The sequence below is a fragment of the Comamonas sp. HJ-2 genome (genome assembly GCF_053615495.1).
Genome location: NZ_JBSIFD010000011.1, coordinates 1 through 111,762 on the forward strand (window position 1 = coordinate 1; position 111,762 = coordinate 111,762).

106 protein-coding genes, 1 tRNA gene, 1 pseudogene and 4 riboswitches (1 of these 112 only partly in view) are annotated in these 111,762 nt (G+C 62.2%); of the genes and pseudogenes, 56 read left to right on the forward strand and 52 right to left on the reverse strand.

Translation table 11 applies throughout. From position 1 onward, the window contains the following. Window positions 1-79: 79 nt before the first annotated feature. Together ACWGXF_RS10140 and ACWGXF_RS10145 are read left to right on the forward strand one after the other, a co-directional pair. A pseudogene (locus ACWGXF_RS10140) lies at window positions 80-529 on the forward strand (aromatic ring-hydroxylating dioxygenase subunit alpha); the annotation flags it as partial. Between the two features lie 204 nt (window positions 530-733). After that, the gene (locus ACWGXF_RS10145) at window positions 734-2,095 is read left to right on the forward strand and encodes an MFS transporter (RefSeq protein ID WP_087864609.1); all 1,362 of its coding nucleotides are present in this window, start codon (window positions 734-736) and stop codon (window positions 2,093-2,095) included. 57 nt (window positions 2,096-2,152) lie between these two features. Here ACWGXF_RS10145 and ACWGXF_RS10150 read toward each other — a convergent pair whose 3' ends face one another. From ACWGXF_RS10150 to ACWGXF_RS10160, 3 genes are all read right to left on the reverse strand, one after another. Then, window positions 2,153-2,602, reverse strand: a complete 450-nt coding sequence (locus ACWGXF_RS10150) for a thermonuclease family protein (protein WP_054074014.1) — start codon at window positions 2,600-2,602, stop codon at window positions 2,153-2,155. Window positions 2,603-3,012: 410 nt separating this feature from the next. Further along, on the reverse strand, window positions 3,013-3,393 hold the full coding sequence (locus ACWGXF_RS10155; RefSeq protein ID WP_012837949.1) for a cell division protein ZapA: 381 nt from the start codon (window positions 3,391-3,393) through the stop codon (window positions 3,013-3,015). 40 nt (window positions 3,394-3,433) lie between these two features. After that, on the reverse strand, window positions 3,434-3,643 hold the full coding sequence (locus tag ACWGXF_RS10160) for a hypothetical protein (protein ID WP_003063053.1): 210 nt from the start codon (window positions 3,641-3,643) through the stop codon (window positions 3,434-3,436). Window positions 3,644-3,884: 241 nt separating this feature from the next. Continuing rightward, window positions 3,885-4,126, forward strand: a riboswitch (cobalamin riboswitch). A 68-nt stretch (window positions 4,127-4,194) separates the two neighbouring features. Between ACWGXF_RS10160 and ACWGXF_RS10165 the strand changes: the two genes are divergently transcribed. The 15 genes from ACWGXF_RS10165 (at window position 4,195) to cobT (ending at window position 18,913) form a co-directional block, all read left to right on the forward strand. Then, window positions 4,195-6,072 carry a TonB-dependent receptor domain-containing protein gene (locus ACWGXF_RS10165; protein WP_306164071.1) on the forward strand — a complete coding sequence of 626 codons (1,878 nt, stop codon included), beginning with the start codon at window positions 4,195-4,197 and terminating at the stop codon, window positions 6,070-6,072. A 30-nt stretch (window positions 6,073-6,102) separates the two neighbouring features. After that, complete coding sequence (locus ACWGXF_RS10170; protein WP_256630266.1) at window positions 6,103-7,521, forward strand: cobyrinate a,c-diamide synthase; 1,419 nt, start codon at window positions 6,103-6,105, stop codon at window positions 7,519-7,521. 26 nt (window positions 7,522-7,547) lie between these two features. Beyond that, a complete protein-coding gene (locus ACWGXF_RS10175; RefSeq protein WP_256631227.1) occupies window positions 7,548-8,129 on the forward strand; it encodes a bifunctional adenosylcobinamide kinase/adenosylcobinamide-phosphate guanylyltransferase in 582 nt (193 codons plus the stop codon). Continuing rightward, complete coding sequence (locus ACWGXF_RS10180) at window positions 8,126-9,037, forward strand: ABC transporter substrate-binding protein (protein WP_039048522.1); 912 nt, start codon at window positions 8,126-8,128, stop codon at window positions 9,035-9,037. The genes ACWGXF_RS10175 and ACWGXF_RS10180 overlap by 4 nt, the downstream gene beginning before the upstream one ends. Beyond that, on the forward strand, window positions 9,034-10,083 hold the full coding sequence (locus tag ACWGXF_RS10185) for a FecCD family ABC transporter permease (RefSeq protein WP_039048523.1): 1,050 nt from the start codon (window positions 9,034-9,036) through the stop codon (window positions 10,081-10,083). The genes ACWGXF_RS10180 and ACWGXF_RS10185 overlap by 4 nt, the downstream gene beginning before the upstream one ends. Next, on the forward strand, window positions 10,080-10,877 hold the full coding sequence (locus ACWGXF_RS10190) for an ABC transporter ATP-binding protein (RefSeq protein ID WP_256630267.1): 798 nt from the start codon (window positions 10,080-10,082) through the stop codon (window positions 10,875-10,877). Before ACWGXF_RS10185 ends, ACWGXF_RS10190 begins: the two co-directional genes overlap by 4 nt. 60 nt (window positions 10,878-10,937) lie before the next feature. Continuing rightward, window positions 10,938-11,507, forward strand: a complete 570-nt coding sequence (gene cobO / locus ACWGXF_RS10195; protein ID WP_003080011.1) for a cob(I)yrinic acid a,c-diamide adenosyltransferase — start codon at window positions 10,938-10,940, stop codon at window positions 11,505-11,507. Window positions 11,508-11,543: 36 nt separating this feature from the next. Continuing rightward, the gene (gene bluB / locus ACWGXF_RS10200; protein ID WP_003063039.1) at window positions 11,544-12,296 is read left to right on the forward strand and encodes a 5,6-dimethylbenzimidazole synthase; all 753 of its coding nucleotides are present in this window, start codon (window positions 11,544-11,546) and stop codon (window positions 12,294-12,296) included. After that, window positions 12,293-13,375, forward strand: coding sequence for an adenosylcobinamide-phosphate synthase CbiB (cbiB, locus tag ACWGXF_RS10205; protein WP_256630269.1), 1,083 nt, complete (start codon window positions 12,293-12,295; stop codon window positions 13,373-13,375). The genes bluB and cbiB overlap by 4 nt, the downstream gene beginning before the upstream one ends. Continuing rightward, complete coding sequence (locus ACWGXF_RS10210) at window positions 13,368-14,375, forward strand: aminotransferase class I/II-fold pyridoxal phosphate-dependent enzyme (protein ID WP_256631228.1); 1,008 nt, start codon at window positions 13,368-13,370, stop codon at window positions 14,373-14,375. The genes cbiB and ACWGXF_RS10210 overlap by 8 nt, the downstream gene beginning before the upstream one ends. A gap of 65 nt (window positions 14,376-14,440) precedes the next feature. Further along, window positions 14,441-15,226, forward strand: coding sequence for a HipA family kinase (locus ACWGXF_RS10215; RefSeq protein WP_452101921.1), 786 nt, complete (start codon window positions 14,441-14,443; stop codon window positions 15,224-15,226). Next, window positions 15,213-15,614, forward strand: coding sequence for a DUF3037 domain-containing protein (locus tag ACWGXF_RS10220; RefSeq protein WP_012837960.1), 402 nt, complete (start codon window positions 15,213-15,215; stop codon window positions 15,612-15,614). The genes ACWGXF_RS10215 and ACWGXF_RS10220 overlap by 14 nt, the downstream gene beginning before the upstream one ends. A 3-nt stretch (window positions 15,615-15,617) precedes the next feature. Beyond that, window positions 15,618-17,084, forward strand: coding sequence for a cobyric acid synthase (locus ACWGXF_RS10225; protein WP_041744030.1), 1,467 nt, complete (start codon window positions 15,618-15,620; stop codon window positions 17,082-17,084). A gap of 104 nt (window positions 17,085-17,188) precedes the next feature. Continuing rightward, window positions 17,189-17,617, forward strand: a complete 429-nt coding sequence (locus ACWGXF_RS10230; RefSeq protein WP_012837962.1) for a hypothetical protein — start codon at window positions 17,189-17,191, stop codon at window positions 17,615-17,617. A 183-nt stretch (window positions 17,618-17,800) separates the two neighbouring features. Next, the gene (gene cobT / locus ACWGXF_RS10235; RefSeq protein ID WP_256630270.1) at window positions 17,801-18,913 is read left to right on the forward strand and encodes a nicotinate-nucleotide--dimethylbenzimidazole phosphoribosyltransferase; all 1,113 of its coding nucleotides are present in this window, start codon (window positions 17,801-17,803) and stop codon (window positions 18,911-18,913) included. A gap of 54 nt (window positions 18,914-18,967) precedes the next feature. Here cobT and nth read toward each other — a convergent pair whose 3' ends face one another. From nth to ACWGXF_RS10250, 3 genes are all read right to left on the reverse strand, one after another. Continuing rightward, window positions 18,968-19,624: an endonuclease III gene (gene nth / locus ACWGXF_RS10240; protein ID WP_452101879.1), complete on the reverse strand. Its 657-nt coding sequence runs from the start codon at window positions 19,622-19,624 to the stop codon at window positions 18,968-18,970. 87 nt (window positions 19,625-19,711) lie between these two features. After that, window positions 19,712-21,421 (reverse strand): ShlB/FhaC/HecB family hemolysin secretion/activation protein, encoded by a 1,710-nt coding sequence (locus ACWGXF_RS10245; protein ID WP_452101880.1) that lies wholly within the window; start codon window positions 21,419-21,421, stop codon window positions 19,712-19,714. A gap of 132 nt (window positions 21,422-21,553) precedes the next feature. Then, window positions 21,554-23,083, reverse strand: a complete 1,530-nt coding sequence (locus ACWGXF_RS10250) for a collagen-like triple helix repeat-containing protein (protein ID WP_452101881.1) — start codon at window positions 23,081-23,083, stop codon at window positions 21,554-21,556. 299 nt (window positions 23,084-23,382) lie between these two features. Here ACWGXF_RS10250 and ACWGXF_RS10255 point away from each other — a divergent pair, with 299 nt between their 5' ends. Both ACWGXF_RS10255 and ACWGXF_RS10260 read left to right on the forward strand, forming a co-directional pair. Then, window positions 23,383-24,579 carry an aminotransferase-like domain-containing protein gene (locus ACWGXF_RS10255; RefSeq protein WP_452101882.1) on the forward strand — a complete coding sequence of 399 codons (1,197 nt, stop codon included), beginning with the start codon at window positions 23,383-23,385 and terminating at the stop codon, window positions 24,577-24,579. Beyond that, on the forward strand, window positions 24,576-24,797 hold the full coding sequence (locus tag ACWGXF_RS10260) for a SlyX family protein (RefSeq protein WP_003063015.1): 222 nt from the start codon (window positions 24,576-24,578) through the stop codon (window positions 24,795-24,797). The genes ACWGXF_RS10255 and ACWGXF_RS10260 overlap by 4 nt, the downstream gene beginning before the upstream one ends. A gap of 125 nt (window positions 24,798-24,922) precedes the next feature. Here ACWGXF_RS10260 and ACWGXF_RS10265 read toward each other — a convergent pair whose 3' ends face one another. The 3 genes from ACWGXF_RS10265 to ACWGXF_RS10275 all read right to left on the reverse strand — a co-directional run bounded on the left by ACWGXF_RS10265 (window position 24,923) and on the right by ACWGXF_RS10275 (window position 27,827). After that, window positions 24,923-25,066: a DUF3149 domain-containing protein gene (locus ACWGXF_RS10265; protein WP_012837967.1), complete on the reverse strand. Its 144-nt coding sequence runs from the start codon at window positions 25,064-25,066 to the stop codon at window positions 24,923-24,925. A gap of 217 nt (window positions 25,067-25,283) precedes the next feature. Continuing rightward, window positions 25,284-26,711, reverse strand: coding sequence for a M20 family metallopeptidase (locus ACWGXF_RS10270; protein ID WP_256630272.1), 1,428 nt, complete (start codon window positions 26,709-26,711; stop codon window positions 25,284-25,286). Window positions 26,712-26,801: 90 nt separating this feature from the next. Then, complete coding sequence (locus tag ACWGXF_RS10275; RefSeq protein WP_256630273.1) at window positions 26,802-27,827, reverse strand: tripartite tricarboxylate transporter substrate-binding protein; 1,026 nt, start codon at window positions 27,825-27,827, stop codon at window positions 26,802-26,804. Window positions 27,828-28,512: 685 nt separating this feature from the next. Here ACWGXF_RS10275 and ACWGXF_RS10280 point away from each other — a divergent pair. The 4 genes from ACWGXF_RS10280 (at window position 28,513) to ACWGXF_RS10295 (ending at window position 32,153) form a co-directional block, all read left to right on the forward strand. Then, window positions 28,513-29,415 (forward strand): glutamate ABC transporter substrate-binding protein, encoded by a 903-nt coding sequence (locus ACWGXF_RS10280; RefSeq protein WP_034377483.1) that lies wholly within the window; start codon window positions 28,513-28,515, stop codon window positions 29,413-29,415. Window positions 29,416-29,418: 3 nt separating this feature from the next. Continuing rightward, a complete protein-coding gene (locus tag ACWGXF_RS10285) occupies window positions 29,419-30,081 on the forward strand; it encodes an amino acid ABC transporter permease (RefSeq protein WP_003063004.1) in 663 nt (220 codons plus the stop codon). Further along, window positions 30,078-30,878, forward strand: a complete 801-nt coding sequence (locus ACWGXF_RS10290) for an amino acid ABC transporter permease (protein WP_034351869.1) — start codon at window positions 30,078-30,080, stop codon at window positions 30,876-30,878. Before ACWGXF_RS10285 ends, ACWGXF_RS10290 begins: the two co-directional genes overlap by 4 nt. Window positions 30,879-31,145: 267 nt before the next feature. Further along, a complete protein-coding gene (locus tag ACWGXF_RS10295) occupies window positions 31,146-32,153 on the forward strand; it encodes a LysR family transcriptional regulator (RefSeq protein WP_054074035.1) in 1,008 nt (335 codons plus the stop codon). Between the two features lie 118 nt (window positions 32,154-32,271). Here ACWGXF_RS10295 and cobF read toward each other — a convergent pair whose 3' ends face one another. The 4 genes from cobF to cbiT are packed head-to-tail and all read right to left on the reverse strand — an operon-like array spanning window position 32,272 to window position 35,457. Then, the gene (cobF, locus tag ACWGXF_RS10300; protein WP_039048542.1) at window positions 32,272-33,030 is read right to left on the reverse strand and encodes a precorrin-6A synthase (deacetylating); all 759 of its coding nucleotides are present in this window, start codon (window positions 33,028-33,030) and stop codon (window positions 32,272-32,274) included. After that, on the reverse strand, window positions 33,030-33,824 hold the full coding sequence (gene cobM, locus ACWGXF_RS10305) for a precorrin-4 C(11)-methyltransferase (RefSeq protein WP_039048543.1): 795 nt from the start codon (window positions 33,822-33,824) through the stop codon (window positions 33,030-33,032). The genes cobF and cobM overlap by 1 nt, the downstream gene beginning before the upstream one ends. Further along, complete coding sequence (locus ACWGXF_RS10310) at window positions 33,821-34,264, reverse strand: cobalamin biosynthesis protein (RefSeq protein ID WP_039048544.1); 444 nt, start codon at window positions 34,262-34,264, stop codon at window positions 33,821-33,823. The genes cobM and ACWGXF_RS10310 overlap by 4 nt, the downstream gene beginning before the upstream one ends. After that, window positions 34,261-35,457: a precorrin-6Y C5,15-methyltransferase (decarboxylating) subunit CbiT gene (gene cbiT / locus ACWGXF_RS10315; RefSeq protein ID WP_452101883.1), complete on the reverse strand. Its 1,197-nt coding sequence runs from the start codon at window positions 35,455-35,457 to the stop codon at window positions 34,261-34,263. Before cbiT ends, ACWGXF_RS10310 begins: the two co-directional genes overlap by 4 nt. On the opposite strand from cbiT, the gene ACWGXF_RS10320 reads away from it, so the two are divergent. Continuing rightward, window positions 35,450-36,205, forward strand: a complete 756-nt coding sequence (locus ACWGXF_RS10320; protein WP_370466567.1) for a cobalt-precorrin-6A reductase — start codon at window positions 35,450-35,452, stop codon at window positions 36,203-36,205. The genes cbiT and ACWGXF_RS10320 overlap by 8 nt on opposite strands. 31 nt (window positions 36,206-36,236) lie before the next feature. Here the strand turns inward: ACWGXF_RS10320 and cobJ are convergent, their stop codons facing one another. From cobJ to ACWGXF_RS10385, 13 genes are all read right to left on the reverse strand, one after another. After that, entirely contained in the window at window positions 36,237-37,025 is a 789-nt protein-coding gene (gene cobJ, locus ACWGXF_RS10325; protein WP_256631230.1) for a precorrin-3B C(17)-methyltransferase, read from the reverse strand. A 25-nt stretch (window positions 37,026-37,050) separates the two neighbouring features. After that, window positions 37,051-37,791, reverse strand: a complete 741-nt coding sequence (cobI, locus tag ACWGXF_RS10330) for a precorrin-2 C(20)-methyltransferase (protein WP_256630276.1) — start codon at window positions 37,789-37,791, stop codon at window positions 37,051-37,053. Window positions 37,792-37,802: 11 nt separating this feature from the next. Continuing rightward, window positions 37,803-38,432, reverse strand: coding sequence for a precorrin-8X methylmutase (locus ACWGXF_RS10335; RefSeq protein ID WP_256630277.1), 630 nt, complete (start codon window positions 38,430-38,432; stop codon window positions 37,803-37,805). Further along, a complete protein-coding gene (locus ACWGXF_RS10340) occupies window positions 38,416-39,756 on the reverse strand; it encodes a nitrite reductase (RefSeq protein ID WP_256630278.1) in 1,341 nt (446 codons plus the stop codon). The genes ACWGXF_RS10335 and ACWGXF_RS10340 overlap by 17 nt, the downstream gene beginning before the upstream one ends. 129 nt (window positions 39,757-39,885) lie before the next feature. Further along, a riboswitch (cobalamin riboswitch) is annotated at window positions 39,886-40,125 on the reverse strand. 173 nt (window positions 40,126-40,298) lie between these two features. Then, the gene (locus tag ACWGXF_RS10345; protein ID WP_087864170.1) at window positions 40,299-40,886 is read right to left on the reverse strand and encodes a vWA domain-containing protein; all 588 of its coding nucleotides are present in this window, start codon (window positions 40,884-40,886) and stop codon (window positions 40,299-40,301) included. Window positions 40,887-40,963: 77 nt separating this feature from the next. Continuing rightward, window positions 40,964-42,166, reverse strand: a complete 1,203-nt coding sequence (locus ACWGXF_RS10350; RefSeq protein WP_256630279.1) for an ATP-binding protein — start codon at window positions 42,164-42,166, stop codon at window positions 40,964-40,966. Continuing rightward, window positions 42,163-45,999, reverse strand: coding sequence for a cobaltochelatase subunit CobN (gene cobN, locus ACWGXF_RS10355; RefSeq protein WP_256630280.1), 3,837 nt, complete (start codon window positions 45,997-45,999; stop codon window positions 42,163-42,165). The genes ACWGXF_RS10350 and cobN overlap by 4 nt, the downstream gene beginning before the upstream one ends. A gap of 62 nt (window positions 46,000-46,061) precedes the next feature. Next, window positions 46,062-47,117, reverse strand: a complete 1,056-nt coding sequence (gene cobW, locus ACWGXF_RS10360) for a cobalamin biosynthesis protein CobW (protein WP_256630281.1) — start codon at window positions 47,115-47,117, stop codon at window positions 46,062-46,064. A gap of 33 nt (window positions 47,118-47,150) precedes the next feature. Continuing rightward, window positions 47,151-47,972, reverse strand: coding sequence for a (2Fe-2S) ferredoxin domain-containing protein (locus ACWGXF_RS10365; protein WP_256630282.1), 822 nt, complete (start codon window positions 47,970-47,972; stop codon window positions 47,151-47,153). Continuing rightward, window positions 47,969-49,039, reverse strand: a complete 1,071-nt coding sequence (locus ACWGXF_RS10370) for an ABC transporter substrate-binding protein (RefSeq protein WP_370466568.1) — start codon at window positions 49,037-49,039, stop codon at window positions 47,969-47,971. The genes ACWGXF_RS10365 and ACWGXF_RS10370 overlap by 4 nt, the downstream gene beginning before the upstream one ends. Further along, entirely contained in the window at window positions 49,039-51,180 is a 2,142-nt protein-coding gene (locus tag ACWGXF_RS10375) for a TonB-dependent receptor (protein WP_229228567.1), read from the reverse strand. The genes ACWGXF_RS10370 and ACWGXF_RS10375 overlap by 1 nt, the downstream gene beginning before the upstream one ends. A gap of 135 nt (window positions 51,181-51,315) precedes the next feature. Further along, window positions 51,316-51,573: riboswitch (cobalamin riboswitch) on the reverse strand. A gap of 49 nt (window positions 51,574-51,622) precedes the next feature. Beyond that, complete coding sequence (locus ACWGXF_RS10380) at window positions 51,623-52,420, reverse strand: ABC transporter ATP-binding protein (protein WP_087864257.1); 798 nt, start codon at window positions 52,418-52,420, stop codon at window positions 51,623-51,625. Further along, on the reverse strand, window positions 52,417-53,481 hold the full coding sequence (locus ACWGXF_RS10385) for an iron chelate uptake ABC transporter family permease subunit (RefSeq protein ID WP_087864258.1): 1,065 nt from the start codon (window positions 53,479-53,481) through the stop codon (window positions 52,417-52,419). The genes ACWGXF_RS10380 and ACWGXF_RS10385 overlap by 4 nt, the downstream gene beginning before the upstream one ends. Before the next feature lie 237 nt (window positions 53,482-53,718). Then, a riboswitch (cobalamin riboswitch) is annotated at window positions 53,719-53,962 on the reverse strand. A 314-nt stretch (window positions 53,963-54,276) separates the two neighbouring features. Here ACWGXF_RS10385 and ACWGXF_RS10390 point away from each other — a divergent pair. Both ACWGXF_RS10390 and ACWGXF_RS10395 read left to right on the forward strand, forming a co-directional pair. Continuing rightward, window positions 54,277-54,771 carry a DUF2721 domain-containing protein gene (locus tag ACWGXF_RS10390; protein ID WP_003062966.1) on the forward strand — a complete coding sequence of 165 codons (495 nt, stop codon included), beginning with the start codon at window positions 54,277-54,279 and terminating at the stop codon, window positions 54,769-54,771. Between the two features lie 14 nt (window positions 54,772-54,785). Then, complete coding sequence (locus ACWGXF_RS10395; protein WP_256630284.1) at window positions 54,786-55,115, forward strand: hypothetical protein; 330 nt, start codon at window positions 54,786-54,788, stop codon at window positions 55,113-55,115. Between the two features lies 1 nt (window position 55,116). Here the strand turns inward: ACWGXF_RS10395 and ACWGXF_RS10400 are convergent, their stop codons facing one another. Continuing rightward, window positions 55,117-56,037 (reverse strand): HTH-type transcriptional regulator ArgP, encoded by a 921-nt coding sequence (locus ACWGXF_RS10400; RefSeq protein WP_012838046.1) that lies wholly within the window; start codon window positions 56,035-56,037, stop codon window positions 55,117-55,119. A 91-nt stretch (window positions 56,038-56,128) separates the two neighbouring features. Between ACWGXF_RS10400 and ACWGXF_RS10405 the strand changes: the two genes are divergently transcribed. Then, complete coding sequence (locus ACWGXF_RS10405) at window positions 56,129-56,779, forward strand: LysE/ArgO family amino acid transporter (protein ID WP_003062963.1); 651 nt, start codon at window positions 56,129-56,131, stop codon at window positions 56,777-56,779. Window positions 56,780-56,837: 58 nt separating this feature from the next. On the opposite strand, the gene ACWGXF_RS10410 is transcribed toward ACWGXF_RS10405, so the two are convergent. Together ACWGXF_RS10410 and ACWGXF_RS10415 are read right to left on the reverse strand one after the other, a co-directional pair. After that, window positions 56,838-57,146, reverse strand: coding sequence for a hypothetical protein (locus ACWGXF_RS10410; RefSeq protein ID WP_003062961.1), 309 nt, complete (start codon window positions 57,144-57,146; stop codon window positions 56,838-56,840). A gap of 164 nt (window positions 57,147-57,310) precedes the next feature. Further along, entirely contained in the window at window positions 57,311-57,787 is a 477-nt protein-coding gene (locus tag ACWGXF_RS10415; RefSeq protein ID WP_452101884.1) for an Lrp/AsnC family transcriptional regulator, read from the reverse strand. An 88-nt stretch (window positions 57,788-57,875) separates the two neighbouring features. Here ACWGXF_RS10415 and ACWGXF_RS10420 point away from each other — a divergent pair, with 88 nt between their 5' ends. The 4 genes from ACWGXF_RS10420 to ACWGXF_RS10435 all read left to right on the forward strand — a co-directional run bounded on the left by ACWGXF_RS10420 (window position 57,876) and on the right by ACWGXF_RS10435 (window position 64,138). Next, complete coding sequence (locus ACWGXF_RS10420) at window positions 57,876-58,775, forward strand: EamA family transporter (protein WP_256630285.1); 900 nt, start codon at window positions 57,876-57,878, stop codon at window positions 58,773-58,775. Window positions 58,776-59,239: 464 nt separating this feature from the next. Further along, complete coding sequence (locus ACWGXF_RS10425; RefSeq protein WP_003062956.1) at window positions 59,240-61,162, forward strand: PrkA family serine protein kinase; 1,923 nt, start codon at window positions 59,240-59,242, stop codon at window positions 61,160-61,162. A 76-nt stretch (window positions 61,163-61,238) separates the two neighbouring features. Further along, window positions 61,239-62,507 carry a YeaH/YhbH family protein gene (locus ACWGXF_RS10430; RefSeq protein ID WP_054074087.1) on the forward strand — a complete coding sequence of 423 codons (1,269 nt, stop codon included), beginning with the start codon at window positions 61,239-61,241 and terminating at the stop codon, window positions 62,505-62,507. After that, complete coding sequence (locus ACWGXF_RS10435; protein ID WP_003062951.1) at window positions 62,504-64,138, forward strand: SpoVR family protein; 1,635 nt, start codon at window positions 62,504-62,506, stop codon at window positions 64,136-64,138. Before ACWGXF_RS10430 ends, ACWGXF_RS10435 begins: the two co-directional genes overlap by 4 nt. A gap of 242 nt (window positions 64,139-64,380) precedes the next feature. On the opposite strand, the gene ACWGXF_RS10440 is transcribed toward ACWGXF_RS10435, so the two are convergent. Further along, window positions 64,381-65,166: a MetQ/NlpA family ABC transporter substrate-binding protein gene (locus ACWGXF_RS10440; RefSeq protein ID WP_003055852.1), complete on the reverse strand. Its 786-nt coding sequence runs from the start codon at window positions 65,164-65,166 to the stop codon at window positions 64,381-64,383. 166 nt (window positions 65,167-65,332) lie between these two features. Here ACWGXF_RS10440 and ACWGXF_RS10445 point away from each other — a divergent pair, with 166 nt between their 5' ends. Beyond that, window positions 65,333-65,572, forward strand: a complete 240-nt coding sequence (locus tag ACWGXF_RS10445) for a DUF3820 family protein (RefSeq protein ID WP_012838051.1) — start codon at window positions 65,333-65,335, stop codon at window positions 65,570-65,572. 226 nt (window positions 65,573-65,798) lie between these two features. Here the strand turns inward: ACWGXF_RS10445 and ACWGXF_RS10450 are convergent, their stop codons facing one another. Then, window positions 65,799-67,628: a sensor domain-containing diguanylate cyclase gene (locus tag ACWGXF_RS10450; RefSeq protein ID WP_039048561.1), complete on the reverse strand. Its 1,830-nt coding sequence runs from the start codon at window positions 67,626-67,628 to the stop codon at window positions 65,799-65,801. Window positions 67,629-68,023: 395 nt separating this feature from the next. On the opposite strand from ACWGXF_RS10450, the gene ACWGXF_RS10455 reads away from it, so the two are divergent. The 8 genes from ACWGXF_RS10455 (at window position 68,024) to ACWGXF_RS10490 (ending at window position 78,637) form a co-directional block, all read left to right on the forward strand. Beyond that, on the forward strand, window positions 68,024-68,530 hold the full coding sequence (locus ACWGXF_RS10455) for a sigma-70 family RNA polymerase sigma factor (RefSeq protein ID WP_034361556.1): 507 nt from the start codon (window positions 68,024-68,026) through the stop codon (window positions 68,528-68,530). Between the two features lie 5 nt (window positions 68,531-68,535). Beyond that, a complete protein-coding gene (locus tag ACWGXF_RS10460) occupies window positions 68,536-69,489 on the forward strand; it encodes a FecR domain-containing protein (RefSeq protein WP_452101885.1) in 954 nt (317 codons plus the stop codon). 110 nt (window positions 69,490-69,599) lie between these two features. Next, window positions 69,600-72,041, forward strand: a complete 2,442-nt coding sequence (locus tag ACWGXF_RS10465; protein ID WP_256630287.1) for a TonB-dependent siderophore receptor — start codon at window positions 69,600-69,602, stop codon at window positions 72,039-72,041. A 238-nt stretch (window positions 72,042-72,279) separates the two neighbouring features. Further along, a complete protein-coding gene (locus ACWGXF_RS10470; protein WP_452101886.1) occupies window positions 72,280-73,647 on the forward strand; it encodes a sigma-70 family RNA polymerase sigma factor in 1,368 nt (455 codons plus the stop codon). Window positions 73,648-73,765: 118 nt separating this feature from the next. Next, on the forward strand, window positions 73,766-76,168 hold the full coding sequence (locus ACWGXF_RS10475; protein ID WP_452101887.1) for a TonB-dependent siderophore receptor: 2,403 nt from the start codon (window positions 73,766-73,768) through the stop codon (window positions 76,166-76,168). Between the two features lie 164 nt (window positions 76,169-76,332). Beyond that, a complete protein-coding gene (locus ACWGXF_RS10480) occupies window positions 76,333-76,623 on the forward strand; it encodes a DUF3649 domain-containing protein (protein WP_041744052.1) in 291 nt (96 codons plus the stop codon). Window positions 76,624-76,625: 2 nt separating this feature from the next. Further along, entirely contained in the window at window positions 76,626-78,296 is a 1,671-nt protein-coding gene (locus tag ACWGXF_RS10485; protein WP_256630290.1) for a PepSY-associated TM helix domain-containing protein, read from the forward strand. Beyond that, window positions 78,293-78,637, forward strand: coding sequence for a DUF3325 domain-containing protein (locus ACWGXF_RS10490; protein ID WP_039048567.1), 345 nt, complete (start codon window positions 78,293-78,295; stop codon window positions 78,635-78,637). Before ACWGXF_RS10485 ends, ACWGXF_RS10490 begins: the two co-directional genes overlap by 4 nt. 342 nt (window positions 78,638-78,979) lie before the next feature. Here the strand turns inward: ACWGXF_RS10490 and ACWGXF_RS10495 are convergent, their stop codons facing one another. From ACWGXF_RS10495 to mfd, 6 genes are all read right to left on the reverse strand, one after another. Further along, the gene (locus tag ACWGXF_RS10495; protein ID WP_054074056.1) at window positions 78,980-79,501 is read right to left on the reverse strand and encodes a hypothetical protein; all 522 of its coding nucleotides are present in this window, start codon (window positions 79,499-79,501) and stop codon (window positions 78,980-78,982) included. A gap of 315 nt (window positions 79,502-79,816) precedes the next feature. Next, entirely contained in the window at window positions 79,817-80,374 is a 558-nt protein-coding gene (locus tag ACWGXF_RS10500; RefSeq protein WP_256630291.1) for an NADPH-dependent FMN reductase, read from the reverse strand. A gap of 143 nt (window positions 80,375-80,517) precedes the next feature. Continuing rightward, window positions 80,518-81,231 (reverse strand): phosphoserine phosphatase SerB, encoded by a 714-nt coding sequence (serB, locus tag ACWGXF_RS10505; RefSeq protein WP_256630292.1) that lies wholly within the window; start codon window positions 81,229-81,231, stop codon window positions 80,518-80,520. A 157-nt stretch (window positions 81,232-81,388) separates the two neighbouring features. Next, window positions 81,389-82,411: a Bug family tripartite tricarboxylate transporter substrate binding protein gene (locus tag ACWGXF_RS10510; protein ID WP_256630293.1), complete on the reverse strand. Its 1,023-nt coding sequence runs from the start codon at window positions 82,409-82,411 to the stop codon at window positions 81,389-81,391. Window positions 82,412-82,592: 181 nt separating this feature from the next. Then, entirely contained in the window at window positions 82,593-83,264 is a 672-nt protein-coding gene (locus ACWGXF_RS10515) for a hypothetical protein (RefSeq protein ID WP_256630294.1), read from the reverse strand. A gap of 90 nt (window positions 83,265-83,354) precedes the next feature. Continuing rightward, a complete protein-coding gene (gene mfd, locus ACWGXF_RS10520; protein WP_452101888.1) occupies window positions 83,355-86,846 on the reverse strand; it encodes a transcription-repair coupling factor in 3,492 nt (1,163 codons plus the stop codon). Window positions 86,847-87,122: 276 nt separating this feature from the next. Between mfd and ispD the strand changes: the two genes are divergently transcribed. Continuing rightward, window positions 87,123-87,890 (forward strand): 2-C-methyl-D-erythritol 4-phosphate cytidylyltransferase, encoded by a 768-nt coding sequence (gene ispD / locus ACWGXF_RS10525; RefSeq protein WP_256631231.1) that lies wholly within the window; start codon window positions 87,123-87,125, stop codon window positions 87,888-87,890. A gap of 122 nt (window positions 87,891-88,012) precedes the next feature. Further along, the gene (gene ispF / locus ACWGXF_RS10530) at window positions 88,013-88,495 is read left to right on the forward strand and encodes a 2-C-methyl-D-erythritol 2,4-cyclodiphosphate synthase (RefSeq protein WP_039048570.1); all 483 of its coding nucleotides are present in this window, start codon (window positions 88,013-88,015) and stop codon (window positions 88,493-88,495) included. Between the two features lie 34 nt (window positions 88,496-88,529). Here the strand turns inward: ispF and ACWGXF_RS10535 are convergent, their stop codons facing one another. The 3 genes from ACWGXF_RS10535 to ompR form a co-directional block, all read right to left on the reverse strand. Beyond that, the gene (locus ACWGXF_RS10535; RefSeq protein ID WP_256630296.1) at window positions 88,530-88,925 is read right to left on the reverse strand and encodes a GFA family protein; all 396 of its coding nucleotides are present in this window, start codon (window positions 88,923-88,925) and stop codon (window positions 88,530-88,532) included. A 60-nt stretch (window positions 88,926-88,985) separates the two neighbouring features. Continuing rightward, window positions 88,986-90,488 carry a sensor histidine kinase gene (locus ACWGXF_RS10540; protein ID WP_034363318.1) on the reverse strand — a complete coding sequence of 501 codons (1,503 nt, stop codon included), beginning with the start codon at window positions 90,486-90,488 and terminating at the stop codon, window positions 88,986-88,988. A gap of 188 nt (window positions 90,489-90,676) precedes the next feature. Then, window positions 90,677-91,408, reverse strand: a complete 732-nt coding sequence (gene ompR / locus ACWGXF_RS10545; protein ID WP_003055820.1) for an osmolarity response regulator transcription factor OmpR — start codon at window positions 91,406-91,408, stop codon at window positions 90,677-90,679. Window positions 91,409-91,721: 313 nt separating this feature from the next. Here ompR and ACWGXF_RS10550 point away from each other — a divergent pair, with 313 nt between their 5' ends. Continuing rightward, window positions 91,722-92,471: an SIMPL domain-containing protein gene (locus ACWGXF_RS10550; RefSeq protein ID WP_034351922.1), complete on the forward strand. Its 750-nt coding sequence runs from the start codon at window positions 91,722-91,724 to the stop codon at window positions 92,469-92,471. 144 nt (window positions 92,472-92,615) lie between these two features. Here the strand turns inward: ACWGXF_RS10550 and ACWGXF_RS10555 are convergent, their stop codons facing one another. Both ACWGXF_RS10555 and ACWGXF_RS10560 read right to left on the reverse strand, forming a co-directional pair. Then, a complete protein-coding gene (locus tag ACWGXF_RS10555) occupies window positions 92,616-93,398 on the reverse strand; it encodes a 3-hydroxybutyrate dehydrogenase (RefSeq protein ID WP_256631232.1) in 783 nt (260 codons plus the stop codon). Between the two features lie 24 nt (window positions 93,399-93,422). Continuing rightward, window positions 93,423-93,707, reverse strand: a complete 285-nt coding sequence (locus tag ACWGXF_RS10560) for a hypothetical protein (protein ID WP_039048573.1) — start codon at window positions 93,705-93,707, stop codon at window positions 93,423-93,425. A 119-nt stretch (window positions 93,708-93,826) separates the two neighbouring features. On the opposite strand from ACWGXF_RS10560, the gene ACWGXF_RS10565 reads away from it, so the two are divergent. From ACWGXF_RS10565 to ACWGXF_RS10625, 13 genes are all read left to right on the forward strand, one after another. Next, entirely contained in the window at window positions 93,827-94,138 is a 312-nt protein-coding gene (locus ACWGXF_RS10565; protein ID WP_452101889.1) for a single-stranded DNA-binding protein, read from the forward strand. Window positions 94,139-94,149: 11 nt separating this feature from the next. Next, a complete protein-coding gene (locus ACWGXF_RS10570; RefSeq protein ID WP_452101890.1) occupies window positions 94,150-94,344 on the forward strand; it encodes a hypothetical protein in 195 nt (64 codons plus the stop codon). A 217-nt stretch (window positions 94,345-94,561) separates the two neighbouring features. Further along, on the forward strand, window positions 94,562-94,822 hold the full coding sequence (locus ACWGXF_RS10575) for a hypothetical protein (RefSeq protein WP_452101891.1): 261 nt from the start codon (window positions 94,562-94,564) through the stop codon (window positions 94,820-94,822). Beyond that, complete coding sequence (locus ACWGXF_RS10580; RefSeq protein WP_452101892.1) at window positions 94,822-95,883, forward strand: rolling circle replication-associated protein; 1,062 nt, start codon at window positions 94,822-94,824, stop codon at window positions 95,881-95,883. The genes ACWGXF_RS10575 and ACWGXF_RS10580 overlap by 1 nt, the downstream gene beginning before the upstream one ends. A 330-nt stretch (window positions 95,884-96,213) precedes the next feature. Continuing rightward, window positions 96,214-96,450: a hypothetical protein gene (locus ACWGXF_RS10585; protein WP_177340806.1), complete on the forward strand. Its 237-nt coding sequence runs from the start codon at window positions 96,214-96,216 to the stop codon at window positions 96,448-96,450. 57 nt (window positions 96,451-96,507) lie between these two features. Beyond that, window positions 96,508-97,977 carry a hypothetical protein gene (locus tag ACWGXF_RS10590; RefSeq protein ID WP_452101893.1) on the forward strand — a complete coding sequence of 490 codons (1,470 nt, stop codon included), beginning with the start codon at window positions 96,508-96,510 and terminating at the stop codon, window positions 97,975-97,977. Next, the gene (locus ACWGXF_RS10595; protein ID WP_148747873.1) at window positions 97,977-98,309 is read left to right on the forward strand and encodes a DUF5455 family protein; all 333 of its coding nucleotides are present in this window, start codon (window positions 97,977-97,979) and stop codon (window positions 98,307-98,309) included. The genes ACWGXF_RS10590 and ACWGXF_RS10595 overlap by 1 nt, the downstream gene beginning before the upstream one ends. A 3-nt stretch (window positions 98,310-98,312) precedes the next feature. Beyond that, complete coding sequence (locus ACWGXF_RS10600) at window positions 98,313-99,185, forward strand: zonular occludens toxin domain-containing protein (protein WP_452101894.1); 873 nt, start codon at window positions 98,313-98,315, stop codon at window positions 99,183-99,185. Between the two features lie 97 nt (window positions 99,186-99,282). Next, window positions 99,283-99,591, forward strand: a complete 309-nt coding sequence (locus tag ACWGXF_RS10605) for a hypothetical protein (RefSeq protein ID WP_452101895.1) — start codon at window positions 99,283-99,285, stop codon at window positions 99,589-99,591. Window positions 99,592-99,902: 311 nt separating this feature from the next. Beyond that, window positions 99,903-100,517: a recombinase family protein gene (locus ACWGXF_RS10610; RefSeq protein WP_452101896.1), complete on the forward strand. Its 615-nt coding sequence runs from the start codon at window positions 99,903-99,905 to the stop codon at window positions 100,515-100,517. Between the two features lie 49 nt (window positions 100,518-100,566). Continuing rightward, window positions 100,567-101,583 (forward strand): alpha/beta fold hydrolase, encoded by a 1,017-nt coding sequence (locus ACWGXF_RS10615; protein ID WP_256630297.1) that lies wholly within the window; start codon window positions 100,567-100,569, stop codon window positions 101,581-101,583. Beyond that, the gene (locus tag ACWGXF_RS10620) at window positions 101,580-103,811 is read left to right on the forward strand and encodes a RelA/SpoT family protein (RefSeq protein ID WP_003070275.1); all 2,232 of its coding nucleotides are present in this window, start codon (window positions 101,580-101,582) and stop codon (window positions 103,809-103,811) included. Before ACWGXF_RS10615 ends, ACWGXF_RS10620 begins: the two co-directional genes overlap by 4 nt. 105 nt (window positions 103,812-103,916) lie before the next feature. Next, window positions 103,917-103,993, forward strand: a tRNA-Val gene (locus tag ACWGXF_RS10625). Window positions 103,994-104,324: 331 nt separating this feature from the next. Here the strand turns inward: ACWGXF_RS10625 and ccmI are convergent. The 10 genes in view from ccmI to ACWGXF_RS10675 are tightly spaced (at most 53 nt apart) and all read right to left on the reverse strand, a layout consistent with a single transcriptional unit that may run on beyond the window. Beyond that, window positions 104,325-105,596: a c-type cytochrome biogenesis protein CcmI gene (ccmI, locus tag ACWGXF_RS10630; RefSeq protein WP_256630298.1), complete on the reverse strand. Its 1,272-nt coding sequence runs from the start codon at window positions 105,594-105,596 to the stop codon at window positions 104,325-104,327. Then, window positions 105,593-106,066, reverse strand: a complete 474-nt coding sequence (locus ACWGXF_RS10635; protein WP_087863610.1) for a cytochrome c-type biogenesis protein — start codon at window positions 106,064-106,066, stop codon at window positions 105,593-105,595. Before ACWGXF_RS10635 ends, ccmI begins: the two co-directional genes overlap by 4 nt. Further along, window positions 106,063-106,581: a DsbE family thiol:disulfide interchange protein gene (locus tag ACWGXF_RS10640; RefSeq protein WP_087084100.1), complete on the reverse strand. Its 519-nt coding sequence runs from the start codon at window positions 106,579-106,581 to the stop codon at window positions 106,063-106,065. Before ACWGXF_RS10640 ends, ACWGXF_RS10635 begins: the two co-directional genes overlap by 4 nt. Beyond that, complete coding sequence (locus ACWGXF_RS10645; RefSeq protein WP_256630299.1) at window positions 106,581-108,587, reverse strand: heme lyase CcmF/NrfE family subunit; 2,007 nt, start codon at window positions 108,585-108,587, stop codon at window positions 106,581-106,583. Before ACWGXF_RS10645 ends, ACWGXF_RS10640 begins: the two co-directional genes overlap by 1 nt. Then, a complete protein-coding gene (gene ccmE, locus ACWGXF_RS10650) occupies window positions 108,584-109,096 on the reverse strand; it encodes a cytochrome c maturation protein CcmE (RefSeq protein WP_256630300.1) in 513 nt (170 codons plus the stop codon). The genes ACWGXF_RS10645 and ccmE overlap by 4 nt, the downstream gene beginning before the upstream one ends. Next, complete coding sequence (gene ccmD / locus ACWGXF_RS10655) at window positions 109,093-109,236, reverse strand: heme exporter protein CcmD (RefSeq protein WP_012838106.1); 144 nt, start codon at window positions 109,234-109,236, stop codon at window positions 109,093-109,095. Before ccmD ends, ccmE begins: the two co-directional genes overlap by 4 nt. Then, window positions 109,236-109,997: a heme ABC transporter permease CcmC gene (gene ccmC, locus ACWGXF_RS10660; RefSeq protein WP_229228608.1), complete on the reverse strand. Its 762-nt coding sequence runs from the start codon at window positions 109,995-109,997 to the stop codon at window positions 109,236-109,238. The genes ccmD and ccmC overlap by 1 nt, the downstream gene beginning before the upstream one ends. Window position 109,998: 1 nt before the next feature. After that, window positions 109,999-110,595 carry a heme exporter protein CcmB gene (ccmB, locus tag ACWGXF_RS10665; protein WP_256631233.1) on the reverse strand — a complete coding sequence of 199 codons (597 nt, stop codon included), beginning with the start codon at window positions 110,593-110,595 and terminating at the stop codon, window positions 109,999-110,001. 53 nt (window positions 110,596-110,648) lie between these two features. Then, entirely contained in the window at window positions 110,649-111,338 is a 690-nt protein-coding gene (gene ccmA, locus ACWGXF_RS10670; RefSeq protein ID WP_256630301.1) for a heme ABC exporter ATP-binding protein CcmA, read from the reverse strand. A 4-nt stretch (window positions 111,339-111,342) separates the two neighbouring features. After that, window positions 111,343-111,762: the 3' portion of a cytochrome c3 family protein gene (locus tag ACWGXF_RS10675; RefSeq protein WP_012838109.1), read on the reverse strand. Its footprint extends 225 nt past the window's final position; the window shows 420 of its 645 coding nt (coding positions 226-645); its start codon lies off the right edge, out of view; the stop codon is at window positions 111,343-111,345.

Below are 111,762 nucleotides of genomic sequence, written 5' to 3' on the forward strand. Positions count from 1 at the left end.
CTAGGGTTAATGCGTGGGTCAGATTGAGATGGAAAAACCGGGGGCTAGTGGGTCACTTCTGGGTGGAAATCAACACTTTGTCAGAGTGGTGCGGTATATGCCTGACTCGGTACCGCCTCCGACATACTCCGCAGCTTATCCTTTCAAGGGGAATGTGGACCGTTGGCAGGAGATCGAATTTCGCGTATCCCATCTGCTGATCTGGACAGGTGCTGTCGATCAGGGAACCGACGCTATGGACGATCCGCAAAGAGGCGGCTTTCACATGCGTGGGTTTCATGGGGTGACGCCAGAGAGCGAGACGACTTGCCACTACTTCTGGACCATGGCGACCAATCCGATCAAGGACATAGAGGAAGTCAAACGCAAGGTTCTGGAGCAAACCGAGCTCACCTTTGACGAGGACAAGGTCGTGATTGAAGCGCAGTATCAGAACATGATTCGCTTCGGGCCTAAGTCCATGATCGATATCCATGTTGACGTGGGAGCGAATCGCGCTCGACGGATTATTGAGAGATTAATGGTTTAACTCCCTATGCGAAAGGCATGGGTTGTTTGGGCTCAATCCTCTCAAGTACACCTCTGCATCAACGGTAATCAGCGGGTATCTATCTCGCGCCTGATCGCCACCTAAATCCGCTTCAGAAAACCCAGATGGACTGCTTTAGCTATGAGCAGGCTCAGACGAAGGCCAAGCTACGCCTGACGTAGCAATTTATAAAAGGAGACAACCATGAACTCTTCAGTCGTGGGGAAAATGGATGATGAGCCAATGTCTGCATATCAATGGTTTGTCATCGCACTATGCTTTCTCATCAATATGCTTGATGGGTTTGATGTGCTGGTGATGGCTTTCACGGCTGCGTCGGTCGCCAGTCAATGGGCGTTGAGTGGCGTACAGCTGGGCTATTTACTCAGTGCAGGGCTTGTGGGTATGGCCCTGGGTTCGCTGGTTATCGCGCCTTGGGCTGACAGGATAGGCCGACGACCGCTCATCATGCTGTGTATTGCGATTGCTGGCATCGGCATGCTGGCATCTGCATATGCACAGTCCGCCGTTCAACTGGGTGCGCTGCGACTGTTCACCGGTTTGGGCATCGGAGGCATTCTAGCCAGCAGTTATGTGATCGCTGGCGAGTATGCATCTAGTCGCTGGCGCGGTTTGGCCATCAGTTTGCAAGCCACGGCATATGCCTTGGGGGCCACTATTGGGGGGCTGATTGCAACGCAACTGATCCCTAGCCTGGGCTGGCGATCAGTATTCCTGTATGGCGGGGTGGCGACATTGGTGACTTTGCCAGTCATGTTTTTGTGGTTGCCTGAATCGTTGGATTTCCTGATTGCTAAGCGTCCCTCCAATGCGCTTGGGAAGATGAACATCATTCGATTGAAAGTAGGACTGGAGCCTCTGGCGCAAATGCCCGCTTTCAATCAATCGACGGCAACAGCAGGAGCGAACCGTGTTGCCAGCTTGCTTGCACCTGGACTTGCCGCGTCTACCTTGCTGATTTGGGCCGCCTTTTTTATCGTTATGTTCGGCTTTTACTTTGTGATGAGCTGGACCCCGAAGTTGCTGGTGACGGCGGGATTGTCCAACCAGCAAGGTATCACTGGTGGCGTTCTGCTCAATGTGGGAGGCATTGTCGGTACTTCGCTAATTGGTTTCCTGGCAGCAAAGTACCGACTGTCCCGGGTACTCATGCTCTATCTCATCATTAACGCTGCATTGATGTGCACATTTGTGAGCCTGCTTGGCAACTTGGGAATGGCATTCGCGACCGCCCTGGCTATTGGTGTGTTTGTCAACGGATGCGTTGCTGGACTCTATGCTTTGACACCGAACATCTATACCGCGACACAGCGCGTCACGGGACTGGGGTGGGCAATCGGCGTGGGGCGCATCGGCGCTATTGTCTCGCCATTGGTCGCGGGCAAGCTCATTGACGCCAGTTGGAGGCCTGACCAGCTCTTTTCGCTCTATGGTCTTGTCTTCTTGGGTGCTGCATTAGCCGTTTATCAACTACAGCGCAGGAATACTGCTTCAACTGCGCCTCAGCCATTGGTGATGCATGATGCCCCTGAAACAGCCGATTGATATGAACTTCTGACCGCCTGCTCCTGGCCGGTAGCACTGGTTCGTGGACCTCGCTACCTACGGCGCGATTGGCTCTGGATCACGCCACAGCCCGACTTTGCGTGCCATGGCCTCTTGCTCGGCAAACTCATACTGTCCACGCGCCTGGGGAGACTGTTCGTGGCCACAGGCGCGGTACCACCGGGCCATGCCTTGGGTGATCATGGCCAAGCCGGCATCGAGCGTGCGTGGCCCGCTGGGTGCCGATGCAGGCGTCACCCAAACAGAGCAGATCTGTCGCTGGAACCGATCTGTCTTGGTGCAGCGCAGTTCTGCCTCCTTAAGAAATGTCAGCTCAGCCAATGCTTGTCGGGCGCTCTCGCCGAATGGTTGCTTGCGCTCGGGTGCATCGATGCCCTGCAGCCTGACCGTGATCTGCTCATAAGCGCCAGGCTCACCACAGCGCGCGGTCAGGGTGCGACCGTCTGAGATGCCGATGACGAGGCAGAGAAGGGTGGCTGCAAGCATGGCTTCAGTCTATTGGGCAAGAAAAAGGCCCGCAACGCGGGCCAATCATCAATCCAGATAGATGCACAAGTTGTTGATCTCAATTGCCTGCGATGCCCGGCTTTGTTTGATTCTTCAGGCCATCTTCGTGGCTGGAAAGCAAGCAAATCAACAGCTTGTGTGTGTAAAGGTGTCTGCAAATGCCACCGGCTCGTCATCCTGAACCGGGGGTTCAGGTGGGCAAGAGCAACCTATCGTTGGGTTCATCTGACGCGAGACGATCACGCTCAATAGGTGATTTATCAAGCCCATGCTCGTTGAGCATTGGTTCAAGGAAATATAAAAACCGGCAGATTTGCAGACGGTTTTATTCTAACGGGTATTGGCAGTCGCGCGGAGGTCATGACTGCTTTGCTGCTGAGGTTACCCGATCAGAGCAGCCTGGCGTCAGCATCCAGTGCCTGATCGAGCTTGAGCACCAGTTGCTCGGCAAGCTCCTGCTGGCGCTGCAGCTCAGCCTGGGCGGCCTCATTGACCTCGGCGGGGGCGAGCTGCTCCTGAGCAAGCGCCTGCATTTCTGCCTGGGCGTTGGCCATAAGGGCTTGCTGGGCATCGCGGTCAAGCACGTCGAAAGCCATGTTGAGGGCTGCCAGCACTGCCACGCGCTCGCGCGAGCGGACCTTGCCGCTGTCGCGGATGCGGTTCATGGCTTCGTCCACGCGGCGAACGGCTTCCTGCACACGTTCTTCTTGACCATCGGGGCAGGTCAGCACATAGCTTTGCTGCATGATTTGCACATCGATCTGCTTCATGGGCGTCAGTGGCGGGTCTGGTGATGGAGGGTGACGACTGTCACTCTCCCTGGTTGGCGGGCAGGCGTTCGATCAAGGCATCGACGCGCGCACGTGCGGCCTGCAGGCGCAGACGCAGCAAATCGCGCTCTTGCGTCAGAGCGATGACCTGATCGGTGAGCAGGGTGTTGGTGCGCTGCAGTTCCTCGTGGCGCACCAGCAGACGCTCTACGCGCTCGGCAATGAGATCAAGAGAGGGCTGGGTGGTCATAGACTCTGCCATTGTAGGTCTTGCAGTCCGTGGGTGAGTATAAATGTGCAGGCAAATTCAGCAGTTTGTGCAGGAGCACAGGCTGCTTGACTGCCGCAATCGTAAAACTGCAATATTTCTCTCAAAATCGTAGCGTGCTGCACAAGTTCTGTGTACCTCAAACGCATATTTAAGGTAAAAAATCGTCACCTGAGCCGCGCTCGGTTACTCCGAATGAAGGATCTGCGCCGCGTAGCGCTCATTACAATGGGCGCCTGTTGGTGCTCGAGGCCGCTTTTCTGTGGTCTCAGTTCAACGGGAAGCAGGGAGGTGCTGGCCAGACACACTGGCACACCGAACCTGCGCTGCCCCCGCAACGGTCGGCGAATGGAGTGCGTAGCACTCCTCCTTTTCCATTCATAGCCACTGGCGCTTGCGTGCTGGGAAGGCTGGCAAAAGGAAGAATCGCCTAGCCCGGATACCGGCCAACATGGGTTGCCTGCATTCTGTGCAGGTATGTTTGCTCAATGTCGGCGGGTTGGCTGGGTTGGGCGCTTTCTTGCAGATTTCTCATGCCTAGAGTTTCCTCGCCAGTGCGCAGCGTGGCGCCATTTTCCCGCACCCGTGTAGCAGTTGCGGCTGTGCTTTTTTTTGCTTCTTTCTCTAGTCTGAGTACCCATGCGCAAACTGCGGGGGGACGTCAGCTGGCTGAGATCGTCGTCACTGGCAGCCGTGCTGAGGCTTCTGTGGACCAGCTGGCGGCAGATGTGACCGTAATTGACACCAAGAAGATTGAGCGTGCGGTTGGCAGCAGCCTGCCAGAGCTACTCCAGCGTGAGGCCGGGCTGCAGATGAGCAGCAATGGTGGCCTTGGGAAGGAGACTAGTGTCTTCACACGTGGCACGGAGAGTCGCCACACTATTTTGCTGGTGGATGGTGTGCGTTATGGTTCTGCGACTAGCGGTGGTCCTTCTTGGAGCAATATTCCGCTGGCTTCCATTGAGCGCATTGAAGTGATCAAGGGCCCCGCTTCATCCTTGTACGGCAGCGATGCGGTGGGCGGGGTGGTGCAGATTTTCACCAAAAAGGGGGTGGGTGATAAGCCTTTCAACCCCTACGCCAGCGTGACGCTTGGAAGCGATCACTTTGCACAGGCTGCCGCAGGTCTGAGTGGTTCGCATCAAGGCTGGAACTATTCGCTGAATGCCCAGCGTACGACGGAGCATGGCTTCTCTTCGACTAACCCTAAAGTGCCATACGGCAACTTTAATCCGGACCGTGATCCTTTTCGTCAAAGCTCACTCAATGCCTCCTTGGGCTACGAGATCAACCCCAATTGGCGCGTAGATGGCAGCGTGCTCTATTCCGAGGGTGTCAATCATTTCGATGACGGCCCGGGCGTGGATACACGCAGCGCTCTGCGTTCCCAAGTCAGCACGGCATCTGTCACAGGCAGGATCTTGCCGGATTGGAAGTCCAAGTTCACCATTAGTCATTCGCGCGATGAAAGCAATGCCATCGCGTCGGCCCAGTCGTACAACTTGCCTGGTCTGTTTGCAACGACACAGCGCCAGTACCAATGGCAAAACGATATCGCTACGCCTGTGGGTCTGGTGGTGGCGGGTCTGGAGCGTCTTGAGCAAGAGGTCAAGAGCAGCACCAAATACTCGGTGACCGAGCGGACAGTGAACTCCGGTTTTGTGGGTCTGACCGGTGAAAAAGCAGGCCATAGCTGGCAGGCGAATCTGCGCAGAGACGACAACTCCCAGTTCGGCAGCAAGAATACCTGGGGTGTTGGATATGGATTGCAGCTGAGCTCTCAATGGCGGATGCATGCGTCCCACGGAACCAGCTTTGTCGCGCCGACTTTCAATCAGTTGTACTGGCCTGACTATGGCTCGCCGGACCTTAAGCCGGAGCAGGGACGCAACACTGATGTAGGAGTGACTTGGAGCGAGGGCGGTCACTCTGTGAAGCTGGTCCGCTTTGATAATCGTATTCGTGGCTACATCGCGAACACCACCAAGCCAGAGAACATTCCTCGCAGTCGTATCAAAGGTTGGACCTTGGGGTATAGCGGCCAGTTCATGGGCTGGACCCTGCGTGCTGACTACGATCAGCTTGACCCGCGCAACAGCCTGACTGGCACGCTGCTGCCACGTCGTGCGCGCCATGTGACGCGGCTGTCGGCGGACAAGGATTGGGGTGGCTGGACCTTTGGCGCTTCTGCCCAGTCTGTGGGCAAGCGCTATGACGACGTTAAAAACACACCAGAAAAGCTACTGGGTCAATACACAACCGTGGACTTGTATGCCAGCTACCGTCTGGACAAGGACTGGACGCTGTCTGCCAGGGTATCCAACCTTACGGACAAGGACTACACCACGGCCTATGGCTACAACACGCGCGGCCGTGCAGGTTATCTGACCTTGCAGTGGCAGCCGCGATGAGAGGTGACCAGTGCAATCGAGGTGTTTGCAATGACTGAGATCACGCGCTGCCCGGCGCTGCTGATCAGTGCTCCGGCCTCCGGCCAGGGCAAGACCACCATCACGGCTGCCCTGGCTCGCCTGCATGCACGCCAGGGACGCAAGGTGCGCGTATTCAAGTGCGGGCCGGATTTTCTGGACCCCTATTGGCACGAGCTGGCCAGCGGTTCGCCCGTGCATTCGGTGGATTTGTGGATGACGGGCGAGGGGGATGTGCGCCAGCGTCTGAATGAGGCGGCCCAGGAGGCCGATCTGATTCTTGTCGAAGGTGTGATGGGCTTGTTCGACGGCAACTTCAGCGCTGGCGATCTGGCGCAACTGCTGGGTCTGCCTGTGCTGGCCGTGGTCGATGCCTCGGCCATGGCGGGCACTTTCGGGGCGCTGGCCTATGGCTTGCAGCATTACCAGGGCGGTCTGCGCTGGGCCGGCATGCTGGCCAACCGCGTGGCCACGGCTCATCATGCCGATCTGCTCAGGCAAGGCCTGCGCGACCAGTCGCTGTGGCTGGGTGCCATGCCCGGTGTGCAACTGGGCGATGCAGCGGTCAAGGCCAAGTCAGCAGCGCTGCTGCCCGAGCGCCACCTGGGCCTGATCGCAGCCCACGAGCTCGGCGATGCCTTGGAGCGCCTGGACGCTGCGGCCGACGCCCTGGCCCAGACTCCCCTGGGGCAACGGGGCTGGAGCTCGGACGATGGTCAGCCCAGCTGGCAGGACTGGAACGTGGACTTTGCAGCGCCCGACATGGCCGGCGATCAAGCTCGGCTGGAGCCCTGGCTGGGCGGGCGTCGCATTGCCATCGCGCGCGATGCGGCGTTTTCCTTTATTTATCCCGCCAATCTGGACTGTCTGCGTGCCATGGGGGCCGAGTTGTGCTTTTTCTCGCCGCTGGCTGGCGATGCGCTGCCACCCTGCGATGCGATCTGGCTGCCCGGCGGCTATCCGGAGCTGCATGCCCGGGCCTTGCATGAGAACCGGCCGTTGCGCGACGGCCTTGCCGAGCATATGGCGCAGGGCAAGCCGGTCTGGGCCGAGTGCGGCGGCATGCTGGCCCTGTGTGATGGAGTAACTGCCCTGGACGGCAGCACCCAGCCCATGTGGGGGCTGCTGCCAGGTCAGGTTGTGATGCAGAGCCGGCTTGGCGGTCTGGGCATGCAGCAGCTGGCGCTCGATATGGGCTTGCTGCGCGGCCATACCTTTCACTACACAAGGCTGGAGACGGCCATGCCGGTGCTCACGTGCAGCAGCCGTCCCGGCGCAGCCGTACAGGCAGACCGTGGCGAGGCACTTTATCAATATGGCAGTGTGCGGGCCAGTTACTTTCATGCCTGGTTTCCGTCCTGCCCGGCAGCGGTGGCGTCGCTTTTTGGCGCAACAATCGAAGACTGGGCCTTTTGTCCATCACCACCATGAGCCCTGCAAGCACCACCTCCTTCGTCATGCCGCGTACTCAGCTGATTCTGGGCGGGCAAAAAAGCGGTAAATCCCGTCGTGCAGAGCTGCTGGCGCGCCAGTGGCTGCAGATGGATGCCGGGAATCAGGCTGCGCTGGTGGCGACCGGCCAGGCCTGGGATACGGAAATGAGCGAGCGCATTGCGCGCCACCAGCGCGACCGCGCCGAGCGCGTGCCAGGCATGTTGACCATAGAGGAGCCTCGCGAGCTGGCCCAGGTGCTGGCCCAGCACAGCAGCCCGCAGCGCCTGCTGGTGATTGATTGCCTGACCTTGTGGCTGACAAACTGGTTGATGCCGGTGCAGACCGGGAATTCTGAAGACAGCCCATCTCCAGCTCCGGACTGGCAATCACAGCTAGCTCTCTTTCTGAAAGCGCTTGGCGAAGCTGCCGGCCCCGTGATTCTGGTCGGCAACGAAATCGGTCTGGGCGTGATTCCCATGGGGCGCGAAGTGCGCGCATTTGTCGATGCGCTGGGCTTGCTCAATCAGCAGGCGGCAGCGCATTGCGAAAGCGTCACGCTGATGTGCGCCGGCTTGCCTCTGGCGTTGAAAGGGCCGCAGGCATGAGGGCCACCGTAAAACAGTTTGCCGCTGCTGCGCTGCTTGTTTGCGGCCTGGCCGGGGCTTTGTCGGTGGCGGCGCAGTCCGTGCAGATCACCGATGCACGTGGCGCGCAGGTGCAATTGGCCAAACCGCCGCAGCGCATCGTCAGCCTGCTGCCCTCGCTGACCGAGAGCCTGTGCGCGCTGGGCGGTTGCGAGCGTCTGGTGGGGGTGGATCGCTATTCCAATTGGCCGGCCCATGTGAAGACCGTGCCCGTGGTTGGGGGCGGGCTGGATCCGAATATCGAGGCTATTGTGGCGCTAAAGCCAGATTTGGTGCTGGTTTCCATGGCATCACGGGCCATTGCGCGAATGGAGGCGCTGGGCCTCAAGGTGGTGGCGCTGGAGCCGCGCACCCACGAGGAAGCGCGCACCGTGATGCAGAAAATAGGTCAGCTGCTCGCCTTGCCGCCCACACAGGGCGCAGACCGCGTCTGGGCCGGGATCGAAGCCGACCTGAACAAGGCCGCTGCCAGCGTGCCCGAAGCCATGCGCGGTCAGCGCGTGTACTTTGAAGCCAGTCGCGGCCCGTATGCCGCCGGTGAAAAATCCTTTATCGGCCAGACACTGACGCGGCTGCATCTGCGCAACGTGGTCGACGCCAGGCAAGGGCCGTTTCCGCGCCTGAATCCCGAATATGTGGTCAAGCAGGACCCAGACCTGTTGATGGCCGGTGAGCGCTCCTGGAAAAATGGCATGCCCGAGTATCCGGGCTGGGCGCAAATGCGAGCCGTGAAGCAGGGGGCTATTTGCTCCTTTACGCCCGAGGAATCCGACATTTTGGTGCGCCCAGGCCCCCGCATGGCCGAAGGCGCGCAGCTTATCGCCCGATGCCTGAAGGGACTGGCCGCCAAGCAGGGCAAGAGTCAATGAGCGACAAGCCCTCAGGCAGCACTCATGCTCCCTATATACAGGCAGGTATTGCCGCGCCCTGGCTGCTGATCTGGCTGGCGCTGGCTGCAACTGTGCTGGTCCTGCTGGGCGCGGGAGTTGGCAGCACGGGTTTTGAGAGCGTACTCAATGCCCACCAAGACCCGCTAGCCTGGCAGATCGTGATGGATATTCGTCTGCCGCGCACGGTGGTGGCCCTCCTAGCCGGAGGCCTGCTGGGGCTGGCCGGAGCGGTGGCGCAGGGCGTGTTTCGCAACCCCCTGGCCGATCCTTATTTGCTGGGCAGTGCCTCGGGCGCATCGCTGGGCGTGGCGCTGGCCATGGGAGCTCTGGGCGTTTCGCCTTTTGCGCTGACCGGGCTGGCGCGCTGGGGCGTGACGGGTGCCGCTTTTGCCGGTGCTGTGCTTGCCGTGGTGCTGACCCTGGTGCTGGCCAAGGGCGTGCAGAACACCATGCGACTGCTGCTGGCCGGCGTGGTGGTGGGCGTGGTGCTGGGGGCCGTGGCGTCGCTGGTGGTGCTGATGAATCCCGATATTTTGCAGGCCATGCAGTCCTTCATGCTGGGCAGCACAGCCTTTGCGGGCTGGCCTGCCTGCAGGCTGATGCTGTGGGTGCTGCTGCCCACGCTGGTGCTGTCATGGAGTCTGAGCCGCGTGCTCGACGGGCTGGCACTCGGCGAGGCCACGGCCCATAGTCTGGGTCTGCCGCTGGCGCCGTTGCGTCTGCTGCTGATCGTGCTGCTGGCGCTGGCCACGGGCACCGCCGTGGCGCAGACCGGTTTGATCGCTTTTGTAGGCCTGGCTGCGCCCCATCTGGTGCGTTCCATGGTGCGCGCGCTGCACCGCTGGCTGCTGGTGCTAAGCAGTCTGATGGGGGCGGTGCTGCTGCTGGCCGCCGACCTGCTGGCGCGATGGTTGATCGCACCGCAGGAGCTTCCCGTGGGGGTGCTGACGGCGGTGCTGGGAGGCAGCTATCTGCTCTGGCTGATGCACAAGCGTGGCGCCATGCCGTCTGGAGAGGGCGCATGAGCAGCAATATCGAGACTGGAATCGCGTTGGCGACCGAGGCTCTGAGCGTGCAGCTGGGCGAGCGCGGGGTGCTGCGCCAGATCAGCCTGCGCATTCCCCGGGGTCGCTGGACGGCCATCGTTGGCCCCAATGGCGCGGGTAAATCCACGCTGCTGCGCGCCATGGCCGGCATGCGTGCCGCCAACCAGCGGCAAAGCGGCGCGGTGCTTTTGCAGGGCCGTGAGCTGGGCGACTGGAATGGCCGCGAGCGTGCCAAGGCCCTGGCCTGGCTGGGCCAGAATCAGCCTGTTGCGGCTGATATGGCCGTGTATGACGTGGTCATGCTGGGGCGTTTGCCCCACCAGGGTTGGCTGGCTCCGGCCTCGAACGCCGACCGGCAGGCCGTGGAGCAGGCGCTGCGCCAGACCCATGCCTGGGACTGGCGCCAGCGCAGCATAGGCCAGCTATCGGGAGGTGAACGTCAGCGCGTGCTGCTGGCAAGGGCCCTGGCCGTGCAGGCACGGACTCTGCTGATGGATGAGCCACTGGCCAATCTTGACCCGCCGCACCAGACCGACTGGATGCTGACGGCCCGCAGTCTGGTGCAGCAAGGCGCGACCCTGGTCAGCGTGCTGCACGAGTTGTCCTTCGCCTTGCTGGCTGACGAAATGGTCGTCATGCAGGCCGGCCGTATCACCCACCAGGGCGCTTGCAGCGATCCCGCCACCCATGCCGCGCTGGAGTCCGTGTTTGACCGGCGCATACAGGTGCGCGAACTCGAGGGCCTGTGGCTGGCCCTGCCGCGCCTGAGCTGAGCTCGGTCGCAATTCTTGATTTTTTGCCCTTTAGTCCTTGATAGACAAGCGAGAGTAGCTATGAATATTGAAACTCCTCCCACCGAGAAGCCTTACGAAAAGCCCGAGGGTGAGCGCCGCGGCCTGATCATCGTCAACACCGGCAATGGCAAGGGCAAGAGCACGGCCGCCTTTGGTCTGGCCTTTCGCGCCACGGGCCGGGGCAAGGCCGTCAAGGTCTATCAGTTCATGAAGGTGCCTACGGCCCGCTTTGGCGAGCACCGCCTGGCCGAGCAGGTCGGTCTGCCCATCGAAGGGCTTGGCGACGGCTTCAGCTGGAAGAGCAAGGACCTCGATCACTCCGCCCAACTGGCGCGTGACGGCTGGGAAAAGGCCAAGGCCGATATTCTCTCGGGCGAGCTGTTTCTGGTCGTGCTCGACGAGATCACCTATCCGCTGATCTATGGCTGGCTGCCACTGCAGGAGGTGCTGGACACGCTCAAGGCACGCCCCAAGGATGTGCATGTCTGCCTGACAGGCCGCCGCTGCCCGCAGGAGATCATCGACATCGCCGACACCGTGACCGAGATGACGCTGATCAAACATGCTTTCCAGGCGGGTATTCCCGCTCAAAGAGGTATCGAAGACTGATGGCTTTTGCCATGTCTGTGGCGCGACAATAGTTCCATGACCGAATCCAAGACCAGCTCTTTCGCGACGATTGCCGCAACGCCTTTCACCGAGGCCGAGCGGGCTGCCGTCTACCGCGCCATCTATGAGCGCCGCGACATGCGTCATTTTGCGGGCGGTAAGGTCCCCGACGAGGTCTTGCTGCGCCTGTTGCGCGCCGCGCATCACGCGCCCAGCGTGGGGTTCATGCAGCCCTGGCGCTTTATTCGGGTCAAGAGTGCCGAATTGCGCTTGCAGATCCACGGTCTGATCGAGGAGGAGCGCGTGCGCACTGCCCATGCTCTGGGCGAACGTGAAGAAGACTTCATGAAGCTCAAGGTCCAGGGCGTGCTCGATGCGGCCGAGGTGCTGGTCGTGGCCATGCCGCCGGGGCGCGAGGCGCATATCTTCGGTCGCCGAACCCTGCCCGAGATGGACATCGCCAGCAGCGCCTGTGCCATCCAGAACCTCTGGCTGGCCGTGCGTGCCGAAGGTCTGGGTATGGGCTGGGTCTCGATTTTCGATCCGCTGGCGCTGGCCCGATTGCTGCAGATGCCTGAAGGTGCCCACCCGCTGGGCGTGCTCTGCCTGGGCCCAGTCGATGCCTACTATGCCGAGCCCATGCTGCAGCAGGAAAAATGGGCCTGCCGTGCGCCTCTGGAAGACATGCTGATGGACGATGTCTGGGACGACTCGCGTGTGGTGGCCGCGGCGACCAAGGGCAAGCCGGGCAGCGGGCCGTGCGCCGCGAAGAGCAAAACAGACACATGACGAGTTTCGGCTGGACTGAGCTGATCGGTCTTTCTCTCAGTCCGCTGGCATGGCTCTATCAGACATTTACCGCCAGTGATCTGGCGGCGTCCAACTGGGCTGCCAATGTGCAAGCCGGCTTGCTGGCCTTGCTGGTTGCCCTGCTGCTGGACCGGCTTTGGGGCGAGCCGCCGGTGTGGCTGCACCCCGTGGTGCTGATGGGCAAATTACTGGGCTGGTCGGGGCAGGCGCTTGCGCCTCGTGCCGAAGTGCAGCGAGACTATCTGCGTTTTTGCCTTGCAGCAATTGTCTGGTGTGCGCTGGCAGCTCTGTTTTTCATGGTTTATGGCCTCGCCCAGTTCATGCTGGGTTTTGCACCCTGGTGGCTCTGGGGGCTGGTGATGGGCGTGTTGCTCAAGCCGCTGCTGTCCTGGCGCATGCTCAAGGATGAGGTGCAGGCCGTGGAGGCCGCATTGCAGCAATCGCTGCCCGCAGGGCGGGAGCGTCTGAGCTGGCTGGTGAGCCGCGACACGACACAGCTGGACGCGGCCACCGTGCGCGAAAGCGCCATCGAGACGCTGGCCGAGAACCTCAGCGATTCCGTGATCGCTCCGCTGTTCTGGTTTGCCGTGGCCGGCTTGCCCGGGGCGGCCGTCTATCGTTTTGCCAATACGGCCGATGCCATGTGGGGCTACCCCGGCTGGCGAGGCCAGGGCATGCGCCGTCGTCACTGGCAATGGACGGGCAAATGGGCGGCCCGCGCCGACGATGTGCTGAACTGGATTCCGGCGCGCATCACCGCAATGTGGCTGGCGCTGCTGGCCGGCGGCCTGTCCTGGACCGGTTTGAGGCGCGATGCAGCCGTGACACCGTCGCCCAATGGCGGCTGGCCCATGGGGGCCATGGCGCAGGCACTGGGGGTTCAGCTTTCCAAGCCCGGCGTCTATCAACTCAACCCTCAGGGGCGGGCACCGCAGGCGGCTGATCTGAAGCTGTCTGTAAAATTGGCATCAAAAGTGATCAGGTTGCATGTGCTGCTTGCATTGATTGCTATGATTTTGATGTTTCTGTGGAGAGGAAGGCTGCTTGCCAATGTTTGATGTGAATGCGGCAGCCATGCATGGCGGTACCGATGCGCAGGGCGTTCCGGCGCATGATTTTTCGACCAATCGCAATGCCTGCGGGCCTTGTCCCATGGCCGTGAAGGCGTTGCAGGCCGCCCATATAGCGCAATACCCCGATCCGCAATACGGGGCATTGCGCGCGCAGCTGGCGGCTTTTCATGGCGTGGCGGTAGAGCGCATCCTGATCGGCGGCAGCAGCAGCGAGCTGATTCATCGCCTCACGCTGCACGCTGTGCGCAGCGGTGCCAAAAGCGTGCAGTTTCCCCAGCATCACTATGGCGACTATCTGCAGGCTGCGCGGGTGTGGCGGCTGGCGCTGTGCCGCCGCACAGAAGCGGCCGTGGCGCCGGTGCTCAGCTGGGCCTGCGAGCCTTCAAGCCCGCTGGGGGCGATGGAAGACATCTGGCCTGCCTGGCAGCAGCCGCCGGCGCAGAAGGAATGGCGCATGCTGGACTGCGCCTACCGTCCGCTATGGCTGGAGGACCAGCCACCCGAGCGCAATCTCGACACGGTCTGGCAGCTGTGGACGCCGAACAAGGCCCTGGGCATGACGGGTGTGCGCGCTGCCTATGCGATTGCGCCCATGCAGGCCGCAGCGGCAGAGCTGCAGGCGCTGAACGCGCTGGCGGCATCCTGGGTGGTGGGCTCGCATGGCGTGGCCATGCTGCAGGCCTGGGTGACGGACGAGGTGCAGCAATGGCTGGCCCACAGCCTCATGACCTTGCGCCGCTGGAAGGCGCAGCAGCTGGCGCTGTGCGAGAGGCTGGGCTGGCAGGTCGTTCCCGGTCATCAGGCCAATTACTTTGTCGCAGGTCTGCCGCTGGCAGAGCTTGCCGCGCCTCTTGCCGGCCTGCGTGCCCAGGGCATCAAACTGCGCGACTGCGCAAGCTTTGGCCTGAGCGGCCATGTGCGGTTGGGCGTGCTGCCGCCCGTGTCGCAGGCCGCGCTGGAACAGGCCTGGAAAAGCATCCAATGACCTTGCCGATCAGACCTGATGGGCGCAAGGCGCTACCATTTCCCATGGACACTGAAACCTTGAAGCTGCGCTCGGTGCTGGTGGAGCGCTATGTCACGCCGCTGCGCGAAGGCGGCTCCATGCCGGCGATTGTCGAGACCGACGACCTGGGCACCTATGTGCTCAAGTTCCGGGGCGCCGGGCAGGGCGTGCGCGCGCTGATGGCCGAGATCATCTCGGGCGGCATGGCACGTGCGCTGGGCCTGCCGGTGCCTGAAATCGTGCTGCTGCACTTGAACGGTGACCTGTCCCGCACCGAGTCCGACCCCGAGATCCAGGACCTGATTCGCGCCAGCGACGGGCTGAACGTGGGGCTGGACTATCTGCCGGGCTCCATCAACTTTGACCCGGCGGTGGACGTGGTGGACGACGACTTTGCATCGCGCCTCGTGTGGTTCGACACCCTGGTCAGCAATGTGGACCGCACGGCGCGCAACACCAATATGCTGATGTACCAGAAGCAGCCCTGGTTGATCGATCATGGCGCGAGTCTGACCTTTCACCATGCCTGGAACGGAGTCGTCGCCGATCCGGCCAAGCCTTTTACGCCCAGTGCCGAGCATGTGCTGCTGCCGCAGGCCAGCCAGCTGGCGCAGCTGGATGCGCAGATGGCCGCCAAGCTTGGGCCCGAAGTGCTCAAGAGCATCGTGGACGAGGTGCCCGACTGCTTTCTGGAGCAGGCCGCTGCCGACAAAGAGGGCGATGTGCTCAGGAATGTGCAGGCCCATCGCGCGGCCTATGTGAATTATTTCGTGGCCCGGCTTGCCGAGCGTGGCCGCTGGTTGCAAGGAGTGATCGATGCACGCGCATGAGGTCTACGACTACGCCATCGTGCGGGTAGTGCCGCGCGTGGAGCGTGAGGAATTTGTGAACGCGGGTGTGATCCTCTCCTGCCAGCGCACCGGTCATCTGCAGGCTGCCGTGGCCCTTGACGAACAGCGTCTGCTGGCGCTGGATCCGAATGTGGATCTGGAGGCCGTGCACCGTCACCTGGGCTCCATCGTGGCCATCTGCGAAGGCAGGATCGATGGCGGGCCGATTGCGCAGCTGCCCATGCGTGCACGCTATCACTGGCTCACGGCCAAGCGCAGCAGCATCATCCAGACCTCGCCCTCGCATATGGGCATGTGCACCCATCCCGGCGAGGCGCTGGCCAGAATCCTGCAGCGCGTGGTGCTGCCGATCCCAATCGAGACTTAAGACATGACAGCACGTTGCATCATGGTGCTGGGCACCAGCAGTGGCGCGGGCAAAAGCTGGGTGGCCACGGCGCTGTGCGCCTACTACCGCAGCCAGGGCCTGAAGGTTGCGCCGTTCAAGGCGCAGAACATGAGCAACAACGCGCGCGTTGTGGCCACGCCCGAGGGCCGCTGGGGCGAGATCGGCACGGCCCAGTATCTGCAGGCGCTGGCCGCGGGTGCGGTTCCCGATGTACGGATGAACCCGCTGCTGCTAAAGCCCGAGGCTGACACGCGCAGCCAGGTCGTGCTGTTCGGACAGGTCAATGAGGAGCTGAGCGCCATGCCCTGGCGAGGTCGCAGCCTCAAGGTCTGGCCGCAGATCGCGCAGGCGCTGGACGAGCTGCGTGCCGAAAACGATGTGGTGGTGATCGAAGGCGCGGGCTCGCCGGCCGAAATCAATCTGCATGCCAGCGATGTGGTCAATATGCGTGTGGCCAAACATTGCAACGCACACTGCCTGCTGGTCTCGGACATAGACCGAGGCGGAGCCTTTGCCCATCTCTACGGCACCTGGGCACTGCTGCCTGAGGATGAGCAAAAGCTCATCAAGGGCTTTGTGCTCAACAAGTTCCGGGGTGATGCAGCACTGCTGGCACCGGCGCCCCAGATGCTGGAAGAGAAGACGGGTGTGCCCACGGTGGCTTGCATTCCCATGCAGTTCCAGCATGGTCTGCCCGAGGAGGACGGCGTGTTCGATGATCGCGGCAGCACGGGAGCCGGGCGGGCCGTTCACACCACGATTGCCATCATCGCCTATCCGCGCATCAGCAATCTCGATGAATTTCAGCCCTTGCTGCAAGTGCCAGGCGTGCGCGTGATCTGGGCTCGCTCTCCCGCGCAACTCGCCGAGGCGGACTGGGTCATTCTGCCGGGCAGCAAGGCCACGGCTGCCGATCTCGCCTGGATGCGTGCACAGGGGCTGGATGCAGCCGTCGTCGCTCATGCCGGACTCGGCAAGCGGGTGCTGGGTATTTGCGGCGGTCTGCAGATGTTGGGCGAGGCGCTGATTGATCTGCATGGAGTGGACGGCAATGCCGCAGGCCTGGGTCTGCTGCCGCTGGCGACCCTGTTTGCGCAGGACAAGACTGTGCAACCCACGACCCTGCAACTGCCTGCGTTGCACGCCCCATGGAATGCCCTGAGTGGCGTGCCGGCACGTGGCTACGAGATCCACCACGGCCAGACCCAACTGCGCGCCGACATGCAGACGGCCAGTGTGCGACCGGCTCAGGAGCTGTTGCCCGGCATGCTATGGCAGGGAGGCAACAGCGCTGTCATCGGTACCTATCTGCACGGTCTGTTTGAAAACGCCGAGGTAATTCATGCGCTGTTCGGCCACGATGCACCCAGCCTGGAGCAGGTGTTTGCGCGGCTGGCGCAGGGCGTGGGGCAATGGTTTGAGCCGACCGCGCTCCAAGCTCCGGCCTGATTTGTAGGACTATTCCTGCGGGTGCATAGCCGCTGAACCGATAAGCCCTGCCTGAGAGTGCGTGCAAGCTGACCGAGCTATTCACTTTTGGAATGGAGTTGCGTATGGCTTTTTTCAAGGTTCAGACTCTTCAACTAGCTTTGGGTGCGGCGGTTTTGTCGCTGGCAGGCATGGCCAGCGCACAGACGGATGCGGCCAAGCCGGCGGCTGAAGCAGCTGCGATGGATGCGGCCAAGCCCGCGATGAAAAAGCACCACCATCGCCATCATCACAAGGGCCAGCGTCCCATGCGCGAGAGCAATTCGTCTTCACGCGAGGCGATGGCGGCAAGTGCCGAAGCCAAGAAGGGCAAGCTCGACGACGGCCAGGGCATCAGCCAGTACGAGCGCAATGCCTACGCCCGTTGCGGTGTGTTCAAGACCGAAATCGACCAGCAGGCCTGTATGGCGCGTGTCAAGGACGGCGCTGTCAGCGGCTCGGTCAAGGATGGCGGCATCCTGCGCGAAATCACGGTTGAGGAAGTCATTCGCTGAGGCTTTGCCGCGTCTTCCGCCAAGGCCCTTAGGGGCCTTTTTTCATGCAGCTCCTGAGCAATCGGCGAACTTGGCGTTCCGGTGCCGATGAAAGCGCGATACTTGCAGTATCCCAAAAACGTGCCTTCCGCATCCCGGTGGTGGATGGCACTCAGGCCTGATGCACCGGGAATGACTGCACGCATGAGTTCCGCTTCTTTTTCCGAATTCCTACCGTCCACCATCTGGTCCTGTCCGCAGGTGCAGGACATCCATGACGCGGCGCTGCAAGCCCGCGTCCAGCATCGCCTGGATTTCAAGACCAAGCCCCAGGGATCGCTGGGTGTGCTGGAACAACTGGCCTTGCGCATTGCCGGCATCGTGGGTTGCGAGACTCCCAATCTGTATGCACCGCAGATGGTGGTGTTCGCTGCGGATCATGGACTGGCTGCTCAGGGTGTGTCGGCCTATCCGGTCGATGTGACTTGGCAGATGGTGGAAAACTTCCTCGCTGGCGGCGCGGCCGTAAGCGTGCTGTCTCTGCAGAACGGAATTGATCTGAATGTTGTGGACTGCGGCGTGGCCCGCGACTTTGAGGTGCGCGAGCAGGATCCTGCGCACAAGCTTCCCAAGGCCCATGAGCCACGCCTGTGGCGGCGCAAGGTGGCCTATGGCACGGCGGACTGCAGCGAGGGTCCGGCCATGAGCGAAGCGCAATGTGCGATGGCGCTTCGCAATGGCGGGGAGCTGGTCAAGAAACTGCCGGGCAATGCGCTGTTGCTGGGCGAGATGGGCATAGGCAATACATCCAGCGCATCATTGCTGCTGGCGCGTCTGTGCGGCGAGCCGATAGAGGAGGTGACCGGGGTGGGCACGGGCCTGAGCAGCGAAGGCCTGGCGCGCAAGATCGCCGTGCTCGGGCGGGTGCTGGATTTCCACGCCGACGTGCAAGAGCCACTGGCTGTACTGGCAGCTATGGGCGGACTGGAGATTGCGACCATGACGGGAGCTGTGCTGCAGGCCGCTGCAGAACGCCGCCTGATCGTGGTGGATGGCTTTATCACCACGGCCGCCGTGCTGGTGGCCAGCCGCCTGCAGCCCCATGTGCTGCAGCGCTGCGTGTATGCGCACCGATCGGGTGAGCCGGGTCATGCCCGTATGTTGGCTCAGCTGCAGGCACAGCCCATGCTGGACTGGCAATTGCGCCTGGGCGAGGGTTCTGGCGCGGCGCTGGTTTGGCCGCTGCTGTGCTCGGCCTGCACCATGCTCAACGAAATGGCCAGTTTTGAATCGGCCGGCGTCAGCGGCAAGAGCTGAGGAACTTGAAAAATATAGCTGCAAGCGCTTTGTGGATATTCGTTTGAGACGTTTTCAGCTCTTTTTGCCAGCTGCAGGTGCCGGGGTTTTGGGCGTGAAATCGCAGTATTTTGAAGCCACGCATTCCCAGCAGCGGGGCTTGCGCGCCTGGCAGACATAGCGGCCCAGCAGGATCAGCCAGTGATGGGAGTCCACCGCGTATTCGTCGGGTACGCGCTTGAGCAGCTGCTTTTCGACTTCCAGCGGATTCTTGCCGGGTGCCAGCCCCGTGCGGTTGCTGACGCGGAAGATGTGCGTGTCCACGGCCATGGTGGGCTGACCGAAAGCCACGTTGAGCACCACATTGGCGGTCTTGCGGCCTACGCCGGGAAGGGCTTCCAGCTCTTCGCGGGTTCTGGGTACTGTGCCTGCGTGCAGCTGAACCAGCATGCGGCAGGTCTCCATCAGATGCTTGGCCTTGCTGCGGTACAGGCCTATGGTCTTGATGTAGCTCTCCAGCCCCTCAAGCCCCAGATCCAGAATGGCCTGCGGAGTGTTGGCAACAGGAAGAAGCTTGCGCGTGGCCTTGTTCACCCCTACGTCGGTGGCCTGGGCAGACAGCAGCACGGCGGTCAGTAACTCGAACACCGTGGTGTATTCCAGCTCGGTTTGTGGCGTGGGGTTGGCGGCCTTGAGCGCAGCAAAAAACGGCGCTATATCGTTTTTCTTCATGGGCGATATTGTGGCTTGTCGTTCAGGGGGGAACAAAGAAAAAGCCGCTGCGTTACACAGCGGCTCGGCGGGCGGAACAGCGGCGAGTCAGGGATCCAGGTTGTAGCTCAATACAAGGCTGTAGCGCAGTTCCCTATCGGGATTGTTGACAGAGCGATCGCCCAGCGGCTTGCTCATGGCAAGGTCCAGTGCGTAGTGGCGGCTGTCGGACAGGCGCAGCCCCAGGCTGGCAGAGCGCAGCGTATTGCCTTTGACACCGCTGGTCTGCTGATGCGTGCGTGCCCATTCGTAGAGCAGATAGGGCTCAGCCGACTTGATCCAGGCCTGGTTGATGAGGAACTGGTAGTTGAGTTCGGCACTGGCACCCATGCCGGAGTCGCCCGAGAACTCGCCAGCCTGATAGCCGCGGCCGAAGCGGGTGGAGCCAAAGGAGATTTTCTCCGGGATGGGAAGAATGTCGGCACTGTATTGCCCGCCCACGGCAAAAGCGGCGCCCATCTTGTTCGCGAAGCGATGGCGCTGTGCATAGTCGGCGGTGATGCGCGTGAAGTCCAGCTTGGCAGGGTTTTCAAGCTTTTGCAGCAAGCCCTGCCGATAGTAGAGGTCCAGATTCTTGTAGGCCCCCAGGCTGTCCAGGCCGTGGGCCAGCAGGACCGACGCCGAACGGGTGGTGGTCTTGCCAAAGGACGCCCAGGCCATTTGCGCATAGAGCGTGCGAACCTTTTCCTCGCGCAGCAGGGAGGCCTGGCTATCGGCCAGTTCACGGCTGTAATTGATGGCATACAGACCCGCCGTGGTGCTGAGCTGGGTGGTATTGCTCAAGATCCATGGGTGGCTGATATTGAAGTCCAGCTTGCGTTGCTGTGTCAGGTCATCAATGCCGGGAATGCGCGTTGCCGGCGGGTTGAAGCTGCGGTAGTCGGAATAGCTGACACGTGCCTGCGTGCCCTCGGGCGTTAGCTGCTGAGTGAAACCGATGCTGCCGAAACGCTCCTTGTCGGGGTTTTGCAACATCGCCGAAGCCTGAAGCTGGCTGCCTGACCACAGAGGGTCGTTCAGGGTGAGGGAGGCAATGATGCGCGGCGTGGGCTTGCGCGCCTCGCCCCCGACGGTGACGGCAATGGGCTTGTGCTTGGATTTGATGACCAGGGGCACTGCACCATCGGTGGTGGTCGGCAGATTGGCCGACGCGGTGATCTGCACTCCTGGAAGGCGTGCCATCAGCTGGGTCTGGTGCTGAAAGGTTTTGGTGGTCAAAGGCCTCTCATTGAGCAGCGGCTGGGCAATTTCGCGTATCTGGTCCTCGGAGCGACCGAAATTTCCCTCCAGATTCAAGCTCTGCACATAGCCTTCGACCACGATGACCTGCACCGCGCCATTGGCAAAGTCCTGCGGAGGAAGGTAGGCAAAAGACAGGGCGTAGCCATGGCGTTGATACAGCTCGCTGACCTTCTGGGTCGCGGCATTGAGCTCGCCCACCGTATGCGTGCCATTGATGAAGGGCGTGAAAAGCGCGCTGACCTCTTCGAAAGGAATCGCCGTGCTTCCCTGCACATTGACGCCACGTACTGCGACCCGGAGGTTGATGAGATCCTGAAGACTTGGCTGGGGCTTGTCTATCTGCACCGGTACCTGCCTGGGCTGCTGTTGCAGATTCCTTGTCGATTCGGGTGTCTGGGGCAGGCTGTTGAGCGGATTGCCGCCCTGCTGTGACCAGGCCAGAGGAGCCCAGGCCGCAAGTGCCAGTGCCTGAATCCTGAGGCCGATGCGGCCCTGTGGTTTTGCTTTTGACTGCAAAAGTCCCTCCTGTTCTATTTTTATGACTCTCATTGTTCCCTACATCCCCAGAACTGGGTATGGGGCTGTCGTAAAAAAGCCCGCCTGCGGGCGGGCCAGGCTCAAGCGGTGCACAGACCACCGCCGTTCGCCTTATTTGCTGGTGGCTACCGCTCCACCGCCCAGGCCGAGCGCCAGATTGCCGCCCAGCAGTCCACCCAGCAGGCCGCCCGAGGTGCTTGCACCACCTGCTGCTCCTGCGCCTGCAGCGACATTGGTCACGCCGCCAAGTACACCGCCCACAAGGCCTGTGACTGCGCCAACGGTGTTGCCGACCAGGCCTGTCACCGCAGTGCCGGCATTGCCACTGCCTCCTGCTGGAGCGCCTGCCGATCCCGTGACACCGCCGACAAGCCCTGTGACGCCGCCCAACACGCCTCCGACCAGATTGCCTGTTCCTGCGACAGGGCTACCGGCATTGCCGCCACCGCTTGCTCCACCGGTCACGCCACCGACCAGGCCCGTGACGCCGCCCAGCACGCCGCCGACAATATTGCCTGCTCCACCAGCGGAGCCGCCTGCGCCGCCCGTGACATTGCCGAGCACGCCACCGAGCAGGCCGCCGCTAGGTGTGCCGGGGCCAGTCACCACGCCGCCCAGGCCGGCCACGGTCTGGCCGACGCCCGAGACCACACCGCCCAGCGGAGCAACAACGGGAACTCCGGTGCTGGTGACGGAAGCTCCCACATGATTGACGACTCCGCCCACGGTACCCAGCAAGCTGTTAACCGGCTGGCCGAGGCCAGTGGTCTGAACCAGATTCTGGGTGGTACCGAGCACGGTGCTCAATACCGGCGTGGCGACCTGGCTGACCTGAGTCGTAAGACCCGAGACCAGCGGGTTGCCGGTCAGCTTTGCCACCGTGCCCTCGACGCCGGAAACGGTGGTGCCCAGGATTTGCACCGTGCCGCCCGCCAGGCCCGCCACATCGCCGACCACGCCAAGCTGAGGAGTGTCCAGCGCACTGACCGTCTTGCCTGCCGAAGTGACCGCAGCGCCCAGATAGCCGACAGCAGGAGCCACGCCTTGCAAGGTGGTGCCTATGGGGTCGGCCGTCTTGCCGATCTGGCCCAGGCCTGCGCTGACGCCGCTACCCACGCTGTTGACGGCATTGTTCACATTGCCAAGAATGCCGCCGGCCGGCTGGGCCACACCGCTCAGAGGAGTGCCGTTGGTGGCCGTGCCCAGAGTGGAGGTCACGATGTTGTTGACGTCGCTGATGACGCCGCTTGTTCCAGAGAGCGTTCCAGTGACATCCGCCACGGTGTCGCGCACCGGCGTGAGCGGAGTGCTTGCCACAGGCGGGTTGCCCGTGCCGCCATCACCGCCACCGGTGTTGCCACCACCAGTACCGCCGCCTGTGCCTCCACCTGTTCCACCGCCAGTTCCACCTCCGGTACCGCCACCAGTGCCACCGCCGGTGCCCCCACCAGTGCCGCCTCCGGCAACAACATCTCCACCGCCGGTGCCGTCGGGTCCGAGGTCGCTGCGCAGAGAGCCACTGGAGCCACAGGCAGCCAGACTGGCAACCAAGGCTACGGCACACAGGCTGCGTAGGCTCAACGGGGTCTTGCCGTCAATGGCAACAGACAGTGCCTTGCCGGTAAAAGTAGTAGTACGCATAAATCCTCCATCCCAAAAACAAGTGAAAAAATCCGTCAAATACGCGGTCCGTTGATCGGTAGGCGTATGTTCTTGTCAGAGCCTTGGCGCTGTCCAATTCAAAGTTTGAGACACGAAGTTATGCGCAATTAACAATTGCTATCAACTTTAGAGGTTTGGTAGGAGTTTGATTACTTGCAGCATGGAATAGCGCCTACATAAAAGCCACTTCCTGTCTCTGGGGCGATTCGCACGCCACAATGGGCATCTGCCGCTCAAGCAGCGACGAGATTCCCGTAGCGCTTTAACCAAGAAAACGTATGCAATTTGCCAAACGACTCGATCACGTAGAAACCTCTGCGATCCGCGAACTCTTCAAGCTGCTGGGCAAGCCAGGCATCATCAGCTTTGCGGGCGGCTTTCCGGACAGCGCCATGTTTGACGTAGCGGGCATCAGCGCTGCCTCCGCGGCAGCCCTGCAGCAGGAGGCGGGAGCCGCATTGCAGTACGGTGCGACAGAGGGTTACCAGCCGCTGCGCGAGCAACTGTCGTCCTTTATGGCTGGCAAGGGCGTGCCCGATGTGGCGCCCGATCAACTCATCGTCACCACCGGCAGCCAGCAGGCACTGGACTTGCTGGGCAAGACCATGGTGGGAGAGGGTGACAAGGTCATCGTCGAAGGCCCCACTTTCCTGGCCACGATTCAGTGTTTCCGCCTCTATGGCGCAGAGGTGATCTCCGCCCCTGTGGACGAGCATGGCGTGAAGACCGACGAACTGGAAAAGCTGATTGCCGAGCACAAGCCCAAGCTGGTCTATCTGATCCCGACCTTCGGCAATCCCAGTGGTGCCATGCTGAGCCTGGAACGCCGCAAAAAGGTGCTGGAGCTGGCCGTCAAGTACCAGACTCTGGTGGTAGAAGATGACCCCTACGGCGATCTGTACTTTAATGAAGCGCCTCCTGCCAGCCTGCTGTCGCTGACGCGCGAAGTTCCTGGCAGCCGAGAGTGGCTGGCTCACTGCGGTTCGTTGTCCAAGGTGCTCAGCCCCGGTCTGCGTATCGGCTGGCTGATTGCACATCCCGAATTGCTTGCTCGCGCCGTGATGTGCAAGCAGTTCAGCGATGCCCATACCAGCACCTTTGCCCAGGCCACTGCAGCCCAGTATCTGAAGTCCGGCGCCATGCCCAAGACCCTGGCCCATGTGCGCGAGGTCTATGCCAAGCGTGCCGAGACCATGGGCGATGCGCTGCGCGAGCAACTGGGCGATGCCGTCGAGTTCGTGCAGCCTGCCGGCGGCCTGTTCATGTGGGTGCGCCTGACGGGCGCGCGTGGCCAATTGGCGGATGCGGCCGTGTTGGCCAAGAAGGCCATTGAAGAGGGCGTGGCCTTTGTACCGGGCGCTCCGTTCTATGCACAGAACCCCGATACGGCGACCTTCCGCCTCTCGTTTGCCACGGCTGACGAGGACAAGATTCGCGCAGGCATTGCTCGTCTTGCCAAGGCGCTGAAGTCATGAGCGACAGTCACGAAGCCTTGCAAGAGCGAATCATGGAGCTGGAGATCAAGGCCAGCTACACCGAGGATTTGCTCGAGCAACTCAATATGACGATCTACCGCCAGCAGCAGCAGATCGATCTGTTGATCAACGAGGTGAGGGAACTCAAGCGCCAAGCGCCAGAAGGCGGGGGCGCGATGGTGCGCAATCTGCGCGACGAGTTGCCGCCGCATTACTGAGCACGCTGGGCGATGCGGTCAAGAAAAAGGCCGGAGTGAAAGCTCCGGCCTTTTTTGCACTCGAACCGCACCATATCGCCAGCAACCCAAGGCAGTACATGCGCAGCGTGCTATGAAGTCTGGATTTACTCCAATGGGGTGCTGGCAACGTTCTTCATCTTGCCAAGAAAGAGGCGGGTAAAGAAAGCGGCCATGACGATGATCAGCAAAATCACGGCCAGGCTCATCAGTCCGTAGTCGGTTGAAAAGAGATCGATCATCAGCTTCATGGTGCCTCCCTGTTGAGTTTCCGCAGTCTTGCGGCATGTCTCACTATGGCCGCTCGGCCTGGCCGGGGGCTTGTGCTGCATCAAGCTTTGACCGCAGCCGCTTTGAGGCAGAGCAAGCATGGCGCGCATGGCGAATCCTCAATCCTGGCGGGCGCTTTCAGGGGCTTTTGCTTTGAGGTTGCCGAAATTCCTTTCAGAGGAGGGAGGCGTTGCCAACTTACTTTCGCAAAAAGGGCAGAGCTACCTCTGCAGGAATGGGGCAGACATAGGGCTTGCCCTCGCGGCGTTGCAGTAGTTCTTCCTTGGCGCGTTCCAGCAACTCGGGCTGGGCGAACAGCTCCATGGCGGTGGCTGTCAGAATTTTTGCGGCGTGCACCATGCCGGTGTGAGCCAGGCCGGACTGCCCCTGCGACACCATCTGCCAGGAGTGCAGCGGTGTGCCAAAAGCATAGCAGGCCACCCAGGCCTGAACCGTGGGCGTGATCCAGCTCACATCGGCCACGTCGGTGGAGCCGAACATAATGTCTTTGGCGTTCGGGTCGTAGGGCGTCAGACCTTCAAAAATGGCCGGCACCTTGCCGCGCAGCACGCTGGCCAAAGGGCGGCTGACGGCATCGACATCGTTTTTGTCCAGCGTGGCCTGGAACCGGCCGGCAACAGCATGTGCCTGTGCATCGGCTTGCAACTGTCCCAGTGCCTGCATCTGCGCATGCATCACGCTGTTCAGCGTGCTGTTTTGCAGCAGATTGGAACAGGCCTTGTCGAAGATGATTTCGAGCTTGCAGTCCGTCATCAGTGCGGCGCCACGCGCCACGTTCTGAACGCGCTCATAGAGTTCGGCGGCTTCGTGGTTGCGTGCTGCCCGCACCAGATACAGCACTTCGGCGCGCGCCTGCACGACATTGGGCGACAGACCACCGCTATCGGTGACGGCGTAGTGCACGCGGGCGTCCGAGGGCATGTGCTCGCGCAAATAGTTCACCCCCACGTTCATGAGCTCCACTGCATCCAAGGCGCTGCGGCCCAGGTGGGGCGAGTGCGCGGCATGCGATGCCTTGCCATGGAAGACAAACTTTGCCTGAATATTGGCCAGCGTGCTTTGGCTGAACAGACCGGTGTAGCTGGCTGGGTGCCAGGTCAGTGCTGCATCCACATCATCGAACACGCCGGCGCGGGCCATGAAGGTCTTGCCGGAGCCGCCTTCCTCGGCCGGACAGCCGTAATAGCGCACGCGTCCGCTCGTGCCGGTGCTTTTCAGGTGCTGCTGCAGCGCAATAGCGGCAAAGTGCGCAGAAGTTCCCAGTAGATGGTGGCCGCAGCCGTGGCCGGCCAGACCGGGGCTGTCGGTGGACGGGGTGCAAACCAGAGCACCGCTTTGCTGGTTCAGGCCTGACAGGGCGTCGTATTCACCCAGCAAGGCAATGACCGGGCCTGCATCGCCCCATTCGGCCATGAAGGCGGTGGGAATGTCTGCTACATCGCGGGTGATTCGAAAGCCAGCCTGCTGCAGCGCATCGATGTGCAGCTGGGCCGAAGCGTTCTCGGCATAGCGCAGCTCGGCCAGAGACCAGATCTGGTCGGCCAATGCCGTCATGCGCGGTGTCTCGCGTTGAAAAAAATCCTGCAGGGCGCTCATCGCTTGCATGGCAAAAGGGTCCTTGAGCTGTGGTGAAGAAGATAGGGCATGAAGAAGCAACCGGCCGGCTGCAGCGAGTGCCGGCTGCAGGGCGGGCTCTTATTCGGGCTTGACGCCGGCCTTGTCGAGCAGGGCCTTGTTGCGCTTGAGTTCGGCGGCGATCTGGGCCGGGAACAGGGAGGGCGCTGCCTCGGTCGCCGTCGCGCCCAGATTCTTCAGATGCTTTTGCACCTCGGGCAGGTGGACTGCCTTGACAGCCGCATCCTGCAACTGCTTCACGATGGGAGCTGGTGTGTTGCTGGGGACGACCAGACCGAACCAGCTGATGCCCAGTTCGTTGAGTTCGTCGTAGCCCAGTTCCTTGAAGGTCGGCACATTGGGCAGGTCGGGTGAGCGGCCATGTGAGGCCACCACCACAGGCAGCAGCTTGCCGCCCTTGATCTGTGGCATTGCCGAGGGCAACTGGTCGGTCATGATCTGAACCATGCCGGCCAAGGCGTCATTGAGTGCAGGGCCGTTGCCGCGATAGGGCACGATCTGGATCTGGGTCTTCATGGTTTCGTTGAACGAGGCAACCATCAGATGTCCCAGCGTTCCCAGGCCCGGCACTCCGGCACTGTAGGTGCCGGGCTGGGCCTTGACCTTGGCGAGAAAGTCCTTGAAGTTGTTCACGCCCATCTTGGGGTGGGCCATATAGACCGAAGGCATGGTCACCAGATTGGCAACCGGCAGCAGCTTGCCTTCAATCTTGCTGGCGCGTTTGTAGAGCAGGGGGTTGATGGTGGCTGTGCTCACGGTAGCCATGCCAATGCTGTAGCCGTCTGGAGCTGCCTGGGCGATGGCCTCGCTGCCGATCAGTCCTCCTGCGCCGCCCTTGTTGTCCACGATCACCGGTTGCCCCAGCGTGGTGCGCATGCCTTCGGCAATCACGCGGGCCACGATGTCGGTGGAGCCGCCGGCGGCAAAAGGCACGATGAGCTTGACAGGCTTGCTTGGATAGGCGTCAGCAGCCAGCGCCTGCGGCGCAGCTAGGGTCCACAAGGAGCTGGCAATCGCCAGCGAGAGCAGGCCGACGCTGCGATTGAGGCCATTTGTGCAGCCGCGAGTGCGTGAAGAGATGGGCATGGAGGGCTCCTGAAAGATATCGGCCGATGCGTGCCTGCACCATCAGTGCTGTTCACGAACTTCTGCCGTCATGGGAATGAAATATAGAAATTCCGGAGCCTGGGCAGTACATGTTATTTGCTGCTAGCTATAAGCTTTGCCGATACCTTGGGTGCGCCTCTCTCTGTGGGGCTGGATGGCTTCTAGTAAAAACCCTTGTATTTCTCGCGATCATTGATCATGTTTGCCATGGACAGTGCCAGGGACAGAGATGCCGCTCAATATCGCTGGATCTGTTTAGGGGTCGTGTGTATTTGGTCACGCGCGGCGACAGCGAGGTTTTGACTTCTCAAGTTGATGGCTTGAAAGCTGCCGTCGAGGTGTTCTCAGCAGGTTGCCTTGGCGGTGTGATCTAGCGGCGGCAATATTGCCTTGCCTGCCGCAGGTGCTGCTTGGCCGGCTTGGCACCAGCAATCGCATCGAGCTTGAGTTCAGACTGTTCGCTAGTTGCCATAGCCGGACGCCGGCAGGGTCAGTCTCTCGAATGAGTGCTAGGCAAGGCCTGGGACTGTTGGCGGCGTCGTGCCCTGTTGGGGCACAAGGGCCGTATTGTGTGCACAATGGTGACTACGCTCGGACGAGCGGCTCGCGCATTCCAAATGCTGCTTTATATTGATTCGCGTCGCAGACCATCCAAGAAGACCGCATGTCGATCAAATCCATTCTGAAATCCACCGTGGTGGCACTGACGATCGTGACCGGTGGGTCGCTTTTCGCACAGGGCACTCCCATCAATGCAGCGGCCTATGACGCATTGGTTGCGCAAGGGCCTGTGGCCGATGCGGCGACCATCGCATCGAGCACCTGGGCCAGCAAGATCAAACAGGCTGGCACGCTGCGCCTCGGCAGCACGCAAACCTCGAATCTTTTCTCGCTGCTCAATGAGAAAGACGGCAAGATCCGCGGCTTTGACCTGGGTCTGGCCCAGCTCATCACTCGCTACATTCTGGGCGACGCCGCCAAGTACCAGTTCACGCAGGTGACCTCGTCCACGCGCGAGCAGGTGCTTGTCAATAATCAGGTGGACATGGTCTTCGCCACCTACTCCATCACTCCTGCTCGCGCCGAGAAGATCTCGTTTGCCGGCCCTTACTACACATCGCAGTCCGGCGTGCTGGTCAAGTCGAACAACAAGACGGTTCAGTCTTACAATGACCTGGGCGGCAAGAAGGTGGCCACGCAAGCGGGCTCCACGGGGCCTGCGATATTGGCCCAATATGCTCCCAAGGCTGTCGTGCAAGAGTTTCAGACACATCAGGAAGCCCTCGATGCACTGCGTCAGGGGCGCGTGGATGCCTACGTGACTGATTACACGCTGCTGCTCAACGCCCTGAGCCTTGGCACCAGCAACGCGCGGCTCGCGGGTGCGCCATTCGGCGCGCAGGACCCCTATGGAGTTGGACTGCCCAAGGGCTCGGACGGCGTAGCATTCATCAATGCCTTCCTGAAGAAGCTGGAGGCTGATGGTACCTGGGCCAAACTTTGGACTATCTCCATAGGGCAGCGTACCGGTAGCACGACTGTTCCGACGCCGCCTGCTCTGCCTTGAACAATGGGTGAGGTTTCCAGGCTCCTGGCCGATTATGGGCCTGCCTTCTGGCAGGCCCTCTTGCTGACATGGAAGCTCACGGTAGTGTCCTTTGTGCCCGGGGTCATGCTGGGTACGGTCGTCGCGGTGCTTAGGCTTATGCCATTGCCGCCGTTGCGCTTGGCACTGACCGTCTACGTCGAGATCTTCCGCAATATTCCCAGCGTAGCGCTGCTGATCTTCATCGTTTTCGCGCTACCCGATCTCAACATCGTGATCGACTATGAGCCCAGCGTGATACTGACGCTGACGCTGGTCTGCTCCGCATTCACGGCGGATTACCTGCGCTCGGGTATCAACACCATTCCCGGCAGCCAGATTGAGGCAGCACTCAGCCTGGGCATGCGGCCGCTGCAGATTGTTTCTGCCGTGGTCTTGCCGCAGGCACTGCGTTCGGTGGTGCAGCCGATGACTTCGCTGCTGATTGCATTGATGCTGTCGACCTCTCTGGCGTCGCAGTTGCCGTTTCCAGGCCGGGAGCTCACCGCGCTCGTATCCAAGATCGCCAACGACTCGGCGCTCGGCATTGCCGCGTTCGCAGTGGCTGCCACCATGTATGTGGTGACAGGCCTGCTCATCGCCTGGGCCGGCGCAGCTCTGGAAAAGAAAGTGCGGATACTGCGATGAGCCGCTCTCTGGAGGACATTCTGTTTGCTGCGCCGGGCCCCCAGGCCCGGGCCGTCACCAACGCGGTGAGCGCGATCGCCGCAGCCGTGCTGCTTTTGCTGGCGGTGGCCATCGTGTTCCGCTTCCATTCGGCAGGGCAGCTCGATGCCCCGTATTGGGAATTCTTTGCCTGGCCGACGACCTGGAGCTTTCTTGCCAAAGGTCTGCTCGGCACGCTGGCATCGTCGGCGATGGCCGCCGTCATTGCTCTGGCCCTCGGGCTGGTGCTGCTGCTGGGGCGGCTGTCGCGGCTGAGGCTGATGCGTTGGCCCAGCATTGCTGTCATCGAGTTCCTGCGCGGCACGCCGACGCTGCTGCTCATCTATGTTTGCTTTCTGGTGCTGCCATCGGTCGGTATCAAGCTGAGCACCTATTGGATGCTGACCTTGCCTATAGGCCTGAGTACCGCAGCCGTGGTTGCCGAGGTATACCGCGCGGGCGTGCTAGCCGTTCCGCGCGGCCAGACCGACGCCGCGCGAAGCCTGGGTTTGACCGAAGTCCAGGTCTTTTTCTTCGTCGTTTTTCCTCAGGCCCTTCGCTACATCGTTCCGGCACTGGTTGCGCAACTGGTCATCGTGGTCAAGGACACCACCTTCGGCTATGTCGTCACCTATGGTGAGCTCATGCAGAACGCCAAGGTGCTGATAGCAAACTACCATTCGCTGGTGCCTGTGTACCTGGTCGTGGCGGCGCTTTACTGCCTCGTGAACTATGCGATTTCAAAGGCGAGCCAGCGACTAGGTAGACCCATGCATTGATCGTTCTCGGGTGGTTCGCGGGCGGCTGGTACGGCGCTCTGTCATCCGCAGACGGGGCAATTGCATGACAATGCGGTGTCGCGGCGTTTCCTCCGACCGTTCAAGCGGGTGTGAATGCATAGTCGGATGCGTGCAAGCCATCCGAATCATGCATCACTTTGATGCTCGATGCGAGCGGCTCGCTCTCGAACACGGGCTGTGTTCGGTGCCGGCGTTGGCGAGAGGCTGGAACGAACTTTGTGGAAGCGATCGACATCCGTTGAAATCATGGCTGCTGACTCTTCTTTTTCTCAGATACAGGCCGGAGCAGGGGCTGCAAGCCCCGAGGGCCGCTTGCTCTTTTCCCGTATGGTCAAGCAGGTGCGGCTGCGTCAGTTGCAGCTTTTGCTGGCTTTGCAGCAATGCGGCTCGGTCATGCAGGCGGCAGTGGAGCTGAGCATGAGCCAGTCAGCGGCTACCCAGGCCCTGGCGGAGCTGGAGCGGGTGCTGGACATCAAGCTGTTCGAGCGCCATGCACGCGGCATGCGGCCCACAGTGGCAGGCCAGGCCTTGATCGATGCGGCACGCAGCATGCTGGTGGGATTGCAGGAAGTGTCCGAATCGCTGGCCTCCATCCGTCGCGGGGCTTCGGCAGCGTTACGCCTCGGGGCCATTCCGGCAGCTGCGCTTTCGGTGCTCTCACAGCTGCTGCCACGCTTTTACGAGGCACACCCGCAGGTCTATGTGGATGTGCATGAGGATGCCAGCGCCCCTTTGCTGTCGCAGCTCATGGCTTCCGGTCTCGATGTGGTGTTCTGTCGCCAGCCCCAGCTTTTGCCGGTGGAGTTTTCCTTCGAGCCGCTGCTGCTGGATGCTGCCGTGGTGATTGCGGATGCTGATCATCCGCTGGTCGGGCGGCGCGATGTGCCGCTGCCTGCCTTGAGGGGCGCACGCTGGGTGCTGCCGAGCTTCGGCATCGCAGTGCGCAATATCGTGGAGACCGAGGTGCTGCCCGTGCTGGAGGATGCCTCCTGGTTTCCGGCCTCCACGGTGTCCCTGCCCGTGCTCGAGGGCCTGCTCACCCAGCCTGGGGCCGTATCACTGGTGCCCCGCAGCATTCTGCCGGGACTGCGTTCCCAGGGGCGTGTGCGTGCGCTGGATGTGCGTATGGAGGGCGGTTTGCCGCCGTTGGGCGCGGTGTATCGCACAGACCATGCGCCAGCGCTGCTGCAGGAGATGCTCAGGCTCTGGCATCGGCTCGAGCTGCCTCATGCAGCAGTACCTGCGTCCGCATAGGCTGGCATCGGCAAGCAAGCTGAACACCCCAGGCCATCGATTCCTTGATGAGGTGAAGCACACCGCACGGTGATCCGGTGTGCCTGCCAGGCGACGGATGCGCCTTGGCAACCCAGGGTCAGGGGGAGGAGGCCCTGCGCAGCAGATAGATGTCCATGATCCAGCCGTTTTGCTCACGGGCCTGGGCGCGCCTGCTGGTGATGTCTGGCGCGATGTCGCAAAGCCGGCCATGCATGAGCAATTGCTGGGGCATGCCGAGATAGGCGCCCCAGTAGATGTCGACATCGGTGTCTTTCAGCTGTTCATAGCTGCGTTGACCATCCAGCATCACGACCAGGGTGTTCACCCCGGATGGCCAGCCGTTTTCGCGCAGCTGGCGACCGGTGGTGATCAGAAAGGGCTCGCCGATCTCATTGAGGGCAATGCCGTGGGCACTGCACAGCACCTGCATGGAAGTGATGCCAGGCACGACGCATACCTGTTCGCGGGCCAGGCCCAGACGCGAGGCAATGCGCAACGTGCTGTCGTAGAGGGCCGGGTCGCCCCAGACAAGCAGGGCCACGCGTCCCGAACGGGCAGGCAGGCGGTCCTGAAGACTGGCTTGCCAGCGCCGGGCAATGGCCTCATGCCATTCGTCCACCTGCTGGTCGTAGTCCGATCCCTGCTGACGGCGTTGCGGCATGTCGAAGTGAGCAATTCGGCTCTCTTCCACGGCCAGGCTTTGCAGCAGCGACAGGCGGACCTGGGCCAGCTCTGCCTTGCTGTCCTCCTTGTGTGGCAAGAGAACCAGGTCGGCGCTGCGAATCGCTTTCTCTGCTTCTCGGGTGAGGTGATCGGGGTTGCCGGTGCCGATGCCGATCAGGAACAGCTCCAGCATCAGGCGCCCTCGCTTCCGCGAGGGAAGCGCGGTTCGTCGCCGCGCGGCCGGTAGCGGCGATCGTAGTCATTGGCATAGAGCCGGCTGTTGCCGAAATCCTGCTGATTCAGGGTGGCCCCGACCAGAATCAGTGCGCTGCGCTGCAGCGGATTCGATTGAGCGGCGCTGGCGATATCTCCCACGCGGGTGCGCAGCAGCTGCTCGTCCGGCCATGAGGCGCGCCAGACAATGGCTGCAGGGCAATCCGGGCCGTAATGGCTGGTGAGTTCCTGCTGCACCTGCTCGGCCACATGGACCGACAGATGAATCGCCAGCACGGCGCCGGTCGCCGCGAAGGCGGCCAGGGTTTCGCCCTCGGGCATGCTCGACGCCCGGCCCGAGGTACGTGTCAGCACCACCGATTGGCAGGAGCCGGGCAGTGTCAGCTCGGCCTCCAGCGCAGCGGCTGCGGCACTGAAAGAGGGGACACCGGGAGTGACGGTGTAGGGGATGTTCAGCTCACGCAGGGCGCGCAACTGCTCACCCATGGCAGACCAGATGCTCAGGTCGCCGGAATGCAGGCGGGCGACATCCAGCCCTTGTTCGTGTGCGGTCTGGATTTCGGCCACGATGTCTTCCAGCGACATGGGGGCGGTGTTGACGAGACGGGCTCCGGCAGGGCAGTGTGCCAGCAGCTCGCTGGGTACCAGCGAGCCTGCGTACAGGCACACAGGTGAGGCGGCCAGCAGATCACGCCCGCGAACGGTGATGAGGTCGGCCGCACCGGGGCCGGCTCCGATGAAATGAACGGTCAAGGCAAAACTCCAGGGATAAATGGTGTGGGCAGCGGCAAGCCGGCAATCGCCAGCGTCGCACGTCGGTCTGCCGAAACGGTGCGCAGCACCAGCAGCCGGCTATGGGCCAGGACGGCGCCGGCGTGCAGGGCCAGGGCTTCTGCAACGCTGCCCGTGGCAAAGCGCTGCTGCAATCTTGCGGAATGGGATGGTGTGTCGATATGCGCAATCGCGCTTTCGGCACAGCTCTTCCAGTCGATATGGCCAGGAATCTGGCTGGCCCAATCCTGCAGGGCGCGCGCCGCTGAGGTCTGGCTCCTGGTGGCCAGCAGGGCAAAGGTCCAGCGGCAGGGCGCTGAATCCGTGCCCCCAAGTCTCTGGCAGGCCTGGCTCCAGCAGCTTTCGAATGATTGAGGCAGAGCACCGGCTTGAAAGCCCCAGCCCGCGAACAGATGTCTCATTGGCTGCTCCAGACCCACTGCACCAGGGGGCGGGCCGGGCACCAGGAATGCATGCTGCCCAGGCTCTGTGCTTCGCTCCATTGCAACTGATACAGCTGGCCGCCGTGTGTGCGGTGCAGTTCCAGCAGCAGCGCCTGGGTGTGCAGTGCCACGGCATTCACCACCAGCCGCCAAGGCCCGGAAAGGCGCATGCACAGGGCATTGAACAGCTCGGCGCTGAAGCCTCCGCCGACAAAGACGGCCTGCGGCTCTGGCTGCAGACGGGGCAGGGCTGCCAGGGCGTGGTCATGAACCACTTCGATCGCTGCCGCATAGCGCTGCGCGTTCTGCGCAATATTGGCCGCACGCGCGGCATGCTGCTCCACGCAGATGGCCTGGCCGCCAGCCAGACACCACTCGACGGCGACCGAGCCCGAACCCGCACCCAGATCCCAGAGCCACTCGCCCTGGCGTGGAGCCAGCGCAGCCAGCGTCATGGCGCGCACCGGGCTTTTGGTGATCTGCCCGTCGTGTGCAAACTCACCGATGGGTCTGCCTGGTACCCGGGACAGACCTTTATCGCCGCGCGCTTCGAAAGCCGCAGTCACAGGGGCCTTGGCCGGCTGGGTTGCCAGCAGGGCGGCCAGCTCGTGCACCGTGCCGCTGCGTATGTCCTGCTGATCGCTGCCTGCCTGCTCCACCAGCCACAGAGGGCTGTCGCCCCAGCCCTGCTGCAGCAGCCATTGAGCCAGAGTGTGAGCGGCCGGGCCATCGCGCAACAGGCAGATAAAGCGCTCTTGAGGCGCCAGCAGAGGCGTCAGGCTGCTCAGGCTGCGAGCATGCAGGCCCAGGCAGTGGGTGCGCTCCTGGGACCAGCCCAGCTCGCCTGCAACCCAGGAAAATGTCGAGGGTTGAGGGTAATTGCGCCACTCGCCCAACTCCAGGTGCCTGGCCAGCGATGCCCCGGCACCGAAGTGAAACGGATCGCCGGACACCAGCACGGCCACGCCTTGCTGTCCACGCAGCTGCAGCACGGGCTCGACGCTGAAGGGGATCGGCCAGGCTCTGCCACGCGCTCCTGCTTGCGCCAGCGCCAGATGACGCGGACTGCCGAACACAACACTGGCATCATCCAGGGCTTGTCGCGCTGCGGGGCTCAGGCCTTCCAGCCCTGACGGATGAATTCCGATAATTGAAAGCCACGGATTGGCCATGACCCAAGTTCTCCTGTTAGGCGGCACTTTCGATGCCTATATCTTGTCCACGCTGCTGCATGAGGCCGGGGTGCAAGCCATCTATTCCTATGCCGGGGCTACCCAGACGCGTCGTACTCCGGCCCTGCCGGTGCGTGTGGGCGGTTTTGGCGGCGTGCAGGGGCTGGTCGATTACCTGAGTGCGCATCACATCACCCATGTCATCGACGCCACCCACCCATTCGCCGCACAGATGAGTGCCAATGCCATCGCGGCCTGCGCCCAACTGGATCTGCCCTTGCTGTCCATGGAGCGGCCAGCCTGGCAGGCGCAGCCTGGCGACCAATGGCAGCATGTGCCGGATATGGCGGCAGCCGCACAGGCCTTGAGTCGGTCTTTGAAACGGGTGTTTCTGGCCATAGGGCGCAAGCAGCTGGCGGCGTTTGCGGGTCTGGCGGGCGAGCACCAGTTTGTGCTGCGCGTCATCGACCAGGAGGGCGGTGCCTTGCCTTTGCCTGCATCCAGCTATGAGCTGATCGTTGCGCGCGGTCCGTTTCGGCTCGCCGACGAACTGGCGCTGCTCGGGCAGTACCGCATCGACTGCATCGTCAGCAAGAACGCCGGTGGCGCAGATACCTATGCCAAGATTGAGGCCGCGCGGCAGCTGGGCATCCCGGTCATCATGGTCGACAGGCCGGTGCTGGCGCCGCGTACCCAGTGCCAAAGCCCGCAGCAGGCCATGGAGTGGTTGCGCCGGCAGCGCTGCTGAGCACTTGAGCCCGGCAAGGCCTTGCGTGCGCTCAGGCATGGTCTGTCACGGCAGAGGTAGCGCTGCTGCCGGCCTCATAGCTGCGCGGGGTATAGACATGCTTGCCCACCTGGCGGGTCTGGCTGTTGCCCACGATCACCACCGTGCGCATGTCGGCCATATCGGCCCGTGCATCCAGCAGCTTCACGACCCGCAGTGTCTCATCGGGGCGGCTGACGTTGCGGGCAAAGCAGATCAGGCGCTCGGGCTCGCATTCCTGCTGCAGCACCTGCAGTGCCCGGGAAAAGCCTTGCGGGCGTGATCGGGAGCAGGGGTTGTAGAACGCCATGGCGAAATCGGCCTGGGCGGCCAGACGGATGCGGCGCTCGATGATGCTGGCGGGCTTGAGGTTGTCGGACAGATTGATGGTGCAGAAGTCATGTCCCAAGGGGGCGCCCAGACGCGCTGCTGCGGCCAGCATGGCGGTGATGCCCGGCTGCACCTGCACGTCCACGCCCTGCCAGCGGGCATGCTCCTCGGGGCTGGCCTGCTCCAGCGTCTCGAACACGGCACTGGCCATGGCGAATACGCCCGGGTCGCCCGACGAGAGCATCAGCACCTTGCGGCCCCGGGCTGCAAGATTCAAGGCATTGCGCGCACGCTCCAGCTCTTCGCGGTTGTCGCTGGCATGCAGTTGCAGGTGCTCCAGGCCCTGCAGCCGCTCCACATAGGGAAAGTAGCCGAATGCATCGCTGGCGCTGGCGATGCTGTCGCGCACCTGCTGCGTCAGCAGTGCATCATCGCCCGGGCCCAGGCCCAGCACCAGGAGTTGTGGAGGCATTGTGGTCGTGCTCATGACAGCGCATTCACATGTCGTTTGCCGGGCGGCGGCCCTGGCCGTGCACGACGATGATGGCGAAGTAAGGGCAGCGCTCGGGCGCATCGCGCAGCGGCATGACCTGCTGATCGCTCATGGTGCCGTTGATGACCAGCCAGGCACGGTCCAGCTTGCCTTGCTCGTCCAGCAGCCCACGGATGCGTCCCAGATGCCGTCCCACCTTCATGATGACCAGCGCGTCCGAGCGTGCCATATGCTCGCGCAGCGGCGTATCGGGCAGGGTCGCGGGCAGCACGCTCATCACATCGTCACCCCAGGTCATGGGAATGCCGGTGGCATGCCAGCAGCCCACCATGCCGGGTATGCCGGGCAGCACCTCGACCGTCACCTGCGCCGCCTGGCGCAGACGCACATAGAGGTGCATGAAGGAGCCGTAGAAGAATGGATCGCCTTCACAAAGCACGATCACATCCTCGCTGCGCGTCAGCTGTGTCAGCCGGGACTGCCAGTCCTGATAGAAGCTGGACAGCTGGGCGATATAGCGCGGGTCGTCGTGCGGGATCTCCGTGGTCAGCGGGTACTCCATCGGGTACTCCGTGACCTCGGCATGCAGCAGGCCGTTGACCAGTTGCCGCGCCTTGCCCGGGTGACCGCGTTTGCGGAAGTAGGCCACATGGCGGGCGTTCCTCAGCAGGCGGTCGGCCTTCACGCTCATCATGTCGGGATCGCCGGGACCCAGTCCCACGCAGAAGATTTTTCCGTGATTCATGGTGACTCTTCCTACTCCACCGTGGTTGCCAGCGCGTTGATGGCGGCAACCGTGATGGCAGAGCCACCGAGGCGTCCTTGCACGATGGCAAACGGAATCTGTCCCCATTCGCGCAGAGCGTCCTTGGACTCCGCTGCTCCCACAAAGCCGACCGGGCAGCCGACGATGGCCGCCGGGCGCGGACAGCCCGGGTCCTGCAGCATATGGAGCAGATGAAACAGGGCTGTCGGCGCATTGCCGATGGCGACCACGGCGCCGTCCAGATGCTCGCGCCACAGCTCCAGTGCTGCGGCGCTGCGGGTGTTGCTCATGTCGGCTGCCAGCGCTGGCACACGCGGGTCCTGCAGGGTGCAGATGATGGGGTTCTGGGCCGACAGGCGCTTGCGCGTGATGCCCTCGCTGACCATGCGTGCATCGCAGAGCACGGGTGCTCCGCGCCGCAGTGCGGCTTCCGCCGCTTCGGCAAAGGTCGGGGAGAAATGGATATGTGCGGCCAGCTCCACCATGCCGGCTGCGTGAATCATGCGGCAGGCGACCCGCTCTTCCACGGGGTTGAAGCGCTTGAGATCGGCCTCTCGGCGGATGATGCTGAAGGATTGCCGGTAAATCTCTTCACCGCACTTTTCATAGTTGTAGGTCATTGAGTTGTTGCTGTATCTCGTGAGGATCGGAGTTCAGAGGCCGATAGGGAATGGATGCCCTGGCTGACGGTTGTGCTTCGGCGGGGCTGGCGTGCAGCCATATCTGGCCCGTTGTGTCCTGGCTGGCAAACACCACACTTGTCGCATCGGCAGGCAGGGCACAGAGCTTGGCGCAGCCGCTGATATGAAGATGCCGGTCCGCCGCCTGTGAGCTGGCGAATTGCAAGGCCATGGGCTGGGCCGGGATATGGGCCTGAGGGCAGTTGGGGGCTCCGGTGCAGGCCGAAACCCGCAGGCGCACATCCGCGGACTGGCTGATCCAGTCCCTGGCATCGAGCCGGGCAGGCAGAGAATCCAGGTGCTTGTTCGGCAGAAGCAAGGATTTCCAGGGCGTGACCCGGATCTCCGCTTGTTCGGGCATGAGAGCCGCCAGCTTCTGTATGGCCCATGCGTCCAGGCGTCCCAACGGGGCGCCGAGCAGCAGGCCGTGAGGGTTGGGCGCTCCGGGCCGCAACGACCTGGCAGCGTTCCTGTCCAGAGCCCGGGGCTCAAGGTGATGACTGGCCTTGGCGAGTCCGCAGACCTGAAGGTCGATGGGCTTGGCAAGGCCGCGCAATCGGCCTGCCGCCTGCGAGCTGCGCTCACGGGCAAACCACAGGGCAATCTGTATGGCTGCCTGCACGGCAGCCGGTGCAGTCTCAAAGCCATACCAGTCATCCGATTGGCCCAGGGCAAGCCCATAGCCTCCATCGGCGCAGGCCCATAGTTGAAGGTCGGAGCTCAGGCTTCGGAGATGACACTGCGGATCGTCAACCAGCATGTCGAATTTGCCGGGCAGGGCCGGCATGTTCTGCTGTTGCAGGGCCAGGGGACTGAGATCACGCGCCGTTGCCACGGAAAGCGCCAGAGCCAGTGCATGGGTGCGATCTCCTCTTGTATAGAACGGAGTGCAATGCACGGCAGGAGCCAGATCTGCCTGTTCATCGGCAGGGGCCAGTCTCGAGACAACGAGCGCCGTGCGCAGGGCAGGCAGGGCCGATTCGTGCACGCCGCGCAATTGCAGATTGCCGAGGCGGGTCAGCTCGATCTGGCCCGAGGCATGGGTTCGTGCGAGGTCGGCCAGTACCAGCCACTGAGCGGCGGTTAGAGATGCGCAGCGAGGGCGCACGCGCACAATCCAGCCGTCCTGTGCCTGCATGGGCTTCCAGGTGCTGGGACACCAGCCGCGAATCTGGATGGTCTCAGGGCTGGACAAGCGCTGCTCCAGGCGACGAGGCCAGGGCACGGCCGGCCCGCTGGGACAAATCTGACTGGCAAATTCCATGCAACATAGGTCATCCACGGTCGGTTTGGCCGATACCCGGGCCAGACAAACAAAATGTGCAGAGGGAAATGAAGAGGTGATGAGCCGCACGCAGGCGCTGGCATATCACAAGCCACATGCAACCCCGCTGCGCCTTGTACACACCAGGCCGGTCTCCGGACTTACAGAGCCCACCTGAGGGTGGCATGTCGATGCGCCTTCCCGCTTTCGCAGTGGCGGCCATGGCCGTGGGCCAGAGCATGCATCTCCATATCTCTGATTACCGTTGCGGGTGCAGTGCAGGATTGATGGGGATTCCATTCACCTGCTTCTCGTTTCACCTCCGCGTGCCAAAGCACGCCATGAGGCACCTGTGGTGGCGCGATCTTACGCGATAACCTGGTGCACACGGCCGAACTCATCGGCCTGGCAGCAGCTTTCCTGCCGCTTGTGCGGCGACCGGATATCGATAGGGCGGGCAGGGGGCGGCGTGATGTCCTGCCAGATGATTATCAAAATAGATAGCTATCAACGCTTTCCTGTTAGGCGGTAGATGCCTTTTCTTAGCTAAATTTCAGCGGCAGTCGCAAGGTATCCGGCCAGGCTTTTGCCAGCCGCTTGGCACCACCAAACAGACGCTTGTTCTGGCCCGCAGCGGCTTCACAGTCCACCAGAACCTGCGCCAGGGCAGGTATGGGACCGCGCTCCAGTTGCAGCACGTCGGGGCTGCGGAAGTCGCTGATCAGCCACAGGCAGGATGGTTGCCGGGAGTATCTGGCCGCCATCTGCCAGCCTGACTGCAGGGCCGGGGCCAGCGGCGTGCCGCCACCGCCGCGCAGCGGCTCGATCAGATCGGCATTCCAGCGTGGCGCCCGCGTGGGCTCCAGCAGCCAGTGCAGCCGGCCTGCGCCGAAGCAGAGCAGGGCCACGGATTCGCGCTGCAGATAGGCCCGGCGCAGCCACTGCAGCAGCAGGCCCTTGGCCTGGGCGAATGCGCCGCTCTCCACCATGGAGGCCGAGCAGTCCAGCAGGAACAGGTGTTGCCTGCGTACAGCTCCCTCGGGCTGGTGCCAGCGCAGATGGGAGGGTGCCAGCGGCAGCCCCTGGCGCTGGCGCAGGGTGGCTGTCCAGTCAATCGATGCCCCAGGCATTTTGTGGACGCTGGATACTGCATCGCTGGCCAGGGCCAGGCCTTGGTTGGCGGAGCCGATTTGCCCCCGGCCGGCGCTCAGCGCAGCAGACCGGAGGCCCGGGCTTTTTTTGCGGCCAGGGCCTCCAGGGCTGCCTGAGCCATGGCGTCGGCCTGTTGAGGCTCGAAGACGACGCTGCTCACGGCTTGAGCCTGACCCCAGCCGGCAGGCGGCTGTTCGAGGCCCGGGCCGGCGTCTTGAGGCAAGGAGCCGGTGGCGCCGGGCTCGCGGGAGGCCGTTGAAGGGGGTGCTGACGCCTGGATATCAGGCTCCGTGCGGTCTTTGCGGTCCGTGCCGGATGACGCAGCGGGCACGGCCGCAGGTGTGGTTGCGGGAGTCTGCTGGGGCTGACTGGCGCTGCCCGGGTCTGGCTGGGCAGCGCGATGCTGCAGTACCAGTGGCGCGACTTCGGCCACATGGGCTGGCGTGATGCTGTGACTGCCTTGCCAGGCTGCCAGGGCGCGTGCAGCGCGCAGCATGACCAGGTCGGCACGCAGTCCGTCTACCTGGGCGGCAATACACTGCAGGGCCACGGCCTCATGGACGGCATCGCTCCAGGTCAGTTCCGAGGCATTGCGGCAACGGCTGCGTGCCTGCGCCAGCCGCTGGCGGATCTCCTGCTGGTGGGCCGCATGGGATTGCACAAAGCCCTGGGGGTCCAGGTCAAAGCGCAGCCTGGCCTTGACGATGCTGCTGCGCAGCTGCGGGTCCTGGGCATTGTCCAATTGCACACAAAGGCCCAGGCGGTCCAGCAGCTGCGGGCGCAGCATGCCTTCCTCGGGGTTCATGGTGCCGATCAGCACAAAGCGCGCGGCATGGCTGTGCGAGATCCCGTCGCGCTCTATGCGATTGATGCCGGAGGCTGCCACATCAAGCAGCACATCGACGATGGCATCGGGCAGCAGATTGATCTCATCGACATAGAGAACCCCTTCGTGCGCCTTGGCGATCAGGCCCGGCGCAAAAGCCACTTCATGGCTCGCCAGAGCTTTGGACAGGTCCAGGCTGCCGGTCACATGCTCGATGGAGGCACCTAGCGGCAGGGTGACGAACGGTGCAGGTGCCAGCAGATCCGCCAGCGCACGTGCTGCCGTGGACTTTGCCGTGCCGCGCGGGCCCCGGATGAGCACGCCGCCGAGCTGTGGCTCGATCGCGGCCAGCAGCAGAGCCTGCACGAGGGAGGGCTGTCCCTGTATGGCAGAGAGAGGGAATACGGGTACCGGATCGTGGTTGGGGCTCATTGGGAAACCTGTCCTTCCATGAATTCTTCGTGCTCCAGCATCTGGGTCAGCAGGCTCTGGCGATGCTCGCCGGGCTGCTCCCACATGCCGCGGTCTATGGCTTCCAGCAGGCGCGAGACGATATCGCCCAGCGCCTGTGGATTGTGCTGGCGCAGAAACTGGCGCACGCTCTCATCTTCCACATAGGCCTGGGTGACCATGGCGTAATGCTGGTCCGAGACCAGCTCGGTGGTGGCATCGAAGCCGAACAGATAGTCCACCGTGGCCGCCATCTCGAAGCCGCCCTTGTAGCCGTGGCGCATGGCGCCCGCAATCCACTTGGGATTGGTGACGCGGGCGCGTACCACGCGACCGATCTCCTCGGCCAGGGAGCGAATCCTGGCAGACTGAGGATTGCCGTGGTCGCCATGATAGACGGCAGGGTCGCTGCCGCCCAGGTGCCGCACGGCCGCCACCATGCCGCCCTGATGCTGGTAGTACTCGCTGGAGTCCAGCAGGTCATGCTCGCGGCTGTCCTGATTCTGCAGCACCACGTCCAATGCCTGCAGACGCCGCTCCAGAGCGGCGCGGGCCGGCACGCCATCGGCCTGCTGGCCGTAGGCATAGGCACCCCAGTGCAGGTAGTGGCGTGCAAAGTCACCTGCGTCGGTCCACTGGCCGCTACGCAGCATCTCATGCATGCTGGCACCATAGCTGCCGGTGGGCGCTCCGAAAACGCGCCACAGCGCCTGTTCGCGGGCTGCGTCGGCGCTCAGGCCTTGATCCACGGCAGCCTGCGTATCTCGCAGCACGCGCGCGCGGATGGGGTTGTCCTCGGCGTCCTCATCGAGCTCGGCCACGGCACGCACTGCGGCATCGAACATCTGCACCACATTGGGAAAGGCATCGCGGAAGAAGCCGCTGATGCGCAAGGTCACGTCGACACGCGGGCGACGCAGCCCCACGGCGGGAATGACTTCAAAGTCGGTCACGCGCTGGCTGCCGGCCGCCCATTTGGGACGAACCCCGATCAGGGCAAAGGCCTGGGCGATATCGTCACCGCCGGTACGCATGGTGGCTGTTCCCCAGACGGAAAGACCGATGGCCTGAGGGTACTCGCCATGCTCCTGCAGATAACGCTCCAGCACGCGCTGCGCGGACTGCTGCCCCAGCGCCCAGGCGGTCTGGGTGGGGATGGCACGGGTGTCCACGGTGTAGAAGTTGCGCCCTGTAGGCAAGGTGTCGCAGCGCCCGCGCGAGGGCGAGCCGCTGGGGCCGGGTGGCACAAAGCGCCCTTGCAGTGCTTGCGAGAACTGCAGCAGCTCCTGCGGGCCGCAGGCATCCAGTGACGGTGCAATCTGCTGCTCTATGCGCGTCAGCACTTGTAGTGTGTGCGGCCAGTCGCGGGCCAGCGCGGGATTGGCAATGACCTGCAGGGCCAGCAGCTCGAGCCGCTCGCGCGTGTCCCCGCCATGGCGCCAGCTGCCGGCATCCTGCTGCTGCAGCGCGGCCGGACGCGGGCCGTTCCAGGGCGCGGCGGCATCCATGTCCAGCGGGTTCCAGTCCATGGCCGGCAGCAGGTCGGCTGTCAGCGCATTGAGCAGGCCTTGCTCGCTGCCGGCATTGCCGGGATAGCGTGCCAGCGAGAGCAGGGTGGATTCGCGCAGCTGGCCTTGTGGCGAGCTGCCGAAGATATGCAGGCCATCGCGGATCTGGGTTTCCTTGAGTTCGCACAGATAGGCATCGATGCGTTCCAGCAGCAGCTCGTCGGCATCGGGCTGCGCGCCCGCCGCTTCGAGGCCGAGTTCGCGCAGCAGATCCTGCTGTCTGGCGCAGTCCAGAATCTGCTTGCGCAGCATGCCGGAGCGGCGCAGGTCGACCAGCAGGGCTTCGTAGTACTCGTCCACCAGGCGTTCAAGCTCCTGCATGGGGCCGTGGTTTTCGGCGCGCGTGAGCGGCGGCATCAGATGGTCGATGATGACGGCCTGGCTGCGGCGCTTGGCCTGAGCCCCTTCGCCCGGGTCGTTGACGATGAAGGGGTAGACATGCGGCAGCGGGCCGAGAATGGCATCGGGCCAGCATTGCTGCGACAGCGCGAGGCTCTTGCCCGGCAGCCATTCCAGATTGCCATGCTTGCCCACATGGACCATGGCGTCCACGCCGAACACATCGCGCAGCCAGAAGTAGAACGCCAGATAGTGATGGGGCGGCACCAGCTCGGCGTCGTGATAGCTGGCGTAGTCATTGCGTCCATCGAGAGCGCGCGCGGGCTGTATGCCGACAAAGACATGGCCCAGCTGCAGGCCGGCAATCATGAACCAGCCATCGCGCAGCATCGGGTCCTGCTCGGGTGCCCCCCAGCGCTCGGCTATGGCCTGGGCCATATCGCCGGGCAGCTGTGCCAGACGCTGTTGATAGGCCTGCAGCGAATAGCCTAGGCTTGCAGGACGCAGCGGCCATTTTTTGGGGTCGTTGGCAATGCCTTGTTGCAGCAGGCCCATCAGCGCCAGGCCGGAGTCGGGCCGCGCAGCAGCATCCCCCAGCTGCCAGCCGTCGCGTGCCAGCTGATCCAGCAGGGCAATGACGGATTCCGGCGTATCGAGACCCACGCCGCTGCCCATGCGTGCCTCGCTGCCCGGGTAGTTGGCCAGTATCAGCGCGGCTTTCTTCTGAGCCGCAGGCTTGCTGCGCAGCTGGCACCAGCGCCAGGCCAGCTCGGCAATCCAGGCAATGCGGTCGGGCTCGGCCTGGTAGCTGATCACATCGGTTTGCGTCAGCTCGCAGCGATGGGCCAGGCCTTTGAAGCTCATGGCGCGCGTCATGATGCGACCGTCCATCTCGGGCAACACCACCTGCATGGCAATGTCGCGCGGGCGCAGGCCCTGGCTGTCGGCCAGCCAGTCCTCGCGGTTGCTGCCGCTGGCAATCACCTGCAGCACGGGAATGTCGCCGGCCAGCGCGTCGGCCGCCTCGCCGGTGCGCGCATGTTCTCCGAGGGCCGCAAACGCCGTGGTGTTGAGAATGATCTGCACCTGGTGGGTGATGCACAGGGAGCGTAGCGTCTGCAGGCACAGCCCGTCCTTGAGCGACTCCAGGGCCAGCGACAGCGGGTTGAGGCCGCGTGCGAGCAGGGCGTCAGCCATGGCATCGAAGGCCTCGGTATTGGCCGCCAGCAGATGCGAGCGGTAGAAGACCAGCATGGCCACGGGAGCGCCGGGCGTCCAGCGTGCCTGCAGGTCGTCCAGGCCCGGAAGATGCCCTGCATCGTCAGCCAGCCAGGCTTGAGGCACATGCACGGCCACGGGGGGCAGCACCCGCACGGGCGCTCCCTCGCGGCCCTGGTTCAGGCCCCAGGCTGCCGCCATGCGCAGGAACTCGCGGGCATTGCCAAGGCCGCCGGCGCGCAGGTATTGCCACAGCGCACGGCTTTGCTCGGGCTCCAACGTGCCCTTGGCCAGCAGTTCGGGATCTTCCTGGTTGTCGCCAGAGAACATGGCCAGCTTCTGGCCCTTGCGGCGCGCCAGCTTTTGCAGCTGCTCGATGCCGTAGGGCCAGGTGGACTCGGCTCCCAGATGATCGACGATGACCAGCCTGGCATGCTGCAGCACCTCGTCGATATACAGATCGAGCGAGGCGCTCTGGCGCAGATGCAGCAGGTTGGCCAGGCGCAGCGTGGGCGTGGAACCCGCGGCCCGGGGCTCGGCCTGCAGCCACATCCGGTAGGCATCGGCCAGCAGCGACAGCGTGGTGTCGGCGGAACTGAGCACCACCATGTCTGCAGGCGTCTGGTCCAGACGGGTGATGATGCTGTCGTCTTCGACAAAGCCGCCAGGGCGGGAGCTGAGCAGGTGCATGATTCAAAAAGATAGCTTTATCCGCTTGCCAGTAAAGCGATAGAGGCCGATTTGCCTGGATTTTATGCCTGGGCGCCCAGCAAGGCCTGGCGCAGCACGGCGGCGTCCAGCTGCTTGCCGATGAACACCAGACGCGTGGCCGCAGCTTCGCCGTCGGCCCAGGCACGGTCGAAATAGGCATCAAAACGGCGGCCCACGCCCTGCACCAGCAGACGCATCTTCTTGCCCGGCAGGGCGGCAAAGCCCTTGACGCGCAGCACGCCATGTTGCTCAACGATGGACTGCAAGGCCTGCATCAGGCGCTCACGGTCCACGGCACCCAGGTCGAGGTGCAAGGAGTCGAAGGCATCGTGTTCATGGTCTTCGTCATGGTCATGGTGGCTGTGCTTGTCGTCGATCGACAGCTCGGCGGCGCGATGCTGGCCCAGCAGCACGTTCAGGGGCACCTGGCCCTGCACGGCTTCGATCATCTTCACGCTGGCAGGTACTTCTTCGGCCACCAGGGCTCGCACCTGACCGAGTTGTTCGGCCGTGACCAGATCGGCTTTGGACAGCACCACCAGGTCGGCGGCCGAGAGCTGATCCTCGAACAGCTCATGCAGGCTGGCGTCATGGTCCAGATTGGGGTCGGCCTGACGCTGTTCATCGACGGCATGCGGGTCATGGGCAAACTGGCCGGCAGCCGCAGCGGGCGTGTCGACCACGGTGACCACCGAATCGACAGTGAAGACATTGGCAATGTCGGGCCACTGGAAGGCCTGGACTAGGGGCTTGGGCAGGGCCAGGCCGCTGGTTTCGATCAGCAGCACATCGATGTCGGCGCGGCGTTCTGTCAGGGCCTTCATGACGGGGAAGAACTCTTCTTGCACGGTACAGCACATGCAGCCGTTGGCCAGCTCGTAGATCTGGCCCGACTGCATATCCGCGCCGCCTTCTTCCTTGCAGCCTATGGCACAGGTCTTGAGGATTTCGCCGTCAATGCCCAGTTCGCCGAACTCGTTGACGATGACCGCCACGCGCAGGCCCTTGGCCTGCTCGAGAATATGGCGCATCAGCGTGGTCTTGCCGCTGCCGAGAAAGCCGGTGACGATGGTGGCGGGGATTTTGGTGGTTTGCATGGATCTATCTCCGGTGGAGGAAAGCAAGAGAAATCAGGGGCGTTCGAGGACGGCCGGTCCGTGGACATGGCATTGCGGGTTGACGCGCGCATCAAGCACATGGCCTGTGAGTGTGGACGCCAGATTGTCGGCATCCATGGGACCGTACCAGACGCCGTCGGGGTAGACGATCATCAACGGGCCATGGTTGCAGGGGTACTGGCAGCCGGTTTGCAGCGGCTGCAGCCGGTTTTTCAGTCCCGGGGTTTCACGTATCGTGCGCGTCAGTGTGGGCCATAGCTGCAGCGCTCCCTTGGCCGCGCAGCGCGGGCCCACGCACCACAGCACATGGTGGCGGTGCTCGGGCACCAGCGACCAGCCCTTGGGGTCGTGCTCCCATGGATCGTCGCCCAGCACCTCTGGCACATCGGGCTGGCGCAGTGCATCTTCCACGGACCGGGCCAGCAACTCGGTCAGTCCGGGTAGCTGCAGCAGCGGTTGACCAAATACCAGACGCGGAGAGGGCTGTGAGGAATCACGTGCTGCACGCCAGCGCATGATGAGCTTGTGCAGCCAGCGGCGCAGCGAGGCTTCGTCAGGCACCATCACGGGCAGGATCAGAATGCTGCGCGCCTCGGCACACAGGTCCAGCGCCTCGCCCAGCGTGGGCTGGGCGCGGTCCACATAGGCCGTGGTCACCTGCTGCACAGGCTGGCCTGAGGCTCTCATGGCGGCTTCCAGCCGCGCGGCCAGATCGCTGAGCTCCGTCAGGCCTGCGGTATAGGCGCCGCCCCGGCTGAGCAAGATGATGGCCAGCGAAGGAGCTGCTGCCTGATTGAGGTCGGCAGGTCGGTAGGTGGGGAGGCGCTTGTTCACGGCAGCTCTCCTGCAGAAAACTCCACGCGCTGGACGCTGATCTTGCGCTCGGGGTGCAAGGCAGCTGCCAGGCGCTGTGCGGCTTCGATATTGCGCGGGCCGGGTGTGGCTTCGGCATAGCTCATCACGAAGAACCGGCGATTGCGAATGGCGGAAACCGCCTCAAGTTCCTTTTTTTGCAGCAGGAAGTCGATCTTGCCCTGGGCGTCGGGTTGGCCGTAGTCAATGATCACGATCCACTCGGGGTCGCGCTCGATCACGTCTTCCCAGTTGCCGCGCTGCCAGTTCTGGCTCAGGTCTGCAAAGATATTGCTGGCTCCAGCCTCGTCCAGCATGGCTTGTGGCATGCCGAAGTGACCGACGGTGACGGGAATCTCCTGGCCGCTGTCGTAGACAAAGACGCGCGGCAGCGTGCGGTTGCCTTGCATCTGCTGGCGCAGCTGGGCCTGGGAGGCCCGCAGTTTGTCTATGCGTGGCTGGGTCTGCGGGAGGACGTCAAAGATGCGACTGATGTTCTCCATGTCCAGCAGTGCATCGTCCAGTGCGATGCGCTCGCGCTTTTGCACGCGGATGCAGGATTCGGACAGCACATAGGAGGCGATCCCGTGGCTGGCCAGGCGCTCCGGGGTCACGGCACCTTGGCGAAAGCCATAGCTCCAGCCACCAAAGACAAAGTCGGCTTCGGCGCCCAGCAATACCTCCAGGTTCATGCCCTGGGATGAAAGATCAGGCAGACGCTGCAGCCAGGGCTTGAGCTGGGGGCTGATCTCCTTGCTGGAAGGGATGCCCGAGTAGCCGACCAGGCGCCGGCCCAGACCGAGATAGAGAAAGCTCTCGGTGATGTTGACGTCATGGGTGACGGCACGCTGGGGAACCTTGTCATAGCGCACCGTCTGCCCGCACACCGGCAACTCCAGTGCGGGCTGATGCTGGCGCATCGGTACCGCAACCGCCTGCGGCTCGGGCGCTTTGCCGCAACCGGCCAGCAGCAGCGATGCCGCCAGCAGCGCCGAGGCGCAGGGACGATTCAAGCCAATAGCTTGCATGGCAACAGGCCTGGGCAGCATCAGAAACGCATCAGCGCGGACAGTTCCACGCTGCGTCCGCGTCCCAGCAGCCACTGGTTGCCACTATAGGCATAGGTGGCATAGAGGCGGTTGGTCAGGTTGCGGCCCACCAGGCGCAGCGTGGTGCGCGGGTTCATATCCCAGCTCAGCACGGCGTCGGTCACCACATAGGAAGGCATGCGAACGGTGTTGGCGTTGTCACCAAAACGGTCGCCCACATAGCGCATGCCCAGCGATGCCTGCCAGGGGCCGGTGCGGTAGTGACCCCAGAGGTTGGCAGTCACGCGCGGTACGTTGCTGGGGCGGTTGCCTGCACGGTCCACGCCCTTGCTGCCTTCGAGCAATCGGTCGAACTTCGCATCCACATAGGCAATATTGCCTTCGAAGCGCAGCGTCTTGCTGGCATGGATGAGACCGGTCAGTTCAATCCCCCTGGACGACTGCTTGCCACCCTGGACCGACAGCGCCGGACGATCGGGGTCGCGGGTGATGATGTCGTCCTTGACGATGCGATAGGCCGCCACGGTCCATTCGCCACGCCCATCGGCCAGTTGCTGCTTGTAGCCGACCTCGATCTGGCGGCCCTGGCTGAGGCTGAAGCCGGTTTGCGACTGGGCAATCGCCAGCAGGCTGGTGACGGGGTCATGGCCGGTACTGGTTTGCACATAGGCGCTGCTGAGCGCATCGAACTTGTGGGTCAGGCCCAGGCGCCAGGAGGTGCCGTTCAGCGGCTTGTCAAAGCCCGATCCGTCCTGAATATTGTTGCGCGAGAAGGCATACCAGTCACGGCGCATGCCGGCCATCAACAGCCATTGCTCGCTGATCTTCCAGGCATCTTCGAGATACAGCGCATTCTGGCGGAGGCTGGAGTTCATGCGCGGCAGATAGGCATCGGGGCTGTCCCAATAGCCATGCTGCGGGTTGAAGGCCGAAACCGTGGATTTACCGGTGTAGGGAGAGTTGCTGGTGTTGGTGAACTGGGCGTTGGAGATGTCCCAGCCCACGGCGATCTGGTGGTTGGCGGCCTTGAGGTCCAGCCCCATGCGATTGCCCGTCTGCTGCACATCGTGGCCGATTTCCAGATAGTCGGATCGCCCCACCTGGCCGGTGGCCGGCTGGTAGTCGTAGGCCTCGATGTTCTTCCAGTGGCGATCGGACTTGAAGTGATAGAGCTCGTTGCGCACCGTCAGCGCGTCGCTGGCACGCCACTGGGCCTTGGCACGGAAGCGCTGGTCCTTGAACTGGTCGATGGCATCGAGCACGTTGTAGTTCTTGTTGCGCAGCTCCTTGACGATCTGCCCGTTGACCACGGGCGAGCCGAAATAGCGCTCGGGCTTTTGCTGGCTGATGTCGGCACTGAGGTCCACGGTCAGATCGCTGCGCGGCGTCCAGCGCAGTGCGCTCATCAGCTTGCCGCTGCTGGCCTTGCCCAGCTCGCGCTCGCCGTCGGTGCGGTCGCCATAGGCATCGAGACGGTAGCTCAGGGTCTCGCCCAGTGCGCCACTGGCGCCGATGCCGGCGTAGGCCTTGCCGTGGCTGCCTGCTCCCAGCAGCACTTCGGTGGAGCGCTCGCGGCTGGGCTGCTTGCGGATGGCATTCATGGTGGCACCTGTGGTGCCGCTGCCATACATCAGCGATGCCGGGCCGCGCAGCACTTCGATGCGCTCATAGCCCCAGCTGTCGCCCGGATAGTTGACGGTGCCCGAGGCCACGCCCAGCATGATGCCGTCCTCGGCAATGCCGATGGAGTTCACGCCATTGAAACCGCGGCTTGAAAAAGACAGCCCCCCATTGCCGGGGGCGCCCGATGTGCTCAGGCCCACGGTGCGGGTGACCGCGTCGGAGACGCGGTAGTCCGCACGCTCGTCTATTTGCAGCGAAGACACGCCGCTGACGCTGGCCGGGAGGTCCAGCACGGGTACGTTCACATGGGAGGCCGTGGTTGACGGCTGGCTGGTCTGCAGCTCATGCGAAGGCAGGCGGTTTTCCCGCACCGTGACTTCGGGCAGGGACTGCTGGGCCATGCCGATGGCGGGGCAGAGCAAAAGCAGCTTGAGTGCGGTGCTGCCTAGATGGCGCAGCTGAGGCTTGGAGTTGAGGGCGGAATGAAGAGCAGCAGAGGTTTGTGGATGAGAGCACATATCACGAGGCCGAAACTGCCTGAAGGGATAGCTGTGCCGCAGACAGGTCCGCCTTTACCAAGCATGACGCAATCCACTTTCTGGCCGCTATCCGCACCCCGCAGACAGTTTTCGTAAATACCGCCCCGAGGGGCGGAGTTGAGTCATCGGCAGGCCGGTCTCCGGGCTCACAGGCAATTCATTGCTGAATTCACGACTCGCCTTCCCGAAAGATGCAGACCGTCGCGATGCGAGGGGCCGGATCATGTCCAGTGGCTGCAAGCGCTGATGCGCTCGCATGAGTGTGTTGACCTGCTTACCGTTGCGGGGGCAGCCAAGGCTTCCTGAGCTTGCGATCAGACCTTGTTCCCGTTTCACTCGCTTCAAGCGAGCACCTTCCGAAACGAAGCGCCATCAAGGCGCCGCGAGAGTTTATCAGTCCCCGGGCGAAACGCGCAGGGATTTAGAGCAACTCGTCCGGCATGAACTCGATCAGCGGTCTGCCGCTGCGCTCGCTCAGGCGCACCTGGGCATGCACGCCGTAGACCTCGGCAATGGTCTGAGCGGTCAGCACCTGGGCCGGCGTGCCCTGCGCCACCAGTTCTCCTGCCTTGAGCAGGTACAGGCGGTCGCAGTAGTGAGCGGCCAGTGGCAGCTCGTGCAGCGCGGCCAGCGTGGTCAGGCCCAGGCTGCGGATCAGGTTCATCAGTTCGAACTGGTGGCGTACGTCCAGGTGGTTGGTAGGCTCGTCCAGCACCAGCAGCCTGGTCTGCTGGGCCAATGCCCTGGCCATGAGCACGCGCTGCTTCTCGCCCCCCGAAAGGGTGGAGAACATGCGCTGCGCCAGCGACTGGGCACGGACCTGAGCCAGGGACTGGGCGACGATGCGGAAGTCTTGCTCGCTGTCCCGGGCGAAAGAGCTCTGGTGCGGCATGCGACCCATGAGCACCACGTCGCAGACGCGCAGATCGAACTCGCTGGCGTTTTCCTGGGTCAGCACCGCCATGGAACGGGCATTGGCGTGAGCGCTGCGCAGCCAGACGTCCTGCCCGTCTATGCAGACCGCACCGCTGGCAGGCCTGAGCATGCGGTAGATCATGCGCAACAGGGTGGACTTGCCGCTGCCGTTGGGGCCGAGCAGGCCGACCAGTTCGCCATGCCGGATATGCAGGCTGATGTCCTTGACAATGGAGGCGGCTGCCGTCTGCCAATGCAGGCGGCTGGCCTCCAGCAGGCAGCAAGAGCTGGGTGCGGAACTCACGGATTGCCCTTTTCCCGCACGCTCTTGCGGCACAGCATCCAGACAAAGAAGGGGCCGCCCAGCAGCGAGGTGATGACCCCCACGGGTACTTCGGCGGGGGCAAAGCTGATGCGCGAGAACACATCGACCCAGATCAGGAAGATGGCACCTGTGAGAGCGGCCACTGGCAGCACGCGCCGGTGCTCGGAGCCGACCAGCATGCGGGCGACATGGGGCACGATGAGGCCGACAAAGCCGATCGGACCCGTCAGCGCCACCAGCACGCCCGTCACCATCGAGACCAGAACGAATAGCCAGCGCCTGGTGCGGGTGGTGTCCACTCCCAGCGTGGCTGCGGTCTCTTCGCCTGCCAGCAGTGCATTGAGTGAGCGGGCCTGTGTCAGCAGCAGGGCCACGCCAGCTGCCAGCAAGGCAGCCGGCAGGCCCAGCTCCTGCCAGCGGGTTCCGGCCAGGCTGCCCAGGGTCCAGGTGAGCACGGAATTGGCCAGCTCGCGCTGATCGGCCGTCAGCACAATCAGGCTGGTGACGCCGCCCAGGCAGTAGGCAATGGCCACGCCGCCCAGAATGAGTCGCGATGCCTGCAATCGTCCATTGGCATGGGCCAGAAAGTACACGGCCACACAGGCCAGCAGCGCGCCGCTGAAAGCGCCCAGCGGCAAGGCCAGCTCGCCGGCAAATGCCAGTGCGCCGAAGGCCAGCACGCTTACGGCACCGACCGACGCACCGGAGGAAACGCCCAGCAGATAGGGGTCGGCCAGCGGATTGCGCACCATGGCCTGCATGGCCACGCCCACCAGCGCAAGGCCTGCGCCGGTCAGGGCTGCGAGCAATACGCGCGGCAGGCGCACGCGCCAGACAATCTGGTACTGGGCGCTGCTCCAGCTGCCCGAAGGCCAGTCCAGGCCCAGTCGCTGACCCAGCTCATAAGCCGTGATCTGCCAGGCTTGCCCGGGGGCGATCCGTACCGGCCCCAAGGTGATGGCCAGAGTCAGAGACAGCAGCAGCACTGCCGCCAACATGGCCAGCCATAGCTTCAGCTGATGGCGTTGCTGGACGAACATCTGTGTCAACGGCTGGGTCATGGCTGCAGCAGGGCGGGGTCCCAGGTGGGCATGGCGCCAGCGGGCCCGAAGCGCGAGGCGAAAGCCTGTGCAAGGTGTCTCATTGTCATTAGCCAGGGCAGACGGTCTGCATGCTGGTGACGAGATCGGGCGGAGGGCGGGCCTCGCAGCCTGTTGCCGTCACGCTGCTCCCCGCAGACGCTCGTTGCACATGCCGACTGCCAGAACTGGGTCCGGGTGGTCAGCGCTCAACAGGCCGGTATCCGGGCTGGCAGATTGCGCGAGGCATGTCACTTCGCCTTCCCGGCGTTGCCGCGCACCTCGTCGAAGAGGCCACGTAGAACACCAGTGACAGGCTCCTGCAAGCGCAAAAGCCATGAAGTGGTTTGATCTGCTTACCGTTGCGGGGGCAGCCAAGGCTTTGAACCTTGTTCCCGTTTAACCCGATGAAGCACCGGGCACCTGTCGCATGTAGAAAAAGCCTGCGGCACAGCCGTGCCGAGACTTGTTTCAGCGAAAAATTATATAGCAGCGCATCCAGACATCGTCTGGGAGATCAGGGCGATTCCTTTGGGGGCAGCGAGGCACAGCACAAGGCCGGCGTCGCGTTCAACGAGGCGCTGATGCAAGTTCAGGCACTTTGGCGACGCTGCCCGTGATCGATATCCGATGCCCAAACAGGCTGCAGCCACCTGAAATGTCGGCGGTGGCTGTTTTTGAGTGACTGCAGTCAAAACTGCGCTGACATTTGTGCACAAAATAGAGGCTGAGAAAGCCCCCGATTCTGAGGACATCATGAGCATTTGGTCCATCGACGCACAGACCGTCACCCACAGCATTCAGCTCGCTGTTGCGCCGGTTTTTTTTCTGACTGCCGTGGCCGGCATGATTGGCTCCGTAGCGGGGCGGCTGGCCCGCATCATTGACCGCGCCCGCAAGCTCGAGGAAAGCCTGCGCACCCTGGACGATCACGATCTGATCGCCCGCCATCTCAAGGAGCTGCATTTTCTGCGCGAGCGCGGGCGGCTGGCCAACGTCTCCATCGCGCTGCTGACGCTGTGCGGCATGTGCATAGGGCTGACCATCGTGCTGCTGTTCGTGGGCCAGGCCTACGGCGTCAGCGGCCACGGCTATGCCGTTTTCAGCTTTCTGCTGGGGGTGCTGGCCTTTGTGCTGGCGCTGTGCTGCTTCCTCTGGGAGACCATCATGGCGACACGCATTCTGGACTTTCATATGCTCACCCAGGCCAGGGCGGCCGTGCGCCATGTGGAGTCCGAGCATCGCCCCTGATTGCGCTGTGAGACATGTTCTTCCTGCCTCTGATCCTGGTGCCCATCGTCTTCCTGATGGCACTTGCTCGCCTCTATCAGATTCCCGTGCAGCTGCGTTCGGGCCGGTTGCTGCTGGTCGAGCGCGGCAGGCCGGTCTTGCGCCTTGCCACCTTGCTGGCCTATGCCGCTTTGCTGACGGGCAGCGGGGCATTGCTCGCGGCCTTGGTGTATGCAAGCTTTTTCGCGGCCGACCGATGGTCGGCCTATCTGCATCTGCTGCCTTATCTGGCGCTTTATCCCTTTCTCTACCTGGCGGCTGCCTGGGTGTTCTATTACGGCCTGAAAAAGTCTTCAGCCGACTGAACTAGTCCTTCATGGGCTCCAGCCAGGCAGCTGCGGCATGGATGATGCAGTCGGTCAGGCGTTGCAGGCTGGCCTGGGCATTGCGGGTATGGGCCCAGTACATGGGGATGTGGAGATCTCTGCCCGGGAGCAGTTCCATCAGATCGCCACTGGCCAGCTGCGGGGTGATCAGCTGGGCCGGGTGCATGCCCCAGCCCATGCCCAGTTCCACGGCACGGGTGTAGCCCTGGTTGGAGGGCAGAAAGTGACGCGCATTGTTGCGCCGTCCGTCCAGCCCCAGGCCGTGCAGCCATTGGTCCTGCAGGCTGTCCTTGCGGCCGTAGTACATCATTGGCGCCTTGGCCAGCATCTGTGCCAGCTCCCGGTCCGACTCGGCCTGGGCCAGGTGGCGCTGCACAAACTCCGGGCTGGCCACGGCGATATAGCGCATGCGGCCCAGCGGCCAGGTGTTGCAGCCTGCAATCGCCGAGCCCGTGGCCGTGACGGCGGCCATGACTTCGCCTTCCTTGATGCGTTTGGCCGTGTGGTCCTGATCGTCAATGCTGATGTCCAGCAGCTCGTTGCCATCCTGCGTGAAGGCCGCCATGGCGTCCATGAACCAGGTCGACAGGGAGTCGGCATTGACCGCCAGCTTCAGTGTGGGCAGGGCGGTCTGTCCTTCGGGGACCAGCTCGGGGTTCTTGCGCCGCAAATCGTTTTCCAGCAGCGCCACCTGCTCCACATGCAGGCACAGGCGTCGGCCGGCCTCCGTGCCGGTGCAAGGCGTGCCGCGCAGCACCAGCACCTGCCCCACGCGTTCCTCGAGCAGCTTGATGCGCTGGGAGATGGCGGAGGGGGTGACATGCAGCTTGCGCGCCGCACGCTCGAAGCTTCCCTCGCGCAATACGGCGGCAAGCGCTTCCAGTCCCGCGTAGTCCAACATTAGAAATTCTTCATTGAATTGAGTAAATGTAATTTTACTTAATTACTTCGCAGAGCAAGAATCCGGGCCGGTTTGGAGGAGTCAGCGGCTCATGGACATGACAACTAATTTTTATTCCGCCTGGATTGCAGGCTTTACGGTGTGCGCTTCGCTCATCGTTTCCATAGGTGCCCAGAACCTGTATGTGCTGCGACAGGCAGTGCATGGCGAACATGTGAAGGCCTGCGTGGCTCTGTGTGTGCTCAGCGACGGGCTGCTGGTTGCGCTGGGGGTGGCCGGCATGGCGCAGATGCTGGCCAGCTATCCGGCATTGGCCCAGTATCTGACGCTGGGCGGAGCCGCATTCTTGCTGGCCTATGGCCTTTTCGCCTTGCGGCGCATGTGGCTGGCCCCGGATGCCGCCATGGAGGCCGGCGAACGCAGGGCTGCACCACGCGGAATGATGAGCGTGCTGGCTGCACTGGCAGCCATCACTTTGCTCAATCCTCATGTGTACCTGGATACGGTCTTGCTGATGGGCTCGATTGGCGCCCAGCAGGAGGGTGCGGGCCGCTGGTCTTACGTGATGGGTGCGGCCTCGGCCAGCTGCCTCTGGTTTGTGCTGCTGGCGATGGCGGGGCGCCGTCTCAAGCACTTGTTTGCCAACCCCGGTGCCTGGCGCGTCATGGACGGTATCACCGGTGTGATGATGCTGTGTCTGGCCTGGTGGGTGGCGAACAGCGCTTTGGGAATGGAGATTTGAGTCTCAAGGTGCGCCAGCGCCATTCATTGCAGGCTCTTTCACACCCCCACATCGGGTTTCAAGCCTCTGCGGCTTGTTCCCACAGACCCACGGCTTCGATGAGGTTCCAGCTATTGCATTCAATGCGGTAGTGGCCTGTGGCTCCGGTCTTCTGGCTCTGGCCCTCGATCACCACAATATGCCTGCCATGGCGCTGGGCTTCGGAGAGCGGGCGGATCTTGTCGTAGTTGTGCCTCTCGGCAATGTCGCCACGAAAGGCAATCGTCACTTGCTCGCGCCGGGGGAAGTAGTCCTTGGCATATTTGTCCAGAGTGCGATCGGCAACCAGCGTGGCCATATCGGGCGAGGTGGCGGAAGAAGCGTTCATCGTGTCTCCTCAAGAGTGGACTCTTGTTTGTGTGCGGAATCTGAGCCGGTTTATGACGCAATTGTTGCATTTTGTTTCCGGTGGCGCCAGTGCCAATCTCCATGAAAAATGACGGACCTCGTCCTGCATCAACTCCGGCCGGGCGGTCACACGGCGGAACCGCCTTATGGCGCAGACAACGGCAGCTGCAGACCTGTCTTGATGCGCTCCAGCGCGATCGAGGTGCTGTAGCGGCGAATGTTCTCGTCCCCTTCGAACAGGCGTTTGCAGATGGCCTGGTAGTCATCCATGTCGGTTGCCGTGACGACCAGGATGCAGTCGGTTTCGCCCGTCACATAAAAGCACTGCTGTACAGCCGCTTCGTCGGCGATACGCGCCCTGAAGCCGCGCGACAGATCCGGCCTGTCGTTGACCAGCTGCACGGTGATGACCGCAGTCAGCGTGCGGCCCACCTTGACGGGCTCCAGCACGGCCACATTGGCGGCAATCACCCCGGTTTCCTGCAATCGTTTGATGCGCCGCTGCACGGCTGGGGCCGAGAGGTTGATGTGCTCAGCAATCAGACGCTGCGGCATGAGGTTGTCACGCTGGAGCAGGGCAAGAATCGCGTGGTCAAAGGAGTCCAGGTCGGCAGCAGGCATGGTGTTGGATGGGTTGAGAGCGAAACTTGCAGATTCAGGGCTGAAAACGAGCAAATTTCGCGGGTGACATGCAATATCGTACCCACCTATGTCAAAAAACAGCTGGAATCATTGGTGGCCCGTGTTGGCCGTATTGGGCTCGGTCACTGCACTCGGGTTGGGGACTTCGCTGGCCAAGCAGCTGTTTCCCTTGATTGGTGCCCAGGGTACATCGGCACTGCGAGTGGGTTTTGCCGCGTTGATTCTGGTGTGCGTCTGGCGGCCCTGGCGTTGGTCGCTCAACCGTCAGCAGGCACTGGCTCTGCTGGTTTTCGGCATGGCACTGGGCGGCATGAATCTGATGTTCTACATGGCGCTGCGCGATATTCCGTTTGGCCTGGCCGTGGCCATCGAGTTTTCAGGACCGCTGGCCGTGGCCATCTACTACTCACGCCGCGCGCTGGACTTCATCTGGCTGGCGCTGGCGGTTGTCGGCCTGGCCTTGATTCTTCCTCTGGGTGGCAGTGCTTCGGGCCTCCACCTGTCCCCGGCGGGTATTGCCTGCGCACTCGGAGCCGCCATCTGCTGGGCCTCCTACATCGTTCTGGGGCGCAGGCTGGGCCATATCCCCAGCGGCCAGGCCGTCTCCCTGGGCTTGCTGTGCGCGGCGTTGGTGGTGGTGCCGTTTGGTGTGGCAGAGGCAGGAGTCAAATTGCTGACGCCGTCGATTCTGCTGTTCGGGCTGATGGTGGCTGCCATCTCCAGTGCCTTGCCTTACTCACTGGAAATGCTGGCTCTGCGCCGTCTGCCGCCTGCCACCTTCGGCATCGCGCTGGCGACCGAGCCTGCCATTGCAGCACTGATGGGCATGCTGCTGCTCAGCGAGAACCTGACGGCCACGCAGTGGACCGCCATTGCCTGCATCATGGCTGCGGCCATGGGCAGCGCCGTGACGCGCGCAGGTACCAAATCGCCCGTGGTGGATGCTTCGGCAGCCACTTCCGGATGAATACCCATGCTATGAAAAGAGATGCTGCTAGCGCTTGCTCATCAATGCTTTGCCGAAATATTTCTAGTGAATAACCCTTGGAATTTAAGCGGCAAGCTCTGCTTTCTGTAGCTGCATTGGTTCGAAACGCTGCTTGTGCAGCGTTTTTTGTTGCCCCCCAGATTGCCTGTAAAGCAATGTTCCGATCAGTTTTGCGAGTCGTCGAAATCTTGAATGATGGCAGATAGATAGGGGGCTTTATTGCTTCCATGAGGACAGGCTTCTATGCTCATTTCGAGTCATATTTTTTGACCGATTTTTGCGCTATCCGGTTTGCGGTTTTGGCTGTCGTGGCTACTGCGTATTTGTAGGAATCTCGGTCTATTCAAATTAGGAGCGAGGTGCTACAACGGACGCACACGGTAACGAATGCCTTGCAACTTTGCGGCACTGATTCGAGCCCTGGTGCCGCCACGGGAGGTCATATGGATGTCATCAGCAATTCCGCAGCACGCTACGTTCGCCTGCGTGAAGAAGAAATGTCGCTGGACGAGTACCTTAGCCTTTGCCAGCGTGATCCCATGGCCTACGCCGGAGCCTCACAGCGCATGCTGTCCGTCATCGGTGAACCCGAAATGGTGGATACCCGCAACGATCCCGTGCTGTCGCGTCTGTTTGCCAACAAGGTCATCCGTCGCTATCCCGCATTCTCTGAGTTCTACGGCATGGAAGATGCCATCGAGCAGGTGGTGAGCTTCTTTCGCCATGCGGCCCAGGGCCTGGAGGAACGCAAACAGATTCTCTATCTGCTGGGACCTGTGGGCGGCGGTAAAAGCTCGATTGCAGAGCGTCTCAAATACCTGATGCAAAAGGCACCGTTCTACGCGCTCAAGGGATCGCCTGTGAACGAGTCGCCACTGGGTTTGTTCGACCCCGTGGAAGACGGCCCGGTGCTGGAAGACGAGTTCGGCATTCCGCGCCGCAGTCTGCAGCATGTACTCTCGCCCTGGGCCGTGAAGCGGCTGGAGGAATTCGGCGGAGACATTCGCCAGTTCCGAGTGGTCAAACGCTACCCCAGCATTCTCAAGCAGATAGGCATTGCCAAGACCGAGCCCGGCGATGAGAACAACCAGGATATTTCCAGCCTGGTGGGCAAGGTGGACATCCGCAAGCTGGAGAACTTTTCGCAGGACGACACCGACGCCTACAGCTACTCCGGTGGCCTGTGTCTGGCCAATCAAGGCCTGCTGGAGTTCGTGGAAATGTTCAAGGCTCCGATCAAGGTGCTGCACCCCTTGCTGACGGCCACGCAGGAAGGCAATTACAAGGGCACGGAAGGCTTTGGCGCGATTCCGTTTGACGGCGTGGTGCTGGCGCACAGCAATGAAAGCGAATGGAAGGCCTTCCGCAACAACCGCAACAACGAGGCGTTTCTCGATCGTATCTACATTGTCAAGGTGCCTTACTGCCTGCGCGTGAGCGAGGAAGTCCGCATCTACGAGAAGCTGATCCGGGAGTCTTCGCTGGCCAACGCCATCTGCGCGCCTGGCACGCTCAAGATGATGGCGCAGTTCTCCGTGCTCACGCGCCTCAAGGAGCCAGAGAACTCCAGCATCTTCAGCAAGATGCAGGTCTATGACGGCGAAAGTCTCAAGGACACTGATCCGCGCGCCAAGAGCTATCAGGAATACCGTGACTACGCGGGCGTGGACGAGGGCATGGAGGGCATCTCCACCCGCTTTGCCTTCAAGATACTGGCCAAGGTCTTCAATTACGACAGCACCGAAGTGGCGGCCAATCCCGTGCACCTGATGTATGTGCTGGAGCGGCAGATCGAGCGCGAGCAATTTCCGGCCGAGCTGGAGACCAAGTACATAGGTTTCATCAAGGAATATCTGTCCCAGCGCTATGCCGAGTTCATCGGCAAGGAAATCCAGACTGCCTATCTGGAGAGCTATAGCGAGTACGGTCAGAATATCTTTGACCGCTACGTCACCTACGCCGATTACTGGATTCAGGACAGCGAATACCGAGATACCGATACCGGCGAGGTGTTCGATCGCAATGCGCTCAATGCCGAGCTGGAGAAGGTGGAAAAGCCGGCCGGCATTGCGAACCCCAAGGACTTCCGCAACGAGATCGTCAACTTCGTGCTGCGGGCCAGGGCCAACAACCAGGGCAAGAACCCCAGCTGGACCAGTTACGAGAAGCTGCGCGTGGTGATCGAGAAGAAGATGTTCTCCAACACCGAGGAGTTGCTGCCGGTCATCAGCTTCAACGCCAAGGCCAGTGCCGAAGATGCGCGCAAGCATGAGGACTTCGTCACTCGCATGGAAGCCAAGGGCTATACGCCCAAACAGGTGCGTCTGCTTTGCGAGTGGTATCTGCGCGTGCGCAAGAGCAGCTGACAGCGGTGTCGGTGGCCCGGCACGGCCACCGACAGGACGGTTGAGTTGAGAACAGCCCCTGGAGATGGGAGCACAGATGGCACTGCATATCATCGACCGCAGGCTCGCAGGCAAGAATAAATCGGTGGGCAACCGCGAGCGGTTTGTGCGGCGTTTCAAAGAGCAGATCGCGGAGGCGGTGCGCAAAGCCGTGTCTGCGCGCGACATCCGCCATATCGATCAGGCGGAAAGCATCACCATTCCGAAAAAAGACATTCAGGAGCCGGTCTTCAGGCATGGTCAGGGTGGTATCCGCGATATGGTGCTGCCCGGCAATCGCGAGCATGTGCGCGGTGATCGCATTGCCCGGCCGCCTGGTGGGGGCGGCGGTTCGGGATCGCAGGCCAGCGATAGCGGTGAGGGGCAGGATGACTTCACTTTCACCTTGACCAAGGAAGAGTTCATGGAGCTTTTCTTTGAAGATCTGGCGCTGCCGCGCCTGCTGCGCAACCACATCGGCAATACCTTGCAATACAAGACAAGGCGCGCCGGCTACAGCCATGACGGCACGCCCAGCAATCTGGCGCTGGTGCGCACGATGCGCGGCGCCCTGGGGCGGCGCATTGCGCTGACCAAAGCTCCGCACCGTGAGCTCAAGGTACTGGAAGAACAGCTTGAAGCTCTGCTGGCGCAGGACGACGGCACCAGTGAGTCAGTAGCCGAGTTGCAACGCCGTATCGATACCTTGCGTGAGCGCATCGGCGCAGTGCCTTTCCTGGAGCAACTGGATCTGCGCTTTCGCAATCGCAGCAAGGTGCCCGTGCCCAGCAGCCAGGCCGTGATGTTCTGCGTGATGGACGTGTCCGGCTCCATGGATCAGGAGCGCAAGGAGCTGGCCAAGCGCTTTTTCATCCTGCTGTATCTGTTTCTCACAAGGCATTACGACAAGATCGAGATTGTTTTCATCCGCCACCACACCCAGGCCGCAGAAGTCAGCGAAGACGAGTTCTTTCACTCCACGGAAAGCGGCGGTACGGTAGTCAGCAGCGCGCTGGTCCTGCTCGAACAGATCATCAGGGCCCGCTACCCGGTCAACGACTGGAATATCTATGTGGCCCAGGCCAGCGATGGCGACAACTTCAGCGACGACGGCGGCAAATGCCACAGCCTTCTGGCCGAAAGAATATTGCCGCTGGTGCGCTACTACGCTTACCTGCAAGTGGTGCTCGAGGAGCAGAGTCTCTGGGAAGAGTACAGCCGCCTGCTGCCGCTGTTTCCCCATTTCGCCATGCGCAAGGTATCGGCAGCCAACGAGATCTACCCGGTGTTCCGCGATCTCTTCAAGAAGGATGGGGTATCGATATGAACCTCAATCTCTATCCCGTGCTGGACCTCAGCGCCAGCAGAAAGGCCGGAAATTCGCATGCGCAGGGGGAGCCGCGCTTTCGCGATGTGCCGCAGGCACCTTTGATGGCGTCCCAGCGACCGGCGTCTCCCTTGCCCGACCCCAGCGACTGGACTTTCGAGCTGATCGAACAGTATCACGCGGCGATTGCGGCCACGGCTGAGCGCTACGGTCTGGATACCTATCCGAATCAACTGGAGATCATCACGGCCGAGCAGATGATGGATGCCTATTCCAGCGTGGGCATGCCGGTCAATTACCGGCACTGGAGCTATGGCAAGGAGTTTCTGGCCACGGAGCGCCGCTACCGACGAGGCCATATGGGACTGGCCTATGAGATCGTCATCAATGCCAACCCCTGCATCAGCTATCTGATGGAGGAGAACAGCACGGCCATGCAGGCCCTGGTGATTGCGCACGCGGCCTATGGGCACAACAGCTTTTTCAAGAACAATTATCTGTTTCGCATGTGGTCCGACGCGGGGAGCATCATCGACTATCTCGTCTATGCGCGCGACTATGTGGCGCAATGCGAGGAACGCTATGGTTTCGACACCGTGGAGCAATTGCTGGATTCCTGCCATGCGTTGTCGAACTTTGGTGTGGACCGCTATTGCCGTCCCTCGCATAAAAGCCTGTCGCGCGAGCGCGCCGAGAGAGAGGCACGTGAAGCCTATGTGCAGCAACAGGTCAATGTGCTGTGGCGCACGCTTCCAGCCCGAAGGGACAAGGACAAGGACAGCACGACGCAAGGCAGCGAGCGCTTTCCCAGAGAGCCCGAAGAGAACATCCTCTATTTCATCGAGAAGAACGCTCCCTTGCTCGAACCCTGGCAACGAGAGATCGTGCGCATCGTGCGCAAGATCGCCCAGTATTTCTATCCGCAGCGCCAGACTCAGGTGATGAACGAGGGCTGGGCCACCTTCTGGCATTACACCTTGCTCAACACTCTGTATGACGAGGGCTGGCTGACCGATGGCGTGATGCTGGAGTGGCTGTCATCGCATACCAATGTGATCTACCAGCCGCCCGCTGGCCACCGGGCCTTCAGCGGCATCAATCCTTATGCGCTGGGCTTTGCCATGTACCGTGATATTCGGCGGATCTGCGAAAAGCCGACCGAAGAGGACCGCCGCTGGTTTCCCGACATGGCCGGCACACCATGGTTGCCAGCGCTGCACCACGCCATGCGCAATTACAAGGACGAGAGCTTTGTCGGCCAGTTTCTGAGCCCGCACCTGATACGCGACATGCGTTTGTTCTCTCTGCACGATGATCCTGAGGAACGTGATGTTCTGGTCAGTGCCATTCACGATGAAGATGGCTACCGCACACTGCGCCAGTTGCTGTCTCAGCAATACGACCTGGGGACGCGCGAACCCAATATTCAGGCCTGGAGCGTGAATCTGCGCGGCGACCGCAGTCTTACTCTGCGGCATACCCAGTACCAGGGCAGGCCGCTGGCAGAAGATGCACAGGAGGTGCTCAAGCATGTGGCTCGCCTTTGGGGATTTGGCGTGCATCTGGAAAGCGTCAACGGCGATGGCGAGACACCGGTATTGCTGCACTCGGTGCCTGCACCCTCGCATTGAGAAATCTCAAGTGGAAGTTGCCTGAAGCCCTTGCCTGTAAAGCGCTATAAGCGATCAAATCAAAAGAAAAAGCGCTGCGGAAGCAGCGCTTTTTTCTGAGTCAGGTCGTCAAGTGTGGCCGGCGGCCGGTTCTGTCCGGCCCCGGGGCCACAGCAGGTGCCTGTGCCCACCGTGCTCTTCGCAGCGCGGCCGTCATTCCCTGTAGAGGATGGGAGCGCCAACGTCTCTAAGGCCTTTGCGAATCAGAACGCGGGAACCACGGCGCCCTTGTACTTTTCCTGAATAAACTTCTTGGTGTCTGCAGAGTGCAGAGCGCTCATCAGCTTGGCAATGTCGGCGCCGTTGGCGCGATCCTTGCGGGCCACCACGATATTGGTGTAGGGCGAATCGGCACCTTCGATGAACAGGGCATCCTTGGTGGGGTTGAGCTTGGCTTCGATTGCGTAGTTGGTGTTGATCAGGGCCAGGTCGACATCAGCCAGTGCGCGGGGCAGCAAAGGCGCTTCCAGTTCCTTGAACTTCAGCTTCTTGGGGTTCTTGACGACGTCCAGAGCAGTGGGGGTCAGGCTCTTGGGATCCTTGAGCTCGATCAGACCATGCTTGGCCAGCAGAATCAGTGCACGGCCGCCGTTGGAGGGGTCGTTGGGAATGGCCACGGTAGCGCCATTCTTCAGATCCTTGATGTTCTTGATCTTGCTGGAGTAGGCACCGAAGGGCTCCACATGCACCTTGCCGTTGGGTACGGCCACCAGCGAGGTCTTGCGGTCCTTGTTGTAGCTGTCCAGATAGGGCTGGTGCTGGAAGAAGTTGGCATCCAGCTGCTTGTCTTCCACGGCAGCATTGGGCTGCACGTAGTCGCTGAACTCCTTGATTTCCAGATCGATGCCCTGAGCCTTCAGTGCGGGCTTGATGTGATTGAGGATTTCGGCGTGAGGAACGGCCGTGGCGCCCACCTTGAGCACGTCAGCAGCCTGGGCCGACAGCGCCAGAGTGGCAATAGCGATAGCAGAGAGAGCTTTCTTCAACATTGGTTCTGACCTTCTTCAGCAAGTTGCAATAAATTCCGGGCCTCATCTGGACCGCAGCGAACTAAGGTGCATAGTCTAGTGCCGTGTACCGACGTCTGCAGGACATTTTTCTTATTTGGTTATAAGAGCGTCGTTTTTTATACAAAATCTGATTTCGATTGCAGCCATGAATCCCGAAATGCTGGAGCGCCTGGTGCGCGTGCCTATGCCTTATGGCAAGTACAAGGGCCGTTTGATTGCCGATCTGCCCGGCAACTACCTCAACTGGTTTGCCCGCGAGGGCTTTCCCAAGGGCGAGATCGGTCAGTTGCTGGCCTTGATGCAGGAGCTTGACCACAACGGACTCAGCGGTTTGCTGGAGCCCATTCGCAAGGCTGCAGGGCTGCCGCCAAGAGCACAGGAATAGGCAAGAGAGGGCTGGCTGCGGTCGGCCAGATGAATATGCGGCAGGCGGGCCTGCAAAAGCCCTGGCAGTTTGCCTTTGGCCGGAAGCAGGTGACTGGCCCTTGGGCTTGGCCGACTGCGGCCGCGGCCAGGCCGCGAGTCTCCAAAATGACCTGCTTTGGTCCTGAAGGCGTTGTCAATCCTAGGCTCTGGACATATACAGATGAAGCTGGTCGCAGGGGGCGGCCTCAAGCCTCGGAGTCTTGCGAGAGGTCCGAATGCTGAACAATGCGTCCCTTGCCTGCATGTTTGGCCGAGTACATGGCCTCGTCCGCACTCTGCATCAGGTTGGCCGAGGAACTATCTGCGGTGCTGATAGAGATACCGATGCTGCTGCCGACTTGCACCATCACTCCACCATTCAGTGCAATGGGCTGGCGCACGGCTTCCATGCAGCGCTTCATGACAGACATGGCCTCACCGGGAGTGTGCAAGCCCGATAGCAGCACCACGAACTCATCGCCGCCCAGGCGGGCAACGCAGTCGCCGGCACGGGCCTGGGCCGTCAGTCGGGCAGCTACCACACGTAAAACCTCGTCGCCTGCGTCGTGACCCTGGGTGTCGTTGACCTGTTTGAAACCATCCAGATCCATGAAGCACACGGCAAGCATCTGGCCGTCAGCCAGCTCCTGGTTCAGCGTTTCCTCAAGTGCTCGGCGGTTCGCCAGACCCGTCAGAGCGTCGTGGTTGGCAAGGTGATTGGCGGCTTGTTCGCCTCGCTTGAGGGCGTCGATGTCCACCAGAATCCACAGCGACTCTTCGGCATTCAGCAGTGTGCCGGATGCATCCACCCACAAAAGCTTGCCCTCGGCATTCTGCACCTGGAACTGCGCGTGAAATTTGCCCCGAGCCAGCAAAGAGCCATAGGCTTTTTCGCCGATACGCCTGTAGGAGGCTTCGTCCGGGTAAAGCATGCGCGTGGATGCGCCCTGCAGTGCAGCTGCTGGCTGCTTGAGCAGACGGCGCATGGCGGGGTTGGTCCAGACGATCTTGCGCTCGCGCAGGCGAGCCATGCCGATCAGGTCATTGTTGATGACCAGTTCCTGCTCTTTGCGGATGCGGCGTTCACGCTGCTGCAGCCGGTACAGGGCTACCGAACCCAAAGCAATCAGGGCAATGCACAAGCCGGCGAGACCCCATGCACGCCAGGCGGAGGCGCGCCACATGGCCATATAGGCTTCCGTACCCAGCCCGGTAAACACCGTCAGAGGATATCCGGGCAGCCGATGGTAGGCCGTGATGCGCTCCACGCCATCGATCAGGGTCGGTGTGATGTACCAGCCTTCCTCGCTGTTGCGGCTGATGGCCTGGTGATATTCGGACGAGACAGCGGCCTTGCCGATACCTGCGTCGGCATCCTGGCTTGCAGCCGGATAGCGCGCGACCAGCAGTGCTTGATCGGTGCGCAATGCCATGGCGCTGCTGGTGCCGAACGACTGGCGCTGGAATAGCTGGTGAAAATGTTCGGCCGCGACTATGGCATAGACGATGCCCTGGAACTGGCCGCCCTCGGCCTGAAGGCGCCTTGCCAGCACGATAGACCATTTTCCGAAGGAGTGGCTGATCAGAGGCTCGGACACCACCATTCGGTCCGTTTCGCGGGCTTGAGCGAAATAGGCGCGTTCCGCCACTGAAAACGGCACATCAATTTCGCTGGGAGTGATGAGTACCTCGCCAGCACTGTCTGTGATGCGCAGGGCGGTGACAAAAGGAATCAGGGCACGCTGTTCCTGAAGCATTTCGTACAAGGCAAAGTTGGCCGCGGAAAGTCCGTCAAGGCTGCGCGCGCGGTAACGACTGGCAATCGATGACAGAGCGTTGTCCACCAGTCGCACCTCTGCAGCCAGCTCCAAGCTCAGGCTGCGCGCTTGGTGCCTGGTGACGGCTACTCCCAGGTCCATGTCCGCGCGGTAATTGGCATGCACGCCAAGCCAGGTGGCAAAGCACAGCAAGGCCGCTACCAGCAGGTTGCCGAGCACGATGCGATGCAAAAGCTTGTGAGAGCGAAAGCTTGTCATCTTGATTCTTGAGGTCCTTGAATACCAACCTGGGTCGGAAACGGCTCGGTTCCGGACACTTGCATCAACCACCTGCCGAGTAAAGCATCGCAGAGCTCAACAGCGCAATAGTCTTGCAATCATCCAGCAGGTGTCGGGAGCTTGCTGCGAGCATGCTCCCGAGAGGGGCGCCGCCTGCGCGAATGGCCAGAAGTGGGGTTCCAGACTCCGATGTGTTCCTGGTGCGTGATTGTGCAGGGCCGACCCCTTTCTCCATGCTTGTCGCGGGCACAAGGCGATGCGTTCCGGCAGAAGATGGCTCTGAAGCATATGCGGAAATAGTGAAGGCCTTGAGAAAATCTGAAATGAGAATTGATATCATTTGATGTCTTTTTGAGATCTATTCCCATTGCACCATGCCCGTTGTCGAAACCGCCTCCCATCGTGAAGTCGCAGCGCTTTACACAGATCATCACGGTTGGTTGCAGGGCTGGTTGCGCCGAAAGGTCGGCAATGCCTTTGACGCAGCAGATCTGACGCAAGACACTTTTGTCCGTATCCTGGGCGTGCGTGAGCCGCCGCGTCTAGAGTCGCCGCGTGCTTATCTGACCACCGTGGCCAAAGGGGTGCTTGTCAACTGGTGCCGGCGGCAGGCGCTGGAGCGTGCCTATCTGGAGGCTCTGGCCCTGTTGCCGGAACCTGAAGCACCGTCGCCGGAGCACCGGGCCCTGGTGCTGGAGGCCCTGCATGAGATAGATGCCATGCTTGATGCCTTGCCGCCGCTGGTACGGCGCACTTTTCTGCTTTCGCAGCTCGAGGACATGAAGTACGACGATATCGCCTCGCAGCTGGGCGTATCGCTGACCAGCGTCAAGCGCTACATGGCCCAGGCTTTCAGGCAGTGTCTGGCGTTGATGGAATGACTGCAATGGATGCACGTTTGCTGGACGAGGCTGCGGATTGGCTGGTCCGTCTGAACGATGAAGGCCTGACGGCTGCCGAACGCGTTGCCTTCGAGCGCTGGCGCCGGGCCAGTCCGGCCCATGAAGGTGCCTGGATGCGGGCCGAGCGGCTGATGGACAAGCTGGGCGGGTTGCCGCCGGCGCTGGCCATGTCGGCGCTGGGCCGATCACAGCGTCGCAGCCGACGGGCCGCTGTGGCCAGGCTGGCTGTTTTGCTGGCCGCCGTGCCTGGTGGCTGGATGAGCTGGCGTTTGGCACAGCAGCAGGGGTGGGCAGCCGACCTGCGTACTGTCGCGGGCGAGCAGCGCCTCGTGACATTGGCCGATGGCAGCCGTTTGCTGCTGGATACAGGAACGGCCATCGATGTCCGGTTTGATGCTCATCAGCGCCTGATACATCTGCACCGGGGCTCGATCTTGCTGGAAACTGCTGCCGATCCCAGTGGCGTGGACCGGCCGTTGCTGGTGGCGACGGCCGTGGGGCGCCTGAGGGCGCTGGGCACACGCTTTTCGGTGCAGCAGAACAGCGAGGGCAAATTCGTGGATCTGGCCGTAACCCAGGGTGCGGTCGAAGTCACATTACTCGGAGCCTCCGGGCCAGCGCTGGTGGTGCCCGCGGGCAACTGGGCGAGGTTGACTGCGCTGGGAGCAGATGAGCTGCAGACGGTACGACCGCAGCAACTGGCCTGGGTGCACGGCATGCTGGTGGCGGACGCCATGCCCATGGCAGAAGTCTGCGCCCAGCTGTCGCGTTACCGGCCCGGCCTGCTGCACTGTGCCCCGGAGGTGGTGTCCATCAAAGTGTCGGGCGCGTACCCTTTGGCCGATACCGACCGGGCCTTGGCCATGCTGGCCGAAACCTACGCCGTGACGGTGCACCGGCGCTGGCAGGGTTACTGGGTCACGGTGGCGGCCCGCTGAGTTCACAAGCAAGGCAGCTTCTAAAAAAATGCACGAAGGTGAGACTTTCCGGGAAGTTGTTTGGCAAGCAAGGTGAACCACTCATTTTTGCTTCCAAAGGACTGTCTTTCATGCCTGCTTCCATGGCCTCCCGTTCCCTATCGAATCCTGTAATCAGCCCGGTTGCGCGCGCCGCGCAGCTTGCCTTGCTGGGCTGGGCACTGGCGGCGACCACCCTGCAGGCTGCCGAGCCGCCCGCAGCCGGGCAGGCTCAGGCCTACCGGATAGAAGCAGGCCCGCTGGGCCGGGTGTTGTCCGAGGTGGCGGCCACGGCCGGCATGGCACTGTCGTTCGATCCTGCGCTCACACAAGGGCGGCAAAGCCCGGTGCTTTCCGGCAGCTATACGCCGCGCGAGGCACTGCAGCGCCTGCTGGCTGGCAGCGGGCTGGAGCTGGTGCCGCGTCACGGCGGCAGTTACACCCTGCAAAGGCAGACCGTGGCGCCCGTCTCGAGTGAGGAGGGCAGCACGCTGTCCGAGGTGCGTGTCACGGCTCAGGCCGAACGCAGCGGCACCACGGAAGGCACTGGCAGCTACACCCAGACCGGTCCCAGCCGCACGGCAACGGGTCTGGGCCTGACATTGCGCGAGACGCCGCAGTCGGTAAGCGTGATGACACGCCAGCGCATGGATGACTTCAAGCTGGAGACGTTGGCCGATGTGCTTGAGCAGACGCCGGGCATAGGTGTCTATCGACAGAACAACGCGACGGACTTTCAGGCCCGCGGCTCGGAGGTGAATCTGCAGGTCGACGGCATGTCCCAGCTCAGCAATGGCTGGTACTTTGTCACCAGCACCATGTATGCACTGGACGATATGGCGGAGATGGACCGCGTCGAGGTGCTCAAAGGCTCGTCGGGACTGGTTGTCGGCAAGGGCGGCTATGGCGCCACCGTCAATCTGATCCGCAAGCGTCCCACGCGCGAGTTCCAGGCCAGCGTGCGCGCCAATGCCGGCAGCTGGGATACCTATCGAGCTCAGGCCGATATAGGCGGCTCGCTCAACGAGGCGGGGACGCTGCGCGGCCGCGTGGTTGCGTCCATGACGGATGCGGGCAGCTTTCGCGACAACGAAAAGAGCAACAGCAAGATGTTGTTCGGCACGCTGGAGGCGGATCTTACCCCCGATACCTTGCTGAACCTGGGCATCACGCTGCGCCAGCGCGAGGCACGCGGCTTCGGCACGACCCGACCCATACAGCGCTACACCGCAGCGGGTGCCGAAGTGGGGCTGATGCCGCGCTCGTTCAACAACGGTGCACCCTGGTCGGGCTATGAACAGGAAAGCACCGAGCTGTTCGGCAGCGTGGAGCAACGTCTGGCCCATGACTGGACGGCAAGCCTGAAGTTCTTCCATCAGAGCGTGAAGATGGACGACATGAAGCTGGGCTATCTCTGGAACAGCACCACCGCTGCCTATCTGCCATGGCAGGACGTGGAAAACCGCAACTGGTCGGTCAATCTCGACGTCAAAGGTCCTTTCACCCTGCTGGGCCGCACGCACGAGCTGCTGGCCGGCGTGGGCATGTCGCGCTACCACAGCGGCCTGCTCTACGGCAGCTCGAAGAACGTTTCGCTGGCCAATCTGGGCCTGAGTTACGCCCAGGGCGGCGGCGCGCTGGCCCAGCCCGACTTCGGCAACTGGAACTATGACCGCCATGTCTTCAACCAGCGCCAGCGCTATGCCTATGCGGCAGGGCGCTTCCGTCTCGCAGATCCGCTGCAGCTGATTGCGGGCATGCGCGTGACGCAGTACCGCCAGCATGATGTGACGCCCACCTGGTGGAACTACGATATGCGCGAAACCGTCACCACGCCCTATGCCGGCCTGGTCTACGAAGTGCATCCCCAGGTTTCGCTGTACGGCAGCTACGCCACCATCTTCAAGCCGCAAAGCGCGCAGGATGAACAGGGGCGCACCCTTGATCCAGAGCAAGGCAAGACCTATGAGGTCGGGGCCAAGGCCGAGTTCTTCGACAAGCGGCTCAACGCCAGCATCGCTCACTTCTGGATGAAGACCGACAACTCGGCCGAGGCGTCGGGCGGCTTCACCCCTGGCGGCGACATGGCCTACCGAGCTGTCAGCGGTGCCACGCGGCGCGGCTGGGAGCTGGAACTGTCGGGTGAACTGGCGCGCGGCTGGCAGGTGCAGGGCAGCCTGGTGCAGCAAAACAGCTCGCTGACCAGCTCCAGCCAGTATCCCAAATACCAGCTCAAGCTCGGCAGCACCTACCGCTTCGACGGCGGCTCGCTGCGTGGCCTGACACTGGGCGCGGCCACTCGCTGGCAAAGCAAGACCTCAACCAGCGACAGCCGCAACACACTGGCGCAGCAGTCCTATGCCGTGCTGGATCTGATGGCCCGCTACCAGGTCGACAAGCATCTGTCGCTGAGCCTGAACCTGAACAATGTGCTGGACAAAAAATACTTCGCGGGCGTCAGCAGTCTGGGCGGCCTTTATTACACCTGGGGCGCGCCGCGCAGTGTGAACGTGGGCATGCGCTACGACTTCTGAGAGGTGGGAAGGGGCTATCAATAACCATAGCTATCATCGCTTGATGCAATTGCATTTCAGATATTTTTATATCTGAAATCAAATATTTGATAGTGCGGATAGCTATTGTTTTATTGCTCCAGTGCTAGGGTCTGAAATCTCCTGCGTTCCATATGCGCGGCACATTCTGAGCGCAAAAGCCTGGGTGAAATGAGGTTGTTGAGAATGATTCCTATTTGTGGAATTATGATCCAGTTCTATGGATATGACAGCCTCCTTCACCCGCGCGCTGCTCTCGGGCTTCGAGCGGGCCTATGCGGACCTGTTGCGCGCCGCCACGCGAAGCACGGGCTGCCGCGAGGAGGCCGGCGATGTCGTGCACGACGCCTGGCTGAGGCTGGCCGAGCATGCGCAGGCTGCTCAGGCTGAACAGGTCGGGCCTGCCGACAGCAGCGGCGCTGCCCCGGGGCCGCGCGATGCGACCGCCTATCTGGCCGTCATGGCGCAGAACATGGCCCTGGATGCGCACCGCCGCCGCCAGCGCCATGGGCGCTACCTGGACGCCGAGGCCGTGCGCGAGCAAATGGCTCCCAGCCATGCGCCCGACGTGGCCGAGTCCGTCATGTACCGGCAGGCGCTGTCGGCGCTGGAAGCCGCACTGGCCGCACTGCCCCAGCGCAGCCGCAAGGCCTTTGTGGCTCACCGCGTGCATGGCGTGCGCCAGGCAGAGATCGCGGCGCGCCTGGGCGTGTCGCTGAACACGGTGGAGCGTGACCTGATCCAGGCGAATGCCTGCATCGAGGATGCGCTGCACCGCTGGCGCGGCAGCAGCCCGGCCGACGCGCAGCGTGCGGGCCATGGGGGGCGGCGCCGCAGCCTGGGCGCCTTGCTGGGACTGGCGGGTGTGGGGCTGGGCGGCGCTGCCGCCTGGCAGCAGTGGCTGCTGTACCGCCAGACCCATGTGCAGTGGCAGGCCAGCTGGAGCAGCGCACGCGGCCAGCAGGTGCGCCACGGCCTGCCCGACGGCTCGAGCCTGCTGCTGGATGCGGCCAGCAGTGCCCGGGTGCAGTATTTCTCGGCGCGGCGCGTGGTCACGCTCGTCCAGGGAGCGGCCTTCTTCGAGGTGGCCCGCGACGAGCAGAGGCCTTTCATGGTCGAGGCCGCCGGCGTGCGGGTGACCGTGCTGGGCACGCGCTTTGGCGTGGACATCGAGGAGGGCGGCCAGAGCGGACAGCGGGTTTCCGTGCAGGTGGCTTCCGGCCGGGTGCAGGTGCAGACACTTGGCGCGGATGCCCTGTCCTGGCAGACGCATGAGCTGGGCGCGGGCCAGGGGCTGCGCCTGGAGAGAGGCGCAGCGGTGCGCACGCAGGCTGCATCCGGGGATGCGGCGGCCTGGCGCCATGGCGAGCTGGTGTTTGCCGACACCACGTTGGGCGAGGCGCTGCAGCGGCTGGGGCGCTATGCGCCTTTTGAGCTGCAGGCTACCCCCGAGGCCGCGCGCCTTCCTTTGAGCGGGCGCGTGCGCATCGCCCAGGCCCATGCATGGGTCAGGGCCTTGCCGCGGGCCTTGCCGGTACAGGTGCGCCAGCAGCCCGGCGGCGGCCTGCTGCTGGCACTGGCTCCGTGAGCGGCTCCGCAACTGGTGCGGTGAGCGGGCCAGGTTTTTTTCAGGGTGTTTGCCGTGCCATACGTCAAGACAGTGATCTCCGGGTATTGACCTCATCACTGACTCAAGGACGACTTGCATGCATCCGCTTCTCCCCCATTTCCGTCTCCATCCATTGGCCCACGCCGCCATCTGCCTGGGTCTGGCCATGCCGCTGCAGGCCGCCTGGGCCCATGCGCCAGCGCAGGCCGTGCCCTTTGACATCGCGGCCCAGCCGCTGGGCGGTGCGCTGCACGAGCTGGCGCGCCAGGCCGGCCTGCAACTGGCTCTCGATCTGGCGCTGGTGCAGGGCCGACAGGCGCCCGCGGTACAAGGCCACCGCGATGTGGGCGCGGCACTGGAGTCGCTGCTGCGCGGCAGCGGACTGCAAGCGCATGTGAAGCAGGGCATGCTCACCGTACAGCTCGTGCCAGAGGCCACGGGCACGGAGCCGTCCACGCTGGCCGAGGTGAAGGTTGTGGCCAACCAGCTTGGCGAGATCACAGAAGGCTCGGGCCTGTACACGCCGGGGGCCATTGCCACTGCCACGCGGCTGGTGCTGACGCCGCGGGAGACGCCGCAGTCGGTGAGCGTGGTCACGCGCCAGAAGATGGACGACTTCCAGCTCAACTCCATTGACGAGGTGATGGAGCACACGCCCGGGGTGAGCGTGGTCACCTACGACAGCGAGCGCACGGTCTATTACGCGCGCGGTTTTGCCATCAACAATTTCCAGTACGACGGCATTCCCATGCTGCGCGACTCGGGTTATTCGGCGGGCAACACGCTCAGCGACACCTCCATCTACGACCGCGTCGAGGTGCTCAAGGGCGCCACCGGCCTGCTCACGGGCAGTGGCGACCCGGGCGCCACCATCAATCTGGTGCGCAAGAAGCCCACGCGCGAGTTCCAGGGTCATGCGACGCTGGGCGCGGGAAGCTGGGGCAGCTACCGAGGCGAGCTGGACCTGAGCGGCGCGCTCAACGAGGCGGGCAGCGTGCGCGGCCGGGTCATGGCGGCGCGCCAGGACCGGCACACGCAGCTGGACCATTACAGCCGCGATGCCTCGGTGTTCTACGGCATCCTCGAAGCCGACCTGGGGCCGCGCACGCGGCTGACCCTGGGCGCGGACTTCCAGGACAACAAGCCCAGGGGCTCGACCTGGGGCGGCATACCGCTGCTCAATGCCAACGGGGACTTCAACGACATGCCGCGCTCGTTCAACAACGGTGCGCGCTGGAGCCGCTGGGAGCAGTACACCCGCACCGCCTTCGCCACGCTGGAGCACAGTTTCGACAGCGGCTGGGTGGCCAAGCTGCAGCTGAACCGGCAGATCAACGGCTATGACGCCAACCTGGGCTCGGCGGCTGCGGGCTTTCCCAATCCCGCCGACGGCTCGGGCGTCAGTATGTGGGCGGGGCAGTACATAGGCCGCACCACCAGCAATGCGGCCGACTTCTATGCCAGCGGCCCGTTCCGGCTGGGCGGGCGCGAGCATGAACTGGTGCTGGGCGGCAGCCTGACCAACCGGCACTGGAAGAACCGCGGCTGGTGGGATACCGGCAGCTATGACACGACGGTGGACAACTACTACCTCTGGAGAGGTGATGTGGCCGCTCCGGCCTGGGGAGCAATGCCGGATTTCACCAACGAGGAAACCACGCGCGAGCGCGGCCTGTATGCGACCGCACGCTGGAATCTGCGCGACGACCTGAAGCTGATCACCGGCGGGCGCTGGTCCAATTACACCAACCGCGCCGAGCAGATGCGGGAGTCGGGCGTGTTCGTTCCCTATGTGGGGGCCGTGTACGACATCGACGACACCTATTCGGCCTATGCCAGCTATTCGGGCATCTTCAAGCCTCAGTCCGCCCAGGACGAACAGGGGCGCACCCTGGCACCGCTGCAGGGCAAGAACTACGAGCTGGGCGTCAAGGCCGCCTTCCTGGACGGCAAGCTCAATGCCTCGGCCGCAGTGTTCCAGCTGGAGCAGGACAACTACGCCCTGGAAACCGGCGGCGTGACCCCCACGGGCGCCACGGCCTACCGCGCGGTTCAGGGCGTGGAGACGCACGGCTACGAGTTCGAGGTCTCGGGCCAGCTCACCCCGGCCTGGCAGCTGCAGGCGGGCTTTTCGCATGGCGTGGCGCGACAGCAGAGCGAACGCGTGTCCACGCTCACGCCAATCAACCAGTTCAGCTTCTACAGCAGCTACCGGCTGGGCGGCAGCCTCAGCGGCCTGACCCTGGGCGGCGGCGCGCGCTGGCAGGACAAGACCTGGGGCGACATCTCCACGCCCGCCGGTGGCACCGTCACACATACCGTCAAGGGCTACTGGATCGTGGATGCCATGGCGCGCTACGAGTTCAGCAAGCAGCTGTCGGCGTCGCTGTCCGTCAAGAACCTGCTGGACAAGCGCTACTACACCATCTTCAACTGGTACAACACCTACACATGGGGGGCTCCGCGCAGCGTGAGCCTGAGCGTGACCTACAAGTTCTGAGCCTTGGGACTGGCCGCCCCGGCGCACGGAGCCGGGCGCCTGCTGCATCGCGGGGTGACCCTTTTGGGGTTTTCGTTTGTCATACAGGAAGAGAGGGCGCACGCGCCCGCTCCGTCCCAGGAAAAACCGATAACTACCCAGGTCACCATCCCGATCCTCCTCCCATGACTCCATCCAACGCCGCCCCTGTGGGCGCTCATCTTCTTTCCCGGCTGCTGGCGGCCGTTGTCGGCGGCTATCTGCTGGCCAGCGCCCTGGCCGTATTTCTTGCCACAGTCTTGCCTGCATCGCGTGCCGAGGCGGTACTGGCCGGCATGCAGTGGAGTTTTGCGCTGCATGTGCTGGCCGTGATCTGGGCGTTTTCGCCGGTGTCGCATGGCCGGGTGTGGCTGGGCCTGATGCTGCCGGCTTGCGTCATGGCAGCGGCATCGGTGTGGCTGTCAGGGGGAGGCTGAGCATGGTCGATCAGAAAAAAGCCTCAGGTGCCGGGCAGGGCGGCTTTCGCCAGGCCCAGGCCTGGCTGCACACCTGGTGCGGACTGTGGTTCTCATGGCTGCTGTTCGCGGTGTTCCTGACGGGTACGCTGGCGGTCTTTGCGGAGCCCATTTCGCACTGGATGACGCCCGAGCACCATGCAGAGGAGGCCGAGCAGGCGGCAGCCGCCGGCCAGCAGGGGGGCGACCTCGCGCAGCGGCTGGCATGGGGCGTGGCCTACATGGAGAAACACCATCCGGGCGCAGAAATGTGGGAACTATGGCCCTCGGATGCCAAGGGAGCCGGCGACCTGCGTGTGTACTGGTTCGATGAAAAGCGCCAGTACGCCTCGGCACAGCTGGATTCCGCCACCGGACAGCCGCTGCCAGCTCATGGCTTCGTGCGCGCCACCCAGGGCGGCCACCATTTTGTGGATTTCCACTATCGGCTGCATGCGGGGCAGGCGGGACTTTGGGTGGTCGGCATTGCCGGCATGGCCATGCTGGTGGCGCTGGTTAGCGGCGTCATCACGCACAGGCGCATCTTCAAGGATTTCTTCACCTTTCGTGCCCACAAAGGTCAGCGCAGCTGGCTGGATGCCCACAATGCGGTGGCGGTGCTGACGCTGCCGTTCCAGATCATGATTGCCTACACGGGCATTGCCATCTCCGCGTCAACATTCATGCCGGCCGGCATTGCGGCCTATTTCGGTACGGGCAGCCAGGGGCTGCACTCCTATGTGGTGGCGCTCAACGAGTCGGACAGGCCTGAGCGTTCGGGCCGGGCGATGGCTGTTCCGGACCTGGAGCCGTTTGCTCTGCGCGGTCAGGCGCTGATGGGCCAGCCTGTGCGGGCCGTGGTCGTGGACAACCCGGGCGACGCGGCGGCGCGCATCGGTGTCTACGGCTGGAACAGCGACGAGGAAATGCAGCAGCGCCTGAGCCCCACGACAGGCATGGTGATGTTCTCGGCGGCGAGCGCAGACGTGCTGAAGCTGCGCCAGCCAGGTGATGTGGACGGTGGTGGCGCCTCCATGGCCAAGTCGGTGATGGGCAGTTTGCACCAGGTGGAGTTCGGCGGGCAGCCGCTCAAATGGCTGTATTTCCTATGCGGGCTGGCCGGTAGCGCCATGATGGCAACCGGGGCCATCCTGTTCATGGTCAAGCGTCGCAGCAAGCATCTGGGTCGACAGGCTGGCGAGTTCGGCAGCGCCACGGCGCGCGTGTACCGGCTCGTCGAAGGACTCAATGTTGCGGCCATCGCAGGTCTGAGTCTGGGCTGCATAGGCTATCTGTGGGCCAACCGCCTGGTTCCCGTCGGGCTGTCCCATAGAGCGGATTGGGAGCTGGCGGTGTTTTTCGGGCTTTGGAGTCTGGCGCTGCTGCATGCCCTGGTGCGCGCACCCGCCGTGGCATGGCAGGAGCAACTAGGCCTGCTGGCCCTGTTGTGTCTGCTGCTGCCGCTGCTGAACTGGATCACGGTAGGGGACAGCCTGCCGGCCCAGATTGCTCGCGGCGACTGGGAGAGTGCGGGTGTGGAGTTGTGTGCCGTGGCGCTGGGATTGCTTGCCGCCTGGGCCTGGGCTTATCTGAGGCGCTGCGGCGCCGATGCAACACGGCGTGTTCCTGCAGTCAAGATGGAGGTGGGAGCATGAATGCCTTGCAAGCTTCGGTGCTGGCTTTGGCGCTGGCCTTTGCCGGCATGGTGGCACTGGCTTTTGCCATGGAGCGTCATCATGAACAGCTCACGGGAGCCATGGAGATTTCTCGGGCTCGATCGCGGCTGCTGCGCTGCGCGGGAGCATTGCTGCTGGCGGTGGCCGTCATGCCCTGTCTGCGCGCCTGGGGCTTTTCCGTGGGAGTCGTGGTCTGGCTGGGCTGGCTGTCGATAGGAGCGCTGCTCGCCGTCGCCCTGATCAGCGCCGCCGCCCGCTGGGCCGCTGCTGCTGGCTGCATTCTTGCTGCGGCGGCTCTGGCTTGGGTCTGGCGCGTGTGACAAGGATCTGGCGGCTCATCATCGCCAGGTGCCGAGCGGATGACGCTTGATGCGTGCATGTCCTTCGGTGTCTTGCCGAGCTTCGCGTAATCGGCAGGGGCCGTGTGCCAGCCTCATGGGTCCACAGGCCTGGGCATGCCCTGCTGCCGTGTATGGTCTGCGTTGCAGACCTTGTCTGTTGCCAGGAATGCACCGTAGCTGGCAGCTTGCGGTGGCTGGAAACACCCGGAGGCACGCAAAAAGGAAGGGAAAAAGGGATGCAGAGCGCATCCCTTTTCGAATGAGGCCGGTAGGTCTGAATTCCTGGCCGGCCTGTATTGAAGCCCGGTTGCGGGCTGATGATTACTTGGCGGCCGCGCGTGCGGCTTCCGCCTTGGCCTTGGCCTCGTCCAGCTTCTTTTGCAGAGCGGCGGCTTCCGCTTCAGCCTTCTTGGCCTCTTCTTCCTTGGCCTTCTTGGCTTCGGCTTCCTTGTCGCCGCCACCCATGGCGCCGGCAATGGCATTGCCAGCCATGGTGCCGGCCACGGCGCCAACGGCAGCACCTGCCATGGTGCCCATCATGCCGGAGCCACGAGCGGCAGGAGCCGCTGCTGCTGCGGGAGCAGCCGCAGGAGCTGCCGCAGCGGCGGGGGCTGCGGGTGTGGCAGGTGCAGCAGCCTTGGGTGCGGCGGCGGCAGGAGCCACGGGTGCGGGCTGAGCGGGCGCCTTGCTGCCGATGCTGGCAGGGCGAACGGACTTGCTGCTGCCCATGCGCTTGGCCTGAGCCAGGGAAGGCACGGTCAGCGATGCGATGGCGATGGCAATCACGGAGGCAGCAGCACGGTACGAAGTCTTCACGAAATGGTTTCCAGTCATGGTTGTCATAGATGGCCGCCTGCACTCTGACGAGCGAAGACAACCAGCATGCCTGGCGACGCTTGTCGCATCAGGTTTGCTTGCTATGGTATTTAAAGTCAATGGTTGGATTTTCAAGGTGCTGAACTGAAACTGTCCGTAAAAGGACAGGGCTCAGACCCTGACGGCCGGATGTTGTGTGATGTATGAGGCCGCACGCTATTGTAGGAACACTCTGCATGCGCAAAAGTTCCAGCAGTCTTCAATGCAGGGAAATAGTCATGAAGTGCCCCGCAGCGCCTGAAACGTGAGCGGGGCGAGCTATCGAGCCGGAGGAAGATTGGTTTAGCGCTTCTGGTGCAACTGCACCCAGTCGAGAAAGCGTGTCATGTACTTGACGAGGAAGTCATGGCTGCCCTGGCCGATCTTGCCGTCGGCGTCGAGCAGCGTGTCGGACCAGCGCACAAAGCCCTCGGGCTGGGGCAGGGTGGGCATGTCCAGCGACGCCAGCACATTGCGCAGGTGCTGCTGGGCCATGGCCGTGGCGGCCGCGCCGGGCGAACTGCCTATCACGGCGGCCGGCAGTCCTGCCCAGACGGACTGGCCATAGGGACGGCTCAGGCCGTCGAGCACGTTCTTGAGTGATGCGGGGATGGAGCGGTTGTATTCGGGCGTCACGAACAGAACGCCGTTGCAGCCGCGAATCAGGGGTTTGAGGTCGTCGAAGGGCTTGAAATCGGGGGTGTTGTCGAAGTCGCGGTTGTAGAGCGGCAGGCGGCTGATATCGATGAATTCGAAATCGGCCTTGTCCTGCATGAGTGCGGCCAGGCCCTGGCCGAGCTGGCGGTTGATGGACTGCTTGCTGAGGCTGCCCACGATGACGGCGATTCTGAGTTGGCTCATGCTCTGACCTTTCGACCGGGTTGGGGGAGATGCATGGCACTGTAGCAAAGCTGCCGGGGATTGCCGCGCCGCAGCGGGCGCAAAAAAGCCGCGGTTCCCGGGAGCAGGGACCACGGCTTGGTGCTGGGCTGGTCTGTTTCAGCCTATCGGAGCACTTCCAGCAGGCGATCCAGACCGCCTTCGTTGATGGCGACCTTGGCCTCGTTGCGCACGCGTGGCTTGGCGTGGAAGGCCACGGACAGGCCGGCCGCCTGCATCATGGGAATGTCGTTGCTGCCATCGCCCACGGCAATGCATTGGCTGGCATCGATGCCGATCAGCGAGGCCACTTCCAGCAGGGTACGGCGCTTTTCCGCGCCGTCGCAGATATCGCCCCAGGCCTGCTCGACCAGACCACCGGTCAGTGCACCGTCCTTGATCTCCAGCACATTGGCGCGCACAAAGTCGATATCCAGCAGGCCGCGCACATGCTCGGCAAAGTAGGTAAAGCCGCCGGAGACCAGCAGTACCTTCAGGCCGGCGGCCTTGGCGGCCTTGACCAGTGTCTCGGCACCCGGCGAGAGTTTCAGGCGTTCGGCCAGAACGCGGGCCATGTCGGCCTCGGTCACTCCGACCAGCTTGCCCACGCGCTGGCGCAGGCTGTCCTTGAAGTCGGTGATTTCGCCGCGCATGGTGGCTTCTGTGATGGCTGCCACTTCGGCCTTCTTGCCCGTGGCGTCGGCGATCTCGTCGATGCACTCGATGGTGATCAGCGTCGAGTCCATATCAAAGGCGATGAGCTTGTAGTCCGCCAGCTTCTGGGGGGCGGTAAAGCCGCGGATCATCAGGCCGGGAGCGAATTCGGTGGCGTCGGTCATTGCGAGTCGTGCGAATGAGGGGGGTAGCAGAAAGGGGAATGGCGGAAATCGGGTCTGCGCCATTCCTCAAGATGGCCGCCATTATCCGCTGTTGTGGCGGGCTTCGGCTGGCCATTCACCCAGGAGTCTGCCCCCCTGGTGCTGCTTGGGGCGGCGCCTACTGCGGCTGAATGCCGGCGGCCTTGACCAGTTCTGCATGCAGTCTGATGTCCTGGGCCACGGTCTGCCTGAGCTGCTCGGGCGTCGATGGCGCGACTTCCATGCCGTTTTCACCCAGCTTGGTCTTGATCTCGCTGTCCAGTGCAACGCGCACGGCGCGGTTGAGCTTGTCGATCACGGGCTGCGGCGTCTTGGCCGGTGCGAACAGGCCGACCCAGGCCGAGAGGTTGAGATCGGCAAAACCGCCTTCGGCCATGGTCGGGGTGTTGGGCAGCATGGCCGCGCGCCTGGGTGCCATCAGCGCCAGGGCATGCAGCTTGCCGGCCTGGATATGGGGCAGGGCTTCGGGCAGCACGGCAAATAGCATGTCCACATTGCCGGCCAGTGTGTCGTTGACGGCCGGCGCACCGCCTTTGTAGGGAACGTGGAGCATCTTGGCCTGGGTGCGCGTCTCGAACATCAGCGCGGCCAGATGCTGTGGGCTGCCGTCGCCGGATGAGGCAAAGGTCAGCTTGCCTGGAGCGGCCTTGGCGGTCGCCACCACGGCAGCCACGCTGGGGAATTTCTGCCTGTCCTTGACCACCAGCACCATGGGCTGATTCACCAGCTTGCTGATGGGCGCGAAGTCGGCCTCGGGGTCATAGGGCAGGGATTTGAAGATGCTCTTGTTGGTGGTCAGGAATGAGGCCGGCGAGACCATCAGCGTATAGCCGTCCGGGGCGGAACGTGCCACGGCCGGTGTGCCGATCTGGCCCGAGGCACCGGCGCGGTTGTCCACCACAAAAGGCTGCTTGAGTTCGCTGGCCAGCTTTTGACTCACGACTCGGGCAATCATGTCGGCGCTGCCTCCGGCGGGCAGGGCAACTATGACCTTGACCGCGCGCTCGGGATAGGCGTCCTGTGCCTGCGCTGTGGCGGCAAAGCCTGCCGCCAGTGCGCAGGCCAGTGCGGGGCGGGCCATGGCATGAGCGGCATGGCGAATTTTGCGGTTAGCGATATTGCGGACGGGTTGGAGCAGCATGCGATCCCTCTCTTTCTCAAGATATGCACCAGCTTGGTGATGGCTGCAGTGCGATAGCCCGATGATGAGCAAGCCCTGTGCCAGTTGCCTTGGCGTTTTGCCGGATGGGAAAGATGCGGTTTGCGCAGTTGCCGGGAAAGTGGCAGAGCTGAAGTGGCAGAGCTGATGCGCCTCGACGGCTTCAGCTTTCAGAATTGCCAGGCGGCTGCAGATATATGGCATCCGACCAGGTGGCCACCCAGTGCGGGCGAAAGACTACGAACACCGCCGTCAGCATGCCGGTGGTCACGCCATCGGCCCAGGCCATAAGCCAGCGGGCCATGCGCGAGAGGTCTTCGTTGACATTGGGCAGCACATGGCCTGCCCATTGGCCGACCAGAGATGCGACAAACAGACACAGAACTGTGCCCAAAAAGCCGCGCAAAAGAATGAATACAAAAATGTTGTGCCAGCACCAGCGGCGCACTGCCACACCCCAGAGCATGGCCAGCGTGGCCGGCACCAGACCTTGCCAGACCACCATGCCAAGGGCTTCCTCCAGTCCCAAGCCAGGAGCCAGTGCAAAAGCTATGGCGCTCACCGAGAGCAGCACGGGTACTGCAAGCGGCCAGCCTATCAAAAGAACGACCAGCGGTGCACCAGACCAGCGCAGCTGCAGCGGCATCTGGTGCAGCGCAGGCAGCGCCCAGACCCAGGGCAGCAGCACCAGAACGGCCAGCAGCGGCGTGATCAGAGGCGACAGTATCGGGTCATGCATGCCGCCGGGGCCGGCCCGGCTGCCCAGCATGCGCCAGGGGCGACAGAGCAGGGCCAGCAACAGTGCCAGCAGGGCAATGGCGGCTTCAAGAAACATGGGGGCTAGGCAGATCAGGTTCTGCCGCCATCTTGCACCGTCTGCATCGGTAGGGCCTCAATAGCCCTGCTGGCTTTGTCAGCAGCCCTGTCAGGCATGAACGGCAGTTTCGTTCTTGAGCGGCTGGCCCAGGCTGCGCAGCACATCGCGCACCATCTGGGCACGGTCCTTGGGGTTCTCCAGTTCTTTTTCGATGCGCAGCTTCTCGTTGCCTGCCAGCTTGATGTGCTTGTTCTTCTGGATCAGGTGAATGATGTTCATGGGATCGATCGGCGGCTGGGGCTTGAAGCTGATGTTGATCACGCCAGGAGCGGCATCGACCTTCACAACACCATAGGGCTGGCTCAGCACGCGCAGGCGGTGCACGTCGATCAGGGTCTGGGCCTGGGGCGGCAGCTTGCCGAAACGATCCACGATCTCCTCGAGCAGGGTATCGATCTGATCGGCCGTCTTGGCCGTGGCCAGCTTCTTGTAGAACGACAGGCGCAGATGCACGTCGCCGCAATAGTCGTTGGGCAGCAGGGCCGGGGCATGCAGATTGATGTCGGTGGAGGCCGATAGCGGTGAGAGCAGATCGGGCTCCTTTCCGGCCTTGAGGCTGCGTACGGCCTCGGACAGCATCTCGTTATAGAGCTGAAAGCCCACTTCCATCATATTGCCGCTCTGGTTTTCGCCCAGCACCTCGCCGGCGCCACGGATTTCCAGGTCATGCATGGCCAGATAGAAGCCCGAGCCCAGCTCCTCCATCTGCTGGATGGCCTCCAGCCGCTGCTGGGCCTGCTTGGTCAGGCCGTCCAGGTCCGGCACCATCAGATAGGCATAGGCCTGATGGTGGCTGCGTCCCACGCGGCCACGCAGCTGGTGCAGCTGCGCCAGGCCGAACTTGTCGGCGCGGCTGATGAGAATGGTGTTGGCCGATGGCACGTCGATGCCGGTCTCGATGATGGTCGAGCACAGCAATATGTTGTAGCGCTGGGCCACGAAATCACGCATCACACGTTCCAGCTCGCGCTCGGGCATCTGGCCGTGGGCCACGGCGATGCGGGCCTCGGGCAGGATTTCCTCTAGCTTCTGCTTGCGGTTCTCTATGGTCTCGACCTCGTTGTGCAGGAAGTAGATCTGTCCGCCGCGCTTGAGCTCGCGCAGCACGGCTTCGCGAATCACGCCCGTGCCCTCGTTGCGCACAAAGGTCTTGATGGCCAGACGCCGCTGCGGCGCCGTGGCGATCACCGACAGATCGCGCAGCCCCTCCAGCGCCATGCCCATGGTGCGCGGAATCGGGGTGGCCGTCAGTGTCAGCACATCGACCTCGGCACGCATGGCCTTCATGGCCTCCTTGTGGCGCACGCCAAAGCGGTGTTCCTCGTCGATGATGAGCAGGCCCAGGTTCTTGAACTGCGTGGATTCGGATAGCAGCTTGTGCGTGCCGACCACGATATCCACCGTACCGTCCGAGATGCCCTTGATGGCCGCCGTGATCTCCTTGCCCGAGCGGAAGCGCGACACCTCGGCCACCTTGATCGGCCATTTGGAGAAGCGGTCCACCAGGGTCTGGTAATGCTGCTCGGCCAGCAGCGTGGTGGGGGCGAGGAAGGCGACTTGCTTGCCGCCCATGGCTGCCACAAAGGCTGCACGCAGCGCGACCTCGGTCTTGCCGAAGCCCACATCGCCACAGACCAGACGGTCCATGGGCTGGGGGCTGATCATGTCCTGCACCACGGCGTGGATGGCGGCGCGCTGGTCGGCCGTTTCCTCGAAGCCGAAGTCGGCCACAAACTGCTCGTAGTCGGCCGTGGGGAAGCGGAAGGCATGGCCCTGGCGCGCGGCGCGGCGGGCGTAGATATTGAGCAGCTCGGCAGCCGAGTCGCGCACCTGTTCGGCGGCCTTGCGCTTGGCTTTTTCCCATTGCGTGCCGCCCAGCTTGTGCAGCGGCGCATCGTCGGGCGAGACGCCGGTGTAGCGGCTGATCAGGTGCAACTGGCTGACGGGCACATAGAGCACGGCATCGGCCGCATATTCCAGATGCAGAAACTCCTGCAGTGCTGGCGTGCCGTCAGTGTTCTTCTGGCCCATGTCCATATTGATCAGCCCGCGATAGCGGCCTATGCCGTGGTCGGCATGAACGATGGGGTCTCCCACCTTGAGCTCGGACAGGTCCTTGATCAGGGCCTCCACATCGCTGACCTGCTCCTGGCGGCGGCGACGGCGGCCCGTGGGGCTGCTGGCAAACAGCTCGGTTTCGGTGACGAAGTCCAGGCCTTCCTCGACCCAGGCAAAGCCCGTCATCAGGCTGGAGGTGGCGATGCCGACCTTTTCCGTGGCATCGGCCTGGAACTCGGCCAGCGAATCGAACACGGGCGGGTTGACACCCGAGGCACGGAAAAAGTCGAGCAGGCTCTCGCGCCTGCCATCGGATTCGGCCAGAAGCAAGACCCGGCTTGCGCTGGATGCTATATGTTTTTGCAGCTTGGCCAGCGGGTCATCGGCTCCGCGCAGCACGGAAAGGTCTTCGAGCTTCTGGAAGATGGCGCTGTCGGCCACATCTTCGGTGCCCGGGCGCAAGGCCAGCTGGGCATGCTCCTTGCTGCGGGTATAGAACTGGTCGGCGCTGAGAAACAGCGTCTCGGGCGGCAGCGCCGGGTGGTCGGGGTCGCCTTGCACCAGGCGGTAGCGGTCCTTGGTATCCTGCCAGAAGCGCTGGAAGGCCGGCTCCAGATCTCCATGCAGCACCACGGTGGCCTCATCGCCCAGGTAGTCAAAGACCGTGGCCGTCTCGTCAAAGAACAAAGGCAGGTAGTACTCGATGCCGGCCGTGGCAATGCCGGCACCCATGTCCTTGTAGATGCGGCTGCGCGTGGGGTCGCCTTCTAGCAGCTCGCGCCAGCGGCTGCGGAACTTGGCGCGCGCCTCCTCGTCCATCGGGAACTCGCGGCCTGGCAGCAGGCGCACCTCGGGCACGGGGTAGAGGCTGCGTTGCGTGTCGGGGTCGAAGGTGCGGATGGAGTCGATCTCGTCGTCGAACAGATCCACGCGGTAGGGCTGGAGCGAGCCCATGGGGAACAGATCGATCAGGCCGCCGCGCACCGCGTATTCGCCATGGCTGACCACCTGGGACACATGCTGGTAGCCCGCCAGCGTGAGCTGGGCCTTGAGCTTGGCTTCGTCCAGCTTCTGGCCCTGCTTGAATTCAAAGGTATAGCCGGCCAGAAACGAAGGCGGAGCCAGGCGATAAAGGGCCGTGGTGGCGGGCACGATGACCACATCGGCGCCATGCTGCTTGTCGCGCTGGTTGATGCGCCACAGCGTGGCCAGGCGCTCGCTGATCAGATCCTGGTGCGGCGAGAAGCTGTCGTAGGGCAGGGTTTCCCAGTCGGGAAACAATGCGCAGCGCAGCTCGGGGGCGAAGAAGGCCATCTCTTCCATGAGGCGGTGGGCGTCGGCGGCATCGGCCGTGACGATGGCAGTGACCCGGCCGTCTCGCTTTTCGCGCTCGCCCAGCCTGGCCAGCAGCAGCGCGTCGGCGCTGCCAACTGGACGGGGCAGGTGAAAGCGTTTACCGGGGGTGAGCTTGGGCAGTTGCATGGTTTTTCACAGACGAACGCAGGCAGCGGCGCGCAGGCGCGGGCTGGATGCAAAAAAACGGGGATAGATTGAATGCGGGCGAGTCCGGCCATCAAAGGCAGGGCTCACAGTCCAATCAGCGCGGAGCTGATGGTTGGCGGCGCATTCACTCAAAATGGGGACACCTCAAGGCGATGCAAGCCGAAAGCCGGTCGTCGATGGATCTCAGGGGCTTTCGGACGAAATGGTGATTTTAAAATACTGTGCATGACAGATCGGTTTTTCTCGCCTGAGTCCATGACGGACGACAAGGCAAACGCTGCGGCGGCTTCATCGCCAGCATCTGCGCCCCGCTGCTGGGGGCTGATTCCCTGCGCGGGCGTCGGTCTGCGCGCCATTGCCGCAGACTCCCCGGCCCCCGAGCTGCCCAAGCAATACCAGAGTGTTGCGGGCCAGCCCATGGTCATGCACACGCTGGCCGCCATGTTGGCGGTGCAGCGCATGCACCGTGTGCTGCTGGTGGTCTCTGCTTCCGATGGTTTCTGGCAGGAGCGCGCCACGGACGCCCGGCTCAGCATTGCTGCCTGTGGCGGAGCCACCCGTGCCGAGACCGTGAGCAACGGCCTGCAGGAATTGCTGCGCATGGGAGCCAGCGCCGAGGACTGGGTGCTGGTGCATGACGCGGCGCGCTGTCTGGTCGCATCGGCGCAGGTCAATGCCTTGATCGATGCCTGCCTGCCGGATGCGGTGGGTGGGCTGCTGGCGCTGAAGCTGCCCGACACCCTCAAGCAGCAGGTTGCTGGTGCAGGCCCGGCGCGTGTGGCGCAGACGGTGGAGCGCAGCGACAAATGGCTGGCTCAGACGCCGCAGATGTTCCGTATCGCAGCCTTGCTGGCTGCGCTGCAGGCGGCGGGCGCTGCCGTGACCGATGAAGCCAGCGCCATGGAACTGGCCGGTCACTCACCGAGATTGGTGCCGGGCGGTGCGCAGAACTTCAAGGTGACCTACCCCGACGACTTTGCGCTGGCCGAGGCCGTGCTGCTGCAGCGCAAGGCGCGTGGCTAGACGGATTCGCCATCGACAGGGCTTGACGACGGGCAACGCCATGCACGACCCGGATTGGCACAGATAGTATTTAATTTGATAGCTGCTTGCGCTTTATGAGCAAGGGTTTGACAAGGATTTTTATGAATTTTCGTATTGGTGAAGGCTGGGATGTACATGCCCTGGTCCCTGGACGCAAGCTGATTCTCGGCGGTGTCGAAGTGCCTCATAGCCTGGGGCTGCTCGGCCATTCAGATGCCGACGTGCTGCTGCACGCGATCACCGATGCGCTGTTCGGCGCTGCGGCGCTGGGCGATATCGGTCGCCATTTCTCGGACACCGACGCGCAGTTCAAGGGTGCCGACTCTGCCGTGCTGCTGGCCGAGGCTGCCAGGCGCGTGCGTGCCAAGGGCTTCGAGATCGGCAATATCGACAGCACCATCGTGGCTCAGGCGCCCAAGCTGGCACCCCATATCGAGAAGATGCGCGAACGCATTGCCCAGGTGCTGGCGCTGGATGTGGAACAGGTCAACGTCAAGGCCAAGACGGCCGAGAAGCTGGGGCCTGTGGGTCAGCAGCAGGCCATGGAGGCTCGTGCCGTGGCCTTGCTGGTACGGACTGCCTAGCCACGTTCGGCGCAATGGCCGCTGCGAAAGCCGGTCATGAATCGCCGTAGAGGGCTTGCACTTCGGCCCCGGTCAGGGTCGGGGTGTCGTTGGCCAGCGCGTAATAGTCGGGCTTCTCGTCGATATAGATCTGCTGTGCCAGTTTCAGTCCCTGGGCGTCCTGAAACAGCCCGGCAGACAGAAAGTGCTCGTTGCTTGCCAGCAGGCGGTAGAAGAGGTGGGTGCCGCAGCTGCTGCAGAAGGCGCGCTCCGCCCAGGGCGAGGAGGCATAGCGTGTGACGGGGCCGCTGGTCTGCACCGCCGTGCCGCCATGCAGGGTGAAGGCCGGGCCTTCTCCCCAGCGCCGGCACATGCTGCAGTGGCAGACATGAACTTCGTGGGTGTCGGGCGCGGTGACGAGAACGGCTTTGCACAGGCATCGGGCTTGCATGGTGAGCTCTCCGGCAGATGGTTGAAAGGCGATGCCGATTGTGCAATGAGGCGGGCAGATTCAGTCTTCCATGGTCTCATCGTCTTTCTTGTCGCGCGGCAGATTGCGCTTGACCTGGGGGCGCTGCAGGCGCTGTTCGGGCGCCGCACCGGCCGTCACGCCCATGGCGCGCTGCAACTGCAGATGGGCGACCAGGCCGCCTGTCGATGAATTGGACAGGGCAAACATGCCGCCCATGCGCTGCACCGTCTTGTCCACGATGGACAGACCCAGGCCTGCGCCTGCGGCCGCCGTGCGCGCCGTGTCGCCGCGGAAGAAGGGCTGGGTCAGATTGGCCAGTTGCTCGGCCGGCACGCCCTTGCCATGGTCGCGGATGCGGATAACCACCCATTTCTCGCTTTCCTTGGCAACCACGTCCACCTCGGTGGTGTCGGTGGACGGGGTCTTGCCATAGCGGCGTGCATTCTCGAAGAGGTTGGAGATGACACGCGCCAGCTCCACCTCATCGGCCATGACGTAGAGGTCTTCGGGGACGTTCATGGTGATCTGCAGCTCACGATGGTCCTGCACGGCATAGACGCAGGAGGCAACCACGGCGTGCAGATCCACGGGGCTGAGCATGACGCGATGATCGGGACGGGCGTAATCCAGGAATTTGTCGATGGTGGCGTCCAGTTGAACGATGTCGGCCACCATATGCTCGCGCGCCACATCGTCATAGACGCTCATCTCGGTTTCCAGACGCAGCCGCGCCAGCGGCGTGCGCAGGTCGTGGGAGATGCCGGCCAGCATCACGGCGCGGTCCTGCTCCAGCTTGGCCAGCTTCTGCGCCATGCGGTTGAAGCCGATATTGACTTCGCGGATTTCGCTGGTCACGGCTTCCTCGTCGAGCTGGCTGGCGTCGAAGTCGCCCTCCCGCACGCGATTGGCTGCATAGGACAGTTGTTTGAGTGGCCGGTTGATCAGGCGGGCGATGGCGGCCGCGCCGATGAGCGAGAGCAGGGCGGCCGTGATCAGCCAGATCAGCCAGGTCTGGCCGCTGGCGGGAGTGAAGCGCGACTGGTCCATCAGCATCCAGTTGCGATCGCCGTTGATGGTGAAGCCAACCCACAGGCCGGGCTCTCCGTTGACGCTGCGCGCCACCACGGTGCCGTAGCCCAGGCGGGTGGTCAGCTCCTCGGTCAGCTTCTGGCCAAGGGCGTTTTGCTCCAGCAGCTCGAAGGAGTCGCCGGGCTCGCGGGGCAGAATGCGCACGCCTTCCTGGTCGGCCATGGTCTTGATCAGGGAGACGCGGTTGATCGCATCCGAATGCTCGAGGGCAGCGCGGCTCAGATTGACCAAAGAGGCCACTTGCTTGGCCGTCTGCAGCGTGCGTGGCTCGAAATCCAGTGCCCGCAGTGTCTGCAGCCAGGCCAGAATGCTGCCCACCAGCAGCAGGGCCAGCAGGCAGAAAGTACGCCAGAACAGGTTCAGCCCCACAGGGGAGCGAGCTGTGCTGCGCCGCTCGTACTCCAGAGGTACGGGGCTGGTGGCGTCGGGCGGCGGATGGTGAAAAGCGCTCATGAACAGCAATGCGGAAATAACTGGGCCCGAGGGTACGCCCAATATGGGCGACACGGGTTACGGTTTGTCCAAAAAGTGTCTATCTACTGGTGGTTGTTGAAAGAGCTTGACTTATGGGTCCTATGGGCCGGTACCCAAGCGCAACAAGCCGCGCAGCGGGCGGCTTGTTGCGATGGAGGCGGGCAGAATCAGTTCATGCCATCGGGTACGAACACATAGCCCACGCCCCAGACGGTCTGGATATAGCGCGGTGCGGCAGCGTCTTCCTCGATCAGCTTGCGCAGGCGGGAAACCTGCACGTCCAGGCTGCGGTCGAACGGCTCGAATTCGCGGCCACGGGCCAGCAGGGCCAGCTTTTCGCGAGACAGAGGCTGGCGCGGGTGGCGCACCAGGGCCTTGAGCATGGCGAATTCGCCGGTGGTGAGTGGCAACTCCTCGCCATTCTTTTGCAGCACGCGAGTGCCCAGGTCGAAGGTGAAGGGGCCAAAGGTCACCACCTCGTTGTCGCCCGAAGGCGCGCCCGGTGCTTCCTGAGGCGGGCGGCGGCGCAGCACGGCATGAATGCGGGCCAGCAGTTCGCGGGGGTTGAAAGGCTTGCCCAGATAGTCGTCGGCGCCCACTTCCAGACCCACGATGCGGTCCACATCCTCGCCCTTGGCGGTCAGCATGATGATGGGCGTGCGGTCATTGGCGGAGCGCAGGCGGCGGCAGATGGACAGGCCATCCTCGCCGGGCATCATCAGATCCAGCACGATCAGGTCGACAGTCTCGCGCAGCAGGATGCGGTTGAGCGCCTTGCCGTCCTCGGCAATCATGATCTCGAAGCCTTCCTGCGTCAGATAGCGGCGCAGCAGGTCGCGGATGCGTGCATCGTCATCCACCACGAGGATCTTGTCAGTACGGTTGTTCGTCGTTGCCATGATCGTCCTTGTCGATTTATTTGTAACTGGCCCATTGTTATCGCTAGATCAAAAAAATCCAGCAAAACAAGCTCAAGTCTTGCTACTTGTTACGATTGTTGCGTTTATTAATGGAACAATAAATGTTTCATGAGGAACTTTTCAAGAGTATTTTGCACTATTGTTTCAGTGTTTGTTCTGTTGGTGTGTCGAATGTGGAGTATTCGTACATAAAGTCACACTCTGGGCTGACATGCTGCGCTGCAGCGACTTTGCGCAATGGTGAAATGCATGTGTATCTGCATGGCCTGATTTACTTACAAGGGTGAACCGCATGAATCAATTTTCCAAGTCTTCCTCTTCCTCTCGCGCCGCGGCTGCCGCACTTGCGCTGGCTGCGGCCTGCGCTGGCGGCAATGTATGGGCCCAGGGCGCCGCGCGTGACATGCATAGACCTGCCAATGTGGTGCAGCTGTCGGCTCAGGGAACCGTGGAGGTCAAGCAGGACTGGATGACGGCAACCCTGTCGGCCAGCAAGGATGGCCGCGATGCCGCGTCCGTTCAGTCCCAGCTGCAAAAGATCGTGGAGTCCGCCATGACCACTCTGCGTAATGATGCGCAAGGTCGGCAGATGGAGTTGAGCACCGGTAATTTCTCCATCTCGCCGCGTTATGGCAACAACGGCAAGATCGAAGGCTGGCAGGGCCAGGCAGAGATCGTGCTGCAGGGGCGCGACTTCGTGCGCATCACTCAGGCTGCGGCCAAGGTGCAGGACATGACGCTGGCCAGCATGAGCTTCGGCCTCTCGCGCGAAGCACGGGAAAAGGTGGAGGGCGAAGCCCAGGCCAAGGCGATCGAGAGCTTCCGCCAGCGTGCTGCAGCCATCTCCAAGAGCTTCGGTTTTGCGGGTTACAGCCTGCGCGAGGTCAATGTGAGCAGCAGCGGCGGCGGCGGGCATCCCATGCCTCGCCCACGCATGATGAGCATGGCCAAGGCCAGCTATGCGGATGCCGCGCCCGTGCCGGTGGAGGCGGATCGCACCGAGGTGACGGTCAGCGTCGGTGGCTCGATTCAGATGCAGTGATCGGATTTGCGCGACGCATATAAAAAAGGAGCAGCTTGCGCTGCTCCTTTTTGATTTTCATCATGATTTGATGCTGAATATGTTTTCTGGAAAGCGCTAGATGCTATCTAATTGATAGACGCATGCGCTGGAGCCGAGCGGCTTTTATTGTGCGGCCCAGCCGCCGTCCATATTCCATGCCACGCCGCGCACATTGTTGGCTGCGGCCGAGCAGAAGAAGACGGCCAACTCGCCCAGCTCTTCGGGCGTGGTGAACTGCATCGAAGGCTCTTTCTCTCCCAGCAGCTGCCTGGTGGCGTCTTCATTGCTGATGCCTTGGGCGGCAGCCTTGGCGTCCACCTGCTTTTGTACCAGCGGCGTCAGCACCCAGCCGGGACAGATGGCGTTGCAGGTCACGCCGGTGGTGGCGTTTTCCAGCGCCGTCACCTTGGTCAGGCCGACGATGCCGTGCTTGGCGGCGACATAAGCCGATTTTTCGGCCGAGCCGACCAGGCCGTGTACCGAGGCCACATTGATGATGCGGCCCCAGTTGGCCTGCTGCATGGCGGGCAGGGCCAGGCGCGTGGTGTGGAAGGCGCTGCTCAGGTTGATGGCGAGGATGGCATCCCACTTCTCCACGGGGAAGTTCTGCACCTTGGCCACATGCTGAATGCCGGCGTTGTTGACCAGGATGTCGACGCGGCCGAATTCGGCGGCGGCGTATTTCATCATGGCTTCAATGTCGGCGGCCTTGCTCATGTCCGCTCCGTGGTAGCCGACTTCGATACCGGCTGCTTTGCCGGCATCAAGCACCTGGGCGCGTGGTGCTTCGACATCGCCAAAGCCGTTGAGCACGATATTGGCACCCTGGCGTGCCAGAGCGATTGCGATACCTAGGCCGATTCCGCTGGTCGATCCCGTCACGAGAGCGGTTTTGCCTTTCAACATGGACATACAAGGTCTCCGAATGAATTACGAACGGTTGGGAAATGCGTCAAGCATAGCTTGAAGCATCGTTTGTGCTCCCCTTTGTATTTCGTCAGAGTCGTCCAGTTCGTCTTTCAAGCCTTCGATTACTGCCCATGTTGGGTCGATTCCTGCAATCTCTGCAATTCGTGCGCGCATGGGCGCCTTGCATGGCCGTTTTCCCTGCTTCATTTGGGTAAGGTTTCCCGCAGGGACTTCCAGTAGTTCACCGAGTTTTCTCAGGCTTCCAGCCTTCTCGGCTGCTAGGTCTATCAGGATTTTTGCGCTCATAGTGTTGCAAATTTGTAAACACGTTGATATGCTCCGAGCGTTATCAGAAATTGATAACGTTCACATTTTGGATAGTTTGCCCCATGTCGGGGTGTTCCTCCAAATTTCAGGAGCGATCAATGATTCAAGTCTCGGTGAAGTCGACCGACGTCCGCAACCAAAGCGGCAATGCAAAGGCCTCCGGAAAGCCCTACAGCCTGAACTTTCAGACTGTCTGGGTTCACACGGTTGACCGCAACGGCAACCCCAATCCGTACCCCGAAAAAACCGAGGTCATCCTCGAAAAGAACGAGCAGGGCGCAGCTCTGTTCTATCCCGTGGGCGAATACACATTCGCTCCAGCATCGATCTACGTGTCCCGAACTGGCGATCTGGCACTCAGCCCCAAGCTGGTGCCCCTGAAAGCCAAGCCTGCCCCCGTGCAGTCGTAAAGGGTCGCGTCATGGAAACCGCAGCACGCGAGGCCATGGCTCAAGGGGCGCTTTTGGCGCTCCTTTTTGCATGGAATGAACACCAGCCGCCCGGCGTCAAGGCAGACCGCGTGACGGTCACTCTGCACGTCGATACCGACCTTGTGTCGTACAGCGAGGCCACGTTCTGGGCCGGTGACCATGCCATCGGCGGGGAGTGCTTCTGATGGCTGCCGATTTCTTCGTGACGGACGGCCCTCGCGTTGTTCCCGCTGAGTACCAAGCTTGGCAAGCCGCGCGTGACAACTGGTGTGTGTGTGTCCGGCGTGCTTTGGACTGCGAAGGGTCGGAGTCTGAGCGTTTGGGCAGTGTGGCTATTGCTGCTAAGGCCGAGGCAGACCGTCTTGAGCAGATCGCTCGCGATGCGTTCCGGAGGGCTTTTTGATGGCTCTCATCGCTGTCCAAGCCACTCCCGGCTCCGGCATGACGCTGGATATTGGCCCTCTGGCTCCAGCGCCTGACCGGCTCAAGTACGCCCCCAGCAACGGGGCGCAATACCTCGACTATCTGCGCGCTCGCGCTCATGAGCTGGACTTCCCGCCAGCTCGTAAGAACCTCCCGCCCGACTATGACCAGCAGTGCTACCAAGCGCACTGCGCTTGGCGTCGTCATGCGGTGTACCTGATCGAAGTGGGGGTGCGCTGATGATTGATCGACTTGATCGCATTCGACGTGCTGCCGCACTTCCTCCGGACAAAGATCAATTTAAGTTTGATCAGTCGAAATTTGAGCCGTGGGCGCACGTCCAATACAAGGGTGTGTCTCCACGCATGGCGGCTGCTCGTGCGCGCTACGTGGCCCGTTCTGAGGCCAATGTGCGCGTCCAGCATGCACGCATGGCCGCGTTGCTGGGCGAGGCGCAGGCAGCGCGCGAAGCGCGCGGGCTTGTCTCACTATCAACAACTTGCAAGAGTGGAATTTCTGGCCTTTCGGTAGTTGATTTCGTGGCTGAAAACACCATCGAAATTGACCACCAAAAGGCCCGCATTACCCGCATGCAAAAAAGCGTCGGTATCTCGGCAAAAGCCCTGCATAACCTGGGCAAGAAAAACCAGCGCGTCTGGATGCTCACGCTGACTTATCGCGGCACAAACCGCGATTGGAGAGCAGAGCACATCAGCCGCTATCTCGATGGCCTGCGCAAGTGGCATTACAGCCGCACCGGCTGCAAAAAGGTTCGCTATGTCTGGGTCGCTGAGCTGCAAAAGCGAGGCGTCATCCATTACCACGTGTGCGTCTGGCTGGACAACGGCCTGACCCCTCCAAAGCCAGATAGCGCCTGGAAGAAGAAGGGCGCATTTCAAGCGCCCATGTGGACGCATGGCATGTCTAACCGGGTACGCGCAACGCATCCCGTTGCCTACCTCATGAAGTACGCCAGCAAAGGCACATCAGAAGGGAAGTTTCCGCATGGTGCTCGGATCAGTGGTGTTGGTGGGCTTGATGAAGTTGGCCGTGGTTGCCGTCGCTGGGTTCTGTGGCCTGCGTATGTGCAGGGCAATGCTTCGATCAAAGACAAGTTCAGACCTGCGCCGGGAGGCGGCTATCTCAATGCTGAGACAGGCGAACTCCTGCGGTCTGAATTCGTGCCAACGGGCGGCGGTTTTACGCGATTTGTGCGTGTGCGAACCACGCCCAGAAGCATTGAAAACACCGGCGGGCCCTTTAGCTGGCTATCGGACAAGCCTGGGGTAGCTCATGCGTGATCTGCTGTTGTGGTTCGCTCTCTGCGTGGCTGTCACGGGCTGCGCATCACTGGCGCCTGAACCTGAGTGGGTGCAGGCCGTAACTGGGAAGTTCTGGTAATGGATCAAAACCTCATAGAGCTTTTTGTCGCTGCTACGACCTTCTTTGCATTCGTGCTTGGCTACAGGCAGGGGAGGGTCGGCTAGTGCTGATTTCTGCATACCTAGGGCTGCTCGTCTTCGCCTATTTCGCTGGCTACAAGGTCGGCTACGTCGTCAAGTTCATCAACCAATTGGGCAATGGTGCCTAAGCGTTTGCCGGTCGCATTACCGGCGTTTTTGAGGTGTTCTATGAAAGAAAAACTGAAGACTCTGCGTGCACGCGCAATGGTTCTGGCTCTGTCTGCTGGCCCGGCTCTCGCCATGGCTGCGGATCCCACGGATCCGTCTGCGGCCATCACTCAGGCCAAGACTGATATCGCTCTGATCATCGCTGCCGGTGGTGGTGCTCTGGTGTCTTTGGCCCTGCTCGGCGTGGGCTGGGTGGTGGGTGCCCGTTTCGTGAAGAAGTTGGGTCGCGCAGGTTAATGGGTGCGGCGCTCTGCTACCCCTGCGTAGCGGGGGTGGCAGGGTGCCGCAAACTTTATGACTAATTTTGTCCGTCTGATTTCCCTATTGCTCTTCATTTTTGTCGGGGCATCTGCAAATGCGTTTCCGTTGCGGCCGGGCTTTCACTTTCCTGATCTTCCATATGGGCAATTTTCGACTAAAGAATCTGCCTGTAAAACAGCTTATGACAAGTGGTATGCAGAACGGCATGATTCCTTTGTTAACCATTATTGGCGTGTCGATGGAAGTTCGTGTGTAGGAGGTGGTAATTGGAAGTCGAGCGGGGATCCGTATTATTGGAAGTACGATATTGTTCCTTTTAATTCTTGTCCAAGTAACTCAACACAATCGGGATCTTCCTGCTCTTGTAATTCGGGATTCTTTGAGGAGGGTGGTCAATGCGTTCCTGAAATGTCTTCCGAAAAGGCTTGTGGAGCGGCTTTCTATAATTCCAATGCATTCGGAAATACCTCACTGCCTGTTGTATTGGACGGTCAGTTAAATTCTGGGTCGTATTGCCAACCTCAGGGAGACAGCATCAAGCCAGGTCTTGCCTGTGCAATGAATTTTGATCTTGAGGTAAGTTGGAAAACTGATGATGGCAATTGGCACTCAAGGGGTACGCTTCAGCCAAAGATGATCGGTCAAAATTTCCAGCCGTGTGTGCCGGGATTGGATGCATCGACCAACCCTCCTGATCCCGACAAGCCCCCAGAGCTTCCTAAAAAGCAGGATCCTACCTGTCCAAATGGCTATCAGGGCCAAGTCGGTACTGAAACCAAGTGCATCCCCAGCTACGGCTACAACGGTGTGAATTTCGCGCCCACGACAAAGTTCGATGAGGACGCTAAAACGCGCACGGAAACGACAACAAAAACAGAGTGCGCATTGGGAAAGTGCACTACTACGGACACTGTCAAAGTCACAGACAAAGCAACGGGCCAGAGCACCACCACAAGCAGTTCTACAACCGAAGTAGACAGGGCATGGTGCGCAAAAGCTGAAAACAAGGATAAATGCGCTGCAAATGGTAAGCCCGCATATTCAGGCCAAGATACCGGCGTTTCCTCGGGGGGCGGTGGTAATGGCAGTGGCGGTGATGGCGATGGTGAAGAAAAGGGCGGTCGCTGCGGTGCAAAAGGGCAACCCCCTTGCAAGATTGATGAAACCGGCACGCCTGACGGAGAGGGTAAATTTGATTCGGCATTAGATAAACAGGCGCAGGATCATCAGCAGCGCATGGATACCCTGTCCGGGATTAAAAACTCTGCCGATAAAGACACCTCGACGGGCACTAATGGCGGGTTTCAATGGTTAACGCATAAGACCTGTTCCCCGTGGAATCTGGGTGAAATGAAAATACTCACTGAGACATTTAGGCTAGAAATAAATATCTGCGCGATTGAGCCATATGTAGTGCCGGTAATGAATTTCTTGTGGATTCTCGCAACCATTTGGATGACGTTTGCTCGTGTTGCCAGCGTCATGGGGGCTAAGGTGGACTAATGCCATTAATTGGTGGGTTACTTTCAAATCTTCTGGTCGGACTGGTTAACTGGTTCGCTCAATACTTCGGGCGTAAGGTCGCTTTTGGCGCAGCGACGGTCACTGCAATGACGGGCCTCACAGTAGCGCTGTTCGTTTTTATGCGGGGCATCGTTGGCCCTCTGATTTCTCAGCTCGATGGCACCATGACAGGCATGTTCATGGAGGCCATGCAGATCGTGATTCCTCCTGTGGCTCCAGGCTGCTTGAGCACCTATTTTGTGGTGTGGAGTGCTGCGACTGCCTACACATGGCAACGCGATCTGATCCATCTCTTTGCTAAGGCGGGGTAAGCCATGCCTGTCTATGTGGTGCAAGGCAAGTTGGGTACAGGCAAGGGTCTGTACTGCATGCTCAAGATGGACGAGGCGCTGCGCGACGGGCGCCGAGTCGCGACAAACTTCGATCTTTTCCTTGAGCATCTGCTGCCGGCCCAGAGCAAGGTTTCGGCCATCCGGGTGCCGGACAAGCCAACCGCACAGGATTTGGACGATATCGGCTCAGGCAATCCCGATGATCGTTTCAATGAGGAGCGCAACGGCGTTCTTGTGCTGGACGAGCTCGGTAGCTGGCTCAACTCGCGCGGCTTCAATTCGCCTGAGCGCGCGGCGCTGTTGGACTGGCTCATTCATGCCCGCAAGAAGGGCTGGGATGTCTATTTGGTCGTGCAGAACATCGACATGATCGACAAGCAGGTGCGCGTCGGGCTGGCCGAATATCAGGTGCGCATGATTCGCGCCGACAAGATCAAGATTCCGGTTGTCGGCACGTTCTTGGGCAAGCGTGGCCGTCTGCCAAAGTTCCATATCGGCAACATCAGTCTGACTGATGTGCCAGGCGTAAACATCGATCGCGAATGGTTCAAAGCCGACTATCTGTATCAGGGCTATGACACTTTGCAGATTTTTCGTGACTGGGTGCGCAATCCGGCAGACGAGCGCTTTAAGACTGAGGTCTACGGCGGCCCGTACAGTTTCCTGAGTGCGTGGCACCTCAAGGGGCGTTTTGAAGCGCCACAGGCCCGGAAAACGCTGTTCCAGCGCCTGTTTGGTAAGCAGCAGGAAAAGCCCGTACCTAAGCCGCGCCTGCCTGCTGTCGCGTTGTGTTCAAAACTGCCGCCAGATGAAGCCTGGGCACTTGCGCGGCGCTATGTGCAAGGGGGTGCGTGATGTGGTGGTCAATCCTTTCGTGGTTGATAGGCGTATGCGTCTGCCTCTTGGTGGCTGGCAAGCTTTGGGACGAGGGCGGTGGTGAGATGGATAAGCCATGGGAAAAGCACTGAAGTTCTCCCTGGCTATGTCCGTCGCGAGTGTGGCTATGCTCGCCAATGCAGCCGGGCCGAGTAGGGTGGCAGGCTGTACAAAGACTGCCAAGGCCTGTACCTGCTACAGCCATTCCGGCCGGCCAGTTGAGGCTGAAAAAGACTTCTGCGAAGCCAAGTTTGCGCCCCTCACGGTCATGACGTTTGAAGGTGGCGACATTTCGGCATTGGTCACGCCGGTTCGGATCAAACCTCGCGCACCCGAAAACGAGCCATTCAAAAAGCTGCCGATACAGTGGCTGATTGAGCACTGATGGGGGTATCGGGGGCCGCGCCCCTGATGTCAACCGTCGATCAGGCATTGCCAGTTACACCGACCTGGCTGCATGCGGAACCTCCCGCAGTTACATGCACCTGGTTCGCGTGGCGCGCTTCTGGCAAAGATCGGGCCTTCGCTCCGTGTCCTGAGAACAACCGCCGTAGGCGCTCAAGCCCCAGCAAGTGATTGTGCTCACTTTTTGGTAGCGTGTTTGCGCTATAAAAAGAGGAGCGGTAAAGCTAATTAGGGCTTCAAAAATGGCCTGCCTCAATAGCATTCCAACTATCAAAACAACGGAGGGAAAAAGTGCTGATTGGATATGCTCGCGTCTCGACAAGGGAGCAGGAGACTTACCTGCAAATTGATGCGTTGAACAAGGCAGGTGTTTCAAAGATCTATCAAGAGAAGGCAAGTGCTGTAAGTGCGAGGCCTCAATTGCAGCGCTGTCTGTTGTCTTTGAAGGCCGGCGACATCCTTGTGGTTTACAAAATGGACCGTGTTGCCCGGTCGCTCAAGGATCTGCTTGGGATTCTGGAGAGCGTCCAGTCTGCAGGCGCGCATATCCGGTCTTTGACTGAGCCGCTTGATACCTCTGTGCCGGTAGGCATCTTTATGGTGCAGGTGCTGGGTGCCGTTGCTCAGTTAGAGCGCTCCATCATTAGAGAGCGGGCTTTGGCTGGGCAAATAGCCGCCTATAACAGAGGGGTAAGGTGGGGCGGGAGTAGGGGGAAGCTCAGTGATATTGAGCAAAACGAGTTGAGGCAATTAAAGCAGTCCGGGGCCACCTTAAAGCAGCTTATGGCGAGGTACGATATCTCCATGTCTACGGTCTGCCGATATCTGAATCCACAGACCTCTCGCAACGTCCGTCCAAAGTTGCCTGTACTTGGAGCTTATGTTGATGACTCTCTCAACGATTGACGATGCGACGACAGCCATTATCGGCCCCGGTCTTGAAAACGCGTTCTCCATGAATCAACCTACGCTGAATTACGTATCGTGTCCCGGAGCCTCTGCAACGGCTCCCACCTGGGCCAGTGCTCAGCGCCGCCAACAGGTCGAGGCGCAGCCCGAGGGAACGCACCGCATGGCGTACTGGGAATGGAACCATACCGGCAATCCAAGGCATCCTCATGTCATAGTCTGCGTGCACGGCCTCTCGCGCCAGGGGCGAGACTTTGATGTGCTGGCAACCGAGCTCAGCCGCTTTGCCCGCGTGATCTGCCCCGATGTGGTTGGGCGCGGCGAAAGCGACTGGCTGGCCGATCCCATGGGTTATCAGCTGCCGCTGTATGCGGCCGATATGTTGGTGCTGCTTGCCCAGTTGCATGCTCAGGCGCCGATTGAAACCCTGGACTGGGTCGGCACCAGCATGGGCGGCCTGATCGGCATGGGCATCGTGGGCCAGCCCGGTCTGCCGCTGCCGGTCCCGGTGCGACGGCTGGTGCTCAACGACGTCGGCCCGACCATTGAATGGGAGTCGCTGGAACGAATCGGCTCCTATGTCGGAAAAGGCTTGCAGTTTCCCAACTTTGAGAGCGCTGCTGCTGCCATGCGCTTGATTTCCGAGGGATTCGGCCCACATAGCGATGAGCAATGGAGCCGGCTCTCGCAAGCCATGATCAAGCCAGATGCCCAAGGGGGTGTGGTGCTGCATTACGACCCCCGCATTGCAGTGCCCATGGCCCAGATGACGCGCGAGACTGCTCAGGTCGGTGAGGCCTTGCTCTGGCAGCTTTACGACCAGATCAAGGCACAGGTATTGCTTATCCGAGGGGCCGAGTCCGATCTGCTTTCCAGCCGTACCGCCAAGGCCATGACCGAGCGTGGCCCCAGGGCGCATTGCACGGAACTGCAGGGCGTGGGACATGCCCCGACGTTGGTAGTGCCGGGGCAAGTGGCGTTGATACAAAAGTTTTTACAAGGGGATAAGGGTTTGCCTGCGAACATCAGTCTTGCGCAGCAGGCCCAAGAGGAAGCTGCATGAAGACCAGCGATACCGTAACCACAGTCTCTGACGCCGCACCCAAGCTCACGGAGCCTACGCCGCATCTGATTACCGCCACATCCGAGGTTTTGCCCGATCAAGTCAATGCGCTGGCGCGCGCCCGTGCCTTTGCAGAACCTCTGATTGCCGGCGAAGTCATGGAGACCGGTGAAAACACCCTGACCCACGCCGACGCCGTTGCCGCCATCCTCAAGAAAATCGGTGGCTCGGAAACCATGCAGGCGGCCATTTATCTGGTGCACGCCAGCGTGCACCTGAACAAGCCGCAGGAAGTGATTGCCAAGGCGTTTGGCGATAATTTTGCGACCCTGGCGGTCGAAACCATCAAACTCATCCGGGTGCAGCAGCAGGCGCGAGACGCCGAGCTGAGCAGCCAGCATGTCGATGGCGTGGCCACCCAGACCGAGAACGTGCGCAAGATGCTGCTGGGCTTTTCGCGCGATCTGCGCGTGGTGCTGCTGCGCCTGGCGTCGCGCCTGCAGACGCTGCGCTACTACGCGGCCGAGAAGAGCCCGGTTTCACCCAGCATCGCGCGCGAGGCGCTCTATGTCTTTGCGCCACTGGCCAACCGTCTGGGAATCTGGCAGATCAAATGGGAGCTCGAAGATCTGGCTTTCCGTTTTCTGGAGCCCGATACCTACCGCCAGATTGCGCGTCTGCTCGACGAAAAGCGGGTCGAGCGCGAAGCCTATATGGAGCAGATGCGTGCGAGGCTCGAGGCCGATTTGCGCGCCCACAGCATCAGCGCCTCGGTTCAGGGTCGTCCCAAGCATATCTACAGCATCGTCAAGAAGATGCGCGGCAAGTCGCTGAGCTTTGACCAGCTGTTCGATATCCGTGCCATGCGCGTCATCGTGCCTACGGTCAAGGACTGCTATGCAGCCCTGTCCTGGGTGCATGAGCAGTTCACGCCGCTGGAAAAGGAGTTCGACGACTACATCGCCAAACCCAAGCCCAACGGTTATCAGTCGCTGCACACGGTGGTGCGCGATGAAACCGGCCGCACCATAGAGATCCAGATCCGCACCCAGGCCATGCACGACCATGCCGAGCATGGCGTGGCCGCGCACTGGGCTTACAAGGAAGCTGGTACCAAGGGCTATGCGGGCGTGTCTGCGTCCAGCGAATATGACGCCAAGATCGCCGTGCTGCGCCAGTTGCTGGCCTGGGGCAGCGACCTGACGGGCTCGGCCCAGCGTGGTCTGTTTGAAGACCGCATCTATGTGCTGACTCCCGATGCGGCTGTGATCGAGCTGCCGCAAGGGGCCACGCCGGTGGACTTCGCCTACTCGGTGCACACCAGCCTGGGCCATCGTTGCCGCGGCGCGCGTGTGGACGGAGCCATGGTGCCGCTGAACACCGCTCTGGAAAGCGGCCAGACGGTAGAAATCAACACGGCCAAGGAAGACCGCCCCTCCCGCGACTGGCTCAATGCCGAGCTGGGTTATCTGGTCAGCAACCGTGCCAAGGCCAAGGTGCGCGCCTGGTTCAATGCCCAGGCCACGCACGAAACCGTCTCGCGCGGGCGCGAGGCCGTTGAAAAGCTGCTGCAGCGCGAGGGCAAGACGGCGATCAAGCTTGAAGAGCTGGCTGCACAGCTGGGCTTCAAGTCTGCCGATGCACTGTTTGAAGTCGTGGGCAAGGACGAGTATTCACTGCGCAATATCGAGGTTGTGCTGCGTCCCAGTGAAGAAACGCCAGAGGAAGATGCATTCACGCCGGTGCGCAAGGCGCGCGGCCATGACTCTTCGCGCGGCGGGGTGCTGGTGGTGGGCGTCGATTCGCTCATGACCCAGCTCGCCAAATGCTGCAAGCCGGCTCCTCCGGACGAGATCGGCGGCTTTGTGACTCGTGGCAAGGGTGTGAGCGTGCACCGCTGCGATTGCTCCAATTTCCGCGAGATGATGGCCAAGAGCCCCGAGCGTGTCATCGAGGTCGACTGGGGCACTCCCAAACATGTGGACAAGGGTGGACCGGTTTACCCTGTGGACGTTGCGGTGGAGGCTGCCGACCGTCAAGGCTTGCTGCGCGATATCTCGGATGTGTTTGCACGCGAGAAGACCAATGTCATCGGGGTGCAGACACAGTCCGTCAAGGGGACGGCGTGGATGACGTTCACGGTGGAAGTGGCGGATTCGGGTCGCCTCAACAAGGTACTTGGCATCGTCGCCAGTGTGTCCGGCGTTCGCTCGGCCAGAAGGCGCTGATGTAAGTCCCGATTGCGCCTGACTGTGCTCGATGACAAGAAAATGTTAGCTCTCAAAAAATGAGTGAAAAACCCGTGCTACAATTGCTTCATCGAACAGAACAACAGGCGCGTAGCTCAGCTGGTTAGAGCACCACCTTGACATGGTGGGGGTCGTTGGTTCGAGTCCAATCGCGCCTACCAAACGTGCAGACGAAACCAGAGTTTGCAACAGAAAATGCCCGCTGAAAAGCGGGCATTTTTGTTTTGTCGGCACGAAGCCGTTAGTGGAGAACGGCATTCAAACAGACGTTTTGTCGCAACTGTCGGTTGATTTCTGCCTGTGTCCAGATCGCGCATCCCGACCACCGTCCAGAGCGGATTAGTGGTTCAGGATTGAGCAGCCCCTCGCAACATGGCTGCTCTTGACTCTGTCTTCCGATTCGTTGTCATCGCACATGACGGCGCAATGCCTTCCCGGAGGTGCCAATAACGCACGTTGTCTGCCTGGCTGCTTGCAGTCCAGGCACACTTGCTAGAAAGCCGGATTCAATTCCAGCAGCAAGTTCGAGGAGCCGGGGGGCACCGAGAACGACTGGCTGTAGATATCTCCTGCTCGTGGCATGGCTTGGCCGTCCAGCGACAGCCGCGCCTGCAAACGTAGCTCCGGGAATGACGACAGCGAAACTGCAGAATCGAGCAGGTTCTCCGGCCCCAGCGTGAAATGTGCCGGCAGGGAGGTCGCAGGCAGGCGCAGCACTGCCACAGGCCGGGGGTGACCGTCGGCGCGAGCCACGACAAAGACCTGAGCCTTGGCCAACCGGGCTGGTTCAGATGGATTGGCCTTGGAGGTTGCCCATCGCAATTCTCCGCTCAGGCGGCTCTTGGAGGCAGCCGCAGTCTTGGCAGTGATGCTCGAGCTGTCTTCAGACGCCAAAGCCTCCAGCTTGAGCAGGTCGTCCTGCACTCGCAGCGCCATGTCCGATCCGGGCTCCAGCTGCGCCAGCAGGGCCCGCCAATGCTTGCCCGCCTCATCCAGCTTGCCATGGCGCACGGCGGCACTGCCGGCAAGGGCCAGCGCCTTGGGCTGGCTCGGCTGCAACTGCAGTGCCTGGGCAATGGCCTTGCCGGCCTCGCCATCCAGGCCACCGCCCTGGGCCGACGCCAGCGCGTCGGCCAGATCGGCCCACAGCCTGGCCTGGACCTCTGCATCCATCTGGCTGCGCTGTGCCTCCTGCAAGGCCCGGCGGTATGCCTGGGTCGCAGCGTCAAATCGCTCCAGAGTTTCATAGGAGCGGGCCAGCATCACCCAGTCGGGCAGGTTCTGCGGTTGTTCCTCAAGACGCCGGGCCAGCCCATCCACCATGGCCTGCACCTGCGTATCGCCAGCGCCGTCCCCGTGCGCGTCGGGCTGTTCCTGTGCCAGCTGCGCCGCAGCCTTTGGGTCACCCACCTGCAGGTACAAAGCGAACGCGGCGACAGGGAGCAGCACCGCCAACAACAGCGCGCTGCCACGGCGCAGCCATGGACTTTGGCGCCAGGCGACTGATGCTCGGGGTCTGTCCAGCTCTCTGAGTAGACGCCGCTGCAGCTCCTCGACCGCTTGAGCATGGTCGGTCTCGCTCAGGCGCCCCCCTGAGCGCTCCAGCTTCAGCTCGGCCAACTGGGTCAGGTAGAGGCGGCGCAGCGCTTCATCAGGATCGCTGGCGGGCGATGGGGCCTCGGCCAGCAGAGGCGGCAGCAGTACCGCCAGGCTCAGAAGCATCAGGGCGATGGCACCCAGCCACAACCAGTGCATGGCGCTCATTGGCGTTCCTCCTTCGAGGTCGTGTCCAGCCATTGACGTGCACGCTCCCGTTGCTGCTGAGTGAGTGGCTCGTCCGGCATGCTCCTTTGGCGCAGTGTGCGCCGCAGCAGGACAAAGCCGCCCAGCGCGGCAAGGAACGGGCTGCTCCACAGCAGCCAGGTCGATGGCTTCCAGGGCGGGTTGTAGCGCACAAAGGAGCCATAGCGCTGTTCGAAGAAGTTGATCACCTGCTCATTGCTATGGCCCTGCTCGAGTTGGTTGCGGATCTCGCGGCGCATGTCCTCGGCCATGGGGGCACGCGACTCGGCCACAGTCTGGTTCTGGCAGACGACACAGCGAAGCTGAGCAGCCAGCGCCATTTCACGATCCAGCAGTTCCTGGTCCCGAGCGGTCTGCCCGGCCTGGGCCAGCATTGCCATGCAGGTCAGCAAGGCCGCTGTGCAGGCCGCGCCGATACTTCGCGGCTTCATTGCAGACTCCTGATGACCGGCAGCAGCCGGTCGCGCCATATCTCTGCGGTTACCGGGCCCACATGGCGATAGCGCACGCGGCCCTGGCCGTCAATGACAAAGGTTTCCGGCACTCCCTGGATGCCGAAGTCCATGCCCACGCGGCCATCGCCGTCGATGGCTGAAGCTCGGTAGGGGTTGCCCGCCACCCGCAGCAGCGCACGAGCCTTGTCCGGCTGATCCTTGTAGTTCAGGCCGTAGACGGCGACCGCGTCGCGCTTCGAGAGTTCGGCCAATACGGGCAGCTCCTGCCGGCAGGGGGCGCACCATGAGGCCCAGACATTGAGCAACCAGGCCCGGCCTCGCAGGTCCTGCAGATGCAGGACTTGCTGCGGGTCTTCGAGCAGAGGGCGGTCTATGGCCGGTGCTGGCTGTTCCAGCAGCGCCGAAGGCAGGGCCCGTGGGTCACGCTGCAGGCCAAGCCCGAGCATGATGGCCAAGCCTAAAAATATTGCCAGGGGCAGGACAAAGCGCATCAGACAGCTCCTTGCAGGGCCGGAGCGCCGGACTGGCGATGCGCTCGCTGCTTGGCTGTACGAAAGCGCCGGTCCATAAGGCTCAGGCCCGCGCCCAGCGCCATCATCAGTGTGCCTATCCAGACCCAGTCCATGAAAGGCTTGACCTGTAGGCGCACGGTCCAGCGCAGGCCTTGATCGTCCAGTGGATCGCCCAGGGCCACGAAAACGTCGCGTGTCCAGCCGCTGTCAATGGCGGCCTGGCTCAAAGCCATGCCCTGGGCGCGGTAAACCCGCTTCTCGGGAAACATGCTCCAGCTGTCCAGCCCCGCTCGACTGACGGTGAATTGGGCACGTTGCGCGTCATAGTTGGGGCCGGCGGCCGGACCAAGGCTGTCGAAGCGGAAGCGGTAGCCACCCGCCTCGGCAGTCTCACCCTGCGCCAGCGTGGTTTCGTGCCGGCTCTCCAGCCCGTCGGCCAGGCTTACCGCCAGCACGAACACGCCCGCACCGGCATGGGCCATCAGCATGCCCCACCAGCCCCAGGGCTGGCGCGACAGGCGCTGACCCAGATGGCCGATTTCCAGGCCTTGCCCCAGGCGCTGCCAGATATGGGCCAGTGTGCTGAGCAGGCACCACAGGCCCAGGGCCAGGCCTAGCAAGGTGGCCGGGGACAGGCGCACACCCATCCAGCCGCCTGCCAGTGCCAGCACTGCCGAGCAGGCAAGGCTCAGCACGAGGGCCACGCGAAGGCGCCGCCACAGCTCGCCAACCAGGCTGCTCTTCCAGCGCGCCACCGTGCCCACGCCCATCAGGGTCAGGGCCGGCAGCACCAAAGGCAAAAAGACGGCATGGAAGTACGGCGGCCCCACGGAGATCTTCTCGCCGCTCAGCACATCGAGCGCCAGCGGGTACAGCGTGCCTATGAGCACCGCCAGCGCTGCAGCGGTGAAGAGCACGTTGTTGATCAGCAAAAAGGTTTCGCGCGAGAGCATGGCAAATTCCCCGGAGCCGCGGCCCAGCTCCGGTGCGCGCCAGGCGAACAGCCACAGCGATGCTCCCACCACAGCCACGATGAAGCACAGGATGAAGAGCCCCCGCCCTGGGTCCACGGCAAACGCATGAACCGAGGTAAGCACGCCTGAGCGCACGAGAAAGGTACCCAGCAGGCTCAGCGAAAATGCGCAGATGGCGAGTAGGGCCGACCAGCTGCGGAAGGCACCGCGCTGGTCGGTCACGATCAGCGAATGCAGCAGGGCCGTACCCACCAGCCAGGGCATGAAAGAGGCGTTTTCCACCGGGTCCCAGAACCACCAGCCGCCCCAGCCCAGTACGTAATAGGCCCAGGCACTGCCCAGCAGAATGCCCAGTGTGAGAAAGCCCCAGGCAGCCAGCGTCCAGGAACGCGACCAGCGCGCCCAGGCCGCACCCAGCTCGCCCGAGATCAATGCCGCAAGCGCGAACGCAAAAGGCACGGCAAAGCCCACATAGCCCATGTACAGCAGCGGCGGATGCAGCACCATGCCGGGATCCTGCAGCAAGGGGTTGAGGTCCTTGCCTTGCGCAGCCGCCGGGATCAGGCGCGCAAACGGGTTAGAGAGAAACAGAAGGAACAGCAGCAGACCCACACTGATCCAGCCCAGCACCGCGAGCACGCGCGCCACGAAGGCCGGCGGCAGGTCTCGGCTGCGCCAGGCCACCGCCAGGGTCCAGCCCGAGAGCATGAGCTGCCACAGCAGCATGGAGCCTTCATGACCGCCCCAGAACGCTGCCAGCTTGTAGGCCATGGGCAGGTCGCTATGCGAATTGGCCGCCACATACAGCACCGAGAAGTCTCCGCGCCAGAAGCACCAGAACAGGCTGGCCGAAGACAGCACGCACAAGGCGCATAGCAAAAAGGCTGCGGGCCGGGCCAGCCTTACCCAGCCCGTCAGTCCCCAGTGGGCACCGGCCAGCGGCAGCACCGCCAGCAGCACTGCCGTAACCAGGGCCAGTACCAGGGCGAACACGCCAAGTTCAGCGATCATGTGCGGCCTCCGCTGGAGACGGCACCGGCGCTGTCCTGGCCGGCTTCCCTGACGGTGGCGTCGTCGGCAGACTTCTCTGGCGGCTTGTCGGCGGCGTTTTTCAATGCATGGGCCGCTTCGGGCGGCATGTAGTTCTCGTCATGCTTGGCCAGCACCTCGGAGGCCTGGAAGGCACCGTCCGCCTGCATACGGCCCGATACCACCACACCTTTGCCCTCGCGGAACAGGTCGGGCAGCAATCCTCGATACTGCACAGGCACACTGCGCACTTCATCAGTCACGGCAAAGCGCAGCAGCATTCCGTCGCCGCTGCGCTGCAGTGAGCCAGGCTCCACCAGGCCTCCCAGGCGAAAGGCCGCACCATGCGGAACCTCACCCGCATGAACCTGGCTGGGGCTGTAGAAGAACATCACATTGGAGTTGAGCGCTCGCAGCACCAGCGTGACGGCTGCGGCCACCAGCGCAAGTCCTGCCAACACCCACAGCAGGCGACGCTGGCGCGGCTTCATGGGTTCTCCCTGGCTTCGAGCCCGGACGCGGCTTCAGCCTTCAGGCGACGGCTGCGCACAAAGATGCTGACCAGCTCGATACCCAGCGCCATCGCGCTCACACCGTAGGCCAGAGCAATGAAAAAAGCATGATCCTGCATTACAGACTCTCCTCGCGGGCTCGCTCCAGAATCAGGCAGCGTGCCCGTACCAGGGCGACGGCCAGCGTATAGGCCCAGCAGGCCAGCGCCATCAGCAACATGCCGGCCAGCATGGTGTGTGTCATGCTGGGAGCCGTATCCATGCGGATGCTCGCACCCTGATGCAGGGTGCTCCACCACTGAACCGAGAAATAGATGATGGGAACATTGACCACGCCAGCAAGCAGCACGATGGCGCCAGCGCCATCGGCCCGACGCGAATCCTCTATGGCCGAGACCATGGCCATATAGCCCAGATACAGGAACAGCAGGATCAGCTCCGACGTCAGGCGGGCATCCCATACCCACCAGGCTCCCCAGGTCGGCTTGCCCCAGGCAGCCCCGGTCCATAAGGCGATGGCTGTGAACAAGGCTCCCGTGGGGGCCAGGGCCCTTGCCAGTAGGGGGGAGAGACGGGTGCCGTAAATCAAGCCCAGGGCAGCATGGAGCGCTGCCACGAGATAGATGAACATGGACATCCAGGCAGCCGGCACATGCAAAAAGATGATGCGGTAGACCTCGCCCTGTTGGTGATCCGTAGGTGCCAGTCCAAATCCGACCCATAGACCCGCAGCAGCCAGCACGGTAGCCAGCACGGCCATCCAGGGCCAGACTCGACCCGCCCAGTGGTAAAAAATCGGGGGCGAGGTCAGTTGGCGCCATTTGCGGCCGCTGGATCCTGCTGCAGGCGTCGGTGATGCATTGGAAGTAAGGGAATTCATATCACTCCAGCGCGAGGCGCAAGGCCGCAGCTATAGCCCAGGGGCCGGCCAGTAACGCCAGACACAGGCAGGCCCCCAGCAGATTGAGAGCAGGCGCTGCACTCAGCCCTTGCTGCGCCTGGGCCACGGCATGGCTGCCAAAGATCAGGATGGGCACGCTCAGCGGCAGCACCACCATAGCCAGCAGCAACTGCCCCCGCACACCCAGTGTCAGTGCTGCACCCAGAGCTGCCAGCAGGCACAGGCTGGGCGTTCCCAGGGCCAGCGATGCCAGCAGAATGCCGACCACCGTCCCATCCAGGCCGTACTGCCAGCCCAGCAAGGGAGCCACCAGCAACAATGGCGACACGCCCAGCAACCAGTGCGTGGCCACCTTGAGGCCCACCAGCAGCGAAAGGGGCGCAGGCGCCAGCAACCATTGCTCCAGCGACCCGTCCGCCATGTCGCTCTCGAACAGCCGGTGCTGCCCCAGCAGCACGGCCAGCAAGGCCGCGACCCACACAATGCCCGGCGCAATCTGCCTCAGCAGGGGCGCGTCCGGCCCCAAAGCCAAGGGGAAAAGACTGCCCACCAGCACGAAAAAGAACAGCCCGCCCAAGGCATCGGAAGGCCTTCGAGCGGCCAATTTCAACTCTCTTGCGCACACAGCTCTCAGCAAACAGCCACCTGCTCATTCATTGCCGTCGTGACCACGGAGCGGGATAAGTCCAGCACCGACACCCGGGGCGTCGGCAGCACCAGGTTGCGGTGCGAAGCCACCACGGCCATTCCTCCTGAGGCCAGATGGTGCTCCAGTGCCTCGACCAGATATTGTTCGCCCTGGACATCCAGACAGCTGTCGGGTTCGTCCAGCAACCAAAACGGACGCTCGCCCAGCAAAACACGGGCCAGCCCCAGTCGCCGACGCTGACCCTGGGACAGTCGGCCAAAAGGCCGTGCGACGACTCCCGTCAACGACAAGGCCTGCAAAACGGCTTGCACGCGTGCTTCATTCCAGCTCACAGCCATCAGATCCAGCGCAAAGCGCAGATTCTCCATCCCTGTCAAGGTGTCGCTCATTCCTGCCTGATGTCCCATATAGGCCAGTTGCCGCTGGTAGGCTGGATCCTGAGGGGACAGCGTACCGCCGCACCACTGGAGGCTTCCAGTACGCCATGGCAGAAGGCCGGCCAGACAACGCAGCAGGCTGCTCTTGCCCGCGCCGTTTTGACCTCTGAGCATCAGGAGTTGGCCGTCACCGAGCTCCAAGCCCAGATCGCGCAGCACCACCCGGCCGCCGCGTACACAACCCAGGCCGGATATGCAAAGAAATCTGGAAGCAGCCGTGCCCAAGCCATTCATCCCGCTACTGCACCGACGCAACCGAAGCCTCAGGCCCTGGCACTTTCTGACCTGGCGTGTCGCTGGGGCCCTGTCCGGGAGGAATGTGAGGCAGCTTGTGGGCAATGCCCTTGTGGCAGTCGATACAGGTTTTTTCCTTGCTGGCCAAATAGGTGCTGTGCATGTTCTGCGCACGCAAACTCTGCCGCGTCATATCCATGGAGTCGTAGTTATGGCAGTTGCGGCACTCCAGAGAATCATTGGCCTTGAAGCGAGCCCACTCGTGCTGCGCCAACTCCAGCCGCTTGGCTTCGAATTTTTCTGGCGTGTCGATCGTTCCAAAGATCTTGCCCCAGACTTCCTTGGAGGCCTGCATCTTGCGAGCGATCTTGTCGGTCCAGTCGTGCGGCACATGACAGTTGGAGCACACGGCACGTACGCCCGA

Bases quoted from the DNA above. Each gene is read 5' to 3' on its own strand.
- ACWGXF_RS10250 (WP_452101881.1), bottom strand. From the start codon at position 23,083: ATGCGTACTACTACTTTTACCGGCAAGGCACTGTCTGTTGCCATTGAC.
- ACWGXF_RS10415 (WP_452101884.1), bottom strand. From the start codon at position 57,787: ATGCCTGCTGCCGACCTGGACTCCTTTGACCACGCGATTCTTGCCCTG.
- ACWGXF_RS10385 (WP_087864258.1), bottom strand. From the start codon at position 53,481: ATGTTCGTCCAGCAACGCCATCAGCTGAAGCTATGGCTGGCCATGTTG.
- ACWGXF_RS10575 (WP_452101891.1), top strand. From the start codon at position 94,562: ATGGCTCTCATCGCTGTCCAAGCCACTCCCGGCTCCGGCATGACGCTG.
- ACWGXF_RS10570 (WP_452101890.1), top strand. From the start codon at position 94,150: ATGGAAACCGCAGCACGCGAGGCCATGGCTCAAGGGGCGCTTTTGGCG.
- cobN (WP_256630280.1), bottom strand. From the start codon at position 45,999: ATGCACCTGCTCAGCTCCCGCCCTGGCGGCTTTGTCGAAGACGACAGC.
- ACWGXF_RS10175 (WP_256631227.1), top strand. From the start codon at position 7,548: ATGCCGCGTACTCAGCTGATTCTGGGCGGGCAAAAAAGCGGTAAATCC.
- serB (WP_256630292.1), bottom strand. From the start codon at position 81,231: ATGACCGACGCCACCGAATTCGCTCCCGGCCTGATGATCCGCGGCTTT.
- nth (WP_452101879.1), bottom strand. From the start codon at position 19,624: ATGAAGAAAAACGATATAGCGCCGTTTTTTGCTGCGCTCAAGGCCGCC.
- ACWGXF_RS10230 (WP_012837962.1), top strand. From the start codon at position 17,189: ATGGCTTTTTTCAAGGTTCAGACTCTTCAACTAGCTTTGGGTGCGGCG.
- ACWGXF_RS10350 (WP_256630279.1), bottom strand. From the start codon at position 42,166: ATGAGCCCCAACCACGATCCGGTACCCGTATTCCCTCTCTCTGCCATA.
- ACWGXF_RS10565 (WP_452101889.1), top strand. From the start codon at position 93,827: ATGATTCAAGTCTCGGTGAAGTCGACCGACGTCCGCAACCAAAGCGGC.
- ACWGXF_RS10255 (WP_452101882.1), top strand. From the start codon at position 23,383: ATGCAATTTGCCAAACGACTCGATCACGTAGAAACCTCTGCGATCCGC.
- ACWGXF_RS10400 (WP_012838046.1), bottom strand. From the start codon at position 56,037: ATGTTGGACTACGCGGGACTGGAAGCGCTTGCCGCCGTATTGCGCGAG.
- ccmC (WP_229228608.1), bottom strand. From the start codon at position 109,997: ATGAATTCCCTTACTTCCAATGCATCACCGACGCCTGCAGCAGGATCC.
- ACWGXF_RS10460 (WP_452101885.1), top strand. From the start codon at position 68,536: ATGGATGCACGTTTGCTGGACGAGGCTGCGGATTGGCTGGTCCGTCTG.
- ispF (WP_039048570.1), top strand. From the start codon at position 88,013: ATGAATTTTCGTATTGGTGAAGGCTGGGATGTACATGCCCTGGTCCCT.
- ACWGXF_RS10170 (WP_256630266.1), top strand. From the start codon at position 6,103: ATGACTGAGATCACGCGCTGCCCGGCGCTGCTGATCAGTGCTCCGGCC.
- cbiB (WP_256630269.1), top strand. From the start codon at position 12,293: ATGACGAGTTTCGGCTGGACTGAGCTGATCGGTCTTTCTCTCAGTCCG.
- ccmE (WP_256630300.1), bottom strand. From the start codon at position 109,096: ATGAAGCCGCGCCAGCGTCGCCTGCTGTGGGTGTTGGCAGGACTTGCG.
- ACWGXF_RS10210 (WP_256631228.1), top strand. From the start codon at position 13,368: ATGTTTGATGTGAATGCGGCAGCCATGCATGGCGGTACCGATGCGCAG.
- ACWGXF_RS10475 (WP_452101887.1), top strand. From the start codon at position 73,766: ATGCATCCGCTTCTCCCCCATTTCCGTCTCCATCCATTGGCCCACGCC.
- ACWGXF_RS10465 (WP_256630287.1), top strand. From the start codon at position 69,600: ATGCCTGCTTCCATGGCCTCCCGTTCCCTATCGAATCCTGTAATCAGC.
- ACWGXF_RS10225 (WP_041744030.1), top strand. From the start codon at position 15,618: ATGACAGCACGTTGCATCATGGTGCTGGGCACCAGCAGTGGCGCGGGC.
- cobW (WP_256630281.1), bottom strand. From the start codon at position 47,117: ATGCAAACCACCAAAATCCCCGCCACCATCGTCACCGGCTTTCTCGGC.
- ACWGXF_RS10375 (WP_229228567.1), bottom strand. From the start codon at position 51,180: ATGTGCTCTCATCCACAAACCTCTGCTGCTCTTCATTCCGCCCTCAAC.
- ACWGXF_RS10395 (WP_256630284.1), top strand. From the start codon at position 54,786: ATGTTCTTCCTGCCTCTGATCCTGGTGCCCATCGTCTTCCTGATGGCA.
- ACWGXF_RS10485 (WP_256630290.1), top strand. From the start codon at position 76,626: ATGGTCGATCAGAAAAAAGCCTCAGGTGCCGGGCAGGGCGGCTTTCGC.
- ACWGXF_RS10490 (WP_039048567.1), top strand. From the start codon at position 78,293: ATGAATGCCTTGCAAGCTTCGGTGCTGGCTTTGGCGCTGGCCTTTGCC.
- ACWGXF_RS10585 (WP_177340806.1), top strand. From the start codon at position 96,214: ATGAAAGAAAAACTGAAGACTCTGCGTGCACGCGCAATGGTTCTGGCT.
- ACWGXF_RS10405 (WP_003062963.1), top strand. From the start codon at position 56,129: ATGGACATGACAACTAATTTTTATTCCGCCTGGATTGCAGGCTTTACG.
- ACWGXF_RS10310 (WP_039048544.1), bottom strand. From the start codon at position 34,264: ATGAGACATCTGTTCGCGGGCTGGGGCTTTCAAGCCGGTGCTCTGCCT.
- cobO (WP_003080011.1), top strand. From the start codon at position 10,938: ATGAATATTGAAACTCCTCCCACCGAGAAGCCTTACGAAAAGCCCGAG.
- cbiT (WP_452101883.1), bottom strand. From the start codon at position 35,457: ATGGCCAATCCGTGGCTTTCAATTATCGGAATTCATCCGTCAGGGCTG.
- ACWGXF_RS10145 (WP_087864609.1), top strand. From the start codon at position 734: ATGAACTCTTCAGTCGTGGGGAAAATGGATGATGAGCCAATGTCTGCA.
- ACWGXF_RS10605 (WP_452101895.1), top strand. From the start codon at position 99,283: ATGGGAAAAGCACTGAAGTTCTCCCTGGCTATGTCCGTCGCGAGTGTG.
- ACWGXF_RS10295 (WP_054074035.1), top strand. From the start codon at position 31,146: ATGGCTGCTGACTCTTCTTTTTCTCAGATACAGGCCGGAGCAGGGGCT.
- mfd (WP_452101888.1), bottom strand. From the start codon at position 86,846: ATGCAACTGCCCAAGCTCACCCCCGGTAAACGCTTTCACCTGCCCCGT.
- ACWGXF_RS10635 (WP_087863610.1), bottom strand. From the start codon at position 106,066: ATGAAGCCGCGAAGTATCGGCGCGGCCTGCACAGCGGCCTTGCTGACC.
- ispD (WP_256631231.1), top strand. From the start codon at position 87,123: ATGACGGACGACAAGGCAAACGCTGCGGCGGCTTCATCGCCAGCATCT.
- ACWGXF_RS10340 (WP_256630278.1), bottom strand. From the start codon at position 39,756: ATGGAATTTGCCAGTCAGATTTGTCCCAGCGGGCCGGCCGTGCCCTGG.
- ACWGXF_RS10260 (WP_003063015.1), top strand. From the start codon at position 24,576: ATGAGCGACAGTCACGAAGCCTTGCAAGAGCGAATCATGGAGCTGGAG.
- cobF (WP_039048542.1), bottom strand. From the start codon at position 33,030: ATGCTGGAGCTGTTCCTGATCGGCATCGGCACCGGCAACCCCGATCAC.
- ACWGXF_RS10275 (WP_256630273.1), bottom strand. From the start codon at position 27,827: ATGCCCATCTCTTCACGCACTCGCGGCTGCACAAATGGCCTCAATCGC.
- ACWGXF_RS10445 (WP_012838051.1), top strand. From the start codon at position 65,333: ATGAATCCCGAAATGCTGGAGCGCCTGGTGCGCGTGCCTATGCCTTAT.
- ACWGXF_RS10550 (WP_034351922.1), top strand. From the start codon at position 91,722: ATGAATCAATTTTCCAAGTCTTCCTCTTCCTCTCGCGCCGCGGCTGCC.
- ACWGXF_RS10500 (WP_256630291.1), bottom strand. From the start codon at position 80,374: ATGAGCCAACTCAGAATCGCCGTCATCGTGGGCAGCCTCAGCAAGCAG.
- ccmD (WP_012838106.1), bottom strand. From the start codon at position 109,236: ATGCAGGATCATGCTTTTTTCATTGCTCTGGCCTACGGTGTGAGCGCG.
- ACWGXF_RS10270 (WP_256630272.1), bottom strand. From the start codon at position 26,711: ATGCAAGCGATGAGCGCCCTGCAGGATTTTTTTCAACGCGAGACACCG.
- ACWGXF_RS10280 (WP_034377483.1), top strand. From the start codon at position 28,513: ATGTCGATCAAATCCATTCTGAAATCCACCGTGGTGGCACTGACGATC.
- ACWGXF_RS10220 (WP_012837960.1), top strand. From the start codon at position 15,213: ATGCACGCGCATGAGGTCTACGACTACGCCATCGTGCGGGTAGTGCCG.
- ACWGXF_RS10450 (WP_039048561.1), bottom strand. From the start codon at position 67,628: ATGACAAGCTTTCGCTCTCACAAGCTTTTGCATCGCATCGTGCTCGGC.
- ACWGXF_RS10390 (WP_003062966.1), top strand. From the start codon at position 54,277: ATGAGCATTTGGTCCATCGACGCACAGACCGTCACCCACAGCATTCAG.
- ACWGXF_RS10165 (WP_306164071.1), top strand. From the start codon at position 4,195: ATGCCTAGAGTTTCCTCGCCAGTGCGCAGCGTGGCGCCATTTTCCCGC.
- ACWGXF_RS10370 (WP_370466568.1), bottom strand. From the start codon at position 49,039: ATGCTGCCCAGGCCTGTTGCCATGCAAGCTATTGGCTTGAATCGTCCC.
- ACWGXF_RS10495 (WP_054074056.1), bottom strand. From the start codon at position 79,501: ATGACAACCATGACTGGAAACCATTTCGTGAAGACTTCGTACCGTGCT.
- ACWGXF_RS10470 (WP_452101886.1), top strand. From the start codon at position 72,280: ATGGATATGACAGCCTCCTTCACCCGCGCGCTGCTCTCGGGCTTCGAG.
- ACWGXF_RS10430 (WP_054074087.1), top strand. From the start codon at position 61,239: ATGGCACTGCATATCATCGACCGCAGGCTCGCAGGCAAGAATAAATCG.
- ACWGXF_RS10590 (WP_452101893.1), top strand. From the start codon at position 96,508: ATGACTAATTTTGTCCGTCTGATTTCCCTATTGCTCTTCATTTTTGTC.
- ACWGXF_RS10290 (WP_034351869.1), top strand. From the start codon at position 30,078: ATGAGCCGCTCTCTGGAGGACATTCTGTTTGCTGCGCCGGGCCCCCAG.
- ACWGXF_RS10535 (WP_256630296.1), bottom strand. From the start codon at position 88,925: ATGCAAGCCCGATGCCTGTGCAAAGCCGTTCTCGTCACCGCGCCCGAC.
- ACWGXF_RS10455 (WP_034361556.1), top strand. From the start codon at position 68,024: ATGCCCGTTGTCGAAACCGCCTCCCATCGTGAAGTCGCAGCGCTTTAC.
- ACWGXF_RS10560 (WP_039048573.1), bottom strand. From the start codon at position 93,707: ATGAGCGCAAAAATCCTGATAGACCTAGCAGCCGAGAAGGCTGGAAGC.
- ACWGXF_RS10440 (WP_003055852.1), bottom strand. From the start codon at position 65,166: ATGTTGAAGAAAGCTCTCTCTGCTATCGCTATTGCCACTCTGGCGCTG.
- ACWGXF_RS10555 (WP_256631232.1), bottom strand. From the start codon at position 93,398: ATGTTGAAAGGCAAAACCGCTCTCGTGACGGGATCGACCAGCGGAATC.
- ACWGXF_RS10510 (WP_256630293.1), bottom strand. From the start codon at position 82,411: ATGCTGCTCCAACCCGTCCGCAATATCGCTAACCGCAAAATTCGCCAT.
- ACWGXF_RS10410 (WP_003062961.1), bottom strand. From the start codon at position 57,146: ATGAACGCTTCTTCCGCCACCTCGCCCGATATGGCCACGCTGGTTGCC.
- ACWGXF_RS10615 (WP_256630297.1), top strand. From the start codon at position 100,567: ATGAATCAACCTACGCTGAATTACGTATCGTGTCCCGGAGCCTCTGCA.
- ACWGXF_RS10480 (WP_041744052.1), top strand. From the start codon at position 76,333: ATGACTCCATCCAACGCCGCCCCTGTGGGCGCTCATCTTCTTTCCCGG.
- cobT (WP_256630270.1), top strand. From the start codon at position 17,801: ATGAGTTCCGCTTCTTTTTCCGAATTCCTACCGTCCACCATCTGGTCC.
- bluB (WP_003063039.1), top strand. From the start codon at position 11,544: ATGACCGAATCCAAGACCAGCTCTTTCGCGACGATTGCCGCAACGCCT.
- ACWGXF_RS10620 (WP_003070275.1), top strand. From the start codon at position 101,580: ATGAAGACCAGCGATACCGTAACCACAGTCTCTGACGCCGCACCCAAG.
- ACWGXF_RS10150 (WP_054074014.1), bottom strand. From the start codon at position 2,602: ATGCTTGCAGCCACCCTTCTCTGCCTCGTCATCGGCATCTCAGACGGT.
- ACWGXF_RS10160 (WP_003063053.1), bottom strand. From the start codon at position 3,643: ATGACCACCCAGCCCTCTCTTGATCTCATTGCCGAGCGCGTAGAGCGT.
- ACWGXF_RS10265 (WP_012837967.1), bottom strand. From the start codon at position 25,066: ATGAAGCTGATGATCGATCTCTTTTCAACCGACTACGGACTGATGAGC.
- cobI (WP_256630276.1), bottom strand. From the start codon at position 37,791: ATGAATCACGGAAAAATCTTCTGCGTGGGACTGGGTCCCGGCGATCCC.
- ACWGXF_RS10540 (WP_034363318.1), bottom strand. From the start codon at position 90,488: ATGAGCGCTTTTCACCATCCGCCGCCCGACGCCACCAGCCCCGTACCT.
- ACWGXF_RS10425 (WP_003062956.1), top strand. From the start codon at position 59,240: ATGGATGTCATCAGCAATTCCGCAGCACGCTACGTTCGCCTGCGTGAA.
- ACWGXF_RS10155 (WP_012837949.1), bottom strand. From the start codon at position 3,393: ATGAAGCAGATCGATGTGCAAATCATGCAGCAAAGCTATGTGCTGACC.
- ACWGXF_RS10645 (WP_256630299.1), bottom strand. From the start codon at position 108,587: ATGATCGCTGAACTTGGCGTGTTCGCCCTGGTACTGGCCCTGGTTACG.
- ACWGXF_RS10435 (WP_003062951.1), top strand. From the start codon at position 62,504: ATGAACCTCAATCTCTATCCCGTGCTGGACCTCAGCGCCAGCAGAAAG.
- ACWGXF_RS10600 (WP_452101894.1), top strand. From the start codon at position 98,313: ATGCCTGTCTATGTGGTGCAAGGCAAGTTGGGTACAGGCAAGGGTCTG.
- ACWGXF_RS10285 (WP_003063004.1), top strand. From the start codon at position 29,419: ATGGGTGAGGTTTCCAGGCTCCTGGCCGATTATGGGCCTGCCTTCTGG.
- ACWGXF_RS10185 (WP_039048523.1), top strand. From the start codon at position 9,034: ATGAGCGACAAGCCCTCAGGCAGCACTCATGCTCCCTATATACAGGCA.
- ACWGXF_RS10345 (WP_087864170.1), bottom strand. From the start codon at position 40,886: ATGCCTGGGGCATCGATTGACTGGACAGCCACCCTGCGCCAGCGCCAG.
- ccmA (WP_256630301.1), bottom strand. From the start codon at position 111,338: ATGAATGGCTTGGGCACGGCTGCTTCCAGATTTCTTTGCATATCCGGC.
- ACWGXF_RS10580 (WP_452101892.1), top strand. From the start codon at position 94,822: ATGATTGATCGACTTGATCGCATTCGACGTGCTGCCGCACTTCCTCCG.
- cobJ (WP_256631230.1), bottom strand. From the start codon at position 37,025: ATGCCTCCACAACTCCTGGTGCTGGGCCTGGGCCCGGGCGATGATGCA.
- ACWGXF_RS10595 (WP_148747873.1), top strand. From the start codon at position 97,977: ATGCCATTAATTGGTGGGTTACTTTCAAATCTTCTGGTCGGACTGGTT.
- ccmI (WP_256630298.1), bottom strand. From the start codon at position 105,596: ATGAGCGCCATGCACTGGTTGTGGCTGGGTGCCATCGCCCTGATGCTT.
- ACWGXF_RS10335 (WP_256630277.1), bottom strand. From the start codon at position 38,432: ATGACCTACAACTATGAAAAGTGCGGTGAAGAGATTTACCGGCAATCC.
- ompR (WP_003055820.1), bottom strand. From the start codon at position 91,408: ATGGCAACGACGAACAACCGTACTGACAAGATCCTCGTGGTGGATGAC.
- ACWGXF_RS10180 (WP_039048522.1), top strand. From the start codon at position 8,126: ATGAGGGCCACCGTAAAACAGTTTGCCGCTGCTGCGCTGCTTGTTTGC.
- ACWGXF_RS10640 (WP_087084100.1), bottom strand. From the start codon at position 106,581: ATGCGCTTTGTCCTGCCCCTGGCAATATTTTTAGGCTTGGCCATCATG.
- ACWGXF_RS10190 (WP_256630267.1), top strand. From the start codon at position 10,080: ATGAGCAGCAATATCGAGACTGGAATCGCGTTGGCGACCGAGGCTCTG.
- ACWGXF_RS10515 (WP_256630294.1), bottom strand. From the start codon at position 83,264: ATGTTTCTTGAAGCCGCCATTGCCCTGCTGGCACTGTTGCTGGCCCTG.
- ACWGXF_RS10420 (WP_256630285.1), top strand. From the start codon at position 57,876: ATGTCAAAAAACAGCTGGAATCATTGGTGGCCCGTGTTGGCCGTATTG.